Below are 115343 nucleotides of genomic sequence, written 5' to 3' on the forward strand. Positions count from 1 at the left end.
TTCAAGGGGTTATGCTTTCGTTTTTTAATTAATCTTGTTATGATTAAACGAGTGAAATCATTAGGAGGTATTTATTTTGTCAAATTTTTACGATAAAGCATATGAATTAGAAAAAGCATTCCGCGAAAGTGACGACTTTAAAACATTAAAAGAACTTTCAGATAAAGTTAATGCTGACCCTGCTTCAAAGCAATTATTCGATAGTTTCCGCTCAGTACAAATGGAACTTCAACAAAAGCAAATGAGTGGGCAACAGTTAACAGAAGAAGAAATAACGAAGGCACAACAACAAGTTGAATTAATTCGCCAACATGAAGTAATTGGTAAATTAATGGAGCAAGAGCAACGTGTTAGTATGGTAATTAACGATATTAATAAAATTATTTTAAAACCTTTAGAAGAAATTTACGGAAACGAACAGAAGTAGTAAAAAAACCTTATCCCTATGGATAAGGTTTTTTCGTTATATTCTAATCCTCTGAGGCATATTTATGTACTAAAAAGTGTCTACTTTATTTAGAGGGGGAGTACAAGTGATATATCGCATGCTTGCATTAAATATCGATGGTACTTTATTGCGTTCTAATGGTAGGTTAACAAGAGAAACGAAGGAATCAATTGAATATGTTGCAAATAAAGGTGTTTATATTACATTAGTTTCTAGTCGAAACTTCCAGTCAACAAAAAAGATAGCAAAAGCTCTTAAGGTCAATACTGCACTTATAACACATAGTGGAGCGTTTATTGCTTCAAATATTGATGAACCAATCTATGAAAGAAGAATCGATCATAATACAGTGTATGACCTAGTAGCTTTAAGTGAGAATTATCCGTGCCAAGTTAGAATTGTACATGAAAAGTATTCCTTAATTAACAGGCAAAAAGATTATATGATGGCTAAATTTATTTTAGGGTATGGAGATCCAGTTTTCTATCCTATTCGCTATGTAGAGTCGTTAACTGAGCAGTTGCAAGAAGAGCCAGTATCCCCTCCAAATATAGATATTTACTTCCCACACGAAAAAGATATGGCGGATTTCAAGAAACATTGTGAAGAACAATTTTCTGGAATTTCAATTTTGAATAAAGATGAGCAAACCCTTGTAATTATTCCATCAAGTGTTTCCAGGAATAAGAGCTTACAGCTTTTAGCCAAGCAATTAAATATTCCTTATGATGAGGTTGTTGCTGTAGGGAATTCCAATGCTGATATAGAAATGATTAAAAATGTTGGGTTAGGAGTGGCGATGGGCCATGCACCTAAAGAATTAAAGGAAGCTGCAAACTGGGTAACTAGATCAAACGATCAAAATGGTGTACCTTACATGGTAAAAGAAGTGTTTCGAAAGCAACTACGTGTTCAATTATAGAATGGAAGGCTCGCCATATGGTGAGCTTTTTTTGATGAAGTGCTCCAGTTTTTACGCCGTTACCCGATTGCTTCAGCTTTCTATAATGATCCAGCTTCGACTCCTAGCGACTAGTTAACTTCATACTTCTCCTTTGCGATAAGTCAACATCGAATAGCTTCACTATTCATGTTTTGTCTAGCTGCGAGCACCATCGGCTCGAGGTCTGAAGCCAATCACTTCTAATGACAAAAAGCGTCTTTAATCAGTGCTCGTCTTCAGCTTGTCGCCGATACCCGGTGTTCTCGCCTTTCTCTTTTTCCTTTATCTCAATCGAAGTATTCCAGTTCATACGTCGCTGATCAGTCGTCTCAGCTTTTCTGATTGTCCAGCTGCGGCTCACAACGACTAGTAATCTTCACACTTTTTATTTACGATAAGTCAACATCAACTCGCTGCGCTCGTTGTGTTTCCTTTATCTCAAACAAAGTGCTCCAGCTTATACGTCGCTGAGCGTTCGCCTCGCTTTTCTATTAATACTTTTTTGGTACATGCATATAGTTTATATATAGCTTGTTTCGTTAACGGAGGATGAACTTGATGAGTGTGCTGAAAAAGGGTATTGCAATAATTATTGGCAGTTTTCTACTAGGAATCGGAATTAATGGATTTATTGTTCCATATCATTTATTGGATGGTGGAATGGTTGGTATTGGATTAATTATGAAATATATATGGGGATATAAAGTAGGTTTAACGATTATTATCCTTAGCGTACCAATCTATCTTATGGCATGGATATATTATCGATCTTATTTTTTTAATAGTCTTCATGGGATGTTAGTTTCAGCATTTGTCATTGATTTGCTTGGTCCACTAAGATATAGCTTTCATTTACCCCCATTATATAGTGCATTATTGGGAGGTTTACTAGTTGGAACAGGAGTAGGTCTAATGCTGAGATTTGAGACAAGCACCGGTGGGACAGACTTAATTGCTCAACTATTGACACAATGGATATCTCTTAATGTTGGAATACTAATTTTTTTAATAGATACAGTTATTATTATGATAGGTGGTTTTGTATTTAGTAAAGAAATATTACTCTATTCTATCATTACAATCTCCGCTGTAGGCTTTGCGACAAGTTCAATGACGTTAAAAGGTAAAGAAGTTATACAATAAAACTGCATTAAATTGGGGAATTCTAGTAAATTACCTTAAATTGTCTGAAAAAATAGTGTGAAAGTACTATATGAATTTACTAGATAATTAGTTAATATAAAAACAAGCAACATCAAACAATAGTAGATTCAACGACAAATGACGCTGAATCTCGATAAAGGCAAACCTGATGAAAATCAGCGGCGCAAAGCTACAGGGGCTAAGGTGTAAATCTTATTACACTATGCCAGCCAGTTACCGAAAGATTACAAGGGTATTTGTTGTTATTTTTTATATAACAACCCCCACTTTCGGTAAGTGGCAGGGTTGTTTTTTAATTTTCAGGAGGTGAAAGTAAATGATGCTAGTGAACCTATCAAATGGCACAATATTAGCTAATAAACTTAAAACAGCCTATCGTTTCTTTCAACGATTAAAAGGGCTAATGTTTACTTCTGAATTGCCATTAGGTGAAGCGTTGCATCTACAACCCTGCCAATCGGTCCACACATTTTTTATGAAGTATGACATCGATGTGATTTATCTTGATAAAGATATGAAGATTGTCAAGATCACTCACATGATGAAGCCGAGCAAAGTTGGAAGCATTGTCAAAAATGCAAACTCGGTGATCGAATTACCTGCTGGAAGTATCTCAAAAACAGATACAAAAGTAGGACATGTATTACAAATAAAAAATAATGGTTAAGGGGAGATTGTCAAATGATGAACAAATTAAAAGGATTAGTATTTGAGGAAAAAGGTCAAGGGATGACAGAATACGGTTTAGTTTTAGGTGTTATTGCAGTAGGAGTTGTCGCGCTACTTGCTACATTAAGAGATGAAATCATGACAATGTTTAATGAAGTAATTAACAATGTAACAAACCGTGATACTGGAGGAACTGCTACTACTAGTGGTACTGGTGCTTAATATAACTTATATATTTCTAGCCTTACGTTCTCGAACGTAAGGCTATTTTAAAATAACTATACAAAAAGAGGGATAAATGATGATTACTACATTAATCCTATTAATTATTTTAGGTATATGTGTTGTAACAGATATAAGAGAAAGAAAAATATATAATGCTGTCATTTTCCCAGCATTGCTTCTAGCATTTATCATCCAAGGAATTGACCATGGGTTCGTAGGTTTAAAAACAGCAGGTATAGGTTTCTCGGTCGGCTTTGGCTTACTTTTAATTCCGTATTTCTTAGGTGGAATGGGTGCTGGCGATGTTAAACTTTTAGGTCTTATTGGTGCATTAAAGGGTTCTAGTTTTGTGATGTACACTGCAATCTATATGGGAATGATCGGAGCATTAATGGCACTAGGTATTATATTATTTCGTAGTGGTGCATTTACAGCAGTTTTATATGGTGTTCATAGTGCCAGAAATGGAATTAAAGTACCTATTAAAGAAGGAGTTTTTAATTCATCCTATTCTTATCCTTATGGGGTGGCAATTGCTGCAGGAGCACTTGCAGCATTGGCGCTTGAAAGATGGATTATATTATGGTGAAAAATGAAAAAGGTCAGTCAATCGTAGAATTCGCATTAGTTATACCTGTAATGCTACTTTTAATGGTTGGACTTTTTGATTTTGGACGAGTTTTTTATATGTATACTCACTACCATTTAACTAGTCAAGAAACTGTTCGTGTTGCTGGATTAGGTTGGAACGATAGTGATGTGACACAGTTTGCTAAAAATTACATTCATATTGGAGAGCCAGCGGATTTAGAAGTTACGATTACTCCAAATGACACCAATAGAAACTCTGGTGATTACGTTACAGTGCAACTAAAGTATCCAGCAACAATTATTACTCCATTAATTTCAAGTATGCTACCTTCTCCTTTTTATATTGAAACAGAATCAACAATTAGAGTGGAATGATAGGAGGAGAAAGGTTGAAAACTATTAATAATGAGCGTGGCGGTGTATTAGTGTTTGTTGTTATCGGCATGCTTGCAATGATTGCGTTAACAGGGTTAGTCATTGATGGAGGCATGTTATATATGGAAAAAAGTCACCTAAAAAAAGTAGCTAATGCCGCCGTTCTATCAGGAGCACAAGAATTAAAAATGCAAGATGATGATGAAAATACGTCAGAAAAAATGATAAAAGAGATTGTTGATGATATCGTTGCAGCTCATAACGAAACAAATAGTCTAGAAAACTGTCACGTTTACAATGATCAAAAAGTAATAGTTGAGATGTCAAAACAAGTTCCTCTAGCATTCTCTACATTGTTTGGGATAGATTTCGCTACTGTCAAAGTAAGGTCCGTAGCGGAAATTGGACAAATAGGAAGCGCTTATGGCGTGGCACCTTTAGGTGTGGATGAATCAATTGCATTAAATTTTATGCAAGAATACAAGCTTAAAGTTGATCAAACCGAAGTTGATTCAGGTAACTTCGGTATTTTGGCACTTGGTGGACCTGGAGCACAAACCTATGAATATAATTTGAAATATGGCTACCCGGAAAAAGTCAGTATTGGTGATGTAATAGACACACAAACTGGTAACATTGCCGGAAAAACGAGATCAGGTGTTCAAGAAAAAGTAAATGCTTGTAATTGGAGTCCAGGAATGCAGTATTCGCGGGATTGTGAACGAATTATTTTAGTTAATGTATACAAGCCATATCAAGTTGATCAAAATCAAGTAAAACAAGTCCAAGTAACAGGATTTGCTTATTTCTTTATTACAAAGCCAATGGCAGAAAATGACACATCAGTAACTGGTATGTTTATTAAAATGGCGGGAAAAGGAGAAATTGAAGCAGCAGCAAAAAACAAAGGTGCTTATGGCATTAGATTGACAGAGTAGGTGAGGCAATATGAATGCAAAAGTAACATTAATCATTTCACTATTTTTAGGAGCAATAACGACGTTTATGTTTTTTACGTATATGCAAAAACAAACCCCGCAACCAGTAGTGCAAGAAGATCTTCAACCTGTAATCGTAGCCAAACAAGCTATTTCTGAAAATACAATAATAACAGCTGAAATGGTAGAGGAAATGTTAGTTCCTACAAAAACGGTACACCCTAATGCCACTATTGATGTATCTGCGATTGAAGGAATGGTAGCAATAGCTACAATAGCTAAAGGTGAAACTCTATTAATAAACCATCTTCAAAAAGTAGAAGAAGAAGAGAAGTTTATTTCTAGAAAAATTAAAGAAGGGTACAGAGCTGTAGCACTTGGTGTTAACTTTGTACAATCTGTTTCAAACTTAATTGAACCTGAAGATTATGTCGATGTAATTGCAACAATCAAAGATGATAAAGATAAACTTATTTCAGAATTAATCTTAGAAAAAGTTAGAGTACTAGCGGTAGACCGTAGAATGGTAGAATCTGATAATAATATTGAATTTGCTGCTTATAGTTCAGTTACTTTAGAGTTAAAAGCATTAGATGCTGTAAAAGCAATTAATGCAAGTGAAAGAGGTAACATTCACTTCATTGTTTACAGCAAGGTAAATTCAAAAGTTGCACAATAATTTGCGGTTACTGAATAGAAAGAGGGTTACAAATTATGGAGACGCTAAATGAAAATATGGCTGGCAAAAGAGGGCAGATGATCGTAGTCGGCGGTGCTAAAGGTGGTGTCGGAAAAACGATTTTATCTGTAAATTTATCGGTTGCACTTGCGAAACGATCAGTAAAAGTATGTATTATTGATGGTGATTTTCAATTTGGTGATGTCAATTTAGCGATGGATATTCAAGAAACTTTTACAATTAAAGATGCAATTGAAGCAATTGGAACACTAGATGTAATCAATATGTCTTCCTACTTAACCCAACATAATAGTGGTGTCAATGTTTTAGTTGCACCAGATCGTCCTGAATATGCAGATATGATTACAGATGAAAACCTTACTAAAATTACGTCACTTTTGTTAGATATTTATGACTATGTCATTGTTGATACTGGCGTAGGTTTTCATGAAAATAGTTTGCCGTTTATTGAAAGGGCAGACAAACTTTTATTGGTAACTAATTTAGAAATGGCTACAATTAAAAATACGAAGCGAATGAAAGAAACACTTGATATGCTTGGATATTCTAACAAAATAGAATACATTATTAACCGTTCGACAATGGAAAGTGTCCTAAATGCAGAGAATGTTGCAGAAATATTAGGAACGGAAAATCCTTACCTCGTGCCAAATGATTTTAAATATGTATCTCAATCATTTAATATGGGTACGCCTATTGTGTCTGGAAGAGCAACCAATGTTGTTGCTAAGGCAATTTTCAAGATGGCTGAACAAATTGCATCAAAGCGAGGGCCACAGCGAATAAAGCAAAAGAAGCGGTTATTTGGAATAAGGTAAGGTGAGGAAAATGAAATTACTTGATCGAATACAAGCGAAAAATAAACCTATTGAGAACAAGGAAGTTGAACAAAATAATCCTACTCAAATCCCTCCGAAGAACGAAACTGTTAATGTAGCAAAAACGATAGAAAAAGTAGCGAAAAGTAATACGACTACTAAAACGGACGAGAGTAAACAACAGCAGTTGCTATTAAAGCAGAATGAGTTAAAAAACCGCCTCCATAAAGAAATCATTAATCAATCAAAAGACAATGATTTAGAAGCAATAGTTCCACAGATTGATCAAATGGCAATTGAAATGATTAAGGAAGACGACACATTTAGAGGTATAGAACGAAAAAAAGTAGTAGATGACTTAATAAATGATATTACTGGTTTTGGACCGATTAATCCGCTTCTTCTTGACCCGGATGTATCAGAAGTGATGGTAAATGGACCAAATATGGTTTATGCAGAAAGAAAAGGAAAGTTAACGTTGACGAATGTAAATTTCCGCGATGATGAACATGTTCTTCAAGTCATTGAAAAAATCGTTTCACCAATTGGTAGAAGGATTGATGAGAGTAGCCCGATGGTTGATGCCCGTCTTCCAGACGGATCTCGTGTTAATGCAATTATTCCTCCATTAGCCTTAAACGGTCCAACAATAACAATTAGAAAGTTCTCTGAAGACCCATTTAAGATTGATGATTTAGTTGGTTTTGGCACATTAACAGAAGAAATGGGACAATTTCTAGATGCTTGTGTAAAAGCTCACTTAAATATGTTTGTCAGTGGAGGAACAGGTTCTGGAAAAACGACTACATTAAATGTTTTGTCTTCATTTATTCCAAATGATGAACGAATTATAACAATTGAGGATGCTGCGGAGCTTCAATTAGGACAAGACCATGTTGTTTCACTAGAATCAAGACCTGCAAATATTGAAGGAAAAGGCGAAATATCAATTCGAGACCTTGTTAAAAACTCCTTACGGATGCGTCCTGACCGAATTGTAATAGGTGAGGTCCGTGGTGGAGAAGCTCTTGATATGTTACAAGCAATGAATACTGGACATGATGGTTCATTAGCCACCGGTCACTCAAATAGTCCACGTGATATGATTTCACGATTAGAAACGATGGTGTTGATGGCTGGAATTGATCTCCCGATAAAGGCAATTCGTGAACAAATTGCAGGTGCAATTGATGTCATCATTCAACAAAGTAGATTAAAAGATGGGTCGAGAAAAATTACAAACATAACTGAAGTTCAAGGGCTTGAAGGTGATGTCATTGTGTTGCAAGATATATTTGCATTTAAACAAGAAGGCGTGACACCTGAAGGGAAGGTTATTGGTAGGTTAATGCCGACGGGTGTTCGTCCTAAATTTTACGAACGATTAGAAAGTTCAGGTCTTCATATACCACCGAGTGTGTTTATTAATGGAACGGAGTGGGATAAGTGATTATAATCATATCTTTTACACTATTATCCTCAACATTGCTTTTTTATTCTCTATTTCAATTAGTTTTCAGAAGTGAAAAGAGGTTAGAACGTAGGTATAGACACTATTTAAGTTATGAAAATAAAAAGATTGATAGGCAACGCTTTGGCGAGACATTAAAAGTAATATTGTCTAAACAAAGTAAAAATAAAAAAAGAACTGTTAAAAAGGCAAATCCGAAGTTAGATTTAATGCTCTCAAGAGCTGGAGTCCCATTAAAAGCAGAAGAATATATTATATTTAAGCTACTTTCAACTGCATTTTTAGGATTTTTATTTTACTTAATAACTGGTAAAATTGCATTTTTATTTTTAGGAGTCGTTATAGGGTTCTTATTCCCTAAGTGGTGGTTGAAAAGTAAACAAAAAAAACGTATGGAAAAATTTAATGCCGAACTGCCAGATATGATTGCGACAATAGTTGGATCATTAAGAGCAGGATTTAGTTTCCCGCAAGCGCTACAGACAGTTGCTGAGGAATCAGAAGGACCAATGGAAGAAGAGTTAAAAGCTGTATTAAAAGAAATGCAGTATGGCACATCTGTTGAAGATGCTCTTAATTTATTAAAAGAAAGAATGCCAAGTGATGATTTAGATTTAATGATTCAAGCAATCGTCATCCAACGTCAAGTTGGCGGGAATTTAGCAACAGTATTAGAGAAAATTGTTCAAACAATTCGAGATCGAATTAAAATCAAGCGCCAGTTAGTAACATTAACTGCCCAAGGCAGAATATCCGGTGTAGTAATTGGGTTACTACCAGTATTCGTAGGTTTCTTTATCTACTTAATTGAACCAGAATACATTTTATTGTTGTTCCAGCATCCCGTTGGAATCATGATGCTAGCTGGTGGTGTATTTTCGGGAAGTATTGGCTTTTTTATCATAAGAAAAATGACAGTAATTGAGGTGTAATAATCATGATATACATGTTATTTTTCATAAGTACTACTCTGTTTCTTTTCTCACTAATGCAGTTTCGAGTTGAACGAAATGACAAGATTAATAGAAGAATTGCTATGATTACAGAAACGAGACAAGTGAAAGAAAAAGATCAAGAAGCTGGCGAAACGTTTATTAAGAGAATTGTCGTACCAATTTTAAACGAAATGAAGAAAAATTATAAACGGAAAATGCCTGGAGAAAAACAAGACGTTTTAGAAAAGAAACTCTTGCAGGCAGGATCACCTTTTAATATGACGCCAGTAGACTTTCGGTTATTTCAAATCGCTTTATTTTTATTGTTGCCAGTTGTGTTTGGTTACTACGGATATTTACTCCAAGGAAATACGTCGAGCATTTTTGTGTTTGGTTTCATTGGTACCATTGTAAGCTTACTATTTCCAAATCAATATTTAAAAGGAAAAATGAAAAAACGCTTTGCCCTTGCCTTAAAAGAATTACCAGACATTCTTGATTTATTAACAGTTAGTTTAGAAGCAGGGTTAGGGTTTGATTCAGCACTTGGAAAGCTTGTATCAAAAAAAGAAGGAGTATTATCAACAGAGTTTCAACGGTGTTTGGAAGAAATGAGACTTGGAAAGACTAGGCGCGAAGCGTTAAGTGGTGTAAAGGACCGGCTTGAAATTGAGGAAATACAGCGATTAATTAGTGCGATTCTTCAAGCGGAAAAGCTTGGAATTGGGCTAACAAAAGTTTTAAAAGTTCAATCTGAAGAGATTAGAGAACAGCGCAAGCAACGCGCAGAAGAAAAAGCAATGAAAGTACCGGTAAAGATGATGATACCTTTAGTACTATTTATCTTCCCAAGTCTTTTTATCGTGTTACTAGGTCCTGTAGCAATACAATTTATGATTTCATTTACAAAATGAGGCTGGCACTTGTGTCCCAGCCTCACTCTAATGAAAGATGTCTTACCTATTAAATAGCACTAACTTCCCTGTTGGAGAAGTAACACGACTCGTATTTCCTTCTAGGTTATGTTCCGTTAATTTTTTATTCCCTATTTCTTTAGCTTCTTTTTCTGAAACTGCTTCAAATGTTTCATCTAATAGTTTGCTACCGTCCTTTGCGAAAACTGTTAACCTATAAGTTTTCATCGTTCCAACTCCTCTATTAAAACTTCTCTTTTTACTTATTCGTAGAATCTACTTTATATCCTTCTTTAAAACATATAAAAAATCAAACAGATTATGATCCTCGAAAAGATGCGTACGTATGTTTCCGTATGGTAAACTTAATACCAATAGTAAGCGATGAAAGTGGGAATGAAAATGAGTAAAATTCGGTTTATTCATACAGCGGACCTTCACTTAGACAGTCCTTTTAAAGGCATGGAGAACCTCCCCAATAAAATATTAAAAAAAATTAAGGAAAGTACGTTTAACTCTTTTGCCAAAATCGTTGATGTCGCAATTGATGAAACAGTAGACTTTGTGTTAATTGTCGGTGATATTTTTGATGGAGAAGATAGAAGTTTAATGGCACAGACACGTTTCCGTAAGGAGATTGAAAGGTTATATAATAATAAAATTCAAGTTTTCATAAGCCACGGAAACCATGACCATTTAGGTGGAAACTGGATAGAAATTTCTTGGCCGGAAAATGTTCACATCTTTAGTAGTGAGAACGTTACAAGCAAACCGTTTGTTAAAGAGGGGAAACCAATTGCAAATATTTATGGTTTTAGCTATTCAGAGCGAGCGGTAAGAGAAAATAAAACAGAACAATATGTTAAAAGTGGCGATGCGCCATATCATATTGGCATGCTCCATGGGAATATAGATGGAAATTCGGATCATGATAATTATGCACCTTTTACAGTTAGAGAACTATTGAGTAAAGAATTTTCTTACTGGGCGCTAGGACATATCCATATTAAGCAATCATTACATAATAACCCACCTATTATTTACCCAGGAAACATCCAAGGGAGACATCGCAAGGAATTAGGAGAAAAAGGTTGTTACATCGTAGAAATTGATGAACTTAATACGAAAACGACATTTGTGAACACCGCTCCTCTTATTTGGGAAGCTATTGAAATAGCAATAAACGATATTACTTCTTACGATGATCTATGTCATTATTGTGAGGAAAAAATAAAAACAATACGAAGTGATAGCAAAGCTAAACTTATTCATTTGCAAATTATTGGGATCGGTGAACTTCATCACTTACTTCAAGATAAGCAAGTAGTGGAAGAACTCATTTCTTATTTAAATGAAGGGGAAGAGGGAAAGGATAATTTCTGTTTAGTAACTTCTAGCAAAATAGTAACTAGAGAAAATTGGGATCGTGAAGCATTAAAAGAAAAGCAACATTTTACAGGTGAAGTGTTAAAGATGATTGAGTCTAATGAGGATTTAATTGAAGAAGCGATATCACCATTATTCACACACCGTAAAGCAAAAAAATACTTAGAAGATCTGGATGAAGAAAGAAAGAAAGAATTAATTGAAAAAGCAGAGGTAGAGCTTTTAATGGATTTATTAAGAAGGTAACTTTTACATAAGGAGGTGCAACGTTAATGAAACTTACTAAAATTGATATTTATGGATTCGGTCAGTTTGAAAACTTTTCTATGACATTTAATGAAAATTTTCAAGTGATTTACGGTGTAAATGAAGCTGGAAAATCAACAATGATGAATTTCATTAAATGTATATTATTTGGATTTCCAAACCGAAACAAAAATATATATTTGCCAAAAGGTAGTAAAAGATACGGTGGTTCAGTATCAATCAAAACGAAAAATTACGGAACTCTCACGATTGAAAGAATAGATGAAAATAAAAATATAACAGTCTTTTGTGAAGATGGTAGCAAAAAAGGAGAAGATTTTTTAGCTGAAATCTTAACGGAAATAGATGAAACACACTTTGAAGGAATTTTTTCCTTTGGAATAGATGGTTTACAAGACATTGAAAAGATACAAGATGATGAACTAAATGACTTTTTACTTGGTGCAGGGATGACAGGTAATGTATCGATCAGTGGAATTGAACAACGCTTAGAAAAAAAGCAACAAGAATTATTTCGCGTCAGCGGAAAAAAACCAAAAATAAATGAACAAATAAAAGTGTTAGATACACTAGAGTCAAAAATTAATGCTTGGAAAGAGAAGCGGCAATCTTATGACCACATGCTTGAAAATCAAAAAGGTCTACATGTGCGTCTTGAACAAATAAAACAAGATAAAAGTGACTTAATTGGAAAATATAAAACGTTAGAAAAAGTAGAGTCCTTATTACCGTTACATGAAGAAAAAGTGCAGTTGCTATACCAATTACAAGAATTAACTACATACGAACCATTCCCAGAAGAAGGGTTACATCGCTTTGAGCAATGGAAAAGTCAATATATAACTGTCAAAGCCGAGCAAAAGCATTATGAAAGGCAGTTAAATGAGATTGAGAAAAATATAAATGAAATTAAAGAAAACAGAAATATTCTTGCAGCTGAAAAGCGAATACAACATGTTCGTGAGAATGAATCACTTTATGATGTTAAACTAAAAGAAAAGGCAACACTTGAATTAGATATAAAAAATTTGAGGGAAGATTTGCAACTTTTAGTTGAAAAGTTAGGAAAACATTGGTCTATTTCAGATTTAACAAATGTTGATACAAGTATTTCTACTAAAGAAAAACTAATTCTATTGTTAGATTCTATCGAAAGTCATGAACAGAAAAAGAAATTTTTCGAAGAGAGTTATTTTCAGTCTAAACAAAAGCGAGATGAACTTTTGCAAGAAAAGGAACATTATGAAAAAATGCTTTTGACAGAAGACGAACAAATTACTTTTAATGAGAAATATAAGATAATTGGAGAAAAAGAGCTTCTTGAGAAAAATCTAAAAGAAGTAGAAAGTGGTACCTTGCTACATATTACAAACAGTTGGAAGGAAAAAGTTATTCCACTTTCATTGCTAGGATTAACTGCTGTACTTTTTTTGAAAGGTGAACTCATTATTGCAGGTGGTGTCTTTTTATTAACAGCGATTTTCTTTTTCTTACATATTGGAGATAAAAGTAGTAGTAAAATAAACAATTTGCATCAACTCCAGCAAAAATTACAAGTATTAAATAAGCAATTAAACAGCGAACTTACAAAAAATGAGATAGAAATGAAACTAAAAGAACACGAACAAGCTACTTATACGCTTCGTGCTCAAAAAGCATTACTTCTAAATGCTGAATCTAATCATGAAAAATATACAGAACAATTTGTAGATTGGCAGTATGAGGAGGACTTGTTAAAAGATAAACTAAAGAGTATGGCTAAACAATACCGTTTTAATGAAACATTAAGTACGAAAGCTTTCCGAGAATCTTTTAACTTATTAGAAGAAGGAAAGAAAAAAGTACTTACTTTACAAAGGTTAGAAACAGCAGAAAGACAAGTGCATAACGAATTAGTTTTTTGGGATGAGGAAGTTAAAGCGCTATGTACTATATGTTCGATAGATTTCCAGGAGAAATGGCAGAGAGTTTTTGAAACGTTATATGCGAAACTGTCTATCGAGAAAGAAAAACAATATAAAAAGCTAGAATTTGAAAACGAAAAAAAGAAACTTATGGTGAATTACTCGCAATGGAATGAAAAATGTTTAAGTATTGAACGACAATGTGAACAATTGCTAAAGCAAGCAAATGTTACAAACGAAGAAGATTTCATAAAAAAAGCACATGTAAATAAAAAAGCAAATGACATTAAACAAAAAATTACGTTGTTAGATGCGCAGCTATCTACACAAATAAAAGCTGAAGAAAAAGAAGTAGTTAATAAAAAGCTAAATAATGGGAAAAAACAAGTGCAGGAAGAACTTTATGAACTTGAAACGCATCTGAATGCTCTAATGACCGATGAAGAAAAGGTTCAACAGCAAATAACAAGTAACAATCTATTGACAGAACAACTCGAAGCAGACGGAAGCTATTCAGAATTACTGCAACAATATGAAATTGAAAAAAGTAAATTAAATAAATTAGCAGAGGAATGGGCAGTACTTGCAATAGCATCTAATGTTCTTGAACGGACAAAGAATGAATTTAGACTAGAAAGGTTACCTAAAGTAATCAAGGTAGCTACGCAATACTTGACAATCTTTACAAAACATCGCTATGTTAAGATATTAGCACCTATAGAAGAAAATAGTTTTATCGTTGAACGAAAAGATGGGCGAAGATTTTCTCCAAAAGAATTAAGTAGAGGTACGAAAGAACAACTTTATTTAGCTCTTCGATTAGCCTTAGCTAATGTTTATCCATCTCAAACACCATATCCGCTAATCGTTGATGATATTTTTGTCAATTTTGATAGTATTAGAACAAAAAGAGCAGTGGAAGTGTTAAGGAAAGCATCAGAAGACCATCAAGTTATCTTTTTTACATGTCATCACCATTTGCTCATACATTTTACAGATAAAGAAGTCACGACACTTTCTGTAAAAGCTAATGGAATACAGGAAGAAGGGTATGAAGTAAGCTAGTGAAAAATTTACGCTCACTTATAATATTAATGTTTAGTCTTTTTATCATTATGGTAGGGATAGGTATAGTCATACCAGTATTACCTTACTATGTTGAAGATTTTGGAGCATCAGAAATTACACTTGGATTTTTATTTGCGATATTTGCACTAATGCAATTTTTATTGGCACCTTTTTGGGGGAATATTTCTGACCGAATCGGTAGGAAACCATTGATAATATTAGGATTGATTGGTTTTTCTGTAGGGGAATTTATTTTTGCTTTTGCCACAGACATATGGATGCTTTTTGTTTCTCGTATGATTGCGGGTGCATTTGGTTCGGCACTAATGCCAACAGCAATGGCATATGTATCGGATGTTACTTCAAATGAAAAGCGTGCCCAAGGAATGGGAATGCTTGGTGCTGCAATGGCGTTTGGTATAGTTATCGGACCAGGAATCGGCGGGTGGTTAGCACAAGATAATTTAGCAACACCTTTCTTATTTGCGGGTATCGCAGCTTCGTTTGCAGCTTTATTAGCGTTGATCTTTTTAAAGGAATCACTAAAGAAAGAAGACAGGGAAGAAGTTACTCAAAAACAGAGTCAATTTGAAAAAATGAAAGTGGCTCTAAAAAGTGAGGTAGGATATCTATTAATATTAATATTTATTCTAAGCTTTGCTTTAGCAAATTTCCAAGCAGTTTTTGGATATTATGCACTCGTTAAGTTTGATTACAAAGTTGATGAAGTAGCAACGATTGTTGTTATAACGGGTATTGTAGGAACAATAGTTCAAGGTGGTTTAGTAGGTCGATTAAGTAAAAAGTTCGGTGATGAGAGGCTTGTAAAAGGAGCCCTATTATTAAGTGCTTTTGGTTTTATCGTTATGACACTTGCTTTTAACTACATTACTATAATTTTAACTACGATTATTTTCTTTATTGGAAACTCGTTGCTCCGCCCGTCGGTAAATTCATTAATTTCAAAATTAGCAGGGAAACAACAAGGTGCAATTATGGGATTAAATAACTCATTTATGAGCTTAGGAAATGTAGTAGGGCCTCTTTTCGCTACTGCGCTCTTTAAATTAAATATATACTTTCCATTTTTATCAGGTGCATTTATTTTACTTATTGCTTTTTTAGCTACTAAAGTTTGGTTAGAGCGGAAGAAAGCTGCATTAAGACAATCTGCTGTTACGGAGTAAAACTTATAGTATGCTATAATTACAAATAAAGATATATAGAGCTTGGAGGGGAAATAATTGAAGAAAGGTATTCTTGATTATCAAGTTGGAGATCAAGTCGAGCATTTTTTGTTAATTAATACTGTAACAAAAGGAACAGCTAGCAATGGGAAACCATTTTTAACATTAATGTTACGAGATAAAAGTGGGGAAATTGAAGCGAAACTTTGGGATTGCACACCGCAAGATGAGGAAGTGTATTGCCCTGAGAATATTGTTAAAGTAATTGGAGAGGTCTCCAACTATCGTGGAAGATCACAACTGAAAATTAAACAAATTCGTATTACGACAGAACTTGATAACGTAGAATTATCAGATTTCCTTGAAGTAGCCCCGATTGATAAAGAAACAGTAATTGATAAAGTTACAAAATATATTTTTGAAATGGAAAATCCTAATATACAACGAATCACACGACATTTACTAAAAAAACATCAGGAGGCATTTTTAGAGTTTCCTGCAGCAACAAAAAATCACCATGAGTTTGTTTCCGGTCTAGCTTACCATGTTGTAACTATGTTAGATTTAGCAAAAGCGATAGCAACTATATATCCTTCATTGAACAAAGATTTACTTTATTCAGGGATTATCCTTCATGACTTAGGGAAAGTTTACGAGTTATCAGGACCGATTTCTACTACCTATACAATGGAAGGGAAGCTGTTAGGTCATATATCAATTTTAGTTAATGAAATTGGAGAAACAGCAGTAGAATTAGGAATAGAAGGTGAAGAGGTCACAGTACTTCAGCATCTAGTATTAAGCCACCATGGAAAAGCGGAATGGGGTAGCCCTAAACCACCTATGATTAAAGAGGCTGAAATGTTACATTATATTGATAATATTGATGCAAAAATGAATATGATGGACCGTGCTTTAGAAAGAGTTGAACCTGGGGATTTTTCGGATAGAATTTTCCCATTAGAAAACCGCTCATTTTATAAACCTACTTTTTACAAAAAATAATAGACAGATAATTGCTAGCTACAGAATGAAACATTCTGTAGCTTTCTTTTTTATAGAAATAGAAATATATGTACTAATCTATTAATCACTTTCATACATATATTCTTAAAGAAGCTTGTCTGTAAGGAGGTATAGAAATGGAACAAATGTTAATAGGGATGCCTTGGTGGGGGTATATGTTACTTTTTGGGATATTATTCTCTGGATATATGGTGCTAAGAACGTCAATTGAGGAGCGCAGAATGGACGAACAATGGATTGAACAGCAAGGAGAAGTTTATATGAAAAGAATGGAACAAGAAAAAGAAGAAAGAAATTACAATAGAACTAAAAGGATATAAAAAAAACTCGCCAAAGGCGAGTTTTACTTTTTTTATTCAAAGATATCTTTTAAATCTTTATCCATTACTTTAATATCGCCATCTTCAATTAGCTTCTTAATGACATTCTCCGTACTTTCAGCATTAGCACTTAAGTACATTTCACGGATTTCTTCTCTATTATCTTCAAGTGTTTTTTCAGTATTTTTCACATCAGTAACTTTAATGATATGGTAACCGAATTGAGTTTTTACTAAATCACTTACTTCGCCAACTTCTAAAGTAAATGCTTCCTTTTCAAATTCTGGAACCATTTTTCCACGTGTGAAAAAGTCTAAGTCTCCACCTTTAACAGCAGATCCAGTGTCAATCGAATGTTCTTCAGCTAATGCTGCAAAGTCAGCACCATTATTAATTTGGGCAAGGATTTCTTTTGCTTGCTCTTCATCTTCAACTAAAATATGACTTGCTCTAACTTCTTCGCGTTTAACAAATTCATTAAAGTAATCAGTTAGTTTTTCATCTGAAACTTCGATGTCTTTCGTAGCATATTTAAATAATTTAAGGTCATTTTCAATTACTTTTCTAAGCTCTTCTTCTGATTTATATGGACTTGAAGCTAAAGCAGTTTTGAATTCATCATCAGAATTAAATTGTGCTTTAATTTTCTCCATCTTTTCGTCTACTTCATCTTTGTCTACTTCAACAGCTTCAGCTAAAAGCTTTGCTTCAACCATTTCACGGAGAACTTCTTCTCCATACTTACTTTTTAATTCCTCATAAAATTCTTCTTTTGTAATGTCACCGGCATTTGTTTTTACAACAATATCACCAGAACCAGTGTTACATGCAGATAATAGTAACGTAAATGCAGCTGTAACTAATAGTAACATCCATTTTTTTGTCATCATTAACACTCCTAGTTTTCATTTACTTATGTATACATTCACAAACTAACTATATCATATTTACATTTATAGTGAAAATTTAATATTTAACGTTTTTATAGGCATCTGTTTAAGCAACAATGATTGTTCTGCGTATGATGTTTACTATAACGCTTCTAAGTGAGGCAATTGCCTTAGAAAATTTTCATTTACTAAGGAATGCGCCTATTCGCTTAAGGTGTTACGAGCATAAAATAATGAACAAATAGGTAAAGGAGGTGTTATAATGGGTCACACTTACGGAGGCGGTTTCGCGTTAATCGTAGTATTATTCATTTTGTTAATCATTGTTGGAGCAGCATGGCTGTAAACAATAAAGGTTAATTAATGTTATTGTCTACTAGTTAGTTTGTCCATTCATCTTCTTGGACCTGTATCAACACAAAAAAGGGAATGACTAGTCATTCCCTTTTTTTATACTTAGGTGAATATTACTTCTATGTACGATGAAATAAGCAAGATGGTAATCAGCACATTAATTGTCCGGAAAACACTTGATTGTTTCTCTTCAGGAATTTCCTTTTGAATACAAAGAGAATTAGTCATCGTATTAAATACAAATAAAATAAGAAGTGCAAATAACCCAAAAAATAAACCCATCATTTAAAACCTCCAAATTAAGGTTTTCAAAAATATTATACTACTTAAATATAGAAAAATGCAAAAAAATAGGAAAAGCATTCAAATAAATAATTGAATGCTAGTTTTGGTTTACTAATATATCAATACCAACATCACTATTTTCAATGTATGCGTGACGTGGTGCTTTTAATAGTTGAAATAAAAATAGTAAGTCAATAACACTTAATCCAAAGTTTATTGAGGAAAAAATTGAAAAATAATGAAAGAAGTTTGGAAACATAACACTACCGATTATTGCAGTTATCGTAATTGATATAAATGGCAATAACATCGAAAACATTGTCTTATTTTTTGATACCTTTTCATCGATACAATAACTTGGAATAGGTAATCCTTTAATCGAAACGATATTAAAATCAACTTTTGTTCCAGTTAGCCAAAGTGGTAGTAGATGCATTAATTTATGGACAGGAATAATTAAACAAAGACCAAATAAAAATGGAACTAATCCTAGTTCATAAAATTGTTCTTCATAATGAAATGCACTAAAAACTAAATAGAAGGCTATAAAATAAAAGAATGTGACAATTATTGAAAACAATGATAATCGGAGAGTGCCATAGTCTCGATGGATATTTATCGATTTCCAACAATTCATATTGCACCACCTAGTTCGTAAATTAAAATACCATAATAATTTACGATGTTTTGTCCAATAAATCAAGGGTTTTTTTTCGACGTTTTTTGCTGAAAAAAAACTGACAACTCATTAAACATGAGAGTTGTCAGTTTTGTCGTTATCGACCTTGTTCTCCATAGCGTCAATCGCTCGTTGAATATCTTTAATTTCATCGAGTATTTTTTGCTTATGAGGTTCAATATCCTCTTTCCAATTGTCAATTACATTCATGACATCAGTAGCAACTTCTTTTAACGTATCGACACTTTCTTTTGAAAGGCTACTAATGTTTTTTCCTTCTTTTTTCAAGTAATTAATTTTATCAATAAGCTCTTTGCGCATTTCATTTCCAGACTTTGGAGTAGTTAAAAGTGTTGTAGCGGCTGCTACAACAGAGCCTACTAAAAATCCAACGAAAAGTGATTTTCCTTTCCCCATATGAAAGCCCCCTTAATTCTCTTTATTTTATATTATTAGCAATTTGCAAAGCAATAGTTGATAAATCTTCTGAGGTATAGTTCTTTTCGTGTGTTTTCCATACGGTTCCAAATCCATCACCTTTTCCATAGCGAGGAATGATGTGCATGTGATAATGAAAAACAGCTTGTCCAGCAGCTTCCCCATTATTATTAAGTAAATTTACTCCAACGGGTTGAAATTGTTCATTAATACTATTAGCAATTTTCGGAATAGCTTGGAAAAGATGCCCGGCTATTTCTGGTGTTAAATCAAAGATATTTTCCTTATGTACTTTAGGAATGACTAGCGTGTGACCTTTTGTTACTTGGCTTATGTCTAAAAAGGCTAAGACATTTTCATCCTCATAAACTTTTGCACTTGGTATGGATCCGTCAATAATTTTACAAAAGATACAATCACTCAAAAAACTCACCTCACAATTAATTTTATATATATTTTACCATAAATGACAGTGAAATTAAAAAGCAGGACGCTTGTAAACAAGCGCCCTGCCATTGAAGAATGGAGTTGGTTAATGTGCTACTTTAGGTAAATGTGAGTTAAACAAGTTAACTGTCTCCCGTAGACACCTCATTTCAAGGTTGATGGATTCTGTTGTATGCGTATACTCCATGAATTGTTCAAGACAATCATCTCATTTCGTTTAAGGATTAAACCTTGCACTAACTTCTATGGGGCAGTTCTCTAAATTGTATTTCGGAGACACCTCATTTCAAAGTTGTGATGATGTTTGAAGCAACTTCCCATCTCTATCGGCAACCTGTTTCGCTATTAACTTCTCTCCCTCTTCACTACATATGATGTACCGTTTGAGTAAGTTATATTCAACAAAAAGAAACAAATTTAAAATGGAAAAATTAGAACGTTTATGAAAATATTGATAAAATAGAAGAAAGAAGTATTTAAAAGGAGTTAATGTGATGAAGCCTTTATTGGATATTAACAATTTAGTTGGTGGTTACTCCATTCACGACCCAGTATTACATGACGTCTCATTTCATGTTAATAGCGGTGAAATTATTGGATTAATTGGATTAAATGGCGCAGGAAAGAGTACGACAATCCGCCATATCATTGGTTTAATGGAGCCAGTGCAAGGATCTGTTTCAATTTGTGGGAAAACTATCGATGAGTCACCAGAAGCATACAGGTCACATTTTTCTTATATACCAGAAACACCAATATTATATGAAGAGTTAACGTTGTGGGAACACTTAGAATTAACAGCAATGGCATATTCCTTAGACAATGAATGGAAAGAACGTGCGGAGATATTGTTGAAAGAATTTCGCATGGAAACGCGCAAAAAATGGTTTCCAAGTCATTTTTCAAAAGGAATGAAACAAAAAGTAATGATAATGTGTGCATTCTTAGTTGAGCCGAAAGTGTATATAATTGATGAACCTATCGTTGGTCTAGATCCAATCGGTATTCATTCTTTACTTTCATTAATGGAAAAGAAAAAAGCACAAGGCGCGGGAATTTTAATGTCTACACATATTTTAGCAACAGCTGAGCGTTACTGTGATCGGTTTATTGTCCTACATAATGGAAAAGTTAAAGCGTATGGAACGTTGGAAGAGCTACAGAAGAAAATGAATATGAAAGATGCAAACTTAGACGATATTTATTTCAGTCTAACGAAGGAAGATTAATTATGAATGAAAAAAATCTTTGGATTCATCGGGCAAAGACCTACTGGTTACAAGCATCTAGGTATATACAATACATGCTTAACAGCTTAATTTACACAGTGATCATAACTGTTGTTATTGCAGCTTACTATTATGCAGGATGGCTTAAAACGTTAGATTCTACATTTCCTTATTTGTTTGTATTAGCAATTCTTATTGCATCAGTATTAACAGTTGGAAAAGTTAGAACTTTTCTTCGAGAAGCAGACAAAGTGTTTTTACTTCCTTTTGAGCATAAGCTGAAGCCATATTTTCGCTTATCATTGATATATTCGACTTTGTTCCACTTATTTTATATTGGATTATTACTATTAGTGCTGTTTCCTTTATATGAAAAGTATGATAATGCTACCAATGAAATGTATTATATTTCCGTTGTCGTTGTCATGATGTTAAAGATATGGAATCTTTTGATGAGTTGGTACATTCATTTAATGAATGTACGTACACTTCACAGAGCAGATCTAATTGTTCGTTTTACCATAAACTTTTTGTTTGTTTACTTTTTGCTTGCCCAAGCAAACATTCTAGTTATCGCATTAATGTTAATGATTATGATTAGCTTGTATATGTTTTATAAAAATAAGTTTGGGAAAAAGGATCGTATTTTATGGGAGCAATTAATTAAAATAGAGGAAAATAGTGTTGCATCATTCTATCGTTTAGCCAATTTATTTACGGATGTACCGCATTTGAAGTCGAAAATTAAACCAAGAAAAGTATTAACACAACTCATAAAATTACTTGTCCGAAAAGAAGATGGTCCATTTGCATATTTATATTGGCGGACATTCCTAAGGGCTGGAGATTATTTTGGAGTTTATGTTAGGTTACTTTTTATCGGAAGCATACTAATTTTATTCATTCCAAATGCATATGCAACGATCGCAATTTACTTTTTATTTTTATATTTAAGCGGTTTCCAACTTTTATCACTATGGAAGCATTTTGATGTGAAAATTTTAATTAATTTGTATCCAATATCATTGGAAGATAGAAAAAAGCAATTTCGAAATGTATTTCAAATACTATTAATAATTCAAAGTATTTTATTAAGTATTGTCATCTTGCTGCAAACTAAAAATTTCTTATACGAACTCTTTGCTTTCGTTATTAGCGTAATTATCATCATGAGCTACTCTCGTATTGTCTTAAAACTAAAACGCTAAGGAGTAAAAATAAGTGAATAGATATGAACTACATGCTAAAGATGAGCTAAATAGATGGAAGCGAAAGCATTTTTACAAAACTTCAAGAAGGAAAATGTTTGCACGTAACATCCAACAAAAAATAAATAAAAAGGTTCCTGAAAAAGTACATAAACTTATTACTTCCGCAATTAAAGGAATGGTTGAAGCGACTATTTCAGGAACGAGTTATATGACAAAAATTGATGTAACTCACGTACAGACACTTGAGGAAAGAGAAAACTTTGTACATGAGAGATTACGTTTTTACCGAAAACTTGCTGTAGCTGAAGGTGCAGGAACTGGTGCTGGAGGAATCTTCTTAGGAATTGCTGATTTTCCATTACTGTTAAGTATTAAAATGAAGTTCTTGATGGAATGTAGTACTATTTATGGGTTTTCAAATAAAGAGAAACAAGAAAGAATATTTCTTCTATATGTATTTCAAACAGCTTTCTCGAGTGACGAACATAAACGAGTAATGATAGAAAAAATCAGTCAATGGCAGGAAATTAATCATGTTCTTGAGAATAATGACTGGAGAAAGCTTCAACAAGAATATCGTGATTATATTGATCTCATAAAAATGTTTCAACTGTTACCAGGTTTCGGTGCAATTGTTGGTGCTTATGCAAACAACCAATTATTAGAAGAACTAGGTGAAACTGCGATAAACTGCTTCCGTTTACGTATTCTACATGGCAATGAAAAAACCGATTGATCTCCAATGAAGTGGGGTCAATCGGTTTTTATTTTAACTATTTATTAATACATTTTTTGTGAGAATTACTTATTAATATGAAAAATAAAAGTGTAATTGGCTGGATAATTAAATAAACAGCAAGAGAATAGCTAAACTTCCACTCATTATAAGTAAATAAATGAAAGTGCTCACTTATCCATTCAAATCCCCATCCGAAAAGAGAAAAAGCAACAATATAAAAGAATAACAACAAGCCTCTCAACTGAAATTTATCAAAAAAATAAACCAATAGGTAGGCAAAGGGTGCATACATCATATAGGAAATAATATCAAATAATTCATATTTACCAGAATCAATTACATCATAAAAATCAACTTTAGGGCCTGCTAATAGCTCATCGACAACACGTGCAACAAAAACTGAAAAAAACATTACTAAGATAGAGATACTTGTTGGAAAGCGGTGTGGAAGAAAATATATAAAAGTATAGGATAAAATAATCGATATAATAATAAACCATTCATTTTGATCAAATTGTTGTGGAAGAGGTAAGTAATTCATTGTTTCATTACCCCCTCTTTCACTAACAACTTTCTAAACCATTTCTGAACAATTACTATAACAGTTAATATAATGACCCATGCAATAATTGATTGAGCAATTGACCAATCGCGAAATTCTATAATATTTGTATATTGTAATAACTGCTCTACTAGCAAAAAGGCAATAATAAAGGTAATGGTTACAATTATTTGTCGAGTGATTTTTTGGAAAGTTAACATTAACTGTAAATAAAACATAACCATAACGGGAAGTAGTACAATTTGTGTTAATTTGAAATGCCAATGATATGCTTCTTGATCTGCTAATACCCAAAGTTTTGCATTATCGACAATGACAGAAAGAAAACTAGTGTAAAAAAATACAAATACCATCCAGATCAACCAATGTTCTAGAAGATGAAGTTTTTTTGGAAGTGTTGCAAAAAGCAGTGTCAAGCCAATCGTCAAATATAAAATGTATAAAAGTTGCATAGAAAACCTCACATAACCAATCGTTTTGCTTTTAGTATGTGCAAAATATGTAAAATGATTAGTTACGAGTGGCTACACTTTATTTTAAGTAGTGTAAAGTCGCTTTTCCTAATGTTTTCGCTGCTATGAGCATTCCTTTTTCGTCAAAATTAAACTTTGGATGGTGGTGAGGGTATACGGAAGCTCTAGTTTCATCTCTTGCACCAGTAAAGAAAAATACTCCTTTTACATGCTGCAAATAATAAGCAAAATCTTCACCACCCATGATTGGTACAAGCTTTTTGACCTGATTAACATCATCAATGCTCTCAGCAATATTAGCGATAAAGCTAGCTTCTTCTTTATGGTTGACTACTGGTGGGTAGCCACGGTTATATTCATAAACATAGTCGGTGCTATTTGCTAAAGATACCCCTTTTATATGTCGTTCTATTTCCATTTCAATAAAATCTCGAATATCTTCATTAAAAGTACGAACAGTTCCCTCTATGACAGCTTCATCTGCAATAACATTAAAAGCATTTTTAGCCACAAATGAACCTATGGAAACGACTGCTTGTTCTAGAGGGTCAACTTTGCGACTAACGATGTGTTGCAATTGCATGACCAATTGAGAAGCAACAACGATAGCATCTTTCGTTTCATGCGGTCTTCCTCCATGTCCACCTTCGCCAATAATTTTTATGGAGAAACGATCAGCTGCAGCCATAATAGGGCCATCACTTACTAAAATATTCCCGGTTTTCTCTGTTGCCCAAAGATGCGTTCCGAAAATGACATCGACATTTTCTAAACAGCCATCTTCGATCATCGCAATTGCGCCTCCAGGAGCAAATTCTTCGGCATGCTGATGAATAAAAACAATTGTCCCGCAAAGTTGATCTTTCATTTTGTTCAATGCTTTAGCAAGGACGAGTAAGGTTGCTGTGTGACCATCGTGACCACATGCGTGCATTACTCCGTCAACTTTTGATTTATAAGAGAAGTCATTTTGCTCTTGAATAGGAAGTGCGTCAAAGTCCGCTCTTAATGCAACTGTTTTACCAGGAAGCTCACCTCTTAAAGTTGCAACAACGCCACGACCTCCAACCTTCGTTTTAACCTCATGACCTAATTGCTCATGGAATTTAGCAATGTAAGCAGGTGTATTAACTTCTTGGAAGGATAGTTCTGGATTTTGATGTAAATATCTACGTATTGAAACCATTTCGTCATACATTGTTTCTAATAAGTGATTAAGATTATTATCCATGTTTTCCTCCGATTAATTTTTTTGAAAATATTACAATAATTATATCATTCTATATATTCTTAGTTGTTGTAAAAAATTAAATATACCCTTCTAAAAAAAATTGAAGTTATGTACAATAGAAAGGAATGTGAAATGTGGAGGGTATTATAATGAAAGAACTTACAGTCAAAGAAGTAGAACAATTAATAAAGGATAAACAAGTGAGTTTAATTGATGTTCGTGAAGTGGACGAGGTTGAAGCTGGAAAAATTCCTGGGATTAAAAATATCCCATTAAGCGAGTTTACAGAAAGAATTGCAGAAATTGAAAAAGATAAAGAACATATTTTAATTTGCCGTTCAGGTAATCGCAGTGGTAAAGCATGTGCATACTTAACTCAATTAGGCTATAACGTTATTAATATGAGTGGCGGTATGCTTGAGTGGGAAGGCGAAGTAGAATAAAGACTAAGAACCGCCGAAAAGAAACCGGTGGTTTTTTACTATGTGTTATAAAAGGAGAGATATGATGAAAGTAGAGACGAATAATAAACTACAACTTAATAAAAAGAGTAATATTTCAATGGTAATTGTGTTCATTTCAATATTAATTTTTACATACTTAGCCATCTCCATTAAAGAAGGAAGTTCTTTTATAATAGATGCTTTCGCTTCTTCAATTGTCGATATGATTGAAACGGAAATGCTAACAGCAATTATGATAGGTTTTACTTCACTTGGATCTAAAGCTGGAATTATTTCGATGTTTTTATTAGGGCTATTATGGGCTGGCATCCGCTATCGCCATTACGCGCCGCTACTAGGACTAGTAATTACAGTAGCAGGTGGAGATTTTTTGAATAAGAAGTTTAAAAGCTTAGTAGGACGTGATCGACCTTTAATAAATAATGAAGTTGAAGGTGTTGGTCATAGTTTTCCGAGTGGACATGCAATGGTAGCGTTAGCTTTCTATGGTTTTTTAGCATACCTTATTATTATGCAATTGAAAAAGAGCAGTCATAAAACAATAGTTGTAATTTCTGTTTCGATAATGATACTGTTTATCGGTTTAAGTAGAGTTTATTTACATGTTCATTATTTAACAGATGTAATTGGGGGCTTTGCAGCTGGTATAGCAGTACTTGGATTAACGGTTTTATTAGTAAATTTACTCGCACCAAAATTAAAACGATAGAATATTTTTCTATCGTTTTTGCTGTATATCGAGCATTATCATATTTCAAAGTGTTATAAGGTTTTACGTCGCTGATTGTTCGCCTCGCTTTTCTATATTGATCTAGCTGCGGCTCACAACGACTAGAAACCTATAGACTTCTCACTTTCGATAAGTCAACATCGATTCGCAATACTCATCGTGTTTCCTTTATCTTAGTTCAAAGTGTTATAAGGTTTTACGTCGCTGATCGTTCGCCTCGCTTTTCTATCCGCCTTAAGACGGAGAAGAATGTAGACTTCAGCAAGTGTTATCTCCTTAGAATCTTTCTTATACTAGAAGTAACAATAAACGATGCAGCGAATTTAAGTAGTTTTCATAGAAAAGGGGTAGGTAGATATGAAATTTTCAAATTTTATTACAGCACTTATGTTTGTTTCACTAGGGACTGTATTGCTTCTAATTAATTTGGAAGTAATTTCGCTTACATTTTCACAAGTTATTGCTTTTGGTATTCCTATTATTCTCGTCTTAATTGGCTTGAAAGGAATAGTTAATATTGTTTTTTATAAAAGAAATAAGAGTATATTTTGGTCGCTCTTTTTAATTACAATTGGCTTGTTACTTTTTATGGATGAGCTGCAAATGCTTTCTTTTGAACTTGCAACACTTTGGAAGCTATGGCCTATTATTCTTATTTATATAGGATTAAAAGTGTTAACTAGAAAGCATGTTAAATCAAAAAATCATGAAAAAAACAGTGGAAATATTAAAGTAGTTTTAAATGATAAAGGAAAAAGCCCGGTTGGGACGGTTAGTTATAAGGATCCTAATTGGCAAGTGGAGCCGATGAACCAATGGAAGGCAGTAGGGGATTTCACTTTTGATTTTACGAAAGCTTTTATTCCAGAAACAGAAACAGATATTCAACTATCTGGCTGGGTAGGTGATGTAGATATATTACTTCCCGAAGATGTGGAGTTTTCGATTGAAGCTTATGCTAAAGTCGGCGATATTAAAGTATGTGGAACAAAAGAAGATGGACTATTGAAAGACTACCGTTATAAAACAGCAGGGTTCGATACTGCCACAAAACGATTACGATTTGTGTTTGACTTTAAAGTGTTAGACTTAAGAATTGATCAGATATAGGTGGTGGATTAGATGGTTCATATTTCAAGTATGACATGGAAATGGTTAAAGTCGCACATATTACATTCTCTTGCAGTTATGATTCTCTTTTTTGCCGGATATCAAATCTACTTACTCATAAATATTAATAATAAATTATTCGATTCAATTTTTCTAACAATGCTAGTATTCTGTACAGTATTTATTAGTGGTTTTTCTTTCTTCTATAAAGGCATTAGAAATTACCAAAAGCGTTTAGAGGACTTTTCTACATTTATAGCTATCTTAACAAGGGGAAATCTTAAGGCACGAATTGATACAGCTTCTGAGCAAGACAGTGATGAAATTCAAAAATGCTCAGAAGAATTAAATGAACTGGCGGAAAAAGTTGAAGGCAGTGTCCAGTCATTGCAACGCCTAGTAGAAAAAAATGCTGAGCTTGCCGATAAAGCGCATCAATTAGCAACTGAGGAAGAACGTCAAAGGCTAGCTCGAGAACTTCATGATGCAGTTAGCCAGCAACTATTTGCCTTAAATATGATGACTTCAGCTTGCTTACGTGTCATTGAGCAAGATGTCTCATTAGCAAAGAAACAGATGACTGAAATTGCAGAAATGGCTGGACTTGCACAAGCAGAGATGCGCGCATTACTTTTACACTTACGTCCAACACATTTAACGAAAGACTCTTTACATGAAGGAATATATAAGTTAATAGAAGAGTTAAAGAGTAAGTGTAAAATAAGTTTCATTACTCACATTGAAGAAGTTAAATTTCTTTCGACTGGAATTGAAAATCATATATTTCGGATCGTTCAAGAAGCTTTATCAAACATACTTCGCCATGCAGATGCAACTGAAGTTAAAGTTAGTTTATATGAAAGAGGTAATGACCTACGCTTACTTATTAGTGATAATGGCAAAGGATTTAACATAGAAAAAGAGAAATTAATATCTTACGGATTAAAAACAATGAAAGAACGATGTGAGGAATTAGGTGGGACTTTGTCACTCCAATCAAAAGAAGGGGAAGGGACATACCTACAAGTGAAAGTTCCTCTTCAAGTTAGGAGGGAATATGATGGAGAAAATTAGAATTGCTGTTGTTGATGATCACGATATGGTTAGAAAAGGAATTCTATCATACTTAATAACAGAGCCATATTTAGATATAGTCGGAGAAGCATCTAGTGGAAAGACAGCAGTTGAACTAGCAAAAAGAGAAAAGCCTGATGTTATGCTTATGGATTTACTAATGGAAAACGGTACAGGAATAGAAGCAACAAAAGAAATAATGGAGTTTTTACCTTCCTGTAAAATAATTATTATTACTAGTTATTATGATGATGAACAAGTATTCCCGGCAATTGAAGCGGGAGCATATAGTTATTTATTAAAAACAGCTAGTGCAACGGAAGTAACTGATGCAATAAAAAAAGCGATTAACAATGAGCCAGTTATCGAACCGAAAGTGGCGAATAAAATGTTGAATCGAATTAGAAAGCCAGAACCAACATTACATGAGCAATTAACAAAACGAGAATTAGAAGTCTTAGTTTGTATTGGCCGGGGGAAAACAAATCAAGAGATTGCTGATGAGTTATTTATTGGTGTTAAAACAGTAAAAACACATGTTAGTAATATTTTACATAAACTAGATGTTTCCGACCGAACCCAAGCTGCAATATATGCGAATCGTAACAACATACTATAAATACAAAAACCACCCAGGGGATGGGTGGTTTTTGCTTTTGGGGGAAAACAAAAAAGGAAAAGGGAAACACAAGGGAAAAGGGAAAACAAAGGAAGGAAAGTAAAGGAGGATACTTTCCATTCATATAGTATGCAGGGCAAAAATATTGGTGCCCGATAATTGTAATAAATAGCCGTAGCTTGTAAAAGATAACAATAGGCAAAAGCTAAGGAGGCAAGGATTTGTTTAGAAAAGGTTTGTTATTACTTACTATTATCCTAATGTCATCTATAGCCGGACTGTTATTTTATATACTCATTATTTTTTTAGGAGATTACGTAATTGATGAAAAGAAACTTGTTATGAATGCCACGACTGTTTTAAAAGATGAAGACGGTAATGAATTAGCAAGTTTGTTTATTGAAAATAGAGAATTGGTTTCCATAAAAGATATTCCGGAGCATGTACAAGAAGCGTTTATCGCAATTGAAGATGCGCGCTTTTATAAACATCCAGGAATTGATTTAAAGGCAATCGCTCGAGCTATTTATAAGGATTTAATTAGTGGGAGTAAAGTACAAGGTGGAAGCACAATAACTCAGCAACTTGCCAAAAATATCTTTCTCTCTCATGAAAAAACATGGCTTAGGAAAACAAAGGAGGTCGTCATTGCTTTAAATTTAGAGAGAGCATATACAAAGAAAAAACTTTTAGAATTTTATTTAAACAATATTTATTTTGGTCACGGAGCATATGGGATTCAAGCAGCTGCAGAACTGTACTTTAATAAAGATGTTTCAGACTTATCAGTTATAGAAGGAGCACTTCTTGCTGCGCTGCCTAAAGCACCTTCTCATTATTCACCTATTAAAAACTATGAAGATGCATTTGAAAGACGTAATCTAGTCTTAGCAAAAATGGAACGAGAAGATTATTTAGATCCTGGTGAAGCTGTACGACTACAAGGAAAAACAATTAATTTAGATATTAAAAAAGTGAGAAATGATACTGCTATGCAATCATACATTGATTTAGTATTAAATGAGGCAGAAGATAAGTATCATTTAACAAATGAAGAGATTGCGCGAGGTGGTTATACGATTGTAGTTCCAATGAAGAAGGAGTTACAAGAAGTATCATATGACTATTTTCAAGAGTCGACTCATTTTCCAGGTGTTGATGAAGAAGTGGAAGGTGCATTGGTTTTACTAAATCGTCATACTGGTGGTGTGTTAGCAGTTCAAGGAGGGAGAAATTATGTCCCTAAAGGATTAAACAGGGTAAATGTAAAACGACAACCTGGGTCGACTTTTAAGCCAATAGTTGTGTATAGCCCAGCATTAGAAGAGTTTCCATTTCATCCATATTCCATATTAGTTGACCGTAAGTTGTCATATGATGGATATAGACCGAAAAATTATAATGACGTTTATGATATACAAATTACTATGTATGATGCGTTATTAAAAAGTGGAAATGCTTCGGCTGTTTGGCTTTTGAATGAAATGGGTATTGATAAAGGTAAGGAATATGCTGAAAAATTTGGTATTCAATTATCTAGAGAAGATAGTCTTGCATTAGCGCTTGGAGGGATTTCAACAGGGGTTACGCCTTTACAAATGGCGAAAGCTTATTCTGCGTTTGCAAATGCTGGAGAAATGGTAAGTCCATATTTTATTACAGCCATATATGATAGTGAAGGAAAAGTCTTACATAAAAGAGAGGTGAAAAAAACAAAAGTCGTAAGTAAACAGACTGCATGGTATATGACTAAAATGTTAGAAGGGGTTATTCAAAGTGGTACAGGCAGATACGGTAATTATGAAGGAACACTAGCAGGGAAAACAGGTAGCACACAAAATCCAAATAAAGACTATACAACGAAAGATGCTTGGTTTGTTGGGTATACACCAAAAATTGTAGGTGCACTTTGGATGGGGTATGACAAGACTTCTAGTGAGCAGTATTTAACTGGAGGGGGAAACTTCCCAACCGTTCTTTTCAAAAAGATTATTTCGGATGTACAGAGGGATGAAGAGGTTAATTTTATCCGACCATTAGGTGTAAAAGATTTAGAACCTCCTGTACGTCTACCGAAAGTGGACGATTTAAAGGCAAACCTCTCATTTAGTAGTTTTGGATTTCTTTCTGTGAACTTAACATGGACTCCTTCAGAAGATGAGCGGGTAATTTATAATATTTATGAAGTGAAAAATCAAAAGCAACAATTAATAGGGACCGTAATAGGCAATGGAAGTTTTCATGTTTCCGATGTACCGATATTTGGGTCGATAAAGTATTATGTGATACCTAAAAACCCACAAACAATGTTGGAAGGAAAAACTTCTAATGAAGCAATAATTTCGTTTTTTAAGGATTAATAGTAATTCTTTACTGATTCAGCTTCAGCAATCAACTGCTAGAAAACTTCACACTCCTCATCTGCGATAAGTCAACATCAAAGTGAATACACTTTGTGTTTCCTTTATCTCAATCGAAGTATTCCAGTTCATACGTCGCTAATCAGTCGTCTCAGCTTTTCTTTGTCAATTTTATGACAGTTTTTACGTCTTACTATACAAGAGAAAGTGTAAACGATATAGTATAAGCAGAATGGGGTAATAGAAAGGTGTGTTTTGTATGTCAAAACCGTTTAATGATACTATCTTAAAAGCTTACCGTGGAGAGAAAACGGACTATGTACCAGTTTGGTATATGCGTCAAGCAGGGCGTTCTCAACCTGAATATCGAAAATTAAAAGAAAAATACTCTTTATTTGAAATTACGCACAATCCTGAAATTTGCGCCTATGTAACAAAGCTACCTGTAGACCAGCATGGTGTAGACGCAGCTATTTTATATAAAGACATTATGTCACCTTTACCAGCAATCGGAGTAGATGTAGAGATTAAATCTGGTATCGGACCAGTTATTGATGATCCAATTCGCTCTAAAGCTGATGTAGAAAAGCTTGGAAAAATTGAGCCAGAGCAAGATGTTCCTTACATACTAGACACAATTAAGTTACTTGTGAACGAGCAATTAGACGTACCTTTAATTGGTTTTAGTGGTGCGCCGTTTACACTTGCAAGTTATATGATAGAAGGCGGACCTTCTAAAAACTATTACAAAACAAAAGCAATGATGTATTCAGAGCCTGAAACGTGGTTCCTATTAATGGATAAGCTAGGCGATATGGTTATTTCTTATGTGAAGGCCCAAATTAAAGCCGGTGTAAAAGCTATCCAAATTTTTGATTCATGGATTGGGACAGTCAACGCTGCAGACTATCGCATTTACATTAAACCAGTGATGGAGCGAATTTTCACAGAACTACGTGGTGAAGGTGTTCCATTAATTATGCATGGTGTAGGTACTCGTCACTTAATGAAGGAGTTTAATGAACTTCCATTAGATGTTATTGGAGTGGACTGGAGAACACAACTGAAAGAGGCACGCGAAATGGGAATTAATAAAACATTACAAGGAAACCTTGACCCAACTGTTTTATTAGCACCTTGGAACGTAATTGAGGAAAGAGTTAAAGAAATTTTAGACCAAGGAATGGCTCAACCAGGTTATGTTTTTAATTTAGGTCACGGTGTATTCCCAGAAGTAAAAGTTGAAACTTTACAACGATTAACTAAATTTATTCACGATTATTCTTCAAATAAATAAACAGAGGTGTTTTCATTGGTAAAGAAAAAAATAGGCTTATTAGTGATGGCCTACGGAACACCACGAAGCGAAGAGGAAATTGAACCATATTATACACATATCCGTAGAGGTAGAAAGCCATCTCCAGAGGCACTTAAGGATTTAACAGACCGCTATGCAGCTATTGGTGGCGTTTCACCACTTGCAAAAATTACAGAACAACAAGCGTTTGGCTTAGAGAAAACGTTAAATGGAATGTATGAGGATAAAGAATTTAAAGCTTATATTGGCTTAAAACATATCGACCCATTTATAGAAGATGCAGTACAACAAATGAAAGCTGATGGTATAGAAGAAGCAGTTGGTATTGTTCTTGCACCCCATTTTTCTACCTTTAGTGTGAAATCATACAATAACCGTGCACAAGTAGAAACGGAAAAAATTGATGGACCTAAGTTCACATTCATCGAAAGTTGGTACGATGAGCCTAAGTTTATTGATTACTGGGTGAAAGAAATTGCAAAAGTATATGAATCGATGCCAAAACATGAGCAGGAAAATGCAGCTTTAATTGTGTCTGCTCACAGTTTACCTGAAAAAATTATTGCAATGGGTGATCCTTACCCAAAGCAATTGGAAGAAACAGCTGCTCTTATCGCGAAGCAAGGAAACTTTAAAAATGTTTATGTAGGTTGGCAAAGTGAAGGGAATACTCCTGACCCATGGATTGGGCCTGATGTCCAAGATCTAACGCGCGAATTATATGAACAACATAGTTATCAGGCATTTGTTTACGCACCACTTGGTTTTGTTGCAGATCATTTAGAAGTTCTGTACGACAATGACTATGAATGCAAAGTGGTTACTGACGAGCTTGGTGTTAGTTATTACCGCCCAGAAATGCCAAATGCGAAAGATGAGTTTTTACAATGCCTAGCAACTGTAGTAGCAAAAAGATTAAATAAAGAAAGCCTGTGAGTAAATGGGGAACTTTAAAAAAATAGCAATTATAGGTGGAGGTATCACCGGTTTAACGACAGCTTTTTATTTACAAAAGCTAAAACGGGAACAAAACCTACCTATCGAAATTACGCTTTTTGAAAAAAATGACGTACTAGGTGGAAAAATTAATACGCTTTACAAAGATGGCTTTATTATTGAAAGAGGTCCAGACTCGTATCTTTCTAGAAAAGAAGCAATGACTAAACTTATTGAAGAGGTTGGTCTTGAAGATGATTTAGTTAGAAATGAAACGGGTCAAGCATACATTTTAAATAATAAAACACTTCATCCAATTCCAGAAGGAGCGGTTATGGGTATTCCAACAAAAATGTCACCGTTTGTGACAACCGCCCTTTTTTCCCCAATCGGCAAGGCAAGGGCAGCGTTTGATTTAATCAAACCGAGGTCGACTAATAAAGAAGACCAATCGTTAGGAGACTTTTTTCGCTACCGTTTAGGAGATGAAGTAGTTGAAAACTTAATAGAACCATTGCTCTCAGGCATTTATGCAGGGGATATTGATAAATTAAGTTTAATGGCGACTTTTCCACAATTCTATCAAGTGGAACAGAAGTATCGCAGTTTAATTTTAGGAATGAAAAGCACAACTCCTAAAGCTGAAAAAGGGAAAAAGAAACAAGGTATCTTTTTAACATTAAAAAAAGGATTGTATTCCTTAGTTCAGGAAATTGAGAAGCAATTAACAGATGTGGAAATTGTTAAAAAGATAAAAATTGAAAAGATTAGTCGTGATGTACAAGGCTACTATATTGAATCGGAAGATGGTCAATCTAGCTATTATGACAGTATTGTAATGACCACTCCACACTTCATAACAGCTAAACTACTAAACGATAGCAGTGTCTTTTCAGAAGTAAGTGTACCAACAACTTCTGTAGCAAATGTAGCGTTAGCATACCCGAGGTCAGCTGTTAGCCTGGATAAAGAAGGCACTGGCTTTGTAGTATCACGAAATGAAAAAGACGTAAGAATTACAGCGTGTACGTGGACATATCGGAAATGGCCACACACTACAAAAGAGGATTACGTGCTTTTACGATGTTATGTAGGACGACCAGATGATCAGCAAATCGTTGACAAATCTGACGAGGAAATTATTTCTGTCGTTAGAAAAGACTTAGAAAAGACGATGGGTGTTTCTGCTGAACCTGAATTTACTGTTGTAACCCGCTGGAAACAGGCTATGCAGCAATATGAAGTCGGTCACTTAAAGAAAAGAGAACAGCTAGAAAAAGAATTAATAGAAAAGTTTCCAGGATTATATATAGCTGGAGCATCTTACGATGGTGTTGGGCTCCCTGATTGTATCCGTCAAGGAGAAGCTATAGTTGGAAACGTCATTGAATATATAAAAGAAGATAAATAATACTGACAAGAGGTTAGCTACATAATTGCTAGCCTCTTTTTATTTGGACAAGAAAATATATTAATATAATTGTATTTGATGATCAATATAATTAGGTTATAGCGGATGGAAAAATAACAATTGTTGGGAGAAGGTTTTATTATGGTATTTCTTAAAAGCAAATTCTTTACTTCAGCATTAATATTGAATATGATTTGCACTAGTCTCATAGGGTGTAGTTCAGTGGAAGATATGCAAGGTGAGAATTTAAATAGCAATAGTAAAACACCAGAGATTACAGAGATAAAAAATGTGATCTTATTAATTGGCGATGGCATGGGTACAACTTACACTACTGCTTATCGCTATTATAAGGATAATCTAACTACTTCGATAATGGAAAAAACAAGCTTTGATCCATATCTTGTAGGCCTACAAACAACGTATTCATTTGATGAGGATCATAACATAACAGATTCTGCAGCAGCTGCAACTTCTTTATCTTCTGGAATAAAAACATATAATGGGGCGATAGGTGTTGATATGCATGAAGATGATGTGAAAACTGTATTAGAAGTCGCAAAAGAACTAGGCAAGTCTACTGGTCTCATTGCTACATCTACGATTAACCATGCAACACCGGCAGCATTTGGTGCCCACAATAAATCTCGAAAAAATTATTCAGAAATTGCCAACGATTATTATGATGATCTTGTTAATGGAAAACATAAAGTAGATATATTACTCGGTGGGGGAAGAAATGAATTTGTTCGAAAGGACCGCAACTTAGTAGAAGAATTTAAAAAAGATGGATATGCATTTGTCACAACTCGTAAAGAATTGTTGGAAAATCAAAATGAACAAGTGATCGGGTTATTTGCAGAAGGTGCATTACCAAAAATGATTGACCGTTCAAAAGAAACTCCTTCCCTTGAAGATATGACCTTAGCTGCGCTTAAACAATTAAATAAGAATGAGAACGGCTTCTTTTTGATGGTGGAAGGAAGTCAAATTGACTGGGGTGGTCATGACAATGATATTGTTAGTGTTATGAGTGAGATGGAAGACTTCGAAAAGGCATTTAAAGCAGCAATAGACTTTGCAATAAAAGATAAGCATACGTTAGTGATTGCAACAGGAGATCACGAAACTGGGGGATTAAGTGTCGGAAGTGGATCTGACTATAATTGGAATTTTGAAATTATAAAGCAAGTTACACGCACGCCATCGTTTATCGCAAATAAATTAATAGCTCAAGCTGATGTAGAAAAGACATTAAAAAAATACATAAAATTTTCTTTAACAAGAGAAGAAGTTAACAAAGTTATTGATAAAGTTAATTCTAATCCAGCTGGAACAGTCAAGACGATTGCTAGTATTATAAACAAGCGGTCTAATACAGGTTGGACTACTAATGGGCATACTGGTCAAGATGTACCTGTATATGCCTTCGGTCCAGGAAGTGCTTTGTTCGCTGGGTTAACCGATAATACAGAAACTGCAAAAAATATAATTAAAATGCTAAATCTTTCGCATTAATCTGTCGAATATAATTATTACGACATTATTTCCCTGAAAATAATGTCAAATGAAGGAGAGGAAATTAGAAAAGAGGATAATATGTTGAAAGAGCGAAAACAATAAAGTAGATTGGAAAGTTTTGCAGAAACGGAAGGTGATTTGGTTGAAAGTGACTGTTATTGGTTATTGGGGAGGATTCCCGGGAAAAAATGAAGCAACTTCGGGATATTTATTTCAACATGATGGTTTTTCGTTATTAGTTGACTGTGGAAGTGGAGTTTTATCTCAACTACAAAATTATATTGCAATTGAAAGTTTAGATGCCGTTATTCTCTCTCATTATCACCATGATCATATAGCCGATATAGGGCCTTTACAATATGGACGTTTAGTACGAACAATGCTTGGTGAATGTCATACGCCGTTACCGATATACGGGCATACATTAGATAACGATCAGTTTAACAAGTTAACTTATAAAAATTATACGACTGGGATTGCTTATGACCCTGCCCAACGATTACAAATTGGGCCTTTTTCAATAGAATTTCTGAAAACAATTCATCCAGCACCTTGCTTTGCACTCAAAATCGGTACAAATTCAAGTACTGTTGTGTATACTGCAGATACTAGTTATTTAGAAAATCTTATTCCGTTTAGTAAAGATGCTGACTTATTGATAGCAGAATGTAGCTTTTACGCAGAACAAGACGGTAAAAATGCAGGCCATTTAAATTCTTTAGACGTAGCTACGATTGCAACTGATGCAAATGTAAAGCATGTTTTGCTAACGCACTTGCCGCACTTTGGCGATCATAATCAATTAATTAAGGAAACGAATACAAAGTTCACAGGTAAAACGACATTAGCTTCTTCTGGCTTTGTTTGGGAAGCGTGAAACGACAGTCCCCAAAATAAGGGAAGAATAGTTGTCCTCTTTCCTTATTTGATTATTTTTCTAACAGTACGATTTTATTTTCTTCTGGAATTAGATCAACTACTTCATATTGTAGGTTTGCGATATCATCAAATATAAGCTCTGGCAATGTAATGGTATCTCCAATTTTTAGACGAATAAAAAATTGACTGCTGCTTTTTTCAGACACAACATTAATTACTATCGTTGTATTATTTAGATATCCACCAAAAAACCACGTGTATTCTACAATTTCCTCTGTTTCATATTCAACAGAAATAATTTCCTGCCCAACTTTAAATATTTCTTCATTTTTTTTCATATTAGACACTCCTTTATCTAGTTCTTAAGGATAAATATACCACTCGAATATTAATTATGAAAATACCGTTATCAATACGAAGCATGACATTTTGTAATATAAAAATAATCTTTTAATACTAGTAAAAGTAGAAGAAAAATAAATTAGTAAACGCTTCCATTGTTAATTTAATAGGAAAACAATTGTATTTTATGTGACGATATTTTATAATTACGTTAAGAAAGCGTTATATATTGAAAGGGGAGTTAATGATGGCTGATTTAAAAGCATTTAATAATATGACCGAAGAAGAAAAGCTTGCTCATTTTATGGAGCGAATTGAAAGCGGTGACAAAATCGAGGCAGATGATTGGATGCCTGATGAATATCGCATGACATTAATTAAGCTTATTTCCATGCATGCAATTAGCGAAATTATGGGAGCGCTTCCAGAAAAGGAATGGGTTCCAAAAGCACCTTCATTACGACGTAAATTAGGAATAATGGCAAAAGTACAAGACGAAATGGGACACGGGCAGTTGTTACTCCGCGTAGCAGAAGATTTAATGGCACCTTTAGGGAAGTCTCGTGAAGATATTATGCAAGATTTATTTAGCGGAGATTTAAAGTTTCATAATGTATTCCATATGGAAGCGCCTACATGGGGAGATGCTGGATTAATTGGTTGGTTAGTAGATGGAGCGGCCATTATTACCCAAACAAATATGCTAAATGCATCTTACGGACCATATGCAAGAGCATTACAACGTATTTGTGCAGAGGAAGTTTTCCATGCGCAACACGGAGAAGCAATTATTATTGCTTTAGCAGAAGGAACAGAAGCTCAAAAAGAACTAATCCAAGATGCAGTTAACCGTTGGTGGGATGCGTTATTAATGTTCTTTGGACCTGCTTCAGCAAATACGACAGGGTCTTCTAAAATGGATACGACGATTAAATATAAAATTCGTACGAAAACGAATGAAGATTTCCGTCAGGATTTCTTAACGAAATACATCCCTCGTATCCTTTCATTAGGTATTACTGTGCCTGATGAGACATTACGGTTTGATGAAGAAACTGGTAAATGGGAGTACAAACAACCAGATTGGAACGAATTTAAGCAAATTATTAAAAATAACGGACCAAAATCGAAAGAGCGTTTACGTCTTCGTGAACTTTCATATGAAAATAATGCTTGGGTACGTGATGCATTAGGAATGCAATAAATAAATACTAGAATACTAGAGAAATAGCTTAATAGGAGGGATTATTTGTGACGGAAAAGAAAAGTAAACCTGCATTTTATCAAGAATTTGAAGTGTTCAGTAAACGTACGCCATCTTCGCAATTTCAACACCAATTTAGCTTGTTAGCTCCGAACCATGAAATTGCATTAGTTATGGCGCAGGAAAATTTTATGCGTCGTGAGCCAGTTGCAGACATCTGGGTAGTAAAGCGTACTGATGTACGTGGACTTTCGCAAGAAGAACGCGAATCATTAAAACGTTTAGATAATAAAGATTATCGTATGACTAAAGGATATGGATACTTAAAGAAAAAATGGCGTAAGTATGAACAAGAAATGCTTGATGAACAAGAAATCTTATCATGGGGAGAAGGTGGCAAGAAGTGATCATTAAAACAGCAGAAGAAGCAAAACAAAACAAAGATTACAAAGCAACATTAACAGAACTATTATATCAGTTAGCTGATGATGACTTTATTCTTGCATATCGAGGTTCAGAATGGTTAGGGTTAGCTCCTCACATTGAAGAGGATGTTGCATTTTCTTCAATTAACCAAGACACAATGGGGCATGCGACGATTTATTACAATCTGTTAGAAGATTTAGGTGAAGGAAAATCAGATGATTTAGCTCACATGCGCCCTGCGGCAGAGAGACAGAACGCAATTATTCTTGAAGAAGTAAATGGAACGGGTGACTATTTAACCGAACCAAGATATGATTGGGCATTTGCAGTCGTTCGTAATTACTTCTATGACTTAGCGAAAAAGATAAAATTAGAAGCATTAAAAACTAGTTCTTATGAGCCACTTGCACATGCTGCTGTAAAAATAAATATGGAGCAGTATTACCATGTTATGCATTGGAGTACATGGTTTAAACAATTGCTAAGTGCTAATGAAGATGCTAAAAAACGAATGATGACAGCTGTAGAAAAGGTCTGGATTGATTTTGATAATGTACTATCATTTGGTCCTAAGGCAAAAGAGCTTGCGGAATTAGGTATTATTGAAGCAGAAGAGACGATTAAACAACGCTGGATTTCACATATGAAGGCAGTATTTGAAGAGTTAGAAATAGATTATCCAGGTGAGCTTGGATCGAAACGTGGTAACGGACGTATTGGTGAGCATACAACTGACCTAGACGAAGCATTAAAAACACTTCGTGAAGTGTATGAAACAGACACAGTTACCGCTTGGTAATGAAAAACACCGAAAGGGTGAAAGCCATGCCTAGCAACTTAGAGCAGTTACATCAAGATGTACTTAACGCCTTGGAAACTGTCAAGGATCCAGAAATTGATTCGGTAAGTGTCGGAGACCTTGGCATGATTGAAGACGTATCCATTGTCGATAATAAAGCTTTCATAAAAGTGTTACCTACATTTATGGGATGCCCTGCGTTAGAAATTATTCAGCAGAATATTGAAAAAGCGGTAGGAAATGTGGAAGGAATTGATGAAACAACTGTTGAATTCATCCACCATCCACCGTGGACATCTGACAGGGTATCAAAAGAAGGTAGAGAGCGTTTAAAGGAATTTGGAATTGCACCTCCACCGGAAAAGTGGAATCCCGATGGTAAATATGAAATAGAATGTCCATATTGTACTTCTCTTTACACGACCGTTGACAATATTTTCGGACCAACAGCGTGTAGAAGTATTTTATATTGTAAAAGTTGTAAAAATCCGTTTGAGGCAATGAAACCAGTCTTTACCGATATGTAGTAAAAAATAGGGGGTAATTTGATTATGTTCAAAATGACAGCATTATTTAAACAACCAAAAGATAAGGAAAAGTTTGATGAGTACTATTTCAACACTCATGCACCTTTAACAGAAAAAATCCCAGGACTTCGTAAAATGACTGTTACTAAGATCGTTGGTTCTCCAATGGGCGAAAGTGAATTTTACATGCAATGTGATATGTATTATGACGACTTCGAAGCATTTAAAGTAGCATCAAAAACTCCAGAGGCTAAAGCGTCAGGGAAAGACGTTATGTCTTTTGCTGGTGATATTGTAACATTTATGTTCGGTGAGGAAGTCAATGAGTAATTTTGATTTTGAGCATATTACAACATCAATTGCTGATGGTATTGCTACAATTGAATTGAATCGTCCTACTGTGTTAAATGCAATTAACAGGAAGATGGTTCGAGAAATTGTTACAGCACTTGAAGCGTTTGATATTGACGATAGTGTGCGAGTAAATGTAATAAAAGGAACTGGCCGAGCTTTTGCAGCTGGTGCTGATATTGATGAAATGGCAAATGATACGGCGATCTCAATGGAGCTTATGAACCAGTTTGTCGATTGGGATCGTATCGCTGTTATAAAGAAACCGATCATAGGTGAGGTTCATGGCTTTGCTTTAGGCGGGGGTTTTGAACTAGCATTATGCTGTGACATGATATTTGCAGCAGAAGGTACAAAGTTTGGTTTCCCAGAAATTAGTATCGGTGCGATGCCCGGAGCTGGTGGAACGCAGCGCTTAACAAAGTTAATGGGGCGAACGAAAGCAATTGAGTGGTTGTGGCTCGGTGAACCAATGGATGCAAAGGAAGCGCTTCATTATGGTGTAATTAACCGCATTGTCGCACCGGAAGTTTTACATGAAGAAACGATAAAATTTGCAAAAAGATTAGTAAAGCAGCCACCTTTATCACTTAGATTAATAAAAGAATCTGTGAACAAAGCAGTTGATTATTCGCTGTATGAAGGCATGCAGTTTGAACGAAAGAACTTCTACATGCTATTTGCTTCACAAGATCAAAAAGAAGGCATGAAAGCTTTTATTGAAAAACGCAAACCGAAATTCGAAGGAAGGTAGGTCTAGCGATGTTTGAAACAATAAAATATGAAGTGAAAAACGGAGTAGCTTGGCTTACTTTAAACCGTCCTGATAAGCTTAATGCTTTTACAGAACAAATGAATACCGAAGTAGGTAAAGCAGTAAAGCAAGCAGCGAAAGATAAAGAAGTGCGCTGTCTAGTCATAGCCGGAGCAGGAAAAGCATTTTGTTCCGGGGAAGACTTAGGAAGCATTGGCGAGGAAACGAATCATGGGGAAATTCTTCGCAACCGTTACAATCCGATGATTATGACGCTTGCAAATTTTGAAAAGCCTATCGTTGCCGCCATTAATGGTGCAGCAGCAGGTGCTGGGATGAGTTTAGCGTTAGCGTGCGACTTCCGCATCGCCTCTGAAAAAGCTAGTTTCATAGAAGCATTTATTCATGTCGGATTAGTTCCTGACTCTGGTAATCTTTTTTACTTACCTCGGTTAGTAGGACATGCGAAAGCACTGGAGCTCGCAGTTTTAGGAGAAAAGATAAAAGCTGAACAAGCAAAAGAATTAGGGCTCGTTACAAAAGTTGTTCCAGCTGATTCATTAGAAGAAGAAACAGCAGCATTTGCGGAGCGATTGGCGACAATGCCAACGAAAGCAATTGGGTTAATTAAGCGTTACCTCCGTGAGAGCTGGGAAAGCTCACTTGATGAAATGCTTGAAAAAGAAGCTTATGCACAACGTACAGCTGGTCTAACGGAAGATCATCAAGAAGGTGTCAATGCCTTTTTAGAAAAGCGCAGACCACAATTTAAAGGAAACTAAAACTAGAGGAGTGTTAAAAATGGCAACAGTTAAAGAAGAAAAAATCGAACAGTTACCAATGAAGCGCGACCATTACGATATGATTATTAACGGTGAAAGAGTAGCAAGTAGTTCAGGTGAAACATTTACGACAGTTAACCCTGCAACTGGTGAAGTTGTTGCAACAATAGCTAAAGCAACGACTGAAGATGCAGAGCGTGCAGTCCAAGCAGCTCGCAATGCTTTTGATAACGGTAAGTGGAAACTATTCCCGGTTAATAAACGTTCTCGTACTTTAAATAAAATTGCGGCGATTATGCGTTCTCGTTTCAATGAATTAGTAGAGTTAGAAGTTTTAGATACAGGTAAATCTGTTCATGCAGCGCAAGGACAAGTAATGCAAGCAATCGAAGACTTTGAATTTTATGCTGGAGCAATTGTTGGACATGGCGGAGATGTAAACAATATGCCTGGTCAATTTATGAACTACACGCAAAAAGAACCTGTAGGTGTATGTGCACAAATTACACCTTGGAACTATCCATTAATGATGGCGGCTTGGAAAGTAGCCCCGGCAATTGCTGTTGGATGTTCAATCGTTCTTAAGCCAGCAAGTGTAACACCTTTAACGACGATCGTATTAACAGAAATTTGTCACGAAGCAGGCGTACCAGCTGGTGTCGTTAACGTTGTTCCAGGTCCTGGTGGTGTAATTGGAGATTACTTAGTAGAAAACCCACTTGTAGATAAAGTAGCATTTACAGGATCAACGCCAACTGGTAAAGATATTATGGCAAAAGCATCAGAGACTTTAAAACGCGTAACACTTGAGTTAGGTGGAAAGTCTCCAAGTATCATTTTTGATGATGCTGATTTAGATGCAGCTGTTGATGGTTCATTATTTGGTATTTTCTATAATACAGGGCAATCTTGTGAGGCACGCTCACGTTTATATGTTCATGAAGACATTTATGATGCTTTCATGGAAAAATTCGTTGAGAAAACGAAGAAATTAGTATTAGGAAATCCTTTCGATAAAGGAACACATGTTGGAGCAATTATTAGTCAAGCCCAACTTGATGTCATTGATGGCTATGTAAAATCTGCAATTGAAGAAGGTGCTACTGTCGTAACTGGTGGTAAAGTTGCTCAAATCGAAGGACATGAAAATGGATATTGGTATGAGCCAACAATCATCACAAATGTTACTCCTGAGATGAAGGTTGTAAAAGAGGAAATCTTCGGGCCAGTTGTCGTAGTAACAACATTCTCTGATGAAAAAGCTGTGTTAAAAGAAGCAAATGATACAATTTATGGTTTAGGTTCAGCAGTTTGGACGAAGGATCACGGTCGTGCGACACGTGTTGCTAACGGATTACAAGCAGGTATTGTTATGATCAACACACCATTCTCAGCATTCCCTGGAATGCCATTCGGTGGTTACAAACAATCAGGATTCGGACGTGAACTATGTGTTGAAACGCTAGATTTATATACTGAAACAAAGTCAGTACTTTCTTACTTTGGTAGTCGTCCAATTAATCCATTTGGAATCTAAGTGTACAAAGCAAACAAATAGCGAGCATTTCTTCTCTTCGAAGGGTGCTCGCCTTCTTTTGAAATAGTAGGTAATTAATGGAGGGCTTTATATGATTAATAATATCGTAGTTATCGGCTCCGGTGTCATGGGTAGAGGAATTGCCTATGTAAGTGCAGTCGGTGGATTTAACGTTCATTTAGTAGATATAAAAGAAGAGCAACTAAAAACAGCTGAAGCAGAGATAAATGCTATTTTTGATAAAGGGTTAAGCCGTGGAAAAATAAGTGAAAGTGATATGAAAGCTGCAAAAGAAAGGTTATCATACACAACAAACTTAGTTTCCGTTGTAGAAGAAGCAGATTTAGTAATTGAAGCGGTTCCAGAAAAAGTAGAAATTAAAAAAGCTGTGTTCGAACAAGTTGATGCACATGCAAAAGAAGGATGTCTTTTTGCAACAAACACATCGACAATGAGTCCAACAGAAATTGGTTCATTCACGAAAAGACCTGACCAAGTAATTGCAATGCATTTCTTTAATCCAGTTCATAAAATGCCTTTAGTAGAAATCGTTCGAGGTCTTGAGACGAGTGACGCTACTGCAGATGCAATTCGTCAAGTAGCTGAAAAAATGGGGAAAGAAACAGTCGTAGTTAACGAATTTCCTGGCTTCGTAACTAGCCGCATAAGTGCATTAGTTGGGAATGAAGCGTTTTACATGCTACAAGAAGGTGTTGGAACACCAGAAGAAATCGATAAAGCTATTAAACTAGGACTTAATTACCCAATGGGACCGTTTGAATTAGTAGATTTAGTTGGGCTTGATGCACGATTAAATAATTTGAAATATTTACAAGAAAAACTAGGTGACAAATATCGCCCTGCTCCACTTTTAGAAAAATACGTGAAAGCCGGTCGATTAGGTAGAAAAACAGGTAAAGGTGTTTACGATTACACAGACAAGAAATAAAGGAGTTTTTATATATGAGAGAAGTAGTTATAGTCGATGCAGTTCGTACACCGATTGGTCGCTATAAAGGTGGGCTAAAGACAGTCCGACCTGATGACTTAGGAGCTGTTGTCATTAAGGCATTAGTTGAGCGTAACCAAAATGTTCCGCCATCTGATATTGAAGAAGTTGTTTTCGGAAATGCAAACGGAGCAGGGGAAGACAATCGAAATGTAGCGAGAATGTCTGCACTACTTGCAGGGCTTCCTGTGGAAGTAGCGGGGACAACAATTAACCGTTTGTGTGGTTCAGGCTTAGATGCTGTTAATTATGCAGCTAGAGCAATTATGGCAAACGAAGGTGATATTTTCATCGCAGGTGGAACAGAAAGTATGACTCGTGCACCATACGTGATGGCAAAGCCTGAGGCTGATTTCCCTCGCGGAAATATGGAAATGTTCGATACGACGATTGGTTGGCGTTTTACGAATCAAAAACTTCATGATATGTACGGCTCAGACACGATGCCGAAAACAGCTGAAAATGTTGCTGAGCGTTTTAATATCTCACGTGAAGAACAAGATGCGTTTGCTTTTGAAAGTCAAATGAGAGCAAAAAAAGCGATGGAAGCAGGTCGTTTTAAAGAGGAAATCGTCCCGGTCGTAACTTATGATCGTAAAGGGAATGAACACATTGTTGATACGGATGAGCACCCTCGTCCTACTTCAACTCTAGAGAAGTTGGCATCTTTAAAGCCAATTTTCCCAGGTGGTACAATTACTGCTGGTAATGCATCTGGTGTAAATGATGGTGCGTCTGCATTATTAATGATGAGTGCTGAGAAAGCAAAGGAGCTTGGATTAAAGCCCCTTGCAAAATATAAAGCATCTGCTACAGCAGGACTTGAACCGGAAATTATGGGGATTGGTCCAATCTTTGCCTCTCAAAAAGCAATGAAACGTGCTGGTTTATCAAAAGATGACTTAGGTCTAGTAGAGTTAAATGAAGCCTTTGCATCGCAATCATTAGAGTGTATTAAACAGCTTGAACTTGATAAAGAGAAAGTAAATGTAAACGGTGGAGCAATTGCCTTTGGACATCCACTTGGAGCAAGTGGAGCAAGAATTTTAACTACTTTGATCCATGAAATGCAAAAGCGAGACGTGAAATATGGCTTAGCAACGATGTGTATCGGAGTTGGGCAAGGGATTGCTACGATTGTTGAGAAAATAGATCAGTAAAGTCAAGAAGTCATCTGAGGATGACTTTTTGCCTATACTTACAATTGGGAGATGAAGATGTTGAAAAATCTATTATTTGAAGTGAAAAACCATATCGGATATGTCACATTAAACCGTGAAGCAGCTTTTAACTGCTTCAACTATGAAACGTTAAAAGAACTTGGTGAATTAGTTGAAGAGATTAGTACAAATAAAGAGGTGCGTGTCGTTATTTTTACAGGTGCTGGTGAAAAGGCGTTTAGTGCTGGTGCAGATTTAAAAGAACGGCGTACATTAACAGACGCTCAAGTAAAACGTAACGTTAATAAAATTAGTGAGGTTTTCCATGCTGTTGCAAGTCTTCCACAACCAACTATTGCAGCGATTAATGGCGTCGCATTTGGTGGTGGGTTTGAACTGATGATTGCTTGTGATTTCCGTATCGCAATCAATGAAGCGAAAATGGGATTAACAGAAGTAAGTTGGGGCATCATCCCTGGAGCAGGTGGAACGCAACGTTTACCACGATTAATTGGAGAAGCAAAGGCAAAGGAATTGATTTTAACTGCACAACGTTTTGATGCTAATGAAGCATATGGTTTTGGACTATTAACAAAAGTAGTTGAACGTGAGCAACTAATGGCAACTGCGATTGAATTGGCAGAAAAAATGATGGCAAACGCCCCTATAGCATTGCAACAAGCTAAATATGCGATTAACTATGGTATGAGCGTCGATGTGCAAACTGGTCTTGCAATTGAAAGCAAAGCGTATGAAGTGACAATCCCAACGAAAGACCGAATGGAAGCGCTTGTTGCATTTGCGGAAAAGAGAAAACCTAACTTTAAAGGTGAATAATAAATTATAGTCCTCTTTGACAGACAAGGGTGAATTCGATGGACAAAAATTTCAATACAAGATCAATGATATTTACACTATATGGCGATTATATTCGTCATTACGGAAATGAGATTTGGATAGGGAGCTTAATTCGATTATTAAAGGAATTTGGCCATAATGAGCAATCTGTTCGTGCAGCTGTTTCAAGAATGGGGAAACAAGGATGGCTTCAAGCGCGGAAGAAAGGGAATAAAAGTTATTATTCTCTAACAGATCGAGGCAAAGTTCGAATGGAAGAGGCAGCAAACAGAATATTTAAGTTCCAACCAGAAAAGTGGGATGGAAATTGGCGTCTATTCATGTATACAATCCCTGAAGAAATACGTAGTATTCGTGACGAATTAAGGAAAGAGCTTGTTTGGAGTGGATTTGGTACGATGACAAATAGTTGTTGGGTATCGCCAAATAATTTAGATAAGCAAGTGTTCGATTTAATTGAGAAGTATGATATTAAACCATACGTAAACTTCTTTAAGGCGAATTACGAAGGTCCATTTGAAAGTCAGCAATTAGTTAAACAATGTTGGGACTTAACTGAAATAAATGACAAATATGAAGATTTCATTGCAACGTACAGCCAAAAATATGTGATTGATAAACATAAAATTGGAAAAGGTGAAATGTCTGATGCGGATTGTTTTGTTGAAAGAACAAAACTAGTCCATGAATATCGTAAATTTTTGTTTATTGACCCAGGGTTGCCTGAAGAGTTGTTACCAGAAAAGTGGTTAGGTGGTCATGCAGCAGGTTTGTTTAGTGACTATTATAAGGAACTCGCAGAACCAGCAAGTCGATTTTTTGAAGAAGTTTTTCAAGAAGGAAACGAACTTAAAAATAAAGCAAGAGAGTATGATGTTTTAGATCACCCATTGTTAATAAAAGAGGATTAATCGTATGCTTTTCATCTAATTAAAGAGGCATGGAATAATCAAGGAGCCGGACACCTCTCTATGAGGTGCCAGGCACTTATTTTATCGATTGTTTAAATTGTTTACCTTTTTCAACGTATGTATCAATTGTTAATCGAATTAATTCTCTATCTTTTTCAGTTAATTCACGAACAACATTTCCTGGAGAGCCTAATACGAGCGTATTCGGTGGAATTTTTTTGCCTGAAGGTATTAAAGTGTTTGCACCAATTAATGCCCCTTCTCCTATTTCAGCACCATCTAATATTGTCGAACCCATTCCGATTAATGCACCTTTTCGTATAGTGCAGCCATGAAGGATAACATTATGTCCAATCGAAACTTCGTCTTCTAGGACTAGTGGAAATTGTTCATATAAATGGCAAGTTGTATTATCTTGGATGTTACAACGCTTACCGATTTTAATGGGAGCTTCATCACCACGGATTACGGCATTAAACCAAATAGTTGAATCTTCACCGACGGAAACATCCCCTATAATATGGGCACCAGGTGCAACAAAAACACTTTTATCAACTTGTGGAAACTTATCTAAAAATGGATACAACACAATTATTACCTCCTAAAATTAGTAGATATAATTAGTATAACATTAGAGTTTGAAGTGAGGGAATGACATGAATAAGCTAATAGAAACGTTAAAGATAAAATACCCAATTATTCAAGGTGGGATGGGCAACATCAGCAACGCTCCATTAACTGCAGCTGTATCAGAAGCTGGTGGTCTAGGAACAATTGGCGCAGGAACAATGACACCAAAGGAAGTAGAAGAAATTGTATTAGAAACAAAAAAAAGAACGTCGAATCCATTTGCATTAAATATCCCTATTAATGTCACTCCTCATGTGAAGGAATTAGTAGAAATTGCAATAAAGCATGAGGTAAAAGTAGTTTCATTGTCAGCAGGAAATCCATCGCCAATAATTCCATCATTACATGACCATGGAATTAAGGTAATTGTTGTCGTTGGTGCTGTTAAACAAGCAAAAAAAGCAGAACAAGCTGGTGCTGATGTAATTGTTGCAGAAGGATATGAAGCGGCAGGGATCAATTCAACTTTCGAAACGACAACATTAACATTAATCCCACAAATTGTAGATGCTGTAGATGTCCCAGTAGTTGCCGCAGGTGGAATTGGTGATGGAAGAGGCTTAGCTGCAGTGTTGGCATTAGGTGCCCAAGGTGTACAAATGGGTACAAGATTTATAGCGACACAAGAAGCTCCGTTTCACAAACAATATAAAAATAGAGTTGTAGATGCGCATGATTCATCGACTATTATCGTTGGGCGAAAATATGGAAGAATTAGAAGGGTAATGAATACTGATTATGCCCAAAAACTATTAGAATGTGAACAAAAAGGTGTTACTTTAGAAGAATTTGCAAATATGACAAGTGAAGAGCAACATAAAATCGGTGCATTGTTAGGCGATGAACAACGTGGTTTTATGAATAGTGGACAAATTTCTGGGATGATATCTTCTGTTCCTTCGGTAGCACAGTTACTGCAAACGATGATGGATGACGCAAGAACAGTATTGAGTAATCTTAATAATTCCTTATCATAGGTTTAGCCTTTATTGACGCTCTATTTTCTACAATGATATGATGAGAATATGATTTTTACAATAATATGAGATTAATAGACTATCTTTTAAGACTATCTTAAATATGGGGGGATTTGTTTGAAAGAAGGGATGAAAATCGGCCAAACTGCAACGGTAACTGCTACCGTTACACCTGATATGTTTGCTCAGTTTGAAGGGAAAGTTGTCCATCCAGCGTATTCAACCGTATCTATGGTGTATCATATGGAATGGGCAGCAAGACAAATCATATTGCCCTACCTAGAAGACCATGAGGAAGGAATTGGTGGAGCAGTTTATGTTAAGCATATTGCCCCGTCACCGGAAGGGTCTAACATAACAGTATTAGCTACTTTAACAGAACTAAAAGATAATATTGTCATTACAAAAGTGGAAGCACATAATGAAAAAGAAATCATCGGTAAAGGGGAAGTAAAGCAAGTCATTTTACCGAAAGAAGTAATAGCTAAAAAACTTACAATGAATAAGTAAAACTATATTTTTTTGGCCTCTCTTGAAAGCGGTTTCTAATATAACATACTTAATTTTAATACAGGAGTGAAAACGATGTTACAATTCGAAAAGATTAAAGGGCATGAGCAAGTATTATTTTGTAATGATGAAGCAACTGGGTTAAAAGCCATTATAGCAATACATAACACAACTTTAGGACCTGCTTTAGGTGGTTGCCGTATGCGTCCTTACTCGACTGTAGATGAAGCTTTAGAGGATGTTCTCCGTCTGTCAAAAGGAATGACATATAAATGCGCTGCTGCTGATGTTGACTTTGGTGGTGGGAAATCCGTAATTATAGGAGACCCTTCAAAAGATCGCTCTCCAGAACTATTCCGTGCATTTGGTCAATTTGTAGAATCACTAAATGGTAGATTTTATACTGGAACAGATATGGGCACAACACCTGAAGATTTTGTTCATGCGTTAAAAGAAACAAATTGTATTGTTGGTGTACCTGAAGCATATGGGGGAAGTGGAGATTCTTCAGTACCTACAGCATTAGGTGTTCTATATGCAATCCAAGCAACAAACAAAGTAGTTTGGGGTAGTGACTCTTTAGCATCCAAGTCATATGCCATTCAAGGCCTTGGAAAAGTTGGATTTAAAGTTGCAGAGCGTCTTTTAGAAGAAGGCAATCATATTTATGTTACGGATATTAATGAAAAAGCATTAGATGCAATTTCATCACGTGCAAGTGATTTAGGTGGAAAAGTGACAGTTGTAAACGGTGATGAAATATATGGTGTAAATGCCGATGTATTCGTTCCTTGTGCATTAGGTGGAATTGTAAATGATAAATCAATTGCTGATTTTAAATTCAAAGCAGTAGTAGGATCAGCTAACAACCAATTGCTTGAAGAACGTCACGGAGAACTTTTACAGCAAAAAGGTATTTTATATGCTCCTGATTACATTGCAAATGGCGGAGGTCTCATCCAAGTTGCTGATGAGTTATACGGACCTAATAAAGAGCGAGTACTAACAAAAACAAAAGCAATCTATGATTCTTTATTAAGTGTATATGAGCAATCTGAAAATGACGGTATACCAACAGTAGAAGCAGCAAACCGTTTTTGTGAAAATAGAATTGAAATGCGAAAGCGCCGCAATAGCTTTTTCTCTCATAAGCAACGTCCAAAATGGGATGTTAGAAACTAAGGCAAGTTTATTATTTTAATGAATATATGTAATAAGGGTAAAAATTGGTGAGGGGTGAAGAGATGGAAATGGAAAAGCAATTTCCGAAAATTAGCGTAATCGACAATGATGGAAATTTAGTAGACGAGCAATATAAAGAACAATTAACAAAAGAGTTTGTTCAACAACTTTATACTCAAATTTTACGAGTACGTACGTTTGACCGCAAAGCGATATCTCTACAACGTCAAGGACGGTTAGGTACTTATGCTCCATTTGAAGGACAAGAAGCGGCACAAGTAGGTAGTGCGATGGCATTAGAGAAAGATGATTGGTTATTCCCAACATACCGTGATCATGCGGCAACAATGACGTTTGGCCACTCCTTACCAACAATATTCATTTATTGGAATGGTCGAGTGGAAGGATGCGTTCCACCAGAAGGGAAGAAAATTTTCCCACCAGCAGTACCAATTGCAACTCAATTACCACATGCAACAGGTGCAGCTTTAGCAGAAAAAAGAAGAGGAACAAAGAACGCTGCGATTTGTTATTTTGGTGATGGTGCGACATCGGAAGGTGACTTCCATGAAGGAATGAACTTTGCTAGTGTTTTCAAAGCGCCAGTCGTTTTCTTTAACCAAAACAATAGTTTTGCCATCTCTGTTCCAATAGAAAAGCAAATGAACTCAGAAACAATTGCTCAAAAATCAGTAGCATACGGCATTCCAGGTGTGCGCGTAGACGGTAACGATATATTCGCTGTTTATTTTGAAACGAAAAAAGCGTTAGATCGTGCTCGTGCAGGTGAAGGTCCAACACTTATTGAAGCAGTTACGTGGCGCTATGGTGCTCACACTACTGCTGATGATCCGACAAAATACCGTGATCAATCACTAAGTGAGAAAAAACGTAAAGAAAGTGATCCAGTTGTTCGTCTGCAACGCTTCATGCAAAAAGAAGGGTATTGGGAAGATGCATGGGCTACAGAAGTCCAAGAACAAATGAATGCTGAAATCGAAGAAGCAGTAAAAGAAATGGAAGCTTATAAAGCTCCAGATGTGAATGATATGTTTGATTACGTATTTGAAAAGCCAACTTGGACGATTGAAGAACAGAAAAAAGAAATTATCGGAACGAATAGAGGTGACGCATAATGTCTACGACGACAAAAACGAATAAATTAACGTTAGTTCAAGCTGTAACAGATGCTATGCGAGTGATGTTAAAGGAAAATGAAGAAGTTGTCGTGCTCGGAGAAGACGTAGGTAAAAACGGTGGTGTATTCCGTGCTACAGAAGGTCTACAAGAAGAGTTCGGAGAAGACCGAGTAATCGATACACCGCTAAGTGAAGCGGGAATTGCTGGTACGTCAATCGGTATGGCAATTAATGGCATGCGACCAATTGCAGAAATGCAGTTTTTAGGATTTATTTACCCTGCCTATGAACAAATTATGACTCATGCGTCACGTATTCGTATGCGTACAATGGGACGTTTTTCCGTACCTATGGTTATTCGTGCACCTTATGGAGCGGGGATTCGCGCGCCAGAAATCCATTCTGATAGTGTGGAAACGCTATTTACTCATATGCCTGGAATTAAAGTAGTATGTCCGTCAAGCCCATATGATGCAAAGGGACTTTTAATAGCAAGTATCGAAGACCCAGATCCAGTACTATTTATGGAGTCAATGAGATGTTATCGTTCTACTCGTGAGGATGTTCCTGAAGGAAAATACACTGTAGAAATTGGTAAGGCAAAGCGTCTTTCAGAAGGGGAAGACGTATCAATCTTTGCTTGGGGTGCAATGGTTCCAGTTGTCCAATCGGCAGCAGCAGATATGGAAAAAGAGCTAGGGATTACTTGCGATGTTATCGATTTACGAACTTTATATCCGTTAGATAAAGATATGATTGCTGAAACTGTGCAAAAAACTGGCCGTGCTGTCATTGTCCATGAAGCGCATGCAACTGGTGGTGTAAGTAATGATGTTGCCTCAATCATTAATGATACGTCATTCTTACATATGAGAGCACCTATTGAAAGAGTAACAGGTCCAGATGTACCAGTACCATTCTTTGCATTAGAAGAACACTATTTACCATCACCTGAACGTGTCAAAAAAGCGATTAAAAAAGTAGTTGAATTTTAAATTATATAGTTAGGAGGGGAATTATGGTCGAAGTAAAATTACATGATATTGGTGAAGGAATGACTGAAGGCGAAATTGTTCACTACTTAGTAAAAGTTGGCGAAACAGTCAAAGTCGATCAACCTTTAGTTGAAGTCTCAACAGATAAGATGACAGCTGAACTACCTTCACCCGTAGCTGGTATCGTTGAAGAAATATTAATCGAAACGGGTACGACAATTAATGTCGGAACAACAGTTTTGAAAATAAAAGCAGAAGGCGCAGCGCAAATAAAGGAAGCTCCTGCTGAGGAAGCAGATAAAACAAAAAAAGCTGAACCTGCAACACAGAAGCCTGCAGTAAGTAGTGAGACAGTTTCTACAAAACAACGCTCAAAACGAGTGCTTGCTTCTCCTTATACTCGTAAAATAGCCCGTGAAAATGGTATCGATATTGAACAAATTCAAGGAACTGGTGCTGCTGGTCGAGTAATGGACGAAGATGTGTATCGTTTCATGGAGAACGGACCTGACAGTAATGTGGAAGAAACGAAAGCTCCTGCACTAAAGGAAACAGTCGAAGAGGTAGCACCTAAAATTGAGGCAACTCCAGAAATGATTCCGTTTAGAGGGCGTCGTAAACAAATTGCTAAAAAGATGACACATTCATTGTTTACAATACCGCACGTAACGCACTTTGAAGAAATTGATATGACAGAGCTAATGGATTATCGAAAAGAGCTTAAAGAAATTGACGTTAGTATTTCTGTTGCCGCATTCTTCTTAAAAGCTTTAGCTATCGCTTTAAAAGATTTCCCTGTTTTCAATGCGAAACTTGATGAAGAAAATGAGCAAATTAAACTGGAAAAAGTGTACAATATCGGAATTGCAACTGACAGTGACGAGGGCTTAATTGTGCCTGTCGTACATCATGTTGATAAAAAGTCGTTGAAACAAATCCATGCTGAAATCAAGACATTAACGAAAAAAGCACAAGAAAATAAGCTGACGATGGATAATTTAACAGGTGGAACGTTTACTGTAAGTAATGTTGGTCCTTTGGGAAGCATCGGTGCTACACCGATTATTAACCATCCTGAAACTGGCTTAATCGCTTTCCATAAAACAAAGAAAATGCCAGTTGTTAATGCTAATGATGAAATTGTTATTCGTTCAATGATGAACTTATCGATGTCATTTGATCATCGTGTAGCAGATGGTGCTACAGCTGTAGCCTTTACAAATCGTTTTAAACAATTAATTGAAAACCCGAAATTATTAATGCTGGAGCTGGTCTAAAATGGTCGTAGGAGAAATTACACAAGAGAGAGATTTAATTATCATTGGCGGCGGTCCTGGAGGCTATAATGCAGCAATTCGTGCAGCTCAATTAGGTCTTGAGGTCACTCTAGTTGAAAAAGCAGACATCGGTGGTGTTTGCTTAAATAAAGGGTGCATTCCTTCGAAAGTGTATACGCATAGTGCAAGCAAGCTCGATGATATGAAAAATTTCAGCTCGCTTGGAATTGAAACTTCAAAACCAATGATGCATATCGACCAACTACAAGAATATAAAAATTCTGTTGTAGAAAATTTGCGTAAAGGTGTAGAAGCACTTTGCAAAGCAAACAAAGTTGAAGTATTATCTGGAACAGCATCATTTTTAACTGAAGATAAAATTGGTGTGGAAGAAGGGCATAACTTTGATGTTTATAAATTTAAACATGCGATAATTGCTACTGGTAGTACGCCAATTTCTCCAGAAAATATTTCGATTGATAATACTCGTGTCTTTAACAGTCATTCTATCTTTGACTTAAAAGAGATTCCTGAGCATCTAGTTGTTTATGGAAGTGATTACATTGCGTTAGAGATTGCAATGAGTTTTCACCACTTTGGTGCTAAAGTTTCTTTCGTGCTTGATGAACAGAAGGATTCTTTCGAATTTGATGATTCGATTAATCGTGAATTGCAACGAATATTAAAGAAAGCAAAAATCAAACTTTATAAAAAGCATGAACTTTTAGCACAATCAGTAACCGAAAGTGAGATCTCCTTAACTTTACATAATGATAAAGGAGATGAGGTATCTGTAACAGGAACACACCTTTTTGTCTCATATAAAAATCAACCCAATTTGAATTCGTTAGGTATCGATCGTCTTAAGATGGAAGTTAATGAAGACGGTTTTATCATAACGGATAATCAAGCAAGAACTTCCATTGGTAACATTTTTGCAATTGGAGATGTAACAGAAGGTAAGCAGCTAGCTGTAAAGGCAATTAAACAAGGAAAAGTAGCCGCTGAAGCGATTGCCGGGCAAACTCCTGAAGTAGATTTAACATTTATTCCAACTGTTGTTCATACGACACCGCCTATTGCAACTGTAGGACTTACTGAAGCAGAAGCAAAAGAGGCAGGACATAATGTTAAGGTAAGCCAGTTTTCGTTGTCAGGTAACGGCTATGCTACAATTTTAGGAAAGAAAGATGGCTTTGCTAAAATCGTTACTGACCAGGACACAGAAGTAATAGTTGGAGTCCATGTGATTGGTGCTGGAGCAGTCGAGTTAATTACGAGTGGTTCAATTGCACTAGAAATGGTCGCTAGAGAAGAGGATATGACTTTCCCATTATATCCTCATCCAAGTATCAATGAAGGCTTGTTAGAAGCTGTTGAAGCATTAAAAGGGCAAGCAATTCACTTACCACCTACAAAACAAAAATAATTGTTAAAGCCACCTAAACTTTTAGGTGGTTTTTTTTCGGTTCCCGAAGTAAAATATATTACAGAGTTTTATAAAGGGAGGAAAAATAGTGCATTCTCCACAAATAACTATGAATCAAAATAGTTCCTTCTTAACGGGAATAAAAGCTGGAATTAGTATTGCTATCGGCTATTTACCGATTGCCATTACTTTTGGTTTATTAAGCAAGTCGACGGGATTAAACTTTCTAGAAACAATTTCAATGAGTATTTTTGTTTTTGCTGGTGCTGCGCAATACATAGCATTAAGTATGATCGCTGTTGGAACAACAGGACTTGAAATCGTTCTGACTACGTTTATCGTAAACATACGCCATTTGTTAATGGGGATGTCCATCAATGAAAAATCATCGAAAGACCCTCTTATTTCAAAGCTTTTCTACTCTTTTGGCATAACTGATGAAACTTTTACTGTAGCAATGACACAAAAAAACAGAGTTAGTAACGGATTTATGTTCGGTCTTATTACTATTTCTTATGGGAGTTGGGTCATTAATACCGGTGTAGGGTTTATTATAGGAGCAAATTTACCTGAAGTTTTACAAGAAAGTATGGGGATAGCTTTATTTGCAATGTTTATTGGCTTGTTAGTGCCAGCTGCTCGTAAAAATGTAAAATATTTAACTTTGGCAACAGGGGCGGCAATATTAAATAGCTTATTTAGTTTATATATTAGTATGGGCTGGGCAATAGTATTAGCCACAGTTATTTCGGCTATTCTAATTGAATTGATCTGGAAAGGGGAGGTTGAAAGTGAGTAATACGATGCTAATCATTGCCGGAATGGCAGTAGTTACTTATATACCACGAATGCTTCCTTTCTTGTTTATGGATAAAATTAAAATCTCTCCTTTAGTTAAGCGAATTTTGCGTAATGTACCGTATGCGATGTTAGGGGCACTTATCTTCCCTGGCATATTGAATGTAAGTGAAGATATATATTTTGGCATTATCGGGGCTTGTACCGCACTTTTTCTAGCTTTTATGGGGTTAGACGTCATAATCGTTGTTTTGTTGACTATTGGAGTACTTAGTTGCTACTTATATTTGATTTAAAACTGAAGACCAAATAAAAAATAACCCTCGATTGTTTTCGCCAACAATTAAGGGTTATTTTTAAATTATACAATTTTCTTACGAAGGTAAGCACTTAGGAAGTCAATGATTGTAACAACAACGATAATTACAATTAAAATCATTCCAACTAATTCCCAGTCTCTCATCTGTGCCGCTATAATTAATGGTGCACCGATACCACCAGCACCTACGATACCTAGTACTGAAGATGCACGAACATCAATTTCAAATCGATAGATCGCATAAGACGAACATTCAGGAATTACTTGAGGAATAACGCCATGCCAAATCGTTTGTAATTTGTTAGCTCCAGATGCTTCTAACGCTTCAACAACACTCATATCAATTGATTCGATAACTTCTGAGTATAATTTACCTAGCATTCCAATTGAGTGTATTCCGATAGCCATAATACCTGCAATTGGACCTAGTCCAAACGAACCAACAAAGATAATTGCTAAAATAATTTCCGGGAATGCACGGATTGCATTTAAGATAAATTTACCAGTAGAAGAAAATTTACCACTCATATTTTTTGCAGCTAAAAATGCAAAAGGAACAGCTAAAAGAGCAGCGATTAATGTACCTGCATATGCGATAAAGATTGTTTCTACCATTTTTTCAATGATATATGGTAATTCTGCACGAACCTCTTCTATGAAGAAAGGATCCCAAAATAATCGTTTAAACATAGATCCGATCGTATTGTCATTACTTTTATAAGAGATATCTGTATATTTAAAAGCGATAAAGTAAAGTACAGCTAAAATTGCTGTAACAAGAAAGAACTTTATCCAATATTTTTTTCGATTAGGATCTTTCATATATAAATAATCTTGTTGCTTATCCATTATAACAATCTCTCCCTTATGCTAGCACTGATCGTGTCGATGATTACTACAGCAGCGAAAGTCATAAGGATAATCATCGATACATTTCCAAATTCATTGAAGTCTAAGTTTTTCTTTAGGATATGACCGATACCACCAGCACCTACTAGACCGAGAACAACGGAAGCTCGTACATTAATTTCTAATACATACAATGAGTATGAAGAATAATGTGGTAGAATTTGAGGCATTACTCCGAACCAAATAACCTGAAAGACATTTCCACCAGTTGCACGGATAGCTTCCAGTGGACCAGGGTCTACTGATTCTACCGTTTCACTAATTAATTTAGCTAAAATCCCTAAAGAGAAAATAAATAATGCACCAATACCGGAAATTGGACCAAGTCCAACAATACCTACTAATACTACAGCTAAGATTAGTTCGGGAATTGTACGTAATATGTTTAAGAAAAAGCGAACTCCAGTGTATAAATATTTATTTGTATTTATATTTGAAGCTGCTAAAAAAGCAAATGGTAAACAGAAAATGACTGCAAGAGTAGTAGAAATTAAGGCAATGTTCCAAGTTTCAACTAACTTCCCAATTACTTTATCCCAGTAACTCCAGTTAGGTGGGAATAAGTCATTTTTAAAGAAATCAATTGCATATGGCATACCAGTAACAATTTCGTAAATGCTTAATTCAGTAAAATATGCTGAATAGGCATAAATACCTACGATAATTGTAAATATTAATGTCATAATTTGCTTGGATTTCTTTGATGTTATAGGTATTTTCTTTGGAGTAGTTTTAGATTTTGCCATTACTTCTCCACTCCTGTATCAGTAGATGTGTTTTCTTCTTCATCCTCCAAGTTTCCACGAAGGTCATCTTCTTTAATAGGACGTCCATAAATTTCTTCGAACGTCTTTTCAGTAACTTCGCTTGCAGGTCCGTCAAAGACAACCTCACCAGCTCTCATACCAATAATACGATCTGCATATTCCATTGCCATGTCAATAAAGTGTAAGTTAACAATAGTAGTTATGTTATCTTCACGGTTAATACGTTTTAAGTCTTTCATAACAATGTGTGATGTTGGTGGGTCAAGACTTGCAACAGGCTCGTCCGCTAGGATTACTTTTGGTTGTTGAGTTAACGCACGCGCAATACTAACACGTTGCTGTTGTCCACCACTTAATTGATCAGAACGAACATAAGCTTTTTCAGCAATTCCAACACGGTTTAAACTTTCCATCGCTAATCGAACGTCGGATTGTGGAAATAAGTTAAACATACTGCGAAACGTTCCAATATGACCTAAACGCCCAGTTAAAACATTCTTAAGTACAGTAGAACGTTTTACTAAGTTGTAATTTTGGAAGATCATCCCGATTTTTGTACGCAATTTGCGCATTTTCTTTTCATTAAATTTTAATGTATCTTCTCCGTCGATGAGTAATTCACCTTCGGTTGGTTTCACAAGTTGGTTAATACTACGAATTAATGTTGATTTACCCGCACCAGAAAGTCCGACAACAACAATAAATTCGCCATCATTAAATTTTAAGTTTACATTTTTAAGTCCTTGATGACCGTTTGGATAAGTTAGTGAGACATTGTTGAATTCAATCATGTTTTACCCCTCTTTTTTAAATGAATGAAAAGGGAGAAGTTTTCACTTCTCCCCTTTTATTAAATTGCTTAGAATATAATATTACTCGTTGATTGAGTCTTTGAAAATTTTGTAAGTTTCACGAACGATGTCATAGTCAGCTGGTGATGCTTCAGCAATACCAGTCCAGTTATAAACATCTTTAAGAACTTGTACCATTTCTTCGTTATCATTGAAGCTTAAGAAAGCAGTTTTAATTGATGCAATTAATTCATCAGAAAGACCTTCACGGACTACAATTCCGTCATTTGGAATTGGGTCAGAGTATCCAATAACACGAACCTTATCCATTACATCTGGATAATCTTCTTCAACACGAGTACGTGCATCTTCGTAAGTTGTAGCAAAGTCAGCAGTACCAGTTAATAATGCTACGATAGCGTTATCATGTCCACCAGCAGTTGTTTGCGTAAAGTGGTCGTCTAAGTTTTCTACACCCATAGACATTAATTGGTTAGCAGGGAATAAGAAACCTGAAGTAGAAGAGTTATCTCCGTAAGCCCAAACTAAACCAGAAGTGTTTACTAAGTCTTCAATTGATTGAATGTCAGAGTCAGCAGGAACATTGTACTGTGCTCTATAAGAAGAAGCACCAAAACGAACAGCTTTTAAAATAACTGTAATGTTAGCACGCTCTTCAGCTTTAACATATCCGAAAGGAGGTAAGAAACCAATGTCAATTTTCTTTGATTTTAATCCTTCAGATAATGCATTGTAATCGGTTACAACTTCAGCTTTAACAGGTACACCTAATTGCTTTTCAAGTTCAGCACGTAGAGGTTCTACAGTACTAGCAATCTCAGCAGCATCTTGAGAAGGTACAAATCCCATTACAATTTCACCGATTGAATCGATTGTGTCAACCTGTTCCTCAGTGCCACCACAAGCAGCTAGAGATGCGATCATTACTACAGATAAAAGTAGAGCAAGTAATTTCTTCATTCTTTTCCCTCCAAAATAAATTGTAGTTTTTTGTATTCAATTGTCAAATTCTATTATCTATGATTTCTGATAAATTGGCTATACTTTTTTAAAAATTAATTAATTTATTTGTAAAGTATTGTTACCTTGTTGTAAATGTAGTGTAATAAGTATAGTGAAATCAACCTGTTATGTAATATTTCCAAAATGAGTTATATTATTTATTATGAGAAAGAGAATCTTAAGGAGTGACAGTAAACGTGGATTTTTACAATGATTATGAATTATATATTTTTGATTTAGATGGAACGTTATATGAAGATACTAGCCACTTTGATTATTATGGAAAGTTATTAAAGGAACAATTACCTATAGAGATGCAGGAGCATTTTACAAAAGAATATGAACAAATGAAAGAAGGAAACCATGCCGTTGCTATTGGTAAGGCATACGATGTAGAACGCGATAGTGTTCTTACATTAGACCCACTCACTTTAAAAGTAGTTGAAGTAACAGATTGGAATGGGACCAAATGGGAGCAAAATAAAGTAGCAAATACATATGCAGGAAAACTTACCTTTGATTTTGAAAAGATGATTGCTATAGGAGATGGCTGGTGGCTACCTTTTGTATGTGCAAAACACTTTGGAGTTGAAGATACATACAATAGCTACCTCCAAACAAAAGAATATATGGTCACTGACCAATTTCAATTAACGAAAACGCCTGGATTAAAACAAGGGTTAGAAAAGCTTAAAGAAAAGAAGCAAATCGTCTTAATGACAAATAGTGATGCTGAAGATGTAGGCAGACTTCTAAAAGAACTTGATTTAGATGGAATCTTTGACGACGTGATTACTTCTGCAATGAAGCCGACGAAAACGACAACATTTTTAAATGAATTATTATCTAAATATAAGGTAACACCAGAGCAAGCTGTTTCAATCGGTGATAATTTTATAAATGAAATTGCTCCAGCCCTTGAACTCGGAATGAATGCCCTCCTAATTCAAGCAGCAGATGTTGATGTAACGCATGAGAGATTACAAACTGTAAAAACGTTAGCTGACGCTTTATAAACCAGACAAAAATGTCTGGTTTTTTCGTTCTAAAATATATGGATTAGCCTAAACTATAAAAAAGGAAAATGTTATAGGGGGAAAAAAGTTGAAGAAATTTTTGGTGATTCTTCTTTCGTGTTATTTCGTTTATGGACTTGCAGTAAGTATATATATTTTTTACGGCTCAGACTCTTCTTTACCAGTTGTGTACAAAGGTTCGGCAGCAGATCCAGAGTTATTTATGACAGATAGGGAATTAGAGCTAAGCCAAGAGTTTTCGCAAATTAAAAATATTATTTATTTTTTGCGTATTCCACTTGAATGGGGGGCTTATTTAGCGATATTAATTTTTGGCTTATCTAATGCATTTGAAAAATGGGCAAAAAAACGAAAATTCTTTATTGTGCAAACAGCAATATTTGTTTTTTTTATTTCCTTGTTCGTTCGAATTATCTACTTACCAATTGATATTTATAGTTACAAAGTAAGTGTCGCTTATGGAGTTGCCACACAATCCATGGCTAGTTGGTTTAAAGATGTCGCTATTACTTTTTTAGTTAATCTAATCGTAATGACAATAGTTATTGCTACGATTGTTTTCTTATTGAAAAAGGCAAAACAGAAGTGGTGGGTTTACACGTGGCTTTTATCAATTCCTTTTACGGTATTTTTTATGTATTTTCAACCTGTCATTATTGCTCCATTATTTAATGATTTTTATGAACTGCAAAATAAAGAACTGCAAAGCGAAATTTTAGAGTTAGCAAACGAGGCAGGTATTCCTGCAGAGCGTGTATATGAAGTAAATATGTCAGAAAAAACGAATGCAATGAATGCTTATGTTACGGGGATTGGCAGTAATTTGCGAATAGTCTTATGGGATACAACTCTCGAAAAGTTAGAGAAAGATGAAGTGCTGTTTATTATGGCCCATGAAATTGGACATTACGTCAAAAATCATCTACTTCTTTCATTACTAGGATCTATTGCCTCAACATTTTTTGGCTTATATGTAAGTAATCGTCTCCTGCAGTGGTCATTGAACAAATGGGGAGAAAATCTAAAAATACATAGTCAGGCTAGTTTCGCTATTATCCCGGCCTTACTATTAATATTTTCATTGTTAACATTTGTATCAACTCCAGTTTCAAATGTTATCTCAAGGTATCATGAACTAGAAGCAGATCGATTTGCAATTGAAATGACGAAAGACCCAGATGCAGCGATCGGATCTTTCCAAGCGTTAACAAAAGCAGGTTTAAGTGATGTTAACCCACCGACAGTTGTGAAGTGGTTGCGATATACACATCCAACCATGCTTGAACGACTTATATTTTTAGAATCGTTCAGAAATAACTCGCAATAAAATCTGTTTTTGCATTGTTTTGTAAAACAAGATGGCGGGTATGTTAAGCTATAAACATGCTTAACTTATTTGGGGGAGTTTTACTAATGGAAAATAATTTTCTCGACCGCCTATATAAAAAAATATTTCATAGTCTTTCGGACATGGTATTTATAATGGAAGTTGTCGATGGGAAACGTTTTAAATATGTTGCAGCTAACGAGGTTGCAATGGAGCACGCTGATCTTAATAATAAAGAGTTTTTAGGGAAAGTATTAGAAGAAGTTCTGCCAAAAAATATTGCTGAAGTACTAAATGGTCATTACACGAACGCATATTTGCAAGGTGAGGCATACGTATTTGAGGATTATGTAATTTCAAAAAACAAGCAATTTTATGGTGAATCAAAACTGACAGTTTATTATGATGAATTAGAGAAAAAAACCTATATTTTATCAATTACACGGGATATCACTGATCGGAAAAAAGCGGAAGAAAAATTAAGAAAATTAGCGTATGAAGATTATTTAACAGGTCTTGCTAACCGAAAAGTGTTTGAGGATACTTTAGAATCATGCCTTGATGGAGTAAAAAAAGGAAATGGTATTAATCAAGCAGCGGTATTATTGTTAGATGTTGATCATTTTAAACAAGTTAATGATCAATATGGTCATAGTGTTGGCGATGTATTGCTAAAAAAGATAGCGGAAATATTACAAAATAACGTAAAAGGAAACGGAACCGTTGCCCGTATTGGTGGGGATGAATTTGCAATAGTATTAGAAGTTGAAAGCGCTAACGAAGCTAAAAATATTGCAAAAAACATTTTAAAAGAGAGTGAAGAAAAATTACTTGTTGAAAGAAATGAAATTGTAATTTCCCTAAGTATTGGTATTGCCTTAAGTTCGACAGGGCGGGGGAAAACAGTAAAAAAACATGCGGATGCAGCTTTGTATGAAGCAAAAGAAAATGGAAGAAACCAATATAAATTTTATCAAAAGTAAAACCCGCGCAAGCGGGTTTTTGTTGATTAACGGAAATTAATAAATTGTACTTCGATTGGTAAATCTTCAGCTTTAATGGCTGCAATTACTTGTTGTAAGTCATCGCGACTTTTGCCAGTCACACGAACTTGGTCATCTTGAATTTGGCTCTTGACTTTTAACTTTAGATTTTTAATTGTATTGTTAATAATCTTAGCATTATCTTTATCAATTCCAGAAACTAATTTAACTACTTGGCGAACAGTACCACCTGATGCAGCTTCGACTTTTCCATAGTCCAAATTTTTAATAGGAACATCTCGTTTTATTAACTTAGAAAGCAATACATCGGTTAATTGTTGAAGCTTATATTCATCATCAGATAATAAAACTAGTTCTTCATCCTTTAGCGTAATATCACTTTTACTTCCTTTAAAGTCATATCGTGTTGTTATTTCTTTTAGAGCAATGTTTACTGCATTTTTCACTTCTGGAAATTCTACTTTCGAAACAATATCAAAAGACGCTTCTTTTGCCATTAACTTCCACACCCATTCTTTTTTACCTATATTATATTGCATTTGCTTCAAAAGACAAAACGCAGTTGTAAATCTAGTAAAAAAGGCGAACCTATGCAATAGATTTCCCATAATATAGTAGTAAGGAAAAGGAGGGGGAGAAATGCATAAAGGATGGATTTTCGTATTATTTGGATTTCTATTTTTAATTGCACTGTTTTTGTTTTTTTCACTAACAATTGTCTTTATTAAATGGTTAGCAGCTTTCTTTGTGGTGGTCATTATTATATTTCTATTATTCCAGTTTCTTTTTTACTAGTTTTCGACAAAACTACTGATAATATATAAAAATAACCCTGTTGTATAGTTTATTGCTAGTTGCGATAATAGTGGTAAGAAATAGGACAAGTAATTTTTTTTTGTTTGAAATCATATATGATTTTATATATGATATACATATGAAGAACAAACCTCAAAAACAGAGCAAGCAACAAGCAGCCTATCAAAAAATCCGCACACGCATCTTAGATGGAACATACTCACCTGGTTACCGCATCGTTATCGATCAATTAGCAAAAGAATTTAAGGCAAGCGCTATTCCAATTAGAGAAGCAATACGTCAGCTTGAAGCAGATGGTCTAATTCAATTTAAGCCTTACTCTGGTGCAATAGTTACCCCAATAAATGAAAACGAATATATCGAAACGCTATCGGTATTAGCAGTTTTAGAAGGGTATGCGACAGCACTAGCCTCAAACTTTATGACAGAAAAAGCAATTGACGAATTGAGAACAATTAATCAGAATATGGTTCGTTCTTTAGAGTCATTTGATTTTTTGTCGTTTGGTAAATTGAATAGAGACTTCCACGCAACAAGCATTCAGTATTGTGACAACAAATTCCTAGTGGAAAATATTAAACAAACATGGAATAGAATTGATTCGATTAGACGAATGGGCGCAACATTTGTTCCAACACGTGCAAAGCAATCAATTTCAGAGCATGAAGAAATAATATCTATGCTTGAAAGAAAAGCAACGCCATTTGAAATTGAGCAATTTGTCAGAGAGCACAAAATGAACACTGTAAAATCTTTTGATGATAGAAAAGGGTAAAGGGGGATATTTTTTTAAATTAAGTTTTCCGAATATTCAGTCGTTTAATGATGAAAATTGTAAAATGGGGGAATGAAATGATGGTTATGAGTATCGAGGAAGCAAAAGTTAAATTTAAAGGTTCAATAGCACCAATTATTACACCATTTAAAGAGAATGATGAAATTGATTATAAAGCGTTGGAGCAATTAATTGAATGGCATATTGCAGAAGGAAGTCACGGAATTTCTGTTACTGGAACGACAGGTGAACCGAGTTCATTAACGGTAGAAGAACGTGTAAAAGTAATGGAAACAGCGATTAAAACTGTTGCAGGAAGAGTTCCAGTTATTCCTGGAACTGGGTCAACAAATCATGCGGAAACACTTTACTTAACGAAACGTGCAGAAGAATTAGGTGCTGACGGCGCAATGGTTATTGTTCCTTATTACAATAAGCCAAACCAAGAAGCATTGTATAAACATTTTAAAGCTGTGGCAGACTCTACTAGTCTACCAATCATTATCTACAACATTCCTGGGCGAACGGCGACGAATTTACATGTCAAAACGCTTGCTAAATTAAATAATGATTGTGAAAACATTATCGGTGTAAAAGAGTCAAACAAAGATTTTGAGCACGTCAATCGTGTGTTATTACATTGCGGCAAAGATTTTCTCCTATTCTCAGGGATTGAATTATTATGTTTCCCAATGCTAGCAATTGGTGGAGCTGGCTATATTAGTGCCACTGCAAACGTATATCCAGGTAAGGTTGCTGAAGTTTATGATGCATGGGCTGCTGGAAATGTTGCTCGTGCGCAAGAACTGCATTATGAGTTAATGCCGTTAAATGATGTACTTTTCAAAGATACTAACCCAGCTCCATTAAAAGCTGCATTAGGAATGTTGAATCGTGTCCATCCAAAGTTAAGATTACCAATGGATTTACCAGCAAAGGGACTGCAAGAGGAAATTGCTGAAGTATTAAAAGGCTACGGCTTACTTTCTGAAAAGGTGGAGTTATAAATGAAAAAAGCGAGAGTGATTATTGAAGGTCGTGAACAACAAGTAACGGTAAAAGACGATCAACTAATTAATGCAGGTGGAAAAGTTTACTCTACAAATGACGTGCAAGTTTGGCTACCACCACTAAATCCTAACAAAATGATTGGCTTAGCATTAAATTACGCTGACCATGCTGAAGAATTAGGACTTGAAAAGCCGAAAGAACCAGTCCTATTTATTAAGCCGAATTCTTCTTTAGTTGGTCATAAAGCGCCTGTTTTTTACCCTGATGGAGCAACATATATGCACTATGAAAATGAACTTGCAGTCGTTATTGGGAGAGAAGGAAAAAATATAAAACATAGTGAAGCGATGGATTATGTATCTGGATTTACTATTGCAAATGATGTAACGGTTCGCGATTTTGTTAATAACTACTATCGTCCACCAGTGCGAGCAAAAGGACATGATACGTTTGGACCAATGGGACCATATCTCGTCGATAAAGAAGACATTGCGGATATTAATAATGTTGAACTACGAAGCTATGTTAATGGCGAGCTTCGCCAGCAAGGCAATACAAAAGATTTAATTTATACAATTCCTGACTTAATAGAGTTTATCAGTTCATTTATGACACTCCAACCTGGAGATATGATTTTAACAGGTACGCCAAAAGGAATTTCCCACGTCCACCCTGGCGATACAATGCGATTAGAAATAGACGGAATTGGAGCGCTTGAAAATCGTATTGTTGATGGCAGAACGAAAAAAGGAACAGAAAAAAGTGAAGCTATCGGAGGAACACGCTAATGACTTTCATTCAAAAGGAAATCTACAATTATATTAATGGTGAATTTGTTTCTAGTAGCCTCGGTAGAACTTTTGAAAATATGAACCCTTACACGAATGAAATTATTAACCATGTCCATGAAGGGGCAGAAGAAGATATTAATCTTGCGGTAAAAGCAGCAAAAGAAGCTTTTGAAAATGGACCTTGGCGCTCGTTAAAGCTAAATGATCGTTTAAAGTATTTATATGAGATTGCCATAAAAATTGAAGAAAATGCTGAAGAAATTGCATTTCTTGAATCAGTAGACACAGGCCTACCTATCAAGCAAACTCGTAAAATGGCAAAGCGTGCGGCAGAGAATTTTCGTTTTTATTGCGAAATGGTCAAAAATCGCATGGTTGGCGAAGCGTATAAAGTTGATGATGAGTTCATTAATTATACGCTTCATAAACCAGTCGGGGTAGCTGGATTAATAACACCGTGGAATGCACCATTTATGCTAGAAACTTGGAAAATCGCCCCTGCTTTAGCTACAGGAAACACATGTATTTTAAAACCAGCCGAGTGGTCACCTTTAACTGCAAATAAGCTGGCAGAAATTATTAATGATGTTGGTTTACCAAAAGGGGTTTTCAATGTCGTGCACGGATTTGGTGAAATCGCTGGAGCAGCACTAGTGGCCCACGAAGATGTGCAAATGATATCTTTTACTGGTGAAACAAAAACAGGTTCTGAAATTATGAAAAATGGCGCTGACACGATGAAACGTTTTTCAATGGAACTTGGTGGGAAGTCTCCAATTATTGTTTTTGATGATGCGAACTTTGAACGTGCCGTCGATGCATGTATTTGGGGCATATTCTCATTTAACGGAGAGCGATGTACAGCAAACTCTCGTCTCTTCCTACAAGAAGGAATTAAAGATAAATTTATCGATGCTCTGAAGGAAAGAGTGGAGAATATTACGATTGGTAACCCGCTCGATAATGAGACAGAATTAGGACCATTAATTCATAAAGAACATCTAAATAATGTTCAAAAGTATTTGACCATTGCCGAGCAAGAAGGTGCTGAAATTGTTTCGCCTTTACTACCTAAGGGGTGTGAGAAAGGTAATTTTGTTCCTCCTACGCTCTTATTAAATGTGAAAAATGAGATGACAGTTGCTCAAGAAGAAATTTTTGGACCAGTCTTATCCATTATTACCTTTAAAAATGAGGAAGAAGTGATAAGAATGGCTAACGATGTCAAATATGGATTAGCGGGGTATGTATGGACGCAAGATATCCAGCGTGGACATCGCATTGCAAGCCAAGTTGAAGCAGGGATGATTTGGGTTAATTCGCAAAATGTTCGAGATTTACGCACGCCGTTTGGTGGAGCGAAATATAGTGGGATTGGCCGTGAAGGTGGCCATTATGGTTTTGAATTTTATACAGAAATGCAAGTCATCCATGTAGCAGTTGCAGATGTAAAAATTCCGCAGTTTGGAAAAAAGAAGCTTCAGCAAATGTCTAAAGAGGGGTGATGTAATTGGGCGCACGTACCGGAAAAGAATACATCGAAGGACTAAAAAAAAGAAAAAGTGAAGTTTGGATTGATGGAAAAAAAGTTGACGATATAACCGAGCATAAAGCTTTTAAAAATGTCGTCAAGTCGATGGCTAACTTATATGATTTGCAACATGAAAAAGAAGATAAAATGTTATACACGTCACCTTCAACGGGGGATAAAGTTGGTTTATCATTTATTGCTCCGAAAACGAAGGAAGACCTCATTCGCCGTCGTGAAATGATGATGGAATGGTCTCGATTTAATGGTGGGATGATGGGCCGCACGCCAGATTACTTAAATACGAGTGTTATGGCATTCGGAACAGCGTCATCCTTTTTCGCTCAGAGTGATCCGATGTATGCCAAAAATGCTGCAGACTATTATGAGTATTGTCGAGAAAATGATATTAGTTTAACTCACACTTTGATTCACCCGCAAGTTAACCGTTCAAAAACTCAAGCAGAACAAAAAGACCCGCATTTATCAGCAAAAATTACGAAAAAAGACAATGATGGTATTTACGTATCTGGTTGTCGCCTTCTAGCTACTCAAGGAGGAATTACTGATGAAATTGTCGTCTTCCCCTCAACATTGAATAAATCTTCAAGTAAAGATGACCCATACTCAATGGCATTCGGAATTCCGAATAATACACCAGGATTAAAATTTATTAGCCGTGAGTCATTTGACTACGGAAAAGGTACATTCGATCACCCATTAGGTGCACGTTTTGAAGAAGGAGATGCAATCGTCGTTTTTGACGATGTATTTGTTCCTTGGGAGCGCGTTTTCGTTTGTGAAGATGCTTCTATTTGTAATCGCACGTATGGTGAAACGAATGCTGTCATCCATATGGCTCACCAAGTTATTGCCAAAAATACAGCAAAAACTGAATTTATCCTTGGAATCGTTTTAAGTATGATTGATGCAATCGGCATTGAAAAATTCCAGCACGTAAAAGAAAAAGCATCGGAAATTATGGTTATTTTAGAAACGATGAAGTCGCATTTTTTCAGAGCTGAACATAATGCAAAAATGGATCAATATGGCAATATGACTCCAGATTTTGCGCCATTAAATGCTGCGCGTAACTGGTATCCGAAAATGTATCAACGATTAGTTGAGATTGTTAAAATTTTGGGAGCATCGGGACTGATGGGAATCCCGACACAAGCCGACTTTGATAGTGAAGAAATTGGGCATCTCGTACATCGTTATATGCAAGGAGCTAATATCGATGGCTACGAAAAAATTCAACTTTTCCGCCTAGCATGGGATGTGACAATGAGTGCTTTTGGAAGTCGTCAAGCGTTATATGAGTATTACTTCTTTGGCGATCCTGTTCGCATGTCCAATGTCTATTATGATGCGTATGATAAAGATCCGTACAAAGAAATGATCAGTGAGTTTTTACAACGAACGAAAGATACAGCAAGTGTATAGTAGGGGGAATTGCTAGTGGAGAAGTTTAATATCATTCGCGTTGCTAGCGTCATCATGAATGTCACAGATTTACAGAAAGCTAGACATTTTTATGTAGATACCCTAGGTTTTATAGAAACAGAGTCTGACAGTGAACATATCTATTTACGAGGGCTAGAAGAGCGTGTACATCATAGTCTCGTTTTGAAAAAAGCGGAGAAGCCAGGTGTTCATAGTATTTTTTATAAAGTAGAAAAAGAGAAAGATTTATATATGCTGCAATCGTTATTTGAAGAAAAGAAATTACCTGTACGCTGGCTGGAAAAAGAGCACATTCGATCAATTGGGAGGACTTTACAAGTTATTGATCCTTCCGGTATTCCTTTGTCATTCTTTTTTGAAATGGAAGAAGCAGAGCGGATGTTACAGCGCTATGATTTATATAAAGGCGCACGTGTCCAACGGATTGATCATGTGAACTGCAGTGTTCCCGATGTACAAAAGGCATATGACTTTTACATTAAGGAACTCGGTTTCCGTTGTTCAGAATATACAGCGACTGAAGAGGAAGACATTTGGGCAGCATGGCTTTTCCGTAAGCCTACAGTTCATGACCATGCGTTTATGAATGGTTTAGGTCCGAGACTACACCATGTTGCTTATTGGCTGTCTGACCCGATGAGCATCATCCATACGTGTGATGTAATGGCTGCAAGTGGTTATGCTGCAAATATTGAGCGGGGACCTGGTCGCCATGGATTATCAAATGCTTTCTTTTTATATATCCGTGACCCAGATGGCAATCGAATTGAACTATATAATGGTGATTACTTAACTTCTGATCCAGACTTTAAACCGATCCGTTGGGATTTAAATGATCCGCGAAGACAAACATTTTGGGGACATGAAGCTCCAGAAAGTTGGTTTAATGAAGCAATGCCTTTCATTGATTTCCGTAATGGAAAAGAAATCGAGCTTGAAGAAGGTAAGTTAAAGCAAAGAAAGCCAAATTTTATAACGTAAAATAGAAAAGTCGAAGTCCTAATCATTAGGTTTTCGGCTTTTTAATTTACAATAATTTATGATGATAATTTAAAAAGGAATCCTTGTTGACCTTGTATTTTACATTATGAAACATTAAAGTAAGAGTAGGAAAAATAATACAAATTTTATTATAAAGTAGGAATTACATATGGACTTAGAGACTTTTAAAGCATTCTTTACAGAAGAAAATATTCGAGCATTTTTAGAAAACTATAGAGATTTAGGTCCTTTACCCGGAATCTTGTTGCCATTTTTAGAATCAATCTTCCCAGTACTACCAATTTTTATATTTATTGCAGGTAATGCAGCAGCTTACGGTTTATGGTGGGGCTTTTTATTTTCTTGGATTGGTGCATTTTTAGGCTCAATCGTCGTATTTGTCGTCATCCGAAAATTTCAACATATTAAAATCATTCAATATTTTCAAAATCATAAAAGGGTGAAGCCTGTTACGAATTGGATTGATCGCCACGGCTTTGGGCCGTTATTCATTATCCAATGCTTTCCCTTTTCACCTAGTGCCTTTATCAATGTTGTAGCAGGTATCTCTCGTATGAAATTTTACCAGTATGCATTAGCTGTTTTTTTAGGAAAGATGGTAATGGTTTTTATTGTTTCTTACATCGGTCATGATATATTTTCACTTATCCATAACCCAATTCAATTAATGGTAATATTAGCGGTAATCTTTCTTTTATGGATTGCAGGTAAACAGTTAGAAAAGCGATTATCGAAAAAAATAGATTCAAACATATAAAGGTCATCACAATTTGTGATGACCTACTTTTTTTTATACTTCTTGGTGCACAGCTAAACCTAAACCTTCAGCAATGCGTGTACCATATTCGTTGTCTGCTTTATAAAAATGTTGAATTTGCTTTAATTTAATTTCCTCTTTCAATACTGGTTTCATCGCATCAACGATATTTTGTACAAGGCGAGTTCGCTCATCTTCATTTAATAGACGATATAAGTTTCCTGCTTGCGAATAATGATCGTTTTCATCATAAGATACACTGTCAGCAAACCCTGATAGTTCGAATGCCGTTTGTTTATTTTCCGGAGTTTCACTAGGTCCATTAAAGCTGTTTGGTTCATAATTAATAGAACCACCACCATTGCTATCAAAGCGCATTTGTCCATCACGATGGTTTGTATGAACAGCTGAAAGAGGACGGTTGATTGGCAGATGATTATGGTTTACACCAACGCGATAACGATGAGCATCGGCGTATGCAAAAAGGCGCCCTTGAAGCATTTTATCTGGTGATGCTTCAATACCAGGAACAAAAGCCCCAGGAGAAAATGTAGCTTGTTCTACTTCAGCAAAATAGTTCTCTGGATTTCGGTCAAGTACCATTCTCCCAACTTCTATTAATGGGTAATCTTTATGAGACCATACCTTTGTAACATCAAATGGATCATAACGATATGTGTTCGCATCTTCAAATGGCATAACTTGCACATAAACTTTCCATGCCGGAAAGTCTTCTTTTTCAATCGCGTTAAACAATTCTTCTGTATGGTAGTCAGGATTTTCCCCAGCAAATTTAGCAGCTACATCTGTTGATAAATTTTTAATTCCTTGTTCTGTTTTAAAGTGATATTTCACCCAAACTGCTTCACCTTGAGCATTTACCCATTTGAAAGTATGACTTCCATAACCGTTCATATGACGGTAAGTTGCTGGAATACCACGGTCAGACATTAATATCGTTACCTGATGCAGTGATTCAGGAGAAAGTGACCAGAAGTCCCAGACTGCTGTTGGATTTTTTAAGTTTGTTTTTGGGTCTCTTTTTTGTGTATGAATAAAATCAGGAAACTTTATAGCGTCTCTTATGAAAAATACAGGTGTATTGTTTCCGACTAAATCATAATTACCTTCTTCCGTGTAAAACTTCACGGCAAATCCTCTTGGATCCCTCACTGTATCTGCTGATCCATTCTCCCCAGCAACTGTTGAAAAACGAGTAAATAGTGGCGTTCGTTTTCCTACTTCTGATAGAAACTTTGCTTTTGTATATTTTGTTACATCATTTGTTACTTCGAAATAGCCGTGTGCCCCAGCGCCTTTTGCATGAACGACACGTTCTGGTACACGTTCTCTATTAAAGTGAGCTAACTTTTCTAATAAATGTAAATCTTGAATTAGAGTTGGTCCACGTGAACCAGCTGTCATTGAATTTTGATTATCGCCAACTGGCGCTCCCCAACTAGTAGTTAAATTATCTTTATTCATCTAGGATCACCTCGTAATGTTTTTTAGTACAAGTTAATAATAACAATATTTATATTAAAATCAATACTTAATTATAATAATTATTAATAGTTAATGAAAATCAATATCAATTAACTGATATGATGGGGTAATTCATAGATGAGCTAATTATTGGAAATGATAAAAATTACATGTTAGCATTTTAATATAGGTAAAATAAGGGAGGATATATTAATGCATTTACATGATGTACTAAATAAGCAAATCGCGAACTGGAACGTTCTAAACGTTAAACTTCATAATTATCATTGGTATGTGAAGGGCGATAAGTTTTTCACTTTACATGAAAAGTTCGAGGAATTTTACAATGAAGCTGGGATTCATAATGATGAATTGGCTGAAAGGTTACTAGCAATTGGCGGCAAACCTTTAGCTACTATGAAAGCATATCTGGAAACAGCTTCAATTAGTGAAGCAACTGGTCAAGAAGATGCGGATCAAATGGTTGAAACGTTAATCGGTGATTACTCTACTATGGTCGGAGAATTAAAAGAAGGTATGTCGATTGCTGAAGAATCTGATGATGAAATTACTGGTGATATGTTACTTGCAATTCATTCTGAATTAGAGAAGCATGTCTGGATGCTCAAAGCATTCTTAGGTAAATCTGTATAAAAAAGTAAGCTTGGGATAATTCCCAAGCTTTTTAATATTTCATTAAATGAAGTTATTGTAACACCATTTCCATTACTAAAACTAATTTGTCCTCTACGAAATATAAGTTAAACAAGCGCTTATAATCTACGTCCAATTCATCTTTAAATTCTTTGAGTGTTGTGTGCTTAAGTTTTGAGTCATCAAGAACATAAAATTGCACATCATCAACGGCATTTTCCTTCACATATTCTACTAATTCATTTTCTATTTGCACAGTACTAAGCGTATCAGTTTGCACAACTTGAACATAATCAACCATAACAGAAATGCCTAAATCATCTTCAATAATTACGTTAATATAACCATCTTTTCTAGATAGTTGAGGTAAGTAACTGATTAGGTGGGAAAGTCTTTTATCACTGCCTATTAAATTACTTACATAATCATCAAGTTTTTCTATATCAGAGGAAGCTTTCGTCAACTTATCTTTTAAGCTATTAATGGTATCTTCAAGACTCTCATTCTGTTGTTTTAAATCTTCTATTTCTTTAGCATGCCTTGTTTCAATATCTTTCAACTTTGATGATAATTGGTGATATACAGCGTTCACTTTTTCGTTATTGTTTGAGCAACTTGTTAAGAACAGGAGTATTAAGCCTAAAAAGTAAATTCGCTTCATATAATCGCCTCCATCATTAAACAATATTACTAGTAGTAGATATATATAATGAGGAATTTGTACGTTTCACAAAAAAACACCTTGGGAAGTACCCAAGATGTTTAGACGTATTAGCTCTTTGAATGAAGCGATTTAATATGACCCTTTTTATTAATTAAGAAAAAGTGATAAAGCATTTTTACTATGACATTACACTTTCTTATTTGGCATTAAATAATTCTCCAAGCGAATAGACTTTATTAAAGGAGGGACTTCTCAATGTCTAAAGTAGTTATTGTAGAAGCACTAAGAACACCAATCGGCACATTTGGAGGTATGTTTCGTGATATGTTACCAACCGAACTACTGACACCAGTGTTAGTTTCGATTGTGGAAAAGGGAAGAATCGAAAAAGGAGACGTGCAAGAAGTTATTATAGGGCAATGCATACAACGTACGGATGAACCGAACACTGCTCGAACTGCATTATTAAAAGCTGGATTTCCATTTGAGACAACTGGATATACCGTTCAAAGACAGTGTGGTTCTGGTTTGCAAGCTATAATTGATGGATTATTGCAAATTGAAAATGGGGTACATCATACCGTTATAGCAGGTGGCGTTGAAGCAATGAGCAGTAGCCCTTACATTGTGAAAAGTAATCGTTGGGGTGCGAAAATGCGACATGAAACACTGTATGACTCAGTGTGGGAAGTGCTAGAAGATCCAATCTCTCACAAGTTAATGGGTGTCACGGCAGAGAACGTTGCTAGAAAATACGAAATATCGCGCGAGGAACAGGACAATCTTGCATACGAATCACATCAAAAAGCGCTAACTGCAATAAATGGTGGATATTTTTTTGATGAAGTTATTGCGATAAGTGACCTTACTAAAGATGAACAGCCAAGGACAAATATTAGCTTAGATAAGTTAGCTTCACTCGAAACGGTTTTTGAAAAAGAAGGAACAGTTACTGCAGGAAACTCATCAAGTTTAAATGATGGGGCGGCTGCAGTTCTACTAATGTCAGCAGAAATGGCAACAAAAAAGGGAATAGCTCCGCTTGCAGAAATTAAAGGTTTTGCAATCGCCGGCGTTGATCCGGATATGATGGGAATTGGTCCAGTACCAGCAATTCAACAAGGACTAAAAAAAGTTGGCTGGTCAATAGAGGAAGTTGATTTATTTGAAATAAATGAAGCATTTGCAGCGCAATACCTCGCAGTAGAAAAAGAATTAAATTTACCTAGGGAGAAAGTAAATGTTAACGGGAGCGGCATAAGTTTAGGGCATCCGGTTGGATGTACAGGTGCAAGAATCGTTACTACACTTGTTCACGAATTAAAGAGAAGGAGTGGAAAAAAAGGAATAGCCTCCCTTTGCGTTGGGGGAGGCATGGGTGTAGCAATTTTTATAGAGATGGTCTAAGTTTTCTCATCAAAGTGTTCCAGAATGATTTGTCGTTCGCCTCGCTTTTCTATGCCAGCTGCGGCTCACTACGACTAGCATTCTTCACACTTTTCTAAAATAACTGAGTTAAATAAATCATTACTATAAGTCCTGTGATAAAGGAGTAAGTAGCGGAACGTTCATTTCCATCTCCATGACTTTCAGGTATCAATTCTTTGTATACGATAAAGAGCATTGAACCTGCAGCGAATGATAAGCCATAAGGGACTAAATTAGCTACAACAGAAGATAAAGTGTAACCAAGTAATGCTGTTATAATTTCAACTGCACCAGTCATTGTTGCAATGAGCAGGGCTTTCCATTTACTAATATTCTGATTAACTAAAAATAAAGCTACTAAAAAACCTTCTGGTGCATTTTGCAGACCTATTGCAAATGCAATTAAATTACCAATTTCCTCTTTGTCACTTGCATAGCTAACACCAACAGATAAACCTTCAGGCAAATTATGTAGAGTAATCGCAGCAATAACGAGTAATGCTTTACGGTCAATTGTTATATTCATGGGCGAGTGTTCTAAATCAATATGTGGGATAAACTTTTCTAATAGATTTAGAATAAAAACCCCTAGAAAAAGCCCAATCGTTAATATTGTTAAATTTCCTAATAATAAAGCTTCAGGAATTAAACTAAACGTAGATGCTGAAACCATTATTCCAGCTGTAAATGCTAATAATATATCACGCCAGCGATGGGTGACACGATTTAAAAATAAAATCGGAATAGCTCCTAAGCCGGTCGATAATGCTGATAATGTGCTTCCAATAATGACACTTTCCATGCTAGCCTCCTAATAAACCTTTGTTGATAAGATTGTATTAAACGTTCACGATTTTGTCTATCATCACTTTCCCTCAATGGTTGCAGATATGGTATAGTAATGATACAAACTAGCATTATTGGAGGTACTTATGTTGAAACGTAAAGCATTATTTATCATGATTTTTGCTGCCCTATTTTTAACAGCATGTGGCAGTAATCCGAAAACAGATTGGACAAAAAAAGAGAGAGAAGAAATTTACGCAGTAATAGAAGGATATAAAGACGCAGTTAATGAAAAAAATTATGAAACAATGTTAAGTAAAATAGATGACCAATCACCAATGCGCCAATTCATGGAAGGTGAACAATATAAAGAAAGCTTTAAAACAGGTGCGATTGAAAAAAGCATCGTTTCAATGGATGTTTATCCTATTGAAAAGCAGTATGCAAAGGACCTTGAAAAAGAATTAGGCACTGATATTGAAAATATTGTTACTGTAATCACGGTTGAAAGTATTCAAACAGAAAAAAGATTAAAACAAATTACTGGCGGATACATTTTAAAGTTAACAGATAATGAATGGAAGATTTGGTCAGTCGAATCGATTGCAATTGATAAAGATACCGCTTCTGTTAATGAAGCAATACTAATCATCAAAGCAGCAGAAATTGCACATGCCTCAACGAAAGAAATACCAGAAGGCGGTTGGACTTATGATGAACTTAATGAGTATATGGAGCAGGAAACAGAAAAAGACTTTGTCGTAACCTATGATGAAGAAAAAGAAAAATACTTTATTAGTAACCATAAAGCTAGTGAAATTGTAACTGGTGACGCTAACTCAGCTGTTTCATTAGATGAACTTTCTCAATATAAATAAGCAAATGCCTGAAGCCACAAAGCTTCAGGCATTTTTTTGACCACTATCATCAGAAGAGCCGCCATCATCAGAAGAGGCACCATCATCAGAAGAACCACCATCATCAGAAGAGGCACCATCATCAGAAGAGCCTTCGTTTTCTTCGTTATCATTACCTTCACTATAAGAGTTCAAATACTCTTCAAGTGTAATGCTGTTATTCATGATGGCTGTTGCTGCTTCAATACCTACGTAACGAATGTGCCAAGGTTCATAAATGTAGCCAGTTATTTCTTCTTTTTGTTTTGGATAACGAATTATAAAGCCAAACTTGAACACATTTTCAGCTAACCATTTCCCTTCAATAGTATCACCAAAGGATTGTTTTAATGCAAAGGCAACGCTTACGGATGTGATGTCCATTGCTAATCCCGTTTGGTGCTCACTGTGACCGGGTTTTGCACTAGAAGTGTTGGCTTCTTTTTCGCCAAATTTTTTCGCATTATAATTAAAAATTGCTTCCTGTCTTTTGTACGAACGATAACCAGAAAGAGCATAAAGTTCAATTCCTTCTTCTTTTGCTCTTTGAAATAATCTCTCAAGAGCTTCTGCTGCAACTTTGTGCATTTGTTTCTTCATATCATAACCTTCAAACGAAAAAGGTACATTAGGTATTACTAATTGATCTGGGACGTAATCGCTAGGAAGTTTTCGATATTTATTTACTAAAATAAGTAGGTCGTCTAGGTTTGTAGTAATTTCTTCTATATTCGTATCTTTTGGTGGCGTAGTGGGAGTTGGATCGCTTGCTGGTGGTTCTTGAGTAGGTGGTTCCTCTTCACGTTCTTCTGCTGAATTAGGTGGATCTATAGGCGTTTCGTCTAATGAAACCTCTTTAGGTTTTTTTGTATTCCGTAAAGTCTTGGCTATCGTTTTCTTGCCTAAGGTAATAATAGAATCAGACTGAAGTTTGACTTCATCTTCAAAACTATTATTTTGTTCTATTTTAAGTTGAGAGTTAGTACACCCAACTAATGAGATTAGTATTATTGAAAAGTAAAACAATAATTTTCGCATTTTTGTCATTCCTTTCAATCCAACGACGTCTTAGCGTACATCTACTATTATACTAAAGTATAAGTTTTTATAATACTCTAAAAATTCTATACTTATTTGAATCTCCTAGAAACTTCTAAAGCACTGTGCTATAAAAACATACAAAAAAATGAGATAATGAAAGATATGTAAAATGGAAAACGGAGGGATGATTGTGGGATTACGTTTTATTCTTGGCCGGGCAGGTAGCGGTAAAAGTTCTACTTGTATCACTGAAATTGTTGAAACGATAGCAAATGAACCTAACGGGAAACCGATCATCTATTTAACACCTGAACAAATGACATTTCAATCAGAGTTTGCGATCGTTAACTCACCTAATGTGAATGGAATGATCCGTGCGCAAGTTTTTAGTTTTACGAGATTAGCATGGAAAGTATTACAAGAAACAGGTGGGATAGCGAGAGATCATATTAACTCTGTCGGTATTCATATGATGCTACGTAAAATTATTGAAGAACAAAAACAAGAGCTAAAAGTTTTTAAGCGTGCTTCTGATAAGAACGGCTTTATTGATGAAGTAGAGGCGATGGTTACCGAATTAAAGCGTTACTGCTTAAGTGCAGATGACCTTCTTGTAAAAAAAGAAGAATTATTACTTGAGCATAATGATGAATCGAACAAAACGAACGCCATGATAATCGATAAACTTCATGATTTACACGTTATATATTCTAAATTCGAAAAGAAAATTAGTGAAAAGTATGTTGACTCTGAAGATTATTTACGACTTTTAGCAGAAAATGCATCCAACTCAGATTATCTCCGAGAGGCAGATATTTATATAGACGGGTTTTATCAATTTACACCACAAGAGCTTGAAGTAATTCAAGCACTACTTACATCTTGTAACAATGTAACGATTACGTTAACACTCGATCGCCCTTATCATGATACAGAACCACATGAACTGGATTTATTTCATTCGATAGCAACAACATACAAAAAAATAAGAAAGATAGCAAAAGAAAATAGTGTTGAAATCGAAGATGTGCAAGATTTGAATACGTTGCCTCTGCAACGATTTGAAGAAGCACCAGATTTCACACACTTGGAACAATTTTGGCAAACACGTCCTACTGTTCCATATGAAGAAGAGCCAGAACATATTTCTCTTCATGCGGCAGTAAATCGAAGAGCAGAAGTCGAGAACGTCGCTAGAGAGGTGCTACAACTCGTTCGCGATAAAAACTACCGATTTCGTGATATCGCACTGCTCGTTCGTGATGTTAACGCCTACCAAGATATTATTAAGACGACTTTTTCAGACTATGAGATACCAGTATTTTTGGATGAAAAGAAGACGATGCTACATCATCCATTAATTGAATTTATTCGTTCAAGTATTGAAACGGTCACTCACAATTGGCAGTATGATGCTGTTTTTCAAGCTGCAAAAACAAATCTTTTCTTCCCAACTGTAGCTGAAGAAACTCTTGCTACTTATCAAGAAGATTTAGACCGTTTAGAAAATTTCGTTTTAGCAAACGGAATAAAAGGTTATCGTTGGCAAGAAAACCGTCGTTGGGAATTTGCAGTTGAACAACTAGAAGACAATATGAAATTAGAAATCTCGGAAGAAAAGAAGAGGCAAGAAGATCGATTAGCTGAGATGCGTCAATTCATTGTTGAGCCACTCACTAGATTTGAAGAGAAATTAAAAAAGTCGAAAAATGCAAGACAAATGTGTACGGAGATATTTGAACTTCTTCTTGATTTAGAAGTTTATGAAAAAATAGAATTGTGGAAAGAACAAGCTGAAGAAAAAGGAAAACTTCGAACTGCAAAAGAACATGACCAAGTTTGGGATGCTGTGATCGAGCTACTTGACCAATGTGTCGAGCTGTTTGGTGACGAACCACTTTCAAAAGATTTATTTTTAAAAATGATTGAAAGTGGAATTGAAAATATGCAGTTTTCGTTAGTACCACCATCACTAGATCAAGTAATGCTCGGAGCAATTGATCGCTCACGTTTTTCAAATGTGAAGTGTGCATTTGTTTTAGGTGTTAATGAAGGTGTTTTTCCAGCCAAACCACAAGAAGATGGTTTATTTTTAGAAGAAGAAAGAGAAGCATTGCAAAAATTTGGTGCTGAGCTTGCGCCAGGGGCAGCAGATCAATTGTTACATGAGCAATTTATTGTTTATTTAGCATTAACATCTGCTTCTGATAAATTATGGATCAGTTATCCTCTAGCAGATGAAGAAGGAAAGACACTGCTAGCCTCACCAATAATTGAGCGAGTGAAAGAAGTATTCCCGCGTTTAAAAGAAGGATTACTAAAAAATGAACCTGGAGAAGTGTCAGAGGGAGAGCAACTCCAGTTTATTACGACACCTCGAAATGCCTTGTCTTTCTTAGTAGGGCAAATTCGTGAATGGAAAAAAGGGTATCATTTAGGGCCATTATGGTGGGATTCTTACAACTATTTAATTAACACGGATTGGAAACAAGATACGAAGCGAGTGTTAAGTAGCTTGTTTTATCAAAATATTGAAAAGTCCCTTTCGCCACAAACTAGTCTAGAGCTTTATGGAACTAAACTAAAATCCAGTGTATCTAGAATGGAATTACACCAAGCATGCCCATTTTCTCACTTTATGTCTTACGGCTTAAAGTTAAAAGAAAGAGAAATGTTCCGTTTGGATGTACCTGACATTGGTCGTCTTTTCCATGCTGCATTAAAAGAGATGAATGATTACTTAACGAATCATGATAAAAGTTGGAAAGACTTAACTCCTCAAGAGTGTAATCGAATCGCCATAGATGTAGTGGATATGTTAGCACCGAAATTGCAAAGAGAAATTTTATTAAGCTCAAATCGTTATGGTTACATTAAACGAAAATTGACTGATGTAGTCGCAAGAGCTTCGCAAATTTTAAGTGAACAGGCAAGAGCTAGCGGATTTGAACCAGCTGGAGTCGAGCTAGCTTTCGGAGGGAATGGCAATATACCACCGCTAGAAATTGAGTTAAGTAACGGTGTGAAAATGGAAGTTGTCGGTCGAATCGACCGCGTAGATAAAGCGGAAAGTGATCAAGGGCTGCTATTGCGCATTGTTGATTATAAGTCTAGTAAGAAGCAATTAGATTTAGCTGAAGTGTATTACGGCTTGACATTGCAAATGTTAACTTACTTGGATGTTGTCATTTCAAGTTCGAAACAATGGCTCGGTGTGGAGGCAAAGCCCGCTGGAGTCCTCTACTTCCATATTCATAATCCATTCGTTGATTCTGTAGGAAAAGACGAAACAGAGATAGAAAAGGCTATTTTTAAAGAGTTTAAAATGAAAGGTTATGTACTTGCAGATCAACAAGTCGCAAGATTAATGGACCAATCATTTAATAGTAAGTCTGATATTGTTCCTGTTGAAATAACTTCAAAAGGTGAATTCCATAAACGAAATTCACGAGTTGCTAGTAACCAAGACTTTCAACTATTACAAGATCACTCGCGGAAAATGATTAAATCAATCGGTGAGGAAATTACGACTGGTAAAATTAATATTTCTCCTTATCAATTAAATAAAAAAAATCCGTGTACTTTCTGTTCATACAAGCCAGTATGTCAATTTGACCAAGGGTTGGATGAGAATGAACATCGTTACTTGAAAAAGATTGATGAAACTTCAGTGTTAGAGAAACTGCACAGTGATGGGAGGCAAGAATCATGACACAATGGACGAATGAGCAACAGGCTGCAATAGATGCACGGGGAACCAATACGTTAGTTGCTGCAGCGGCAGGTTCAGGTAAAACGGCTGTCTTAGTAGAGCATATTATCTCGTATTTAACAGATAAAGATAACCCAATCGATGTGGATCGCCTTCTTGTCGTGACATTTACGAATGCTGCAGCAGCAGAAATGAAGAAGAGAATTGGCGAAGCGTTAGAAGATACACTTAAGGAACAGCCTAGCTCACTCTTTATTCGTAAGCAACTTTCACTACTAAACAGAGCTAATATATCGACACTACATTCCTTTTGTATGAATGTTATTAGACGCTACTACTATAAAATAGATATCGATCCAGCCTTCCGTATTTTGGATGAAACAGAAGGACTGTTATTACAAGAGCAAATCTTAGAAGAAATTTTTGAAGAAGAATATAGCAAAGAAAATAACGAATCATTTTTTAATTTAGTAGATTGCTACAGCAGTGACCGAACGGACGAACAACTGCAATCATTAATCATTAAACTTTATTTATTTTCACAAAGTCACCCTTGGCCAACAGCATGGTTAAATGAAATTACACGAATGTACAATGTTGATGAAAACGTCTCTATTGAAGATTTACCTTGGGGGAGGCAGTTGCTAGAAGCAGTAGAGCAAGAATTAGAAAATGCATTACAACTCATTGAGCAAGGGAAGAAAATCTGTCAATTACCCGAAGGACATGAATCTTATATTGAAAACTTTGAAGATGATCAAAAAATTGTAGAAGGTCTGCTTGAAGCTGCAAATGACTCATGGCAAGCAATTTTTGAACAAATTCAAACGTTAAAACATTCAACACTTAGTAGGAAAAAGTGCGAAAGTGATCCACATTTACAAGATAAAGCTAAAAAAATCCGTGAGCAAATGAAAAAGATGCTGAAAAAGCTTGGGGAAAATTACTTTAATAGAGAGCCAGATTATTTTATATCTGATCTTCAAGAGATGGCTCCTATTTTAGAAAAATTAGTCGAGGTTACAAAAGTATTTGCTGAACGCTTCTCTGCAACGAAACGTGAAAAAGGAATTGTCGACTATAACGATCTAGAACATTATTGCTTGCAAATATTGCGAGATGAATCATCAACGTTAGAGGAAATTGTTCCATCATCAGCTGCCATCGATTTTCAACGAAAGTTTGCTGAAGTACTAGTTGATGAATATCAAGATACAAACATGGTGCAAGAAGCTATTCTTCAACTCGTTACGAACGGTAATAATATGTTCATGGTAGGTGACGTGAAACAAAGTATTTATCGCTTCCGATTAGCTGAGCCATATCTGTTTATCTCGAAATATAAAAAGTTCTCTCTTCATGGAAATAATGATGGACTTCGCATCGACTTGGCAAAAAATTTCCGAAGCAGAGCTGAAGTACTAGATGGAACAAACTTTTTATTTAAACAAATGATGAATGAAAAAATCGGGGAAATTGAATACGATGAAGCGGCAGAACTAAAGCTTGGAGCCAATTTCCCTGAAGGAAATGCGTATAAAAGTGAACTCGTCATTATCGACCGTAGTGAAGAAAAAGAAATCAAGGAAGAACAAGACGAGCAGGAAGAAGACCTTGAAAATGTTCAATTAGAAGCAAGGTATATCTCTAAAAGAATTAATGAACTAATTGGCAAAACAGGTGAAAAGCCCTATCAAGTATTTGATAAATCTACAGGTGGTACTCGTGCGGTTTCTTATAGAGACATTGTTATTCTCCTCCGTGCCACTCAAAAAGAAGCACCTATTCTGTTGGAGGAGTTCAAGATGAATGGAATTCCTGCTTATGCTGAGCTATCAAAAGGATATTTTGATGCGACAGAAATTATAGTAATAATGTCTTTGCTCCGTGTTATTGATAACCCGTTGCAAGATATTCCATTTGCAGCTGTCCTTCGTTCACCTATCGTTCATTTATCAGGGGAAGAAATGGCAAAGATAAGAATTGCTAAAAAACAAGGAAACTACTATGATGCTGCTCTTGCATATATTGAGAAAGCTGAAGGCGAGGAAGATCCACTTTCTATCAAACTTTCGGCATTTATACAAAAATTAAAAGAGTGGCGGATGGACGCAAGACAAGGATCTCTTGCAGATTTAATTTGGAAACTTTTCAATGAAACTGGTTATTACGATTTTGTCGGAGGAATGATTGGTGGAACACAGCGACAAGCAAACTTAAAAGTTTTGTATGATCGAGCAAGACAATATGAGTCGACATCATTCCGTGGGCTATTCCGCTTTTTACGTTTTATTGAAAGAATGAAAGAGCGCGGCAGTGATTTAGGTACTGCTCGTGCATTAAGTGAACAAGAAGATGTAGTTCGCATCATGACTATCCATAAAAGTAAAGGTCTTGAATTTCCAGTTGTCTTTATTGCTGGGATTGGTAAGCAGTTCAATGAGATGGATTTACGAAAAAATGTTTTAATGCATAAAGAATTAGGATTTGGAACGAAATATATTAATCCTGAAAAAAGAATTAGCTATCCGACTTTGCCCTTATTGGCGATGAAAAAGAAAATGAAAATGGAACTTTTAGCAGAAGAGATGAGAGTTCTCTACGTAGCCTTAACGAGAGCTAAGGAAAAAATGTATTTAGTAGGAACGGTCAAAGACGTTGAAAAAGAAATAGATAATTGGGGCGATGTCATTGACCATGAAGATTGGCTGTTGCCTGATTATGTTAGAGAGAACAACAATCGCTATATAGGATGGATTGCCCCGGCAATTATGAGACACCGAGATGGCGTTTCATTACTGGATAACTTACCTTCTAATCGCGCAGGCAATATTGAAGTTTATGACCATCCTTCGAAGTGGGAAGTTACGACTGTTCCGTCCTTTGAACTTACTAGTGGAGCGAATGATGAAGAGCAGTCAATGGAACAGAAATTAGAAAGCGTTAGGGTAATGGAACCAGTACACGTTGATAGTGAGTTTACGGAAATTGTCGAGCAACAATTATCATGGAAGTATTTACACACCGAAGCAACGAAGCGCAAGTCAAAGCAAACAGTAACAGAAATTAAAAGGCAGCGCTCTTTACTTGAAGAAGATAGTGAACGTATGATGATTCCTAAACAAAAATCAACGATAGTGAAAAGACCAAAATTTCTTCAGGAAAAAGGTTTATCTCCTGCTGAGAGAGGTACAGCGATGCACCTAGTAATGCAACATGTTCCGCTCTACAAAGAGATTACAAAACAAGTTCTTGTAGAATTAATGGATACGATGGTTGAGAAAGAATTATTAACTATAGAGCAAATGCGAGCGGTTCCTGTGGAAAAACTATTAGCCTTTTTTACATCATCATTAGGAGAAAGGTTTATCCATGCTAAGAAAGTTGAACGAGAAGTACCTTTCAGTTTTGGTTTGAAGGCAAATGAAGCCTATCTGGATTGGAATAATAGTGATGAAACAGTAATCCTACAAGGTGTCATTGATTGCCTTATGTATGAAGATGACGGAATAGTATTAATTGACTTTAAGTCAGATTATATTTCGGACGATATATTAGATGATGAACTAAAGGAAAGATATAAAGAGCAAATCGCGTTATACAGTAAAGCGGTAGAAGAAATTATGAAAACACCTTTAAAAGAAAAATACTTATTTTTCTTTAACAAAGGTAAAATAATTAAAATGTAAAAGTATCTGTTCGCAGATGCTTTTTTTTAGGCTCGCTAGTATTCGCCGTGTATCCTTCAAAGTATATAAGGTTATAAGCCGCTAACCGATTGCTTCAGCTTTTCTTTATTTGATCCAGCTTCAGCAATCAACGTCTAAAAAATTTTACACTCTTCATTTCGATAAGTCTACATCGAATAGCTACTCTATTCGTGTATCCTTTATCTTAATCAGAGTGCTCCAGTTTTTACGCCGCTAACCGATTGCTTCAGCTTTTCTTTATTTGATCCAGCTTCAGCAATCAACGTCTAAAAAACTTCACACTCTTCATTTCGATAAGTCTACATCGAATAGCTACTCTATTCGTGTATCCTTTATCTTAATCAGAGTGCTCCAGTTTTTACGCCGCTAACCGATTGCTTCAGCTTTTCTTTATTTGATCCAGCTTCAGCAATCAACGTCTAAAAAACTTCACACTCTTCATTTCGATAAGTCTACATCGAATAGCTACTCTATTCGTGTATCCTTTATCTTAATCAGAGTGCTCCAGTTTTTACGCCGCTAACCGATTGCTTCAGCTTTTCTATTTTATTAAAGTTCAGTTACATTTTGTAATAGTTAGTGCGTTTTATACCCAATTTGCATAGGATGTATAAATGACTGCAAAGGGTAGTGGTACACATGATTTGTGACAATTGTGGGCACCAAATGAGAGCTAGAAAAAGATATTGTACGGCTTGTGGAATAGTACTTGCGAACCAACCAAACTTGTTATTATTATGGTCCATTCCAGTAATTACTACATTTCTATTAATGATGTCGACAATAAGTTATTCTTATTTTGAAGAATATATCGTCTTAGATCGAGTACAAAAAAATATAGATTATGGTGAGGCGCTTGCGTTACAAGGTAACTTTGAAGAAGCAAAAAAGACTTTCATTCAAGTTAAGATTGACCAGCCATATAACGAGTTAATAGAACAAAATTTAGAGTTGATAAACGAAGCCATAAATATAGAAAAATCTATTTCACTATTAATGCAGAATGTAAGTGATGGCAGTGAAAAAAATTCTACTCAGAAATTCTCAGAAATAGAAAAAGAGATAACTAATTTAAAAAGTGAACCTATAAGGAATTATTTCTTACCAAAATTACAAACGTTACAAGTAATGATAGAGTTGCAAGAGATTGAAGCAAGAATAAATGATTTAAATACAATGACTGATTATGCAGAATTATTATCAAATATATCGTATTATAAGCAGGATTCAGCGAAGGCTGTCAAAGAAATGATAGAGATATCGTTTACAAATTTTGTAATAAATGAAGCGCAAGATGCAGTCTTTTCCAAGGATTATGAAAAAGCAAAAGCAATCGTAGAATTTGCACTCCAATATAATTATGAAAATGAGCAATTATCTCGATTTATGGAAAACTCAATTCAGCCATACCTTAATAACGAATAAATTAAAGCAATCGCCGCTGTGAAAGGAAAATGGTAGAGGAGTTTTAACTATGAACAATTTAAATTTTCGTTTGCGAATACATGTTTTCTTTGTCTTAATCATAACAATTTGTATTTTTATCGCTGGAATTGTCTGGCTGCAATCAAAACAACAACATTATCAGCATATGAGCGGTTCAAAACTGACTACAACGCTTACTACTAATGAGGAAATTCAAACTGTAACATCTATTCTTTCTGAAGAAAATCTAAAGAAATTAATTCGAGATTCTCAACCAAAAGTTGTCACAATTGAAGTGATGAAAGAAGATGGATTATATTTCGGTTCAGGATTTTTATATAATGGAGAAGGAGATATAGTTACAAATGCTCATGTAGTCGAAGGTGCAACAGAAATTACAATAAAATTAGCAGATGAAACCGAGTATTCCGGTATATTAATTGGAGTCGGAAAGGGAATTGATATTGCCGTTATTCGAGTGCCTGAACTTATTGGGCAGGAACCGTTAAAGATTTCCCGGAGGTATGTTGGAGAAATCGGCAATCACGTCGTGGCTTTAGGTAGTCCTCTTGGTTTAGAGAATACTGTAACGCTAGGTATCATAAGTGGTTTAGACAGAAGCTTTACACTCCAGGAATACGAGTATGTCGATACTTACCAAATTTCTGCACCAATTTCACCAGGTAGTAGTGGAGGTCCTTTGTTAGACCGAGCTACTGGAGAGGTAATCGGTATTAACTCAGCTAAAGTGAATTCAGAAACTATTGGTTTTAGTATACCAATCGTTACTGTTTTACCTATCTTAGAGAATTGGTCAAAACATCCATATGGCATAATTAATAATTCACCAGAAGAAGATCCTCCTAGTTACGATTAAAGGAATTAAAAATAAAAAGAGAGGTAAAAAAACCTCTCTTTCTTCATGAGTAAATTTTTTATATGTTACTAAGTGGTGCACAGTATGTGGATGTTTTTTGCTCTTTTGGATCAAAGAATGCAAGAAGTAGTGTTTCCTGCTCTACAATTTCGCCACTTTGCTTATATTCTTCAATATTAAAAGGTAATACTTCAATCATCGTATGTTTATGAAGGTCTCGTTCCGAAATCTTCATATGAGCAAATTCCTCACCTAACAGTGAAGGGTTGTCTGCAATCGCCTTTAAATAACGGCTTTGCTCATCCTTCGAAAGGGAGAAATCCCACCATACTTTTCTTGGTTTATATTTATGATGTAAAAAGTAGTCGTACTTCATCATTGCTTCTATAACAGGTAACTTGTCTGTTTCTACATTCGTTAAAAATTCATGTAATCGAGTATATAAATCTTCTAGTTGATGGCCAATTCTTGCCCAACCTTTTTTATCCCAATAGTCTCCGAATGCTTGGAAAAAGTCGAAAGCAGATGGAAAGACGTTATTGATCGTATATAAGACAGTCGTGTCCATTCGGTGATCATTCCAATACTTCTCAAGTACATCCTCGACGCGTTTAATTCGAATAATCTCATCAAAAGATAAAACATTATTCCCTAAAATTTCATACGGAGAGTGATCCATATACGTGTATCCATGGTCTTTCGCACGTAATCTAAGACCAGTTCCGCGTAGCATTTTTAAAAATCCTAATTGCAATTCTTCTGGACCAAAGGCAAAAACATCATTAAATGTTTTACGGAATGAATTGTAATCTTCTTCCGGTAAGCCAGCAATTAAGTCGAGATGCTGAGCAATTTTCCCACCGTCACGCACCATTGTTACAGTACGAGCTAATTTATTAAAGTTTTGTTTTCGTTGAACAAGATCATTAACGTCATCATTCGTAGATTGCACGCCTATCTCAAAACGGAATAATCCTTCAGGTGCATTTTTATTTAAATATTGCAACACTTCAGGACGCATAATGTCTGCAGTTATTTCAAATTGAAAGACTGTTCCTTCACGGTGATTATCAATTAGGAAAGCGAACATTTCCATCGCATAGCTACGGCTAATATTAAAAGTTCTGTCAACAAATTTGATGGTTTTTGCACCATGCTCCATTAAAAATAAAATATCTTCTTTTACACGTTCTCGATTAAAGTAACGAACACCTACTTCAATCGACGATAAGCAAAATTGACAGCTAAATGGACAACCACGACTCGTTTCAAGATATACGACACGCTTAGAAAGTGCATCTAAATCCTCTGGGAATCGATTTGGTGAAGGTATCGTATTTAAATCGATTTTATCACGTTGAGGATTTACTTTTACTTCTCCATCTAGGCGGCGATATGCTATCCCAGGTACTTCTGACAAGTCTCCATCAGTTGAAAATTGCTGAAGTATTTTCTTAAATGTTGCTTCACCTTCACCGATGACAATGGCATCAACTTCAGGAATTCGCTTCATCCAATCTACAACATCGTAAGTAACCTCTGGGCCACCTAAGATAATTTTTAAATTAGGATTAATTTTCTTTAGCATACTTATCACTGGAATTGTTTCTTCAATGTTCCAAATATAACAACTGAACCCAAGGACATCAGGCTTTTTCGAATATAAATCAGAAACAATATTAATTGCAGGATCTTTAATCGTATATTCAGCCATGTCTACTTCGAACTCAGGCTCTGCATATGCTTTTAAATAACGTAGTGCTATATTTGTATGAATATATTTTGCATTTAACGTACTAACAACCGTTTTCATTTTCGTTCCCTCAATTCTTTCAATGTAACTACCGTCCTATTCTATCATACCTTAAGCAAACTTCTTAAAAAAGGATACCGATTCAGGTAGGATATTATAGGAAGAAAAGCTAATTAATACATATATGAATCTAATTAAAGGAGAACAGCGATGAAATTTATGACTTTTTTGCACCAAGAATTAGAGAGTATCGGTGTATTGACTAATGATGGTAGACAAGTTATTGATCTAACTGCCGCAAGTAAGGGCAGTTTTCCAAAATCACTTCTAGATTGTATAAGAAATGACTCTTTAATAGGAAAAGTAGAGGCGCTGTTAGAAGGTGAAGTGGAAGACTACACTTATGATGTGGACAAGATTACTTTATTAGCACCAATCCCACGCCCACAAAAAAATATCCTTTGCATTGGAAAAAATTATGCTGAGCATGCAATTGAAATGGGGTCAGAAGCAGATATACCTGATGATCCAATTGTATTTACAAAACCACCTACATCGGTCATTGGAACAGATGCAATGATCAACCTCCATGAAAATGTAACTAGTGAGCTTGATTATGAGGGAGAGCTTGCAGTTGTAATCGGTAAAAAAGGAATAGGCATAACAAGGGAGGATGCTGATAATTATATTTTCGGATACACGATTATCAACGATATTACAGCCCGTGACTTACAAAAAAAGCATAAACAATTTTTCATTGGAAAAAGTTTAGATACAACCTGTCCTATGGGTCCAGTCATCGTTCATAAGAGTGCAATAGAAAATCCTCACAATCTTCATATTGAAACGAAAGTAAATGGAGAAGTTCGCCAATCGTCTAACACGGAAAATATGATATTTGATATTCCAACATTAATTGAAATATTATCAAAAGGTATGACACTTGAACCAGGTGATTTAATTGCAACTGGTACACCTGCTGGAGTTGGAAAAGGATTTACACCTCCTAAGTTTTTGCAACATGATGATGAAATTCAAATATCCATAGAAGGAATTGGGACGTTACGTAACAAAGTAATGAGTATGGGAAAAGAAAAATAAACTAGAGAGTAAACTATTTGGAGGGGATATTATGATCGAAGGAAAAATGTTAATCGGTGAAGAGTGGGTCAATCTCGATGAAAAGATTGAAGTAAGAAACCCAGCAACAGGTGAATTAGTTGGGACAGTACCAAACGGAGGTAAAGAAGAAACTAAGCGAGCAATTGAAGCTGCGGAAAAAGCTATGAAAGTTTGGTCTGCATTCCCGGCCGGTAAACGTGCGCGATATATGCAAAAATTAACAAAGGAAATCATTAAGAATGAAATGGAATTAGCAGAGATTATGACCCTTGAGATGGGCAAACCTTTAAAAGAAGCACGTGGAGAAGTAAGAAGTAGTGCGGCATACGTTGAATGGTTTGCAGAGGAAGGGAAGCGCGTCTATGGTGAAACGATTCCTTCAAATCGCCCAGACCAACGAATGATGGTTATTAAGCAGCCAGTTGGGGTGGTTGGAGCAATTACACCTTGGAATTTCCCAGCAGCGATGATTACTCGCAAGCTTGGCCCTGCATTAGCGGCAGGTTGTGCGATCGTCATTAAGCCAGCAACTGCTACGCCATTAACTGCATTAAAATTAGCTGAAATATGTAAAAACGTAGGTTTTCCACCTGGTCTAGTTAACGTTGTAACTGGTAAAACGAGTGAAATCGGAGCAGAAATAATGTCTAACCCAACAGTACGTAAAGTATCATTCACAGGATCAACAAATGTCGGGAAACTTTTAATGCGCCAGGCGGCTGACAATGTGAAAAAGTTATCGCTAGAACTTGGTGGTCATGCACCTGTCATAGTATTTGATGATGCTAACTTAGATAAAGCTGTAAAAGGTGCAATTGCCTCAAAATTTCGTAATGCGGGGCAAACGTGTATTTGTGGTAATCGCATTTACGTACAAGAGGGAATTTATGAAGCGTTCTTAGCTAAGTTTGTTGAAGAAACGAAAAAGCTTCAAGTTGGTAACGGAATGGAAGAGACGACAGACGTAGGTCCAGTCATTGATAGTGGAGCATATGAGAAAATTGATGAGCACGTGCAAAATGCGATTGGAAACGGAGCAGCATGTTTACTAGGTGGTCAAGGAACAAGTGGAAATGGTAGTAATTTCTATGAACCAACAATACTTTCGAATGTGACAGACGATATGTTAATTATGAATGAAGAGACGTTTGGTCCAGTTGCACCAGTCCAATCGTTTAAAACGATGGAAGAAGTCATTGCTAAAGCAAACAATACAGAATACGGTTTAGCCGCATATTTCTTCACAGAAGGCATGAGCCAAGGTATGAAAATGGCAGAGGCGTTAGAATACGGAATTATCGGTTGGAATGATGGAGTTCCTACTGCCGTTCAAGCACCATTTGGTGGAGTAAAAGAAAGTGGAATTGGCCGTGAAGGTGGTCACCAAGGTCTTGCAGAGTACTTAGAAGAAAAATATATTTCAATCGGCTTATAAAGGAGTCTTTTATAGTGGATTTAGGTTTAAAAGGGAAAAATGTACTCGTATTAGCGGCAAGTAAAGGAATTGGGCGAGCCATCGCTGAAGAATTTGCCAATGAAGGTGCAAATGTGATGATCTCAAGCCGAAGTGAAGATAACTTAAAAGCAGCTTCTAGTGATATAGAGACATTGTCTAATAGTAAAGTTCTATATAAAACGTGCGATGTAATGAAAAAAGAAGACATTACGTCCTTAATAGATAGCACGATTAAAGCATTTGGAAGTGTAGATATATTAATTAACAATGCAGGTGGTCCTCCAGCAGGAACTTTTGATGAGTTTGAAGATGAACAATGGCAACAAGCGTTTGAGCAAAATTTATTAAGCTATGTGAGATCCATTCGTGCAGTACTTCCTTCGATGAGAGAAAAGAAATGGGGAAGAATCGTCAATGTCGCTTCTTCCTCTTTTAAGCAACCAATCGATGGACTACTGTTATCTAATGTCATGCGTACTGGTGTCATGGGGTTAGCGAAAACACTAGCGACTGAATTAGGACCTGACAACATTTTAATTAATACGATTGGTCCAGGAAGAATCGCCACAGATCGTGTTGCGGAACTAGATGAAATTGCTGCAAAGACAAGTGGAGTAATGACAGAAGAGATTGTTCGTGATAGGGAGGCATTAATTCCGCTTGGTAGATATGGAAACCCTGAAGAATTTGCCAAACATGTCGTGTTTTTATGCTCTGAGGCAAATACGTATGTAACTGGTCAAGCATATTTAATTGACGGTGGAATGGTGAAGTCTTTTTAACCTAAGACGAAACTCCAAATTAACGGAACTTATTAAGTTTGATAGTTCTTTCATATGATAAAATGAAAAGGGTGTATATGAAAGGGGGAAAACTAATGCGAATTTCAGAAATTAAAAGACTTGCGCGATTATCTCTTCGAGTAAATGGAAAAAAGCTGTACTGTTAACATTCATTTCTATTATTGTTACAGCAGCAATTGAGAGTTTATTTAGCGGTGGATCTGAAGACTTTAGTTTTACAAGCATTATTAGCTCTATTATTTTAATACCTTTTACTATTGCAGTAAGTTATTATTTTTTAGAAATGTATCGTAATGAGTATCCGAAAATTGAAAGAGTTTTTACTATTTATAAAGATTGGAATTATTCCTTAAAGATTGTTGCTACGTCAATATTTGTATGGATTTTCACATTCTTATGGTTTTTATTATTAATTATTCCAGGAATCATTAAAGGAATAGCCTATTCCCAAACCTATTTCATTCTGAAAGATAATCCAGATCTTATGCCATTGGAGGCTATTACAGAAAGTCGTAAACGGATGAATGGCTTGAAATGGAAGTTCTTCCTACTAAATTTAAGTTTTATCGGATGGGGAATCTTATGTATATTCACACTCGGCATAGGACTTTTATGGTTAATCCCTTATATTACTACTAGCTTAGCTGCATTTTATCAAGAACTAATTTATTTACCTCATGAACCAAAAGAAGAGAACAGTGAAATGTTGGATAATAGTTAAATATCTCACCTTATTTAAACTGCACACAATCAAAATCGTGTGCAGTTTTTATTATATTTATCGAAAAAAGGTTATCAATAGTTAATAACGAAATATATAGTAATAGATTACAAGTATCCAGAGTGTGAAACGAGAATTTGGGGGTATAAAAATGATTAAGAAATTGGTAAAGAAAGCATTGAAAAAACTTTTGAAAAAGGTAGTAAAAAAGCTATGAAGAAAGTAACGGTTTTAATAATTAGTGCTGTAATAGTCGTTTTTTTAGCTAGTTGTGGAACGACTCAATCTGTGAAAAAAACTGAGAAATATACTGGTTTTGTAAGTGAAGAAAACATCTTAGAGGTAGAAGCAGAAGCAATTTGGAATAAGGAAGAAAACGTCTATGATGTTACGGCGACAATAACAAATTTAACAGATGAGATGATTCAAATCATTTTTGATTGTGGTGCATTAATTTCTTACACAGGTAAGGTGAGGCCCGAAATTTGTGATACAGCGTACTCGCAAGGCTTAGAGGCTGGGCAAAGTACGAAGACAACAATCAAAATTAAGGAAGAGGACTTTAAGGTTAACAATGAAGATTTTATGCTGTTTGTCGAATATGAAGTTGCAGATTCTGGAGTTTCTAAGATGGGTTTTCAGTTACGTGCGAGATAATAAGTAAAATATCATACTTTAATGCCGTTCAAGCTTTATCACAGACTAAACAGAATGGAATTATATATATAAATCTACAAAGTTAATTATAGAAAGTAAAATAACTTTGGTGGAGGGATTATTTATATGAAAAAGTTGATTATGGCTTTGGTAATTTGTATAAGTATGTTCAGTATAGTAGGCTGTGGAAGTGCAACAATTGACGATACAGACAATCAACAGGAGAAATTATCAAAAGATGATGCCGAGGTCCTAATCTATCAACAGTTAAGCAGTGAGGAACAAAATGAATATACAATAGACTTTACTGAAGAGAAAGATAACAAGTATTATATAAGAGTATATAAAATGGTCGATGGAAATATTGAAGTGAAATCAGAGTATACAGTAAATTATTTAACCCAAGAAGTAGAAAAAATAAAATAACTTTAAGAGCAAGGAGAATAATATGCGTACGTTAATTAGTATTTTTGTATACTTAATCCTTTTATTAGGAGTGTCCTTTTTACTTTTCTTTTCACTAGTTTCAACATGGGAGACGAATGAACCTGTCATTGCCTATCTTCTCTCATTAATATTTTCACATCTATTACTAAATAACTTCGAATACTTTGGCAAAAAGTGAGAAATCGAGGTTCTGCTATAATCATTAAAGACAATAAAGTTGCGCTTATTAAAAGAGTGAAAGATCATGTCACTTATTACGTCTTTCCTGGTGGAGGTATAGAAAAAGGGGAGACGCCTGAAGAAGCAACGAAAAGAGAAGCCTATGAAGAATTAGGCGTAACAATAAAAGTAAATGAATGTTTTGATACGTTAGACTTTAATGGAAAACAATACTTCTTTATGGCAGAAATCATTGAAGGAGTCTTCGGAACTGGACAAGGTGAAGAATTCAAACGTAATTGCAGTGAAAGAGGGACATATGAACCAGTATGGGTTGAATCGACACTTGTAGCAAACTCGATATAAAACCTTTCCAAGTTGCTGAAAAGCTGCAACTAATATATAAAGAAAAGATTTAAAACGGTGCTTTGGGTAGCATTGTTTTTTTATGTAAAAATTTTACTAAACCTTAATTTCTTATGTTATTGTAATAAAAAGAAAATAGAAACGGAGATTTAATATGTATACATACATAGAATTCACAAAAGAAATGGCCCTAGAATTAATAGATTTCTTAACTTCTGAAACGTGGAGTTTTCATGGACAAGAAAACCCTACAGAAGAGTCAATAAGAAGAAATTTAGAAAATGGTTTTTATACTGAAAAAGGAAACAGAACTTTTTGGATTACAAATAATGATAAGAAAATTGGCTTGATTAGATTGTTTGATTTAGAAGATCCTACTTGCTTATTTGATATTCGTTTAAAGGAAAAGTGGCGTGGGAAAGGAATAGGTAAAGAAGCTGTAAATTGGCTAACGAACTTTGTTTTTAGTACCTATCCAGAGATGATAAGAATTGAAGGCCATACAAGAGTAGATAATTATGCAATGCGGAAAACATTCTTTAAAAGTGGCTATGTAAAAGAGGCCTATCACCGTCAGTCTTGGAGACAGAGAGGAAATTTATATGATTCCGTCGGCTACGCGATGATTCGTGAAGATTGGGAAAATAAAACGAAGACGAGTATTAATGACGATTTTCCTTATTAAAATTATTTGAAAAGATGAGTTGGTGAAGCTAATGAAAGTGCTATTTTTATGTACAGACAACTACACAAGAAGTGTATCTGCAGAAATGTGTCTTAAACATTACTTAAAGAAGAATAATATAAAAGGAATTGAAGTTGCTTCAGCAGGAGTAAGAGCGAATAGCGACTTAAGTAAGTATTCTAGTATTCATTTTGAAAGAATGAAAGAGTTAGAGATAGATACGTCCTCTTTTGAAAGAAATCAATTTGAGAAAGATTTTTTCACTTTATATGATGTGATTGTTGGAATGGGTGTTGAGCACAAACAATATCTTTTTGAGCAATATGGCGAAAAGATATACGTATTTAATGAAATCTATAAAAATGATGAAAGTTCTTTAGTAGTACCGCCTCCAGATGAAAAAGGGCTTTACTTACTTGAAATTAAGAATATGGTCGATGACCTTCTACGAGCGATGCCTGCATTTGTGAACAACTTACTTAAACTTCAAAAGATGCAGGTGAAAAGGTAATGGGAAAATGGCTAATGGCCAATAGGATAGGAATGAGGATATGAATGGAGATTTCAATTGAAGCAAGTCAATTTCTCCAGCACTTAATGGGGAAATGGAAGAAGTCAGGTGTAAGAATTGGCTATAACGAAAAAAGCACATGAGGTTTATCTAACTTTAAATTAACTCTGGATGAGTTAAAAGATGGGGATATTGTAAAGGAAGTTAATGGATTAACTGTTTTCTACAATGATGAAGTTGTTCCACATATTGAACGATTAATCATCACTTATGAAAATGGTAGACTTGGATTACATGACTTAGAAAAAGTGAATAAGTTAAAATGAACTTAAAAGATATAGAAAGTAATTAGGAGAGTACTATGCACTTTATTATTGATATCATTGGTTTTATAGTACGATTTATTATTGGGCTTTTGGTAGATTTGTTTATATGGAAGAAAATTAGAAATATATTTTTTTCGCATGAAAAAACTGTGTTAGAGCTACAAAAAGAATTATCATGGTTTAGAGAATTTATGAATGATCCCAGATATGACCATATTATATTTAATAATTATGAAGTTAAACGATATTTAGCAAATGGGAATAATTTAGATAACCTTTATGATAGTGAACAAGAAAAGGAAGTTTTTAAGAATCTCGTTATGAAAGAACATAAAAGGTATGTTGGCATTGGTATGGATAAAGGAACTTCCTAACGCATTAGGAAGTTCCTTATTGTTTTATATAGAAACTTTATTTTCAGACCACTTTTCTAAAGTATAAGCCATCTCCCAGAAGTCTAGTTCATAGTAGCTACTTATGATAAAGTGTTCTTTCATTCTTTCACGATCTTTTTCTGACACAGTTTCGGCAATCGCATCTAGTCGATTAATTTGCTCTTCAACTAACTCTCGGAACCACTCCCCACCATAAGCTGCAATCCATTCTTGATAAATCGGTTCTTGTGGAGATTCGTCTGTAAGGCGTTCACCAACCTCATAATACAACCAATAGCAAGGTAAAATGGCTGCAATAATGTCTCCGATATGACCTTCATAAGCCGCGCGGTACATATGGGAAGTGTACGCATATGCAGTCGGTGCAGGCTTAAAGTTCTCCATTTCCTCTTTTGTAATTCCTAAACGCTTACTAAAATTTTCATGAAGCGATAACTCTGCTTCATACGTTCCTTGCGCATGTGCAGCCATTCTTGCTGTCGTATGTAAATCACCTGCTTTAGCCGCTCCTAACGCTTGAACTTTTGCAAAGTGTGTTAAATAATAAGCATCTTGCATCACATAGTACCGGAAGTTTTCTAACGGTAAATCTCCTTTCCCAATTCCCTTGACGAAAGGATGGGCAAAACTTGCTTCCCAAATAGCATTTGCTTCATTTCTTAGCTGTGCTGAAAATTTCATACAATCACTCCTCATTGTTTTTAAAAATAAAAAACCACCTTCAATTATTTGAAAGTGGTTGTAGAAAACGTTATACATAACATTTATACACCACTTCCCTACGCTAGTATGAACTAGATCAGGTTCAGAGGGTCTTAAAGTAGCACTTTAATCTCAGCCTTTAAAAGGCTCCCCTAGTGGACAAACTATTCTATTATTAGTAAAATTTTCTAAATAAAGGATAACGATAGATAAGTAGAAAGTCAAATTTGTTTACAATTTAATATACGAAAAGAAGAATAAAATATGACAATAAAAAGAGAGATGAACAAATGCACAATTTATCAATCGATGTATTGAAGAATAATATTACAAGCATCCTATCAGCTAATAGCATTTCTTTAATCCAAAAAGGATACTCTAGTGATAAAAAGTATCTCGTCTCGTTTGCGGATGGCCAAAGAAATCTACTTAGAATAGGTAAGATTGAGTCTTACGAGCGAAAGAGCGCAGAAATAAAGGTATTGCAGCAGGCAAAACGATTCGATGTACAGTGCCCAGAACCAATAGAGATAGGAAAATTTAAGGAATTAGGTTTATGTTATTACATCGTATCCTATATTGAAGGTGAAGAAGCACGAGAATACTTGCCCCTTTTTACAGAGGATGATCAGAAAAAAATAGGAGTTTCTGCAGGAAAAGACTTAGCAAGGATTCATCGTATACCAGCTCCAAACCACATGAACTCATGGTATGAACGGGCAATGAGTAAACATTATCGCTATACAGAAGCATATAAGACATGTGGCATTAAACTATCCAATGATGAAAAAATTTTGGCTTACATAGAAGAGAATAAACATTTATTAAAAAGTCGTCCAAATCAATTACAACATGATGATTTTGGTCCTAGTAATCTAATTATTAAAGATAAAAAGTATAGTGGAGTCATTGATTTTAACAATTTTGATTGGGGCGATCCATACCATGATTTCGTCAAAATTGCATTATTTACTACTGAAATAAGTATTCCTTTTTCCATTGGACAGTTGAATGGCTATTTTAATGGAAAAATTCCAGAAGATTTCTGGAAGCTTTATTCCGTCTATGTTGCGATGGTTTTGTTCTCATCAATAATATGGTCGCAACGCTTTGCGCCAGGTCAATTAGAAGAAATGAAAACTAGGCTTGAGAGAATTATAGAAGAGCATCACAATTTTGAACTTCAAAAACCTACATGGTTTACACAAGAAAACGATGAAACGGAGAATGTACTATGAAACCTTATGGATATAGCCTTAAATCAGTAACACCAATTTTTCGTATTTTTGATGTTGAAAAAGCAATAGCGTTTTACACAGGATATTTATCATTTCAAGTAGATTGGCAACATCAGTTTGAAGAAAACTTTCCAATTTATATGCAAGTCTCACTAAATGGCTGTATCCTTCATTTCTCCGAACATCACGGTGATTGTAGTCCTGGTGCAGCAATTAGAGTTGAAATAGTTGGGATTGAAGCGCTCTACGAGGAATTATCTACAAAACAATACAAATATGCCAAGCCCGCTATTGAAGTTACTCCTTGGAATACAAAGGAAATGCAAGTGACAGACCCGTTCGGAAACAAAATAAATTTCTATGAAAATATGTAAAAAAGGGGATATACATAATGACACCACCAAAACATATCGTTTCAGCGGCAGCTATTATACTAAATGATAAAAATGAACTCCTATTAATTAAAGGGCCGCGTCGAGGTTGGGAAATGCCTGGCGGACAAGTGGAAGAGGGAGAGTCTTTGAAGGAAGCGGCCATTCGTGAAACGAAAGAAGAATGTGGATTAGATATTGAAGTGACAAAATTTTGTGGCGTGTTTCAAAATGTAAGTCGCTCGATATGTAATACATTATTTTTAGCGAAGCCAATCGGCGGTAACCTCACGACAACAGATGAATGTTTAGATTATGGTTTTTTTCCGATTGAAGAAGCATTAGAGATGGTCACTCACAAAAACTTTAGGCAACGATTTGAATATTGTTTGGATGAAGAAAGACAGCCATTTTATATAGAGTTTTAATAAAGATATTAATAAGAGAATATAGTAGTTCTATTAGTGGAAGGGAGTTAATACGTTGATGGATGAAAAGATTTTAAACAATGATCAATTATATAACTTGTTAGATTCATTACTAAGAGATCCTATAGTCTTTTGGGATGATTTTTATGAAGATCGTGATAAGAAAATCCCTTTTTTCAAAAACTCCCCTGATGAAAATTTAGTCGAATATTTTAGAGATGGATTAAATCCTACACTAGTATTAGAGATTGGTTGTGGACCTGGTAGAAATGCAATATATATGGCAAAACAAGGGTGCGAAGTTGATGGGCTAGATCTCTCAAAAGCAGCACTTAAGTGGGCACAAGAAAGAGCAGATGAGGCAGGGGCCAATATTAATTTCATTTGTAAATCTTTATTTGATTTTAATGTAGAACCATATACATATGACTTCATCTACGACAGTGGAATGTTCCACCACCTTGCACCGCATAGAAGGATCACATATTTAAATAAGATTCGTAAAGCTTTAAAACCTAATGGTTATTTCGGGATTGTTTGCTTTAATACGGATGGTGCCCCAGCAAGTACTGATTGGGAAATTTATCGAGATAGAAGTTTAAAAGGCGGAATCGGTTACTCAGAAGAACGTTTTAGAGAAATATTTGAAGAACACTTCAATATCATTCATTTAAGAACGATGAAAAATACGCCACCTCAAAGTGGAATGTTCGGAATAGACTTCTTATGGACGTCATTAATGCAAATTAAAGGTGAGTGATAAATAAAGGAGCTATTACCTGCTCGTAGAATTATATACATATAACGTATATAAGAGGTGAGAGTATGAATGCACATGAAATAGAATACAAGCTTTATGGAGATGACATGCAATTCGTCGAAATTGAATTAGATCCAGGTGAAAGTGCAGTTGCTGAAGCTGGCGGTATGATGATGATGGAAGACGATATTGAAATGGAAACAATCTTTGGGGATGGTACAGAAGTAAAAGGTGGATTATTCGGTAAACTAGTTGGTGCTGGAAAGCGATTAGTAACTGGTGAGAGTCTCTTTATGACAGTCTATACAAACGATGGAGGAGTAAAAAGACATGTTTCTTTTGCCGCTCCATACCCAGGAAAAATTATACCTGTTGATTTGAGTGAACTTGGCGGAAAGGTAATCTGTCAAAAGGATTCGTTCCTTTGTGCTGCAAAAGGCGTTTCAATTGGCATAGACTTTCAAAAAAAATTAGGCGCAGGTTTCTTTGGTGGAGAAGGTTTTATTATGCAGAAGCTTGAAGGTGATGGGTTAGCATTTTTGCATGCAGGTGGAACAATTCATCGTCGTGAATTACAGCCTGGTGAAAGACTTCGAATAGATACAGGGTGCCTTGTTGCATTAACAAAAGAAGTGGATTATGACATTGAATATGTTGGCAAAGTGAAAACGGCCCTATTTGGTGGGGAAGGATTATTTTTTGCAACAGTTAAAGGACCAGGTACTGTCTGGATTCAATCACTTCCTTTCAGTCGCTTAGCAGATCGAATCTTTGCTAGTGCACCAAGTAATGGCGGGAAATCGAAAGGTGAAGGCAGCGTCTTAGGTGGAATTGGTGACTTACTTAACGGTGATGATTAATAGAACACGAAAGGGGGAGTTAGATGTCTGAAAAAAAGCCAATAAATTATCGCATAGTATTAGTGATGATTATCATTTTTATATACTCCCTTTTCCTTATATATTCTGGATTGAAGGATCCAATAGCTATAATTGATGTCATTATAGGAGTAGTACTTTTAATCGGAGTTTTTACTTATTTGCCTAGAGAACTTAGAACTACAAAGGAAGATATCATGCTGAAATGGGAAAAGGATCGTGAAAAAGGGAAAAAGTATTTCATCTTCATTCATGGACCTGCTTTCTACAGTTTCCCACTAGCGATAGTTTTGGAAATTAGTGATGGGACTCATACGATACAGGGGTTTATAATAAAATTAGCAATCTTTTATGTCATCGGTATGCTTATGGGATTATACACTTACTCAAATTCTGAGGACAAATATAAAAGATGGAAATATGATCAATAAAAAATCGCTTAGGATACCCCTAAGCGATTTTGCAGTCTTAAGCTGATAAAATTTTACGAATTCGCTCTAGCGCCCAATCTAGTTCTTCTTTTGAAATTACTAGTGGTGGAGCGAAACGGATAACATTTTCATGCGTTTCTTTACATAATAAACCTTCTGCTTTTAGTGCTTCACAATGACTACGTGCTGGCTCGTTTAATTCAACACCGATAAATAATCCTTTACCGCGAACTTCTTTAATAACTGGATTATCAATCTTCTTTAACTCATCCATAAAATAAGTTCCTAATTCTAATGAACGATCTGCTAACTTTTCGTCAACTAACACGTCAAGTGCAGCGATTGAAACAGCACAAGCAAGTGGATTACCACCAAATGTAGACCCGTGAGAACCAGGCTCAAATACACCTAAAATATTACGATCAGCAGCAACACATGAGATAGGGAATACACCGCCACCTAATGCTTTACCTAAAATGTACATGTCTGGCTTGAAACCTTCCCAGTCAGAAGCGAACATTTTTCCAGAACGACCTAATCCAGCTTGAATTTCATCAGAAACGAATAATACGTTTTCTTGCTTACATAAATCATATGCAGCTTTTAAGAATCCTTCTGGAGGAATGATAATCCCTGCTTCACCTTGAATTGGCTCAATTAAGAATGCTGCAGTATTCGGTGTAATCGCATTCTTCAATGCTTCTAAATCACCATAAGGAATAATTTTTATCCCAGGTAACATTGGTCCGAATCCACGCTTATATTCATCATTAGAAGATAAAGATACAGCAGTCATCGTACGCCCGTGGAAGTTATCCACACATGCGATAATTTCCGCTTGGTTCTCCGCAACACCTTTTACATCGTATGCCCAACGACGAACAGCTTTTACCGCTGTTTCAACCGCTTCAGCACCAGTGTTCATTGGTAAAACCATTTCCATGTTTGTTAGTTTAGCAACCTTTTCATACCAAGGTCCTAATTGATCGTTATGGAATGCACGAGACGTTAAAGTAATTTTATCTGCTTGTGCCTTTAATGCTTCAATAATTCTAGGGTGACGATGTCCTTGGTTTACTGCAGAGTATGCACTAAGCATATCCATATATTTATTTCCTTCAGGATCTTTTACCCAAACACCTTCTGCTTCAGATACAACGATTGGCAGTGGGTGATAGTTATTTGCGCCATATTTTTCAGTGACTTCAATTATGTTATTTGTTTTTGTAGTCATAATATTACCTCCAATTCCTTATTATGTAGACGTTTCCATTATAACAATCATTTCTTACGTTTGTATATTCCTTTTCCCTCTTCCTTATTATGCGTTCCTTTTCTACAATAAAACATGATATGATAAGAAAAAAGTTATCTATACATAGGAGGATAAAAAATGTTACATGCACACGTGTCATCTTGGATAATGGTATTGGTATTATTTATTGTTGTTTTACTTCTGCATAAGCTTGGTAAAGCAAAAGGTGCGAAAATTACACACATGGTATTGCGCTTATTTTTACTTTTAACTGCAATTACAGGAATAGGGATGGTTTTTCAATATCATAGCTATTCAGCTGTTATGGTAGCATTATCATTGAAAGTAATTCTTTCTCTTTATGTACTATTCTTAATTGAAAAGATTTTAGTTCGTACGAAAAAGGGAACATTAGAATCACATTATTGGATTCAATTTATTCTTGTCGTAGCAACAATCTTATACTTAGGTTTAGGTGTATTACCATTCTCGTTTATGGGATAATACTTAGCACTGTAAGAGCTGTAGACATATGTCTACGGCTCTTTTTCTATATCGACATGCAATAATAAATCTCTCTTGCATACAATAAATACAGCTTGAAATGGCAGAAAACGAGAGGGAGAGTAAAATGTGTGGAATTACAGGGTGGATTGATTGGAAGAGAAATCTAAAAAATGAACAGTCCACAATCATTAAAATGGCGGACAAATTAACAGATCGTGGTCCTGATGATGGAAGAACGTTTTGCGCTGATCACGTTGCATTTGGACATCGTAGATTAATCGTTGTAGACCCAAAGGGAGGTCTTCAACCGATGTCCCGTCAAAAGGACAATGAAACATATACAATGGTTTATAACGGTGAGCTTTATAACACAGAAGATATTCGGAAAGAGTTATTAAAAAGAGGCTATACGTTCGAATCGCATTCTGACACAGAAGTATTATTGACTGCTTACATCGAATGGAAAGAAAAATGTGTCGATCATTTAAATGGAATTTTTGCATTTGCGATATGGACACATAACGAAGAAAAACTCTTTATTGGTCGAGATCGTTTAGGTGTTAAACCGCTCTTTTATTATGAAAAAGATGGGGCATTAATTTTTGGCTCAGAATTAAAAGCAATATTAGCCCATCCGAGTGTGAACGCAGAAGTTGATCAATCAGGCTTATGTGAAATTTTCGGTTTAGGTCCGTCGCGTTCTCCAGGGCACGGAATTTTTAAAGATATAGTAGAATTGCGACCTGCACATGCGCTAACATACACGAAGTCTGGGCTAAACGTTTGGCGTTATTGGAATGTGAAAAGTGCACCGCACAATGACAATGTCGAAGAGACAGCAGAAAGAATAAGACATTTATTCGTCGATACTGTAGAAAGGCAGCTCGTCGCAGATGTTCCCGTTGCAACATTTTTATCTGGTGGGGTAGATTCTAGTGCAATAACGGCAATTGCTTCTAACTACTTCGAAAAAGAAAATCGCGGACGACTTCATACGTATTCGATTGATTATATCGATAATGATAAATACTTTAAGGAAAATGAATTTCAGCCAAATAGTGATGGACCTTGGATTAAGAAAATGTCAGAGGCCTTTAATACAGTTCATCATAACTGTGTCATCACAAACGAAGATTTAGCAGGGTATTTAAAAGAAGCAGTAACTGTTCGTGACCAACCGGGGATGGCAGATATTGATTCATCATTATTATGGTTTTGCAAGAAAATTAAAAGTGATGTTACGGTTGGCTTATCAGGAGAGTGTGCCGATGAGATTTTTGGAGGGTACCCATGGTTTCACCGCAAAGAAGACCTAGAGCGTGAAGGTTTTCCATGGATGCGTTCAACAAGTGCTCGAAGAGGTTTACTAAATCCTTCGTGGCAAAAAAAGCTTGACTTACAAGGTTATGTAGAACAGAAATACAAGGATACAGTAAAGGAAACTCCCCATGTTGATGGAGAAAGCAAGCTTGAAAGGCAAAGACGAGAGTTATTCTACTTAAACATGCTTTGGTTTATGACTACACTTCTAGATCGAAAAGACCGAATGAGTATGGGAGCGAGTCTTGAAGTTCGAGTTCCATTTGCAGATCACCGGTTAGTCGAATATGTTTGGAACATTCCATGGGAAATGAAAATGCTTGATAATCGTGAAAAAGGGATTTTAAGAAAAGCGTTAGAAGGTATTCTTCCCAATGAGATTTTATATCGGAAAAAGAGCCCATACCCAAAGACACACAACCCATATTACACAAAAGCAGTTGTAAGTTGGATGAATGAAATACTCGCTCAAAAAGATGCACCACTATTTGAATTCTTTAATCGTGATAAAGTAAAAGAAATCGTTGATTCAGAAGGAACAGCCTTTAAAGAGCCTTGGTTCGGTCAATTAATGACTGGTCCACAACTTATAGCTCATTTAGCGCAAATAAACTTTTGGTTTGAACATTACAACGTATCAGTTAAGGCGTAGTAATAACCTCTTTAACAAGTATTCTCTTGTTACGGAGGTCTTTTTTTATTGTTGTTAGGTGGCATTTACTTAACACTTCATGTATAATCACTTTGATTGATTACATAAGGAGTGCTTATTATGAAAGGTATATTAATTTCAATTGTTGCTGTTATTTCTGTCGTTTTAGCAATTGCTTATACTGATAATCCGATTAAGATGACATTAAATAAAATTATTGAGGAATCAGAACATCCAGAGTTAAGTGATATTAAAGATTTAGCAAAAATGAGAACAGTTACTCACTTTGGAAAAGTGGAATCAAACCTTCTTGAAGGTGTCGGTGATGAAACTGGGTTTCAAGGGTTTATTGGAGAAAGCACAGCTTTTGTAGTGACAAAGCGCCAATTAATTGAGCCTAACCCTTATATTGTTATTTTTTCAGGTGGAGAATTACCAACAGATGAGCAGACTTTGGCACAGATTACACAAACTGTTGAAGGGTTTACAGAATTAGTAGGAAAACCGGAAAAGATAGAGATCATCTCAACCCATGAAGTTGTCATTAATAATGGGAGTGGGGAAGAAACATTAGGAACTTTCTATAAGGTTATGTTTGAAGCTAAAGGACAAGGCTTTATGCAAAAGGTGTTAACATTTGTAAATGAAGACGGAAATTACATTCATACGTTTTCCAAAGGACATAAAAAGTTAGAAGATTTTTAAGACAGATACGAGTTTGTATCTGTCTTTTTTATGCTTCGTAGAAATTGGAAGGTGAGAAATTGTGAAATTAGGGATTGCTTCAGCTTTTCTTAGTTGATCCAGCTTCAGCAATCAACGTCTAGAAAACTTCACACTCCTCATTTGCGATAAGTCGACATCGAAGGTCCTAGCCCTTCGTGTCTCCTTTATCTCATTCGAAGTGTTCCAGTTTTTACGCCGTTAAACGATTGCTTCAGCTTTTCTTATTTACCCATTCACAACAGTTCCACCATTTACATGCAGCATTTGCCCACTCATATAAGAGGAGTCTTCAGATGCTAAAAATACATAGCTTGGTGCAACTTCAAATGGTTGTCCTGCACGCTTCATCGGTGAACTTGTACCATGCGTCGCTGTTTTACCTGCTGAAAAGCTAGCTGGAATGAGAGGGGTCCAAATTGGACCTGGAGCAACACCGTTAACGCGTATTCCTTTACTCATTAATGATTTCGATAATGAACGCGTAAAAGTTACGATTGCTCCCTTCGTAGCAGAGTAATCAAGTAATTGATCATGCCCTTCATATGCTGTAATTGATGCCGTATTAATAATTGTACTTCCTGTTTTTAAATGAGGAAGCGCAGCTTTACTTAAGTAAAAGTAGGAAAAGATATTTGTTTGGAACGTCTTCAGTAATTGTTCAGCTGTAATATCATCTAATCCTTTTTGTGGATGTTGTTCAGCTGCATTATTAACTACACAATCAATCTTTCCAAATTGTTCAATCGTATGTTTAACGATTGCCTGGCAAGTTGCTTCTTGTCCAACATCCCCTGGGATGAGCAGACATTGTCGTCCTTCCTTTATGACTAATTGTTTCGTTTCTTCTGCATCTTGGTGTTCATTTAGATAGCTAATGACAATATTTGCGCCTTCTTTTGCGAAAGCTATTGCGACTGCTCTCCCAATACCACTATCTCCGCCGGTAATAATCGCCACTTTATTTAATAGCTTATCACTGCCTTTTTGGTTCGGATTAATAGCGGTTGGTTTTGGGTTCATCACTGCTTCAATGCCGGGTTGCACGTTCTGGTGTTGTGGGGGTTGTCCACCTTGAGTTTGCAATCTCATCATCCTTTCTTATTCTTGTACTTATCTATGAAACCAATTAATGTTAAAATAATTAAAAGCTACTTTATTTAGATAAGGGTGGGAGCCAATGGATAAAAGTAACTATGTTGATTCAATCGTTTCATTACTAAAAAAAAATGAAGATGAATTAGTTGAAAATTGGTTTAATCAGGCTTTAATTAGCGAATCTGAGCCCTATCTAAACGAGATGGTCCAAAATGGGCACACAACAATTAATATGATAATTAAATACTTAGAAAATCCTAATATAATAAATAACATTGCAGCTTTAACTGAAAAAATTGCTCGTGAACGAGTTGATGCTAATGTTAATATTGGAGATTTTGTGTTTAACATTAATATTGGGCGAAAACTTATTTTTGAGACAATAAATACGTCATCTCTATCTGAAAGCGTTAAAATAGATGCAATAATTAAAATTACAAATATGTTCGATATTTTTGTGAAAGATGCTGTAACCAAGTATACAAAAATAAAAGATGAGATCATAAATAATAAAAATCAATTTATAACCGAAATGCATAGTGATCGCTTAACGATCTTAGGGCAAATCGCTGCTAGTTTTGCTCATGAGTTTCGCAATCCATTAACTTCAATAAAAGGATTTATTAATTTACTTGAAAATAACTTTGAGAAAAGTGACGAAACATCAAATTATTTTAAAATTATCAATAATGAAATGGAAAGCTTACAAGAAAAAGTTAATCAATTCCTATACTTATCAAAATTGAAAATATTAGATGACAATATTGAAGGTATTGACATTAGTAATGTTGTAAAGGAAATGATTGTATTTCTAACTCCTCGCTTTAATGAAGAGAACATTACTATTGTTCAAAACATAGATGAAAATTTAAAAATCTTCGCCGTGAGAGACCAAATTAAACAAGTTATTTTAAACATTCTTCACAATGCGGTGGAAGAATTACACAATAATAATTTTGATCGAATAATTGACGTAAACGTTAGTAAATCAGATGGAAATATTATCGTAGCAATTGCTAATAATGGGCCACAAATCCCTAGTCATCTTCTTGAAAATATATTTGAACCTTTTATAAGTACGAAAGAATTAGGAACTGGATTAGGACTATCTGTATGTAAACAGATTATCGAGAAACACAATGGAACTATTTCGGTTATCACTAACCCAGAGAGAACAACTTTTTTACTGACTTTTCCAGAATAAACTTGAGCAAAGAAGGCATCATTTTTGATGCCTTTTTGTTATTTTTACAAGTGATCTGTTTTCTTTGAATATTGTCGTTCATGCTTTTCTTCAGCATTCTTTTCACGCAACATATTCTTTTCATGTCGTTTAGCATTGTTATCTCTAGCTTTTTTGTCATTATCCTTTGTCATCATTATGCCCCTTCCTTCTCTTTACTAACTTTCTTCTTTATTTTGAACTAAGTACTACTTGGTTATCCTATATGTATCAAAAAGTATTTTTATATCATAATGAAGATTCGTATGTTAGAGTAAATGGAGAAATTTTTGTGAAGTAGGTGGATTTTTTGGTAAATCTAAAGCATGAAATAAAGAAAAATATAATTTTTTTAATCGGAGCATTTCTTAATGCTATTGCCTTAAATTGGTTTTTAATTCCTGGGGAAGTATATGCTGGAGGTTTCACTGGTGTAGCACAGTTAACAGCTAGTCTCATTCCTGCTGTTTCCACCGGCTTTGCTTTACTAATGCTAAATATTCCAGTTGCAATATTAGGTTGGATGAAAATTGGGAAAGCATTTACTTTTTATAGCTTTTTAAATGTTGTAGAGACATCCTTTTTCTTAACGATTATACCTATTCAACACTTAGCACCTAATGATATTCTTTTAAACGCTGTGTTTGGCGGTGTTATTGCTGCTGTTGGTGTTGGCTTAACACTGAAGTATGGTGCATCAACAGGTGGAATGGACATTATTGTTATGATCTTATCTCGAATGAAAGACCGACCTGCAGGAATGTACTTTTTCTTATTAAATAGTGCAATTATTGTGACAGCAGGTTACCTTTTTGGTTGGGAAAAAGCTTTATACACATTAGTTTCCTTGTATGTTATGTCACGTGTTATTGACACCATTCATACTCGTCACGAAAAGCTTACTGCAATGATTGTAACTTCGAAAGCGAAAGAACTTGAGAAGGCTATACACGACAAGCTTGTCCGTGGAATTACAACAATGCCAGCCAGAGGGGCATATACTGCAGAAAATAAAGAAGTGTTAATGATTGTAATCACCCGTTACGAGCTTTATGATCTAAAGAGAATTATTGATCAAACAGATCCAAAAGCATTTACAAATATTATGGAAACAGCAGGAATTTACGGTTTTTTCAGAGCGGACAAATAAATATATTTCCTTCTCTCTGCAACCTTTTTTCTCCGGTGAACGTCAAATGTATAAGAATGTTCTAAGGAGTGTTAAGCTTGATAAAAAAAGTTTTATTTTCTTTAATGTTACTGTTTGTATTAACTAGTTGTAATACTGGGATGAATGAACCTATAAATAGAGATGGGCAAGGTACTGATAATCCAAATTATGATGTTGACTTATCGCTGCAAATCGATGCACAAAATGAAGGAAATGTGACAAACTTCAAAATAATATTAAAGAATGAAGCAGAAACAGATGCAGATTTGGAATTTTCTAGTGGTCAACAGTTTGAAATAATCGTTAAAAATGACAGAGGAGAACAAGTATATCAATTTTCGGAAGGTAGAGTCTTTACTCAAGCATTTCAAACATTAAATATCCCTGCTGGTGAGAGTGTCGAATGGCTGGATAAGTGGGAACATGACGAAAAAATTGTATCAGGAAATTATGAAGTTGATGTGAAATTATTGGCTATCACAGTTAATGAAGAAACAATAGATCCATTCGAGCTAATTAAGAGTAATACTATCGTTATTGAAAAGGCAGATAATGCAATAATTTCAGATAACAATGCCTTTCGTAATATAGAAGTCTCAAAAAGTGGTGTAAATGGGACGATTTATAGGGTATCAGGGGAAGCGAGAGTATTTGAAGCAGTGTATCAATATGAAGTGATTGTAGATGGAGAAGTCGTGTTAAGCAAGATGGAAACAGTTAAAGAAGGGGCACCGACTTGGTCACCTTTTACAATTATAGTTGATTTTAATGAAGTCGCAAAAACACAAGGCAATGTTGTGTTAGAGCTTTTCGTATATTCTGCAAACGATGGATCAAAAGAAAATATCATATCGATTCCGCTTCAATAGAAAAAGGACGTTCTCTTAATAAAAGAGAACGTCCTTTTAATAATTTTTATGTTCGATAGCATATTAGCCAGCGAGTGCTTCAGCTTTTCTATTGTCCAGCTGCGGCTCACAGCGACTAGAAACCTATAGACTTTTCACTTTCGATAAGTCAACAACGATTCCCATAGCTCATCGTGTTTCCTTTATCTTAGTTCAAAGTGTTATAAGGTTTTACGTCGCTGTGCGTTCGCCTCGCTTTTCTTATCTGATCCAGCTTCAGCTCCCAACGCCTAGTAACCTATGCCCTTCTCAACTTCAATAAGTCATCATCAACTCGCAAAAGCTCGTTGTGATTCCTTTATTTCGAGTCGAAGTGCGATAAGGTTATACGGCGCTCACCGGTCGCTTCAGCTTTTCTTTATTCAATTGTTTTTTCATCCAATGTTTGTATAAGTTGGTTTTGATACTCCATTAATTGCTCACGCTCTGCCCCAGTTGAATTAGCAAAAGCTGAATTCAAATTGTTCTTGGCAATTTCAACGCAGTTTATTGCTTCATCAATATCTGTTGGAGATTGAGCATTACGTAATTGATCTTCCGCCTTTAAAACAGCATCACGTGCGAGTTGAAATAGTTTATTACCCAAGAATTAAAAGCCTCCTTGTGCAAGTTCAGAAACGTCATCAGACTTACGCTCTTTCTCTTCGGCTTCAGCCATTGAAGTATACCTTGGCATACGTTCATCATGCTTTTTAATTGAATCGGAACTTTGTTGTGGGAATCTTTTTGATTTATTTTTTTTACTCAAAACAATTCCTCCTTGGGGTTTACGATGAATTTGGACGCCAATAACTCTGACGTTCTCATTTAGTGTTACCGTGATTTTAGAAAATTATCGAAGAAAAAACAGGAAAGAATAATACTTAATTCTTTCCTGTTTCTTTTTCAATTTGCATATTTAATTCATTTATAGAGAGACGGTCTTTTTGATTTTTTCCAATATAAGCAAAAGCCACTTTACCTTCTGCATTAATAAAGAAAACACTCGGTCTGGCTATGCGAAACGCATCAATTCCAATTAGGTGAAAAACATCAAATGACTTAATCACCGATCTATCTTCATCAACGAGAAGGGTCATGTTAAATTGGTTCTTTTTTGCAAACTTTTCAACAATACTTCTTTTTTGAGGAAAGATAATAATAAGGTCAATTCCCTTTGCTTGGAAATTGTTATATTCTTGTTGCAGCTGCCCGAGCTGCTTTTGACAGTTCGGTCACCAAGTACCACGCATGAAATAAATTAGCGTTTTCTTTCCGATAAGTTGTTCCGAAGAGAAAGTTCCACCGTCAACTTTAGGTAAGGTGAATTTAGGAACTTGATCATACTGTTTAAGCATTTTACCTACCACCTATTAAAATATACTATCTTCTTTTTTTATTTAACAATAAAGCCTCTTCTAAATATAATGCCACACCATCTTCTTCATTACTCTTCGTCGTGAAGTTAGCAATTGTTTTAACAGAATCTATACCGTTCCCCATTGCAACGCCTTGGCCAGCATAATCAAGCATTTCTAAATCATTGTCTTCATCACCGAAAGCGATGACTTTATCTGGAGTAATATTATAATATTTTGCAATTCTATCTAGTCCATATGCTTTATGGATCCCAGTTTGGACTATTTCAATGACATTCCAAGGGGCACCCCAAGTACGATGTTCAATAACATCTGCATGAACTTCTTTTAAGTGGGAACGAATAGCATCTAATTGTTCATCGTGAGGATGAATAAGAAGTGATGTTGGGTCTTCTGCTAGTAGTTCATGTAAATTTCCGGTTTTAATGAGCGGATTCCCTGCTGAAAAAATTTCTTTAATACTTTGATCATCATTTTGTAAGTATACGTCGTCTAAAACTTCAGCTAAGATGTTTCGTACATTAAACGGTTGTAGTGCATGAATGATTTCACGAGCAGTATTTAGTTCAAGTGGACTATGGTGGTGATCCCAACTAGTATCTAACGGGTGATGTGTATAAGCCCCATTAAAGTTGACCATTGGTGTATTTAGGGCCAGTTCATGATAGTACATGGAACTTGCTCTATGTGGACGTCCTGTAGCGATGACTACGATATGTCCTTGTTCACGAGCTTGCTGAATTACTTGTTTAGAGCGTAATGATATTGTTTTTTTATCAGTTAATAACGTCCCATCTAAATCGAGAGCAATTAAATGTCTATTTTTCATTTATTGTCACCTACATGTATTCTAGATTTTAGAAAAAAAGCGAATGTATACTATTATAGCTTGAATTTATAGAAAATTCAATTTAGTAAAATTTGGTTAAATAACAAGTTAGAAAGTGGTATCATAAAATAGAGAAGGGGGAAGAGACATGATTACAATTGTTCATGAACATATTAATGGTAA

The 115343-nt window shown here is 35.5% G+C and carries 125 protein-coding genes, 2 pseudogenes and 2 riboswitches (2 of these 129 cut by a window edge); of the genes and pseudogenes, 96 read left to right on the forward strand and 31 right to left on the reverse strand.

The genetic code is table 11. From position 1 onward, the window contains the following. The 14 genes from CIB95_RS00705 to CIB95_RS00770 all read left to right on the forward strand — a co-directional run. On the forward strand, nucleotides 1-32 hold the 3' portion of the coding sequence (locus tag CIB95_RS00705) for a DUF445 domain-containing protein (RefSeq protein ID WP_158217535.1). The gene continues 1114 nt to the left of window position 1, outside the view; the window shows 32 of its 1146 coding nt (coding positions 1115-1146); its start codon lies beyond the left edge, outside the window; its stop codon occupies nucleotides 30-32. Between the two features lie 41 nt (nucleotides 33-73). After that, nucleotides 74-427, forward strand: coding sequence for a YlbF family regulator (locus tag CIB95_RS00710; protein ID WP_094920538.1), 354 nt, complete (start codon nucleotides 74-76; stop codon nucleotides 425-427). A gap of 106 nt (nucleotides 428-533) precedes the next feature. After that, nucleotides 534-1370 (forward strand): Cof-type HAD-IIB family hydrolase, encoded by an 837-nt coding sequence (locus tag CIB95_RS00715; protein WP_094920540.1) that lies wholly within the window; start codon nucleotides 534-536, stop codon nucleotides 1368-1370. A gap of 579 nt (nucleotides 1371-1949) precedes the next feature. Beyond that, complete coding sequence (locus tag CIB95_RS00720; protein ID WP_198949140.1) at nucleotides 1950-2534, forward strand: YitT family protein; 585 nt, start codon at nucleotides 1950-1952, stop codon at nucleotides 2532-2534. Nucleotides 2535-2683: 149 nt separating this feature from the next. Next, nucleotides 2684-2776, forward strand: a riboswitch (cyclic di-GMP riboswitch). 95 nt (nucleotides 2777-2871) lie between these two features. Continuing rightward, nucleotides 2872-3222: a DUF192 domain-containing protein gene (locus CIB95_RS00725; protein ID WP_094920541.1), complete on the forward strand. Its 351-nt coding sequence runs from the start codon at nucleotides 2872-2874 to the stop codon at nucleotides 3220-3222. A gap of 14 nt (nucleotides 3223-3236) precedes the next feature. Then, nucleotides 3237-3446: a Flp family type IVb pilin gene (locus tag CIB95_RS00730; RefSeq protein ID WP_094920542.1), complete on the forward strand. Its 210-nt coding sequence runs from the start codon at nucleotides 3237-3239 to the stop codon at nucleotides 3444-3446. A gap of 76 nt (nucleotides 3447-3522) precedes the next feature. Then, the gene (locus CIB95_RS00735) at nucleotides 3523-4038 is read left to right on the forward strand and encodes an A24 family peptidase (RefSeq protein WP_233143865.1); all 516 of its coding nucleotides are present in this window, start codon (nucleotides 3523-3525) and stop codon (nucleotides 4036-4038) included. Then, nucleotides 4032-4415 (forward strand): TadE family protein, encoded by a 384-nt coding sequence (locus CIB95_RS00740; RefSeq protein WP_094922078.1) that lies wholly within the window; start codon nucleotides 4032-4034, stop codon nucleotides 4413-4415. Before CIB95_RS00735 ends, CIB95_RS00740 begins: the two co-directional genes overlap by 7 nt. Before the next feature lie 14 nt (nucleotides 4416-4429). After that, on the forward strand, nucleotides 4430-5353 hold the full coding sequence (locus CIB95_RS00745) for a pilus assembly protein TadG-related protein (protein WP_233143866.1): 924 nt from the start codon (nucleotides 4430-4432) through the stop codon (nucleotides 5351-5353). Between the two features lie 10 nt (nucleotides 5354-5363). Then, nucleotides 5364-6032: a Flp pilus assembly protein CpaB gene (gene cpaB / locus CIB95_RS00750; protein ID WP_094920548.1), complete on the forward strand. Its 669-nt coding sequence runs from the start codon at nucleotides 5364-5366 to the stop codon at nucleotides 6030-6032. A gap of 35 nt (nucleotides 6033-6067) precedes the next feature. Continuing rightward, a complete protein-coding gene (locus CIB95_RS00755) occupies nucleotides 6068-6871 on the forward strand; it encodes an AAA family ATPase (RefSeq protein ID WP_094920550.1) in 804 nt (267 codons plus the stop codon). A gap of 10 nt (nucleotides 6872-6881) precedes the next feature. Further along, nucleotides 6882-8321, forward strand: coding sequence for a CpaF family protein (locus CIB95_RS00760; protein WP_094920553.1), 1440 nt, complete (start codon nucleotides 6882-6884; stop codon nucleotides 8319-8321). Next, complete coding sequence (locus tag CIB95_RS00765; RefSeq protein ID WP_094920556.1) at nucleotides 8318-9274, forward strand: type II secretion system F family protein; 957 nt, start codon at nucleotides 8318-8320, stop codon at nucleotides 9272-9274. Before CIB95_RS00760 ends, CIB95_RS00765 begins: the two co-directional genes overlap by 4 nt. 5 nt (nucleotides 9275-9279) lie before the next feature. After that, nucleotides 9280-10191 carry a type II secretion system F family protein gene (locus CIB95_RS00770; protein ID WP_094920558.1) on the forward strand — a complete coding sequence of 304 codons (912 nt, stop codon included), beginning with the start codon at nucleotides 9280-9282 and terminating at the stop codon, nucleotides 10189-10191. A 42-nt stretch (nucleotides 10192-10233) separates the two neighbouring features. Here CIB95_RS00770 and CIB95_RS00775 read toward each other — a convergent pair whose 3' ends face one another. Next, nucleotides 10234-10419 carry a YhzD family protein gene (locus tag CIB95_RS00775; protein ID WP_094920561.1) on the reverse strand — a complete coding sequence of 62 codons (186 nt, stop codon included), beginning with the start codon at nucleotides 10417-10419 and terminating at the stop codon, nucleotides 10234-10236. A gap of 174 nt (nucleotides 10420-10593) precedes the next feature. On the opposite strand from CIB95_RS00775, the gene CIB95_RS00780 reads away from it, so the two are divergent. From CIB95_RS00780 to CIB95_RS00800, 5 genes are all read left to right on the forward strand, one after another. Further along, nucleotides 10594-11823: a metallophosphoesterase family protein gene (locus CIB95_RS00780; protein WP_158217536.1), complete on the forward strand. Its 1230-nt coding sequence runs from the start codon at nucleotides 10594-10596 to the stop codon at nucleotides 11821-11823. A 26-nt stretch (nucleotides 11824-11849) separates the two neighbouring features. Continuing rightward, a complete protein-coding gene (locus tag CIB95_RS00785) occupies nucleotides 11850-14813 on the forward strand; it encodes an ATP-binding protein (protein ID WP_094920566.1) in 2964 nt (987 codons plus the stop codon). Further along, complete coding sequence (locus CIB95_RS00790; protein WP_094920569.1) at nucleotides 14813-16003, forward strand: MFS transporter; 1191 nt, start codon at nucleotides 14813-14815, stop codon at nucleotides 16001-16003. Before CIB95_RS00785 ends, CIB95_RS00790 begins: the two co-directional genes overlap by 1 nt. 57 nt (nucleotides 16004-16060) lie before the next feature. Then, a complete protein-coding gene (gene yhaM, locus CIB95_RS00795) occupies nucleotides 16061-17008 on the forward strand; it encodes a 3'-5' exoribonuclease YhaM (protein WP_094920571.1) in 948 nt (315 codons plus the stop codon). A gap of 146 nt (nucleotides 17009-17154) precedes the next feature. Next, nucleotides 17155-17349 carry a sporulation YhaL family protein gene (locus CIB95_RS00800; RefSeq protein WP_094922081.1) on the forward strand — a complete coding sequence of 65 codons (195 nt, stop codon included), beginning with the start codon at nucleotides 17155-17157 and terminating at the stop codon, nucleotides 17347-17349. A 32-nt stretch (nucleotides 17350-17381) separates the two neighbouring features. Here CIB95_RS00800 and CIB95_RS00805 read toward each other — a convergent pair whose 3' ends face one another. Next, the gene (locus CIB95_RS00805; RefSeq protein WP_094920574.1) at nucleotides 17382-18239 is read right to left on the reverse strand and encodes a peptidylprolyl isomerase; all 858 of its coding nucleotides are present in this window, start codon (nucleotides 18237-18239) and stop codon (nucleotides 17382-17384) included. 262 nt (nucleotides 18240-18501) lie between these two features. Here CIB95_RS00805 and CIB95_RS00810 point away from each other — a divergent pair, with 262 nt between their 5' ends. After that, the gene (locus CIB95_RS00810; protein WP_094920577.1) at nucleotides 18502-18585 is read left to right on the forward strand and encodes a YjcZ family sporulation protein; all 84 of its coding nucleotides are present in this window, start codon (nucleotides 18502-18504) and stop codon (nucleotides 18583-18585) included. 110 nt (nucleotides 18586-18695) lie between these two features. On the opposite strand, the gene CIB95_RS00815 is transcribed toward CIB95_RS00810, so the two are convergent. The 4 genes from CIB95_RS00815 to CIB95_RS00830 all read right to left on the reverse strand — a co-directional run bounded on the left by CIB95_RS00815 (nucleotide 18696) and on the right by CIB95_RS00830 (nucleotide 20419). After that, nucleotides 18696-18875 carry a hypothetical protein gene (locus CIB95_RS00815; protein WP_094922084.1) on the reverse strand — a complete coding sequence of 60 codons (180 nt, stop codon included), beginning with the start codon at nucleotides 18873-18875 and terminating at the stop codon, nucleotides 18696-18698. 100 nt (nucleotides 18876-18975) lie between these two features. Further along, entirely contained in the window at nucleotides 18976-19515 is a 540-nt protein-coding gene (locus CIB95_RS00820; RefSeq protein ID WP_094920580.1) for a DUF3267 domain-containing protein, read from the reverse strand. Between the two features lie 111 nt (nucleotides 19516-19626). Beyond that, entirely contained in the window at nucleotides 19627-19974 is a 348-nt protein-coding gene (locus tag CIB95_RS00825) for a YtxH domain-containing protein (protein ID WP_094920583.1), read from the reverse strand. Between the two features lie 22 nt (nucleotides 19975-19996). Beyond that, nucleotides 19997-20419 carry an HIT family protein gene (locus tag CIB95_RS00830; protein WP_094920585.1) on the reverse strand — a complete coding sequence of 141 codons (423 nt, stop codon included), beginning with the start codon at nucleotides 20417-20419 and terminating at the stop codon, nucleotides 19997-19999. Between the two features lie 517 nt (nucleotides 20420-20936). Here CIB95_RS00830 and CIB95_RS00835 point away from each other — a divergent pair. Genes CIB95_RS00835 through CIB95_RS00845 form a run of 3 tightly spaced genes read left to right on the forward strand, consistent with a single transcriptional unit; the run spans nucleotide 20937 to nucleotide 23618 of the window. Further along, entirely contained in the window at nucleotides 20937-21671 is a 735-nt protein-coding gene (locus CIB95_RS00835) for an ABC transporter ATP-binding protein (protein WP_094920588.1), read from the forward strand. A 2-nt stretch (nucleotides 21672-21673) separates the two neighbouring features. Further along, complete coding sequence (locus tag CIB95_RS00840; protein WP_094920591.1) at nucleotides 21674-22879, forward strand: ABC transporter permease; 1206 nt, start codon at nucleotides 21674-21676, stop codon at nucleotides 22877-22879. Between the two features lie 13 nt (nucleotides 22880-22892). Next, entirely contained in the window at nucleotides 22893-23618 is a 726-nt protein-coding gene (locus tag CIB95_RS00845) for an EcsC family protein (RefSeq protein ID WP_094920593.1), read from the forward strand. Between the two features lie 37 nt (nucleotides 23619-23655). Here the strand turns inward: CIB95_RS00845 and CIB95_RS00850 are convergent, their stop codons facing one another. The 3 genes from CIB95_RS00850 to CIB95_RS00860 all read right to left on the reverse strand — a co-directional run bounded on the left by CIB95_RS00850 (nucleotide 23656) and on the right by CIB95_RS00860 (nucleotide 25887). After that, on the reverse strand, nucleotides 23656-24162 hold the full coding sequence (locus CIB95_RS00850) for a hypothetical protein (protein WP_094920596.1): 507 nt from the start codon (nucleotides 24160-24162) through the stop codon (nucleotides 23656-23658). Then, complete coding sequence (locus CIB95_RS00855) at nucleotides 24159-24635, reverse strand: hypothetical protein (RefSeq protein ID WP_094920599.1); 477 nt, start codon at nucleotides 24633-24635, stop codon at nucleotides 24159-24161. Before CIB95_RS00855 ends, CIB95_RS00850 begins: the two co-directional genes overlap by 4 nt. Before the next feature lie 79 nt (nucleotides 24636-24714). Next, a complete protein-coding gene (locus CIB95_RS00860; protein ID WP_094920601.1) occupies nucleotides 24715-25887 on the reverse strand; it encodes a M20 metallopeptidase family protein in 1173 nt (390 codons plus the stop codon). A gap of 149 nt (nucleotides 25888-26036) precedes the next feature. On the opposite strand from CIB95_RS00860, the gene CIB95_RS00865 reads away from it, so the two are divergent. From CIB95_RS00865 to CIB95_RS00915, 11 genes are all read left to right on the forward strand, one after another. Further along, nucleotides 26037-26330, forward strand: coding sequence for a rhodanese-like domain-containing protein (locus tag CIB95_RS00865; protein WP_094920603.1), 294 nt, complete (start codon nucleotides 26037-26039; stop codon nucleotides 26328-26330). A 61-nt stretch (nucleotides 26331-26391) separates the two neighbouring features. Beyond that, the gene (locus CIB95_RS00870; protein WP_158217537.1) at nucleotides 26392-27060 is read left to right on the forward strand and encodes a phosphatase PAP2 family protein; all 669 of its coding nucleotides are present in this window, start codon (nucleotides 26392-26394) and stop codon (nucleotides 27058-27060) included. A gap of 378 nt (nucleotides 27061-27438) precedes the next feature. Beyond that, nucleotides 27439-28191, forward strand: coding sequence for a cell wall-active antibiotics response protein LiaF (gene liaF, locus CIB95_RS00875; protein ID WP_094920607.1), 753 nt, complete (start codon nucleotides 27439-27441; stop codon nucleotides 28189-28191). A 12-nt stretch (nucleotides 28192-28203) separates the two neighbouring features. Next, a complete protein-coding gene (locus CIB95_RS00880) occupies nucleotides 28204-29265 on the forward strand; it encodes a sensor histidine kinase (protein ID WP_094920609.1) in 1062 nt (353 codons plus the stop codon). Beyond that, nucleotides 29252-29884: a response regulator gene (locus tag CIB95_RS00885; protein WP_094920611.1), complete on the forward strand. Its 633-nt coding sequence runs from the start codon at nucleotides 29252-29254 to the stop codon at nucleotides 29882-29884. Before CIB95_RS00880 ends, CIB95_RS00885 begins: the two co-directional genes overlap by 14 nt. A gap of 260 nt (nucleotides 29885-30144) precedes the next feature. After that, nucleotides 30145-32244 carry a PBP1A family penicillin-binding protein gene (locus CIB95_RS00890; RefSeq protein ID WP_198949156.1) on the forward strand — a complete coding sequence of 700 codons (2100 nt, stop codon included), beginning with the start codon at nucleotides 30145-30147 and terminating at the stop codon, nucleotides 32242-32244. Between the two features lie 259 nt (nucleotides 32245-32503). Beyond that, nucleotides 32504-33541, forward strand: a complete 1038-nt coding sequence (hemE, locus tag CIB95_RS00895; protein ID WP_094920618.1) for a uroporphyrinogen decarboxylase — start codon at nucleotides 32504-32506, stop codon at nucleotides 33539-33541. Between the two features lie 15 nt (nucleotides 33542-33556). Continuing rightward, nucleotides 33557-34498 carry a ferrochelatase gene (hemH, locus tag CIB95_RS00900; RefSeq protein ID WP_094920622.1) on the forward strand — a complete coding sequence of 314 codons (942 nt, stop codon included), beginning with the start codon at nucleotides 33557-33559 and terminating at the stop codon, nucleotides 34496-34498. A 4-nt stretch (nucleotides 34499-34502) separates the two neighbouring features. Then, on the forward strand, nucleotides 34503-35909 hold the full coding sequence (hemY, locus tag CIB95_RS00905) for a protoporphyrinogen oxidase (protein ID WP_094920623.1): 1407 nt from the start codon (nucleotides 34503-34505) through the stop codon (nucleotides 35907-35909). Between the two features lie 231 nt (nucleotides 35910-36140). After that, nucleotides 36141-37427, forward strand: a complete 1287-nt coding sequence (locus CIB95_RS00910; protein WP_269844954.1) for an alkaline phosphatase — start codon at nucleotides 36141-36143, stop codon at nucleotides 37425-37427. 145 nt (nucleotides 37428-37572) lie between these two features. Next, nucleotides 37573-38307, forward strand: coding sequence for an MBL fold metallo-hydrolase (locus CIB95_RS00915; protein ID WP_094920625.1), 735 nt, complete (start codon nucleotides 37573-37575; stop codon nucleotides 38305-38307). 52 nt (nucleotides 38308-38359) lie between these two features. Here CIB95_RS00915 and CIB95_RS00920 read toward each other — a convergent pair whose 3' ends face one another. Next, entirely contained in the window at nucleotides 38360-38647 is a 288-nt protein-coding gene (locus CIB95_RS00920) for a hypothetical protein (protein WP_094920626.1), read from the reverse strand. A 251-nt stretch (nucleotides 38648-38898) separates the two neighbouring features. Here CIB95_RS00920 and paaA point away from each other — a divergent pair, with 251 nt between their 5' ends. The 12 genes from paaA to paaX all read left to right on the forward strand — a co-directional run bounded on the left by paaA (nucleotide 38899) and on the right by paaX (nucleotide 48969). After that, complete coding sequence (paaA, locus tag CIB95_RS00925) at nucleotides 38899-39855, forward strand: 1,2-phenylacetyl-CoA epoxidase subunit PaaA (protein ID WP_094920628.1); 957 nt, start codon at nucleotides 38899-38901, stop codon at nucleotides 39853-39855. 47 nt (nucleotides 39856-39902) lie between these two features. After that, complete coding sequence (paaB, locus tag CIB95_RS00930) at nucleotides 39903-40262, forward strand: 1,2-phenylacetyl-CoA epoxidase subunit PaaB (RefSeq protein WP_094920630.1); 360 nt, start codon at nucleotides 39903-39905, stop codon at nucleotides 40260-40262. Then, the gene (gene paaC, locus CIB95_RS00935) at nucleotides 40259-41080 is read left to right on the forward strand and encodes a 1,2-phenylacetyl-CoA epoxidase subunit PaaC (RefSeq protein WP_233143869.1); all 822 of its coding nucleotides are present in this window, start codon (nucleotides 40259-40261) and stop codon (nucleotides 41078-41080) included. Before paaB ends, paaC begins: the two co-directional genes overlap by 4 nt. Nucleotides 41081-41106: 26 nt before the next feature. Continuing rightward, nucleotides 41107-41607: a 1,2-phenylacetyl-CoA epoxidase subunit PaaD gene (gene paaD, locus CIB95_RS00940; protein WP_094920634.1), complete on the forward strand. Its 501-nt coding sequence runs from the start codon at nucleotides 41107-41109 to the stop codon at nucleotides 41605-41607. Between the two features lie 24 nt (nucleotides 41608-41631). After that, on the forward strand, nucleotides 41632-41937 hold the full coding sequence (locus CIB95_RS00945; protein WP_094920635.1) for an EthD family reductase: 306 nt from the start codon (nucleotides 41632-41634) through the stop codon (nucleotides 41935-41937). Next, nucleotides 41930-42712 (forward strand): enoyl-CoA hydratase/isomerase family protein, encoded by a 783-nt coding sequence (locus CIB95_RS00950; RefSeq protein WP_094920637.1) that lies wholly within the window; start codon nucleotides 41930-41932, stop codon nucleotides 42710-42712. The genes CIB95_RS00945 and CIB95_RS00950 overlap by 8 nt, the downstream gene beginning before the upstream one ends. A gap of 8 nt (nucleotides 42713-42720) precedes the next feature. Continuing rightward, entirely contained in the window at nucleotides 42721-43494 is a 774-nt protein-coding gene (locus CIB95_RS00955) for an enoyl-CoA hydratase-related protein (protein ID WP_094920639.1), read from the forward strand. Nucleotides 43495-43513: 19 nt separating this feature from the next. Next, complete coding sequence (locus tag CIB95_RS00960) at nucleotides 43514-45031, forward strand: aldehyde dehydrogenase family protein (RefSeq protein WP_094920641.1); 1518 nt, start codon at nucleotides 43514-43516, stop codon at nucleotides 45029-45031. Between the two features lie 91 nt (nucleotides 45032-45122). Continuing rightward, complete coding sequence (locus tag CIB95_RS00965; protein WP_094920643.1) at nucleotides 45123-45980, forward strand: 3-hydroxyacyl-CoA dehydrogenase; 858 nt, start codon at nucleotides 45123-45125, stop codon at nucleotides 45978-45980. Nucleotides 45981-45994: 14 nt separating this feature from the next. Next, nucleotides 45995-47200 carry a thiolase family protein gene (locus CIB95_RS00970; protein ID WP_094920645.1) on the forward strand — a complete coding sequence of 402 codons (1206 nt, stop codon included), beginning with the start codon at nucleotides 45995-45997 and terminating at the stop codon, nucleotides 47198-47200. A gap of 51 nt (nucleotides 47201-47251) precedes the next feature. Beyond that, the gene (locus CIB95_RS00975; RefSeq protein ID WP_094920647.1) at nucleotides 47252-48037 is read left to right on the forward strand and encodes an enoyl-CoA hydratase-related protein; all 786 of its coding nucleotides are present in this window, start codon (nucleotides 47252-47254) and stop codon (nucleotides 48035-48037) included. Nucleotides 48038-48075: 38 nt separating this feature from the next. Further along, nucleotides 48076-48969, forward strand: coding sequence for a phenylacetic acid degradation operon negative regulatory protein PaaX (gene paaX, locus CIB95_RS00980; protein ID WP_233143871.1), 894 nt, complete (start codon nucleotides 48076-48078; stop codon nucleotides 48967-48969). 76 nt (nucleotides 48970-49045) lie between these two features. Here the strand turns inward: paaX and CIB95_RS00985 are convergent, their stop codons facing one another. Next, on the reverse strand, nucleotides 49046-49558 hold the full coding sequence (locus tag CIB95_RS00985) for a gamma carbonic anhydrase family protein (RefSeq protein WP_094920649.1): 513 nt from the start codon (nucleotides 49556-49558) through the stop codon (nucleotides 49046-49048). 67 nt (nucleotides 49559-49625) lie between these two features. Between CIB95_RS00985 and CIB95_RS00990 the strand changes: the two genes are divergently transcribed. From CIB95_RS00990 to CIB95_RS01030, 9 genes are all read left to right on the forward strand, one after another. Next, nucleotides 49626-50576, forward strand: a complete 951-nt coding sequence (locus CIB95_RS00990; protein ID WP_094920652.1) for an NAD(P)H-dependent flavin oxidoreductase — start codon at nucleotides 49626-49628, stop codon at nucleotides 50574-50576. 117 nt (nucleotides 50577-50693) lie between these two features. Beyond that, nucleotides 50694-51086, forward strand: coding sequence for a thioesterase family protein (locus tag CIB95_RS00995; protein WP_094920654.1), 393 nt, complete (start codon nucleotides 50694-50696; stop codon nucleotides 51084-51086). A 75-nt stretch (nucleotides 51087-51161) separates the two neighbouring features. Next, on the forward strand, nucleotides 51162-52268 hold the full coding sequence (locus CIB95_RS01000) for a Glu/Leu/Phe/Val dehydrogenase dimerization domain-containing protein (protein ID WP_094920657.1): 1107 nt from the start codon (nucleotides 51162-51164) through the stop codon (nucleotides 52266-52268). Nucleotides 52269-52336: 68 nt separating this feature from the next. Then, a complete protein-coding gene (pdhA, locus tag CIB95_RS01005; RefSeq protein ID WP_094922092.1) occupies nucleotides 52337-53404 on the forward strand; it encodes a pyruvate dehydrogenase (acetyl-transferring) E1 component subunit alpha in 1068 nt (355 codons plus the stop codon). Further along, complete coding sequence (locus CIB95_RS01010; RefSeq protein ID WP_094920659.1) at nucleotides 53404-54402, forward strand: alpha-ketoacid dehydrogenase subunit beta; 999 nt, start codon at nucleotides 53404-53406, stop codon at nucleotides 54400-54402. The genes pdhA and CIB95_RS01010 overlap by 1 nt, the downstream gene beginning before the upstream one ends. Nucleotides 54403-54425: 23 nt before the next feature. After that, nucleotides 54426-55679 (forward strand): dihydrolipoamide acetyltransferase family protein, encoded by a 1254-nt coding sequence (locus CIB95_RS01015; RefSeq protein WP_094920662.1) that lies wholly within the window; start codon nucleotides 54426-54428, stop codon nucleotides 55677-55679. Between the two features lies 1 nt (nucleotide 55680). Beyond that, nucleotides 55681-57108: a dihydrolipoyl dehydrogenase gene (gene lpdA, locus CIB95_RS01020; RefSeq protein WP_094920665.1), complete on the forward strand. Its 1428-nt coding sequence runs from the start codon at nucleotides 55681-55683 to the stop codon at nucleotides 57106-57108. 109 nt (nucleotides 57109-57217) lie between these two features. Beyond that, on the forward strand, nucleotides 57218-57907 hold the full coding sequence (locus tag CIB95_RS01025) for an AzlC family ABC transporter permease (RefSeq protein ID WP_094922095.1): 690 nt from the start codon (nucleotides 57218-57220) through the stop codon (nucleotides 57905-57907). Then, entirely contained in the window at nucleotides 57900-58202 is a 303-nt protein-coding gene (locus CIB95_RS01030; RefSeq protein ID WP_198949141.1) for an AzlD domain-containing protein, read from the forward strand. The genes CIB95_RS01025 and CIB95_RS01030 overlap by 8 nt, the downstream gene beginning before the upstream one ends. A 65-nt stretch (nucleotides 58203-58267) precedes the next feature. On the opposite strand, the gene phnE (CIB95_RS01035) is transcribed toward CIB95_RS01030, so the two are convergent. The 4 genes from phnE (CIB95_RS01035) to phnD all read right to left on the reverse strand — a co-directional run bounded on the left by phnE (CIB95_RS01035) (nucleotide 58268) and on the right by phnD (nucleotide 61673). Further along, entirely contained in the window at nucleotides 58268-59074 is an 807-nt protein-coding gene (phnE, locus tag CIB95_RS01035) for a phosphonate ABC transporter, permease protein PhnE (RefSeq protein ID WP_094920668.1), read from the reverse strand. Continuing rightward, on the reverse strand, nucleotides 59074-59880 hold the full coding sequence (phnE, locus tag CIB95_RS01040) for a phosphonate ABC transporter, permease protein PhnE (RefSeq protein ID WP_094920671.1): 807 nt from the start codon (nucleotides 59878-59880) through the stop codon (nucleotides 59074-59076). Before phnE (CIB95_RS01040) ends, phnE (CIB95_RS01035) begins: the two co-directional genes overlap by 1 nt. Next, nucleotides 59880-60692, reverse strand: a complete 813-nt coding sequence (phnC, locus tag CIB95_RS01045; RefSeq protein ID WP_094920674.1) for a phosphonate ABC transporter ATP-binding protein — start codon at nucleotides 60690-60692, stop codon at nucleotides 59880-59882. Before phnC ends, phnE (CIB95_RS01040) begins: the two co-directional genes overlap by 1 nt. A gap of 81 nt (nucleotides 60693-60773) precedes the next feature. Further along, entirely contained in the window at nucleotides 60774-61673 is a 900-nt protein-coding gene (gene phnD / locus CIB95_RS01050) for a phosphate/phosphite/phosphonate ABC transporter substrate-binding protein (protein ID WP_094920676.1), read from the reverse strand. 239 nt (nucleotides 61674-61912) lie between these two features. Here phnD and CIB95_RS01055 point away from each other — a divergent pair, with 239 nt between their 5' ends. The 3 genes from CIB95_RS01055 to CIB95_RS01065 all read left to right on the forward strand — a co-directional run bounded on the left by CIB95_RS01055 (nucleotide 61913) and on the right by CIB95_RS01065 (nucleotide 65062). Then, nucleotides 61913-62731 carry an HAD family hydrolase gene (locus CIB95_RS01055; RefSeq protein ID WP_094920679.1) on the forward strand — a complete coding sequence of 273 codons (819 nt, stop codon included), beginning with the start codon at nucleotides 61913-61915 and terminating at the stop codon, nucleotides 62729-62731. 88 nt (nucleotides 62732-62819) lie between these two features. After that, a complete protein-coding gene (locus CIB95_RS01060; protein ID WP_094920682.1) occupies nucleotides 62820-64079 on the forward strand; it encodes a M48 family metallopeptidase in 1260 nt (419 codons plus the stop codon). Between the two features lie 86 nt (nucleotides 64080-64165). Next, nucleotides 64166-65062 carry a diguanylate cyclase domain-containing protein gene (locus CIB95_RS01065; RefSeq protein ID WP_158217538.1) on the forward strand — a complete coding sequence of 299 codons (897 nt, stop codon included), beginning with the start codon at nucleotides 64166-64168 and terminating at the stop codon, nucleotides 65060-65062. Between the two features lie 26 nt (nucleotides 65063-65088). On the opposite strand, the gene CIB95_RS01070 is transcribed toward CIB95_RS01065, so the two are convergent. Next, nucleotides 65089-65580 carry a YajQ family cyclic di-GMP-binding protein gene (locus CIB95_RS01070; protein ID WP_094920687.1) on the reverse strand — a complete coding sequence of 164 codons (492 nt, stop codon included), beginning with the start codon at nucleotides 65578-65580 and terminating at the stop codon, nucleotides 65089-65091. Between the two features lie 142 nt (nucleotides 65581-65722). Between CIB95_RS01070 and CIB95_RS16120 the strand changes: the two genes are divergently transcribed. The 8 genes from CIB95_RS16120 (at nucleotide 65723) to CIB95_RS01105 (ending at nucleotide 73230) form a co-directional block, all read left to right on the forward strand. Then, the gene (locus tag CIB95_RS16120; protein WP_158217539.1) at nucleotides 65723-65878 is read left to right on the forward strand and encodes a hypothetical protein; all 156 of its coding nucleotides are present in this window, start codon (nucleotides 65723-65725) and stop codon (nucleotides 65876-65878) included. Nucleotides 65879-66017: 139 nt separating this feature from the next. Then, complete coding sequence (locus tag CIB95_RS01075) at nucleotides 66018-66674, forward strand: GntR family transcriptional regulator (protein ID WP_094922099.1); 657 nt, start codon at nucleotides 66018-66020, stop codon at nucleotides 66672-66674. Nucleotides 66675-66751: 77 nt separating this feature from the next. Next, on the forward strand, nucleotides 66752-67681 hold the full coding sequence (gene hpaI, locus CIB95_RS01080) for a 2,4-dihydroxyhept-2-ene-1,7-dioic acid aldolase (protein WP_094920690.1): 930 nt from the start codon (nucleotides 66752-66754) through the stop codon (nucleotides 67679-67681). Continuing rightward, nucleotides 67682-68473, forward strand: coding sequence for a fumarylacetoacetate hydrolase family protein (locus CIB95_RS01085; RefSeq protein WP_094920692.1), 792 nt, complete (start codon nucleotides 67682-67684; stop codon nucleotides 68471-68473). Further along, nucleotides 68473-69981 (forward strand): 5-carboxymethyl-2-hydroxymuconate semialdehyde dehydrogenase, encoded by a 1509-nt coding sequence (gene hpaE / locus CIB95_RS01090; protein ID WP_094920695.1) that lies wholly within the window; start codon nucleotides 68473-68475, stop codon nucleotides 69979-69981. The genes CIB95_RS01085 and hpaE overlap by 1 nt, the downstream gene beginning before the upstream one ends. Before the next feature lie 5 nt (nucleotides 69982-69986). Beyond that, the gene (gene hpaB / locus CIB95_RS01095; RefSeq protein WP_094920697.1) at nucleotides 69987-71450 is read left to right on the forward strand and encodes a 4-hydroxyphenylacetate 3-monooxygenase, oxygenase component; all 1464 of its coding nucleotides are present in this window, start codon (nucleotides 69987-69989) and stop codon (nucleotides 71448-71450) included. Between the two features lie 15 nt (nucleotides 71451-71465). Next, entirely contained in the window at nucleotides 71466-72452 is a 987-nt protein-coding gene (gene hpaD / locus CIB95_RS01100) for a 3,4-dihydroxyphenylacetate 2,3-dioxygenase (RefSeq protein ID WP_269844933.1), read from the forward strand. Nucleotides 72453-72621: 169 nt separating this feature from the next. Continuing rightward, a complete protein-coding gene (locus CIB95_RS01105; protein WP_094920699.1) occupies nucleotides 72622-73230 on the forward strand; it encodes a TVP38/TMEM64 family protein in 609 nt (202 codons plus the stop codon). 33 nt (nucleotides 73231-73263) lie between these two features. Here the strand turns inward: CIB95_RS01105 and katA are convergent, their stop codons facing one another. Continuing rightward, complete coding sequence (gene katA, locus CIB95_RS01110) at nucleotides 73264-74715, reverse strand: catalase KatA (protein ID WP_094920702.1); 1452 nt, start codon at nucleotides 74713-74715, stop codon at nucleotides 73264-73266. 213 nt (nucleotides 74716-74928) lie between these two features. On the opposite strand from katA, the gene CIB95_RS01115 reads away from it, so the two are divergent. Beyond that, complete coding sequence (locus CIB95_RS01115; RefSeq protein ID WP_408607157.1) at nucleotides 74929-75369, forward strand: Dps family protein; 441 nt, start codon at nucleotides 74929-74931, stop codon at nucleotides 75367-75369. A 52-nt stretch (nucleotides 75370-75421) separates the two neighbouring features. Here the strand turns inward: CIB95_RS01115 and CIB95_RS01120 are convergent, their stop codons facing one another. Beyond that, nucleotides 75422-76030: a coiled-coil domain-containing protein gene (locus CIB95_RS01120; protein ID WP_094920708.1), complete on the reverse strand. Its 609-nt coding sequence runs from the start codon at nucleotides 76028-76030 to the stop codon at nucleotides 75422-75424. Nucleotides 76031-76288: 258 nt separating this feature from the next. Between CIB95_RS01120 and CIB95_RS01125 the strand changes: the two genes are divergently transcribed. Next, entirely contained in the window at nucleotides 76289-77440 is a 1152-nt protein-coding gene (locus CIB95_RS01125) for a thiolase family protein (RefSeq protein ID WP_094920711.1), read from the forward strand. A 94-nt stretch (nucleotides 77441-77534) separates the two neighbouring features. Here the strand turns inward: CIB95_RS01125 and CIB95_RS01130 are convergent, their stop codons facing one another. Continuing rightward, nucleotides 77535-78263 (reverse strand): ZIP family metal transporter, encoded by a 729-nt coding sequence (locus CIB95_RS01130; protein ID WP_094920714.1) that lies wholly within the window; start codon nucleotides 78261-78263, stop codon nucleotides 77535-77537. Nucleotides 78264-78393: 130 nt separating this feature from the next. On the opposite strand from CIB95_RS01130, the gene CIB95_RS01135 reads away from it, so the two are divergent. Then, nucleotides 78394-79125 (forward strand): outer membrane protein assembly factor BamD, encoded by a 732-nt coding sequence (locus CIB95_RS01135; RefSeq protein WP_142296440.1) that lies wholly within the window; start codon nucleotides 78394-78396, stop codon nucleotides 79123-79125. Nucleotides 79126-79149: 24 nt separating this feature from the next. Here the strand turns inward: CIB95_RS01135 and CIB95_RS01140 are convergent, their stop codons facing one another. Beyond that, nucleotides 79150-80190 carry a M15 family metallopeptidase gene (locus tag CIB95_RS01140; RefSeq protein ID WP_233143872.1) on the reverse strand — a complete coding sequence of 347 codons (1041 nt, stop codon included), beginning with the start codon at nucleotides 80188-80190 and terminating at the stop codon, nucleotides 79150-79152. Between the two features lie 178 nt (nucleotides 80191-80368). On the opposite strand from CIB95_RS01140, the gene addB reads away from it, so the two are divergent. The 4 genes from addB to CIB95_RS01160 all read left to right on the forward strand — a co-directional run bounded on the left by addB (nucleotide 80369) and on the right by CIB95_RS01160 (nucleotide 89908). After that, nucleotides 80369-83896, forward strand: a complete 3528-nt coding sequence (gene addB / locus CIB95_RS01145; RefSeq protein ID WP_408607158.1) for a helicase-exonuclease AddAB subunit AddB — start codon at nucleotides 80369-80371, stop codon at nucleotides 83894-83896. Beyond that, complete coding sequence (gene addA, locus CIB95_RS01150) at nucleotides 83893-87585, forward strand: helicase-exonuclease AddAB subunit AddA (protein WP_094920724.1); 3693 nt, start codon at nucleotides 83893-83895, stop codon at nucleotides 87583-87585. The genes addB and addA overlap by 4 nt, the downstream gene beginning before the upstream one ends. Nucleotides 87586-88272: 687 nt before the next feature. Then, complete coding sequence (locus CIB95_RS01155; RefSeq protein WP_142296441.1) at nucleotides 88273-89031, forward strand: hypothetical protein; 759 nt, start codon at nucleotides 88273-88275, stop codon at nucleotides 89029-89031. Between the two features lie 49 nt (nucleotides 89032-89080). Then, a complete protein-coding gene (locus CIB95_RS01160) occupies nucleotides 89081-89908 on the forward strand; it encodes a S1C family serine protease (RefSeq protein WP_094920728.1) in 828 nt (275 codons plus the stop codon). 58 nt (nucleotides 89909-89966) lie between these two features. On the opposite strand, the gene CIB95_RS01165 is transcribed toward CIB95_RS01160, so the two are convergent. Further along, nucleotides 89967-91721, reverse strand: a complete 1755-nt coding sequence (locus tag CIB95_RS01165) for a B12-binding domain-containing radical SAM protein (protein ID WP_094920730.1) — start codon at nucleotides 91719-91721, stop codon at nucleotides 89967-89969. A 150-nt stretch (nucleotides 91722-91871) separates the two neighbouring features. Between CIB95_RS01165 and CIB95_RS01170 the strand changes: the two genes are divergently transcribed. Genes CIB95_RS01170 through CIB95_RS01180 form a run of 3 tightly spaced genes read left to right on the forward strand, consistent with a single transcriptional unit; the run spans nucleotide 91872 to nucleotide 95021 of the window. Next, the gene (locus CIB95_RS01170; protein ID WP_094920732.1) at nucleotides 91872-92762 is read left to right on the forward strand and encodes a fumarylacetoacetate hydrolase family protein; all 891 of its coding nucleotides are present in this window, start codon (nucleotides 91872-91874) and stop codon (nucleotides 92760-92762) included. A gap of 46 nt (nucleotides 92763-92808) precedes the next feature. Then, nucleotides 92809-94218: an NAD-dependent succinate-semialdehyde dehydrogenase gene (locus CIB95_RS01175; protein ID WP_198949157.1), complete on the forward strand. Its 1410-nt coding sequence runs from the start codon at nucleotides 92809-92811 to the stop codon at nucleotides 94216-94218. 14 nt (nucleotides 94219-94232) lie between these two features. Continuing rightward, nucleotides 94233-95021 carry an SDR family oxidoreductase gene (locus CIB95_RS01180; protein WP_094920734.1) on the forward strand — a complete coding sequence of 263 codons (789 nt, stop codon included), beginning with the start codon at nucleotides 94233-94235 and terminating at the stop codon, nucleotides 95019-95021. Nucleotides 95022-95132: 111 nt separating this feature from the next. On the opposite strand, the gene CIB95_RS16550 is transcribed toward CIB95_RS01180, so the two are convergent. Continuing rightward, nucleotides 95133-95267 (reverse strand): hypothetical protein, encoded by a 135-nt coding sequence (locus tag CIB95_RS16550; protein WP_332892323.1) that lies wholly within the window; start codon nucleotides 95265-95267, stop codon nucleotides 95133-95135. A 58-nt stretch (nucleotides 95268-95325) separates the two neighbouring features. Here CIB95_RS16550 and CIB95_RS01185 point away from each other — a divergent pair, with 58 nt between their 5' ends. The 7 genes and pseudogenes from CIB95_RS01185 to CIB95_RS01215 all read left to right on the forward strand — a co-directional run bounded on the left by CIB95_RS01185 (nucleotide 95326) and on the right by CIB95_RS01215 (nucleotide 99288). Beyond that, nucleotides 95326-95763: a DUF975 family protein gene (locus tag CIB95_RS01185; protein WP_332892325.1), complete on the forward strand. Its 438-nt coding sequence runs from the start codon at nucleotides 95326-95328 to the stop codon at nucleotides 95761-95763. A 213-nt stretch (nucleotides 95764-95976) separates the two neighbouring features. After that, on the forward strand, nucleotides 95977-96420 hold the full coding sequence (locus CIB95_RS01190) for a hypothetical protein (RefSeq protein ID WP_094920736.1): 444 nt from the start codon (nucleotides 95977-95979) through the stop codon (nucleotides 96418-96420). 126 nt (nucleotides 96421-96546) lie between these two features. Further along, on the forward strand, nucleotides 96547-96846 hold the full coding sequence (locus tag CIB95_RS01195; protein WP_094920738.1) for a hypothetical protein: 300 nt from the start codon (nucleotides 96547-96549) through the stop codon (nucleotides 96844-96846). A 195-nt stretch (nucleotides 96847-97041) separates the two neighbouring features. Then, nucleotides 97042-97445: pseudogene (locus tag CIB95_RS01200) on the forward strand (NUDIX hydrolase). 101 nt (nucleotides 97446-97546) lie between these two features. Beyond that, a complete protein-coding gene (locus CIB95_RS01205; protein ID WP_094920740.1) occupies nucleotides 97547-98077 on the forward strand; it encodes a GNAT family N-acetyltransferase in 531 nt (176 codons plus the stop codon). 31 nt (nucleotides 98078-98108) lie between these two features. Continuing rightward, nucleotides 98109-98588, forward strand: coding sequence for an arsenate reductase/protein-tyrosine-phosphatase family protein (locus tag CIB95_RS01210; RefSeq protein WP_094920742.1), 480 nt, complete (start codon nucleotides 98109-98111; stop codon nucleotides 98586-98588). Between the two features lie 361 nt (nucleotides 98589-98949). Then, nucleotides 98950-99288: a hypothetical protein gene (locus CIB95_RS01215; RefSeq protein WP_094920744.1), complete on the forward strand. Its 339-nt coding sequence runs from the start codon at nucleotides 98950-98952 to the stop codon at nucleotides 99286-99288. A 24-nt stretch (nucleotides 99289-99312) separates the two neighbouring features. Here CIB95_RS01215 and tenA read toward each other — a convergent pair whose 3' ends face one another. After that, nucleotides 99313-99990 carry a thiaminase II gene (gene tenA / locus CIB95_RS01220; protein ID WP_094920746.1) on the reverse strand — a complete coding sequence of 226 codons (678 nt, stop codon included), beginning with the start codon at nucleotides 99988-99990 and terminating at the stop codon, nucleotides 99313-99315. Nucleotides 99991-100068: 78 nt separating this feature from the next. Further along, nucleotides 100069-100175: riboswitch (TPP riboswitch) on the reverse strand. Between the two features lie 126 nt (nucleotides 100176-100301). Between tenA and CIB95_RS01225 the strand changes: the two genes are divergently transcribed. The 6 genes from CIB95_RS01225 to CIB95_RS01250 all read left to right on the forward strand — a co-directional run bounded on the left by CIB95_RS01225 (nucleotide 100302) and on the right by CIB95_RS01250 (nucleotide 104117). Beyond that, nucleotides 100302-101249, forward strand: coding sequence for an aminoglycoside phosphotransferase family protein (locus tag CIB95_RS01225; RefSeq protein ID WP_094920748.1), 948 nt, complete (start codon nucleotides 100302-100304; stop codon nucleotides 101247-101249). Beyond that, nucleotides 101246-101623, forward strand: a complete 378-nt coding sequence (locus CIB95_RS01230) for a glyoxalase superfamily protein (protein ID WP_094920750.1) — start codon at nucleotides 101246-101248, stop codon at nucleotides 101621-101623. The genes CIB95_RS01225 and CIB95_RS01230 overlap by 4 nt, the downstream gene beginning before the upstream one ends. A 17-nt stretch (nucleotides 101624-101640) precedes the next feature. Next, entirely contained in the window at nucleotides 101641-102048 is a 408-nt protein-coding gene (locus CIB95_RS01235) for an NUDIX hydrolase (protein WP_094920752.1), read from the forward strand. 58 nt (nucleotides 102049-102106) lie between these two features. After that, entirely contained in the window at nucleotides 102107-102808 is a 702-nt protein-coding gene (locus CIB95_RS01240; protein WP_094920754.1) for an SAM-dependent methyltransferase, read from the forward strand. Between the two features lie 65 nt (nucleotides 102809-102873). Next, nucleotides 102874-103668 carry a TIGR00266 family protein gene (locus tag CIB95_RS01245; protein WP_094920757.1) on the forward strand — a complete coding sequence of 265 codons (795 nt, stop codon included), beginning with the start codon at nucleotides 102874-102876 and terminating at the stop codon, nucleotides 103666-103668. 23 nt (nucleotides 103669-103691) lie between these two features. Beyond that, on the forward strand, nucleotides 103692-104117 hold the full coding sequence (locus CIB95_RS01250) for a hypothetical protein (protein WP_094920759.1): 426 nt from the start codon (nucleotides 103692-103694) through the stop codon (nucleotides 104115-104117). Nucleotides 104118-104154: 37 nt separating this feature from the next. Here the strand turns inward: CIB95_RS01250 and CIB95_RS01255 are convergent, their stop codons facing one another. After that, nucleotides 104155-105351 carry an ornithine--oxo-acid transaminase gene (locus CIB95_RS01255; protein ID WP_094920762.1) on the reverse strand — a complete coding sequence of 399 codons (1197 nt, stop codon included), beginning with the start codon at nucleotides 105349-105351 and terminating at the stop codon, nucleotides 104155-104157. A 159-nt stretch (nucleotides 105352-105510) separates the two neighbouring features. Here CIB95_RS01255 and CIB95_RS01260 point away from each other — a divergent pair, with 159 nt between their 5' ends. From CIB95_RS01260 to CIB95_RS01270, 3 genes are all read left to right on the forward strand, one after another. After that, nucleotides 105511-105876: a DUF1516 family protein gene (locus tag CIB95_RS01260; protein WP_094920765.1), complete on the forward strand. Its 366-nt coding sequence runs from the start codon at nucleotides 105511-105513 to the stop codon at nucleotides 105874-105876. 127 nt (nucleotides 105877-106003) lie between these two features. Further along, nucleotides 106004-107851, forward strand: a complete 1848-nt coding sequence (asnB, locus tag CIB95_RS01265; protein WP_094920768.1) for an asparagine synthase (glutamine-hydrolyzing) — start codon at nucleotides 106004-106006, stop codon at nucleotides 107849-107851. A gap of 120 nt (nucleotides 107852-107971) precedes the next feature. Then, nucleotides 107972-108556: a hypothetical protein gene (locus CIB95_RS01270; RefSeq protein ID WP_094920771.1), complete on the forward strand. Its 585-nt coding sequence runs from the start codon at nucleotides 107972-107974 to the stop codon at nucleotides 108554-108556. Nucleotides 108557-108802: 246 nt separating this feature from the next. Here the strand turns inward: CIB95_RS01270 and CIB95_RS01275 are convergent, their stop codons facing one another. After that, nucleotides 108803-109666 carry an SDR family oxidoreductase gene (locus CIB95_RS01275; RefSeq protein WP_094920774.1) on the reverse strand — a complete coding sequence of 288 codons (864 nt, stop codon included), beginning with the start codon at nucleotides 109664-109666 and terminating at the stop codon, nucleotides 108803-108805. 88 nt (nucleotides 109667-109754) lie between these two features. Between CIB95_RS01275 and CIB95_RS01280 the strand changes: the two genes are divergently transcribed. After that, nucleotides 109755-110876, forward strand: a complete 1122-nt coding sequence (locus CIB95_RS01280; RefSeq protein WP_094920776.1) for a histidine kinase N-terminal domain-containing protein — start codon at nucleotides 109755-109757, stop codon at nucleotides 110874-110876. Nucleotides 110877-110920: 44 nt separating this feature from the next. Here CIB95_RS01280 and CIB95_RS01285 read toward each other — a convergent pair whose 3' ends face one another. Then, nucleotides 110921-111055, reverse strand: a complete 135-nt coding sequence (locus CIB95_RS01285; RefSeq protein ID WP_094920779.1) for a DUF3941 domain-containing protein — start codon at nucleotides 111053-111055, stop codon at nucleotides 110921-110923. Between the two features lie 149 nt (nucleotides 111056-111204). Here CIB95_RS01285 and CIB95_RS01290 point away from each other — a divergent pair, with 149 nt between their 5' ends. Both CIB95_RS01290 and CIB95_RS01295 read left to right on the forward strand, forming a co-directional pair. Then, on the forward strand, nucleotides 111205-112044 hold the full coding sequence (locus tag CIB95_RS01290; RefSeq protein WP_094920782.1) for a YitT family protein: 840 nt from the start codon (nucleotides 111205-111207) through the stop codon (nucleotides 112042-112044). Between the two features lie 77 nt (nucleotides 112045-112121). Beyond that, nucleotides 112122-112934: a BsuPI-related putative proteinase inhibitor gene (locus CIB95_RS01295; protein WP_094920784.1), complete on the forward strand. Its 813-nt coding sequence runs from the start codon at nucleotides 112122-112124 to the stop codon at nucleotides 112932-112934. 397 nt (nucleotides 112935-113331) lie between these two features. On the opposite strand, the gene CIB95_RS01300 is transcribed toward CIB95_RS01295, so the two are convergent. The 5 genes and pseudogenes from CIB95_RS01300 to CIB95_RS01310 form a co-directional block, all read right to left on the reverse strand. Then, nucleotides 113332-113559, reverse strand: coding sequence for a DUF3813 domain-containing protein (locus CIB95_RS01300; RefSeq protein ID WP_094920787.1), 228 nt, complete (start codon nucleotides 113557-113559; stop codon nucleotides 113332-113334). Between the two features lie 3 nt (nucleotides 113560-113562). Then, entirely contained in the window at nucleotides 113563-113721 is a 159-nt protein-coding gene (locus CIB95_RS16280) for a hypothetical protein (RefSeq protein ID WP_198949142.1), read from the reverse strand. Between the two features lie 115 nt (nucleotides 113722-113836). Then, a pseudogene (locus CIB95_RS01305) lies at nucleotides 113837-114175 on the reverse strand (peroxiredoxin family protein); the annotation flags it as partial. A 12-nt stretch (nucleotides 114176-114187) separates the two neighbouring features. Next, on the reverse strand, nucleotides 114188-114310 hold the full coding sequence (locus CIB95_RS16285) for a redoxin domain-containing protein (protein WP_142296443.1): 123 nt from the start codon (nucleotides 114308-114310) through the stop codon (nucleotides 114188-114190). Nucleotides 114311-114335: 25 nt separating this feature from the next. Further along, nucleotides 114336-115160 (reverse strand): Cof-type HAD-IIB family hydrolase, encoded by an 825-nt coding sequence (locus tag CIB95_RS01310; RefSeq protein ID WP_094920792.1) that lies wholly within the window; start codon nucleotides 115158-115160, stop codon nucleotides 114336-114338. Nucleotides 115161-115308: 148 nt separating this feature from the next. Between CIB95_RS01310 and yjfP the strand changes: the two genes are divergently transcribed. Beyond that, nucleotides 115309-115343, forward strand: the beginning of a protein-coding gene (gene yjfP / locus CIB95_RS01315) for an esterase (protein WP_094920795.1). 736 nt of this gene lie beyond the right edge of the window; only the first 35 of its 771 coding nucleotides appear in the window; its start codon is at nucleotides 115309-115311; its stop codon lies beyond the right edge, outside the window.

Source organism: Lottiidibacillus patelloidae (genome assembly GCF_002262935.1).
Taxonomy (GTDB): domain Bacteria; phylum Bacillota; class Bacilli; order Bacillales; family SA5d-4; genus Lottiidibacillus; species Lottiidibacillus patelloidae.

What these genes read in the sequence shown, in the direction of transcription:
- phnD (WP_094920676.1), bottom strand. Translation starts at nt 61,673, where the DNA reads ATGAAGAAATTACTTGCTCTACTTTTATCTGTAGTAATGATCGCATCT.
- CIB95_RS01115 (WP_408607157.1), top strand. Translation starts at nt 74,929, where the DNA reads ATGCATTTACATGATGTACTAAATAAGCAAATCGCGAACTGGAACGTT.
- CIB95_RS00780 (WP_158217536.1), top strand. Translation starts at nt 10,594, where the DNA reads ATGAGTAAAATTCGGTTTATTCATACAGCGGACCTTCACTTAGACAGT.
- CIB95_RS01210 (WP_094920742.1), top strand. Translation starts at nt 98,109, where the DNA reads ATGAAAGTGCTATTTTTATGTACAGACAACTACACAAGAAGTGTATCT.
- CIB95_RS01140 (WP_233143872.1), bottom strand. Translation starts at nt 80,190, where the DNA reads ATGACAAAAATGCGAAAATTATTGTTTTACTTTTCAATAATACTAATC.
- CIB95_RS00865 (WP_094920603.1), top strand. Translation starts at nt 26,037, where the DNA reads ATGAAAGAACTTACAGTCAAAGAAGTAGAACAATTAATAAAGGATAAA.
- CIB95_RS00775 (WP_094920561.1), bottom strand. Translation starts at nt 10,419, where the DNA reads ATGAAAACTTATAGGTTAACAGTTTTCGCAAAGGACGGTAGCAAACTA.
- CIB95_RS00850 (WP_094920596.1), bottom strand. Translation starts at nt 24,162, where the DNA reads ATGAATTACTTACCTCTTCCACAACAATTTGATCAAAATGAATGGTTT.
- phnE (WP_094920668.1), bottom strand. Translation starts at nt 59,074, where the DNA reads ATGGATAAGCAACAAGATTATTTATATATGAAAGATCCTAATCGAAAA.
- CIB95_RS01155 (WP_142296441.1), top strand. Translation starts at nt 88,273, where the DNA reads ATGAGAGCTAGAAAAAGATATTGTACGGCTTGTGGAATAGTACTTGCG.
- CIB95_RS01270 (WP_094920771.1), top strand. Translation starts at nt 107,972, where the DNA reads ATGAAAGGTATATTAATTTCAATTGTTGCTGTTATTTCTGTCGTTTTA.
- CIB95_RS01175 (WP_198949157.1), top strand. Translation starts at nt 92,809, where the DNA reads ATGTTAATCGGTGAAGAGTGGGTCAATCTCGATGAAAAGATTGAAGTA.
- CIB95_RS00990 (WP_094920652.1), top strand. Translation starts at nt 49,626, where the DNA reads ATGAATAAGCTAATAGAAACGTTAAAGATAAAATACCCAATTATTCAA.
- CIB95_RS01170 (WP_094920732.1), top strand. Translation starts at nt 91,872, where the DNA reads ATGAAATTTATGACTTTTTTGCACCAAGAATTAGAGAGTATCGGTGTA.
- hemY (WP_094920623.1), top strand. Translation starts at nt 34,503, where the DNA reads ATGGGGAACTTTAAAAAAATAGCAATTATAGGTGGAGGTATCACCGGT.
- CIB95_RS01065 (WP_158217538.1), top strand. Translation starts at nt 64,166, where the DNA reads ATGGAAAATAATTTTCTCGACCGCCTATATAAAAAAATATTTCATAGT.
- CIB95_RS00820 (WP_094920580.1), bottom strand. Translation starts at nt 19,515, where the DNA reads ATGAATTGTTGGAAATCGATAAATATCCATCGAGACTATGGCACTCTC.
- CIB95_RS01255 (WP_094920762.1), bottom strand. Translation starts at nt 105,351, where the DNA reads ATGACTACAAAAACAAATAACATAATTGAAGTCACTGAAAAATATGGC.
- CIB95_RS00805 (WP_094920574.1), bottom strand. Translation starts at nt 18,239, where the DNA reads ATGATGACAAAAAAATGGATGTTACTATTAGTTACAGCTGCATTTACG.
- hpaE (WP_094920695.1), top strand. Translation starts at nt 68,473, where the DNA reads ATGACTTTCATTCAAAAGGAAATCTACAATTATATTAATGGTGAATTT.
- phnC (WP_094920674.1), bottom strand. Translation starts at nt 60,692, where the DNA reads ATGATTGAATTCAACAATGTCTCACTAACTTATCCAAACGGTCATCAA.
- addB (WP_408607158.1), top strand. Translation starts at nt 80,369, where the DNA reads ATGATTGTGGGATTACGTTTTATTCTTGGCCGGGCAGGTAGCGGTAAA.
- CIB95_RS01225 (WP_094920748.1), top strand. Translation starts at nt 100,302, where the DNA reads ATGCACAATTTATCAATCGATGTATTGAAGAATAATATTACAAGCATC.
- CIB95_RS16285 (WP_142296443.1), bottom strand. Translation starts at nt 114,310, where the DNA reads ATGCTTAAACAGTATGATCAAGTTCCTAAATTCACCTTACCTAAAGTT.
- CIB95_RS01165 (WP_094920730.1), bottom strand. Translation starts at nt 91,721, where the DNA reads ATGAAAACGGTTGTTAGTACGTTAAATGCAAAATATATTCATACAAAT.
- CIB95_RS00920 (WP_094920626.1), bottom strand. Translation starts at nt 38,647, where the DNA reads ATGAAAAAAAATGAAGAAATATTTAAAGTTGGGCAGGAAATTATTTCT.
- CIB95_RS00725 (WP_094920541.1), top strand. Translation starts at nt 2,872, where the DNA reads ATGATGCTAGTGAACCTATCAAATGGCACAATATTAGCTAATAAACTT.
- CIB95_RS01280 (WP_094920776.1), top strand. Translation starts at nt 109,755, where the DNA reads ATGGATAAAAGTAACTATGTTGATTCAATCGTTTCATTACTAAAAAAA.
- CIB95_RS00975 (WP_094920647.1), top strand. Translation starts at nt 47,252, where the DNA reads ATGAAGATGTTGAAAAATCTATTATTTGAAGTGAAAAACCATATCGGA.
- paaX (WP_233143871.1), top strand. Translation starts at nt 48,076, where the DNA reads ATGGACAAAAATTTCAATACAAGATCAATGATATTTACACTATATGGC.
- paaD (WP_094920634.1), top strand. Translation starts at nt 41,107, where the DNA reads ATGCCTAGCAACTTAGAGCAGTTACATCAAGATGTACTTAACGCCTTG.
- paaA (WP_094920628.1), top strand. Translation starts at nt 38,899, where the DNA reads ATGGCTGATTTAAAAGCATTTAATAATATGACCGAAGAAGAAAAGCTT.
- CIB95_RS00960 (WP_094920641.1), top strand. Translation starts at nt 43,514, where the DNA reads ATGGCAACAGTTAAAGAAGAAAAAATCGAACAGTTACCAATGAAGCGC.
- CIB95_RS01185 (WP_332892325.1), top strand. Translation starts at nt 95,326, where the DNA reads ATGTATCGTAATGAGTATCCGAAAATTGAAAGAGTTTTTACTATTTAT.
- CIB95_RS00885 (WP_094920611.1), top strand. Translation starts at nt 29,252, where the DNA reads ATGGAGAAAATTAGAATTGCTGTTGTTGATGATCACGATATGGTTAGA.
- CIB95_RS01310 (WP_094920792.1), bottom strand. Translation starts at nt 115,160, where the DNA reads ATGAAAAATAGACATTTAATTGCTCTCGATTTAGATGGGACGTTATTA.
- CIB95_RS01130 (WP_094920714.1), bottom strand. Translation starts at nt 78,263, where the DNA reads ATGGAAAGTGTCATTATTGGAAGCACATTATCAGCATTATCGACCGGC.
- CIB95_RS01190 (WP_094920736.1), top strand. Translation starts at nt 95,977, where the DNA reads ATGAAGAAAGTAACGGTTTTAATAATTAGTGCTGTAATAGTCGTTTTT.
- CIB95_RS01245 (WP_094920757.1), top strand. Translation starts at nt 102,874, where the DNA reads ATGAATGCACATGAAATAGAATACAAGCTTTATGGAGATGACATGCAA.
- phnE (WP_094920671.1), bottom strand. Translation starts at nt 59,880, where the DNA reads ATGGCAAAATCTAAAACTACTCCAAAGAAAATACCTATAACATCAAAG.
- CIB95_RS01215 (WP_094920744.1), top strand. Translation starts at nt 98,950, where the DNA reads ATGCACTTTATTATTGATATCATTGGTTTTATAGTACGATTTATTATT.
- CIB95_RS00950 (WP_094920637.1), top strand. Translation starts at nt 41,930, where the DNA reads ATGAGTAATTTTGATTTTGAGCATATTACAACATCAATTGCTGATGGT.
- addA (WP_094920724.1), top strand. Translation starts at nt 83,893, where the DNA reads ATGACACAATGGACGAATGAGCAACAGGCTGCAATAGATGCACGGGGA.
- CIB95_RS01135 (WP_142296440.1), top strand. Translation starts at nt 78,394, where the DNA reads ATGTTGAAACGTAAAGCATTATTTATCATGATTTTTGCTGCCCTATTT.
- CIB95_RS00730 (WP_094920542.1), top strand. Translation starts at nt 3,237, where the DNA reads ATGATGAACAAATTAAAAGGATTAGTATTTGAGGAAAAAGGTCAAGGG.
- CIB95_RS01120 (WP_094920708.1), bottom strand. Translation starts at nt 76,030, where the DNA reads ATGAAGCGAATTTACTTTTTAGGCTTAATACTCCTGTTCTTAACAAGT.
- CIB95_RS00825 (WP_094920583.1), bottom strand. Translation starts at nt 19,974, where the DNA reads ATGGGGAAAGGAAAATCACTTTTCGTTGGATTTTTAGTAGGCTCTGTT.
- CIB95_RS01235 (WP_094920752.1), top strand. Translation starts at nt 101,641, where the DNA reads ATGACACCACCAAAACATATCGTTTCAGCGGCAGCTATTATACTAAAT.
- hpaI (WP_094920690.1), top strand. Translation starts at nt 66,752, where the DNA reads ATGATGGTTATGAGTATCGAGGAAGCAAAAGTTAAATTTAAAGGTTCA.
- CIB95_RS00880 (WP_094920609.1), top strand. Translation starts at nt 28,204, where the DNA reads ATGGTTCATATTTCAAGTATGACATGGAAATGGTTAAAGTCGCACATA.
- CIB95_RS00890 (WP_198949156.1), top strand. Translation starts at nt 30,145, where the DNA reads ATGTCATCTATAGCCGGACTGTTATTTTATATACTCATTATTTTTTTA.
- CIB95_RS16120 (WP_158217539.1), top strand. Translation starts at nt 65,723, where the DNA reads ATGCATAAAGGATGGATTTTCGTATTATTTGGATTTCTATTTTTAATT.
- CIB95_RS01000 (WP_094920657.1), top strand. Translation starts at nt 51,162, where the DNA reads ATGTTACAATTCGAAAAGATTAAAGGGCATGAGCAAGTATTATTTTGT.
- CIB95_RS01105 (WP_094920699.1), top strand. Translation starts at nt 72,622, where the DNA reads ATGGACTTAGAGACTTTTAAAGCATTCTTTACAGAAGAAAATATTCGA.
- pdhA (WP_094922092.1), top strand. Translation starts at nt 52,337, where the DNA reads ATGGAAAAGCAATTTCCGAAAATTAGCGTAATCGACAATGATGGAAAT.
- CIB95_RS00810 (WP_094920577.1), top strand. Translation starts at nt 18,502, where the DNA reads ATGGGTCACACTTACGGAGGCGGTTTCGCGTTAATCGTAGTATTATTC.
- CIB95_RS01070 (WP_094920687.1), bottom strand. Translation starts at nt 65,580, where the DNA reads ATGGCAAAAGAAGCGTCTTTTGATATTGTTTCGAAAGTAGAATTTCCA.
- CIB95_RS00855 (WP_094920599.1), bottom strand. Translation starts at nt 24,635, where the DNA reads ATGCAACTTTTATACATTTTATATTTGACGATTGGCTTGACACTGCTT.
- CIB95_RS01205 (WP_094920740.1), top strand. Translation starts at nt 97,547, where the DNA reads ATGTATACATACATAGAATTCACAAAAGAAATGGCCCTAGAATTAATA.
- CIB95_RS00860 (WP_094920601.1), bottom strand. Translation starts at nt 25,887, where the DNA reads ATGGATAATAATCTTAATCACTTATTAGAAACAATGTATGACGAAATG.
- CIB95_RS00735 (WP_233143865.1), top strand. Translation starts at nt 3,523, where the DNA reads ATGATGATTACTACATTAATCCTATTAATTATTTTAGGTATATGTGTT.
- CIB95_RS00720 (WP_198949140.1), top strand. Translation starts at nt 1,950, where the DNA reads ATGAGTGTGCTGAAAAAGGGTATTGCAATAATTATTGGCAGTTTTCTA.
- CIB95_RS01230 (WP_094920750.1), top strand. Translation starts at nt 101,246, where the DNA reads ATGAAACCTTATGGATATAGCCTTAAATCAGTAACACCAATTTTTCGT.
- lpdA (WP_094920665.1), top strand. Translation starts at nt 55,681, where the DNA reads ATGGTCGTAGGAGAAATTACACAAGAGAGAGATTTAATTATCATTGGC.
- CIB95_RS01195 (WP_094920738.1), top strand. Translation starts at nt 96,547, where the DNA reads ATGAAAAAGTTGATTATGGCTTTGGTAATTTGTATAAGTATGTTCAGT.
- CIB95_RS01240 (WP_094920754.1), top strand. Translation starts at nt 102,107, where the DNA reads ATGGATGAAAAGATTTTAAACAATGATCAATTATATAACTTGTTAGAT.
- cpaB (WP_094920548.1), top strand. Translation starts at nt 5,364, where the DNA reads ATGAATGCAAAAGTAACATTAATCATTTCACTATTTTTAGGAGCAATA.
- hemE (WP_094920618.1), top strand. Translation starts at nt 32,504, where the DNA reads ATGTCAAAACCGTTTAATGATACTATCTTAAAAGCTTACCGTGGAGAG.
- liaF (WP_094920607.1), top strand. Translation starts at nt 27,439, where the DNA reads ATGAAATTTTCAAATTTTATTACAGCACTTATGTTTGTTTCACTAGGG.
- CIB95_RS01160 (WP_094920728.1), top strand. Translation starts at nt 89,081, where the DNA reads ATGAACAATTTAAATTTTCGTTTGCGAATACATGTTTTCTTTGTCTTA.
- CIB95_RS00910 (WP_269844954.1), top strand. Translation starts at nt 36,141, where the DNA reads ATGCAAGGTGAGAATTTAAATAGCAATAGTAAAACACCAGAGATTACA.
- CIB95_RS01015 (WP_094920662.1), top strand. Translation starts at nt 54,426, where the DNA reads ATGGTCGAAGTAAAATTACATGATATTGGTGAAGGAATGACTGAAGGC.
- CIB95_RS01075 (WP_094922099.1), top strand. Translation starts at nt 66,018, where the DNA reads ATGAAGAACAAACCTCAAAAACAGAGCAAGCAACAAGCAGCCTATCAA.
- asnB (WP_094920768.1), top strand. Translation starts at nt 106,004, where the DNA reads ATGTGTGGAATTACAGGGTGGATTGATTGGAAGAGAAATCTAAAAAAT.
- CIB95_RS00955 (WP_094920639.1), top strand. Translation starts at nt 42,721, where the DNA reads ATGTTTGAAACAATAAAATATGAAGTGAAAAACGGAGTAGCTTGGCTT.
- katA (WP_094920702.1), bottom strand. Translation starts at nt 74,715, where the DNA reads ATGAATAAAGATAATTTAACTACTAGTTGGGGAGCGCCAGTTGGCGAT.
- CIB95_RS01025 (WP_094922095.1), top strand. Translation starts at nt 57,218, where the DNA reads ATGAATCAAAATAGTTCCTTCTTAACGGGAATAAAAGCTGGAATTAGT.
- CIB95_RS00815 (WP_094922084.1), bottom strand. Translation starts at nt 18,875, where the DNA reads ATGGGTTTATTTTTTGGGTTATTTGCACTTCTTATTTTATTTGTATTT.
- tenA (WP_094920746.1), bottom strand. Translation starts at nt 99,990, where the DNA reads ATGAAATTTTCAGCACAGCTAAGAAATGAAGCAAATGCTATTTGGGAA.
- CIB95_RS00835 (WP_094920588.1), top strand. Translation starts at nt 20,937, where the DNA reads ATGAAGCCTTTATTGGATATTAACAATTTAGTTGGTGGTTACTCCATT.
- CIB95_RS01125 (WP_094920711.1), top strand. Translation starts at nt 76,289, where the DNA reads ATGTCTAAAGTAGTTATTGTAGAAGCACTAAGAACACCAATCGGCACA.
- CIB95_RS00800 (WP_094922081.1), top strand. Translation starts at nt 17,155, where the DNA reads ATGTTAATAGGGATGCCTTGGTGGGGGTATATGTTACTTTTTGGGATA.
- CIB95_RS01250 (WP_094920759.1), top strand. Translation starts at nt 103,692, where the DNA reads ATGTCTGAAAAAAAGCCAATAAATTATCGCATAGTATTAGTGATGATT.
- CIB95_RS00760 (WP_094920553.1), top strand. Translation starts at nt 6,882, where the DNA reads ATGAAATTACTTGATCGAATACAAGCGAAAAATAAACCTATTGAGAAC.
- CIB95_RS16550 (WP_332892323.1), bottom strand. Translation starts at nt 95,267, where the DNA reads ATGCTTGTAAAACTAAAGTCTTCAGATCCACCGCTAAATAAACTCTCA.
- CIB95_RS01275 (WP_094920774.1), bottom strand. Translation starts at nt 109,666, where the DNA reads ATGAGATTGCAAACTCAAGGTGGACAACCCCCACAACACCAGAACGTG.
- CIB95_RS01085 (WP_094920692.1), top strand. Translation starts at nt 67,682, where the DNA reads ATGAAAAAAGCGAGAGTGATTATTGAAGGTCGTGAACAACAAGTAACG.
- CIB95_RS00785 (WP_094920566.1), top strand. Translation starts at nt 11,850, where the DNA reads ATGAAACTTACTAAAATTGATATTTATGGATTCGGTCAGTTTGAAAAC.
- CIB95_RS00970 (WP_094920645.1), top strand. Translation starts at nt 45,995, where the DNA reads ATGAGAGAAGTAGTTATAGTCGATGCAGTTCGTACACCGATTGGTCGC.
- CIB95_RS00870 (WP_158217537.1), top strand. Translation starts at nt 26,392, where the DNA reads ATGATGAAAGTAGAGACGAATAATAAACTACAACTTAATAAAAAGAGT.
- CIB95_RS00840 (WP_094920591.1), top strand. Translation starts at nt 21,674, where the DNA reads ATGAATGAAAAAAATCTTTGGATTCATCGGGCAAAGACCTACTGGTTA.
- CIB95_RS00965 (WP_094920643.1), top strand. Translation starts at nt 45,123, where the DNA reads ATGATTAATAATATCGTAGTTATCGGCTCCGGTGTCATGGGTAGAGGA.
- CIB95_RS01010 (WP_094920659.1), top strand. Translation starts at nt 53,404, where the DNA reads ATGTCTACGACGACAAAAACGAATAAATTAACGTTAGTTCAAGCTGTA.
- CIB95_RS00770 (WP_094920558.1), top strand. Translation starts at nt 9,280, where the DNA reads ATGATATACATGTTATTTTTCATAAGTACTACTCTGTTTCTTTTCTCA.
- CIB95_RS01260 (WP_094920765.1), top strand. Translation starts at nt 105,511, where the DNA reads ATGTTACATGCACACGTGTCATCTTGGATAATGGTATTGGTATTATTT.
- CIB95_RS00755 (WP_094920550.1), top strand. Translation starts at nt 6,068, where the DNA reads ATGGAGACGCTAAATGAAAATATGGCTGGCAAAAGAGGGCAGATGATC.
- CIB95_RS00945 (WP_094920635.1), top strand. Translation starts at nt 41,632, where the DNA reads ATGTTCAAAATGACAGCATTATTTAAACAACCAAAAGATAAGGAAAAG.
- CIB95_RS00740 (WP_094922078.1), top strand. Translation starts at nt 4,032, where the DNA reads ATGGTGAAAAATGAAAAAGGTCAGTCAATCGTAGAATTCGCATTAGTT.